Source organism: Arthrobacter jiangjiafuii (assembly GCF_018622995.1).
In the GTDB taxonomy this organism is placed as follows: domain Bacteria; phylum Actinomycetota; class Actinomycetes; order Actinomycetales; family Micrococcaceae; genus Arthrobacter_B; species Arthrobacter_B jiangjiafuii.
In genome coordinates this window covers 3,123,708-3,236,823 of the sequence record NZ_CP076022.1, presented here as the reverse complement: position 1 = coordinate 3,236,823, position 113,116 = coordinate 3,123,708, and the positions used below count along the sequence as shown (strand labels likewise).

105 protein-coding genes, 2 tRNA genes, 1 pseudogene and 1 riboswitch (2 of these 109 only partly in view) are annotated in these 113,116 nt (G+C 67.1%); of the genes and pseudogenes, 59 read left to right on the top strand and 49 right to left on the bottom strand.

Translation table 11 applies throughout. The features are described 5' to 3' along the window. The 6 genes from KKR91_RS15175 to KKR91_RS15150 form a co-directional block, all read right to left on the bottom strand. A protein-coding gene (locus tag KKR91_RS15175; protein WP_210227574.1) for an extracellular solute-binding protein crosses the window boundary here: on the bottom strand, positions 1–239 show its beginning. Its footprint begins 1,081 nt before the window's first position; only the first 239 of its 1,320 coding nucleotides appear in the window; its start codon is at positions 237–239; its stop codon lies beyond the left edge, outside the window. A gap of 140 nt (positions 240–379) precedes the next feature. Continuing rightward, the gene (locus KKR91_RS15170; protein WP_210227576.1) at positions 380–1,306 is read right to left on the bottom strand and encodes an AEC family transporter; all 927 of its coding nucleotides are present in this window, start codon (positions 1,304–1,306) and stop codon (positions 380–382) included. Positions 1,307–1,529: 223 nt separating this feature from the next. Next, positions 1,530–1,603: transfer RNA gene (locus KKR91_RS15165), tRNA-Gly, on the bottom strand. Between the two features lie 66 nt (positions 1,604–1,669). Next, a complete protein-coding gene (locus KKR91_RS15160; protein WP_210227577.1) occupies positions 1,670–1,930 on the bottom strand; it encodes a protealysin inhibitor emfourin in 261 nt (86 codons plus the stop codon). Beyond that, positions 1,927–2,970 carry a M4 family metallopeptidase gene (locus tag KKR91_RS15155; RefSeq protein WP_210227578.1) on the bottom strand — a complete coding sequence of 348 codons (1,044 nt, stop codon included), beginning with the start codon at positions 2,968–2,970 and terminating at the stop codon, positions 1,927–1,929. Before KKR91_RS15155 ends, KKR91_RS15160 begins: the two co-directional genes overlap by 4 nt. A 161-nt stretch (positions 2,971–3,131) precedes the next feature. Then, positions 3,132–3,662, bottom strand: a complete 531-nt coding sequence (locus KKR91_RS15150; RefSeq protein WP_210227579.1) for an SseB family protein — start codon at positions 3,660–3,662, stop codon at positions 3,132–3,134. A 180-nt stretch (positions 3,663–3,842) separates the two neighbouring features. On the opposite strand from KKR91_RS15150, the gene KKR91_RS15145 reads away from it, so the two are divergent. Continuing rightward, on the top strand, positions 3,843–4,697 hold the full coding sequence (locus tag KKR91_RS15145) for a tryptophan 2,3-dioxygenase (protein WP_210227580.1): 855 nt from the start codon (positions 3,843–3,845) through the stop codon (positions 4,695–4,697). 44 nt (positions 4,698–4,741) lie between these two features. Beyond that, a complete protein-coding gene (gene dcd / locus KKR91_RS15140; protein WP_210227582.1) occupies positions 4,742–5,317 on the top strand; it encodes a dCTP deaminase in 576 nt (191 codons plus the stop codon). Positions 5,318–5,346: 29 nt separating this feature from the next. On the opposite strand, the gene KKR91_RS15135 is transcribed toward dcd, so the two are convergent. After that, positions 5,347–6,723 (bottom strand): MFS transporter, encoded by a 1,377-nt coding sequence (locus tag KKR91_RS15135; protein ID WP_210227583.1) that lies wholly within the window; start codon positions 6,721–6,723, stop codon positions 5,347–5,349. A gap of 221 nt (positions 6,724–6,944) precedes the next feature. Here KKR91_RS15135 and KKR91_RS15130 point away from each other — a divergent pair, with 221 nt between their 5' ends. From KKR91_RS15130 to mnhG, 6 genes and pseudogenes are all read left to right on the top strand, one after another. Further along, a complete protein-coding gene (locus KKR91_RS15130) occupies positions 6,945–9,968 on the top strand; it encodes a Na+/H+ antiporter subunit A (RefSeq protein WP_210227584.1) in 3,024 nt (1,007 codons plus the stop codon). Then, entirely contained in the window at positions 9,965–10,453 is a 489-nt protein-coding gene (locus tag KKR91_RS15125; protein ID WP_210227585.1) for a Na(+)/H(+) antiporter subunit C, read from the top strand. The genes KKR91_RS15130 and KKR91_RS15125 overlap by 4 nt, the downstream gene beginning before the upstream one ends. Continuing rightward, on the top strand, positions 10,450–12,060 hold the full coding sequence (locus tag KKR91_RS15120) for a Na+/H+ antiporter subunit D (protein WP_210227586.1): 1,611 nt from the start codon (positions 10,450–10,452) through the stop codon (positions 12,058–12,060). Before KKR91_RS15125 ends, KKR91_RS15120 begins: the two co-directional genes overlap by 4 nt. Beyond that, positions 12,057–12,719, top strand: a complete 663-nt coding sequence (locus tag KKR91_RS15115) for a Na+/H+ antiporter subunit E (protein WP_337925342.1) — start codon at positions 12,057–12,059, stop codon at positions 12,717–12,719. Before KKR91_RS15120 ends, KKR91_RS15115 begins: the two co-directional genes overlap by 4 nt. After that, positions 12,716–12,976: an MrpF/PhaF family protein gene (locus tag KKR91_RS15110; protein ID WP_210227587.1), complete on the top strand. Its 261-nt coding sequence runs from the start codon at positions 12,716–12,718 to the stop codon at positions 12,974–12,976. Before KKR91_RS15115 ends, KKR91_RS15110 begins: the two co-directional genes overlap by 4 nt. Before the next feature lie 15 nt (positions 12,977–12,991). Next, a pseudogene (gene mnhG / locus KKR91_RS17065) lies at positions 12,992–13,321 on the top strand (monovalent cation/H(+) antiporter subunit G); the annotation flags it as partial. A 258-nt stretch (positions 13,322–13,579) separates the two neighbouring features. Here the strand turns inward: mnhG and KKR91_RS15100 are convergent. Beyond that, positions 13,580–13,843: a DUF4235 domain-containing protein gene (locus KKR91_RS15100; RefSeq protein WP_210227591.1), complete on the bottom strand. Its 264-nt coding sequence runs from the start codon at positions 13,841–13,843 to the stop codon at positions 13,580–13,582. Positions 13,844–13,931: 88 nt separating this feature from the next. Next, a riboswitch (TPP riboswitch) is annotated at positions 13,932–14,073 on the top strand. A gap of 59 nt (positions 14,074–14,132) precedes the next feature. Here KKR91_RS15100 and KKR91_RS15095 point away from each other — a divergent pair. From KKR91_RS15095 to KKR91_RS15085, 3 genes are read left to right on the top strand one after another with little or no spacing between them, the layout of a single operon-like run. After that, a complete protein-coding gene (locus KKR91_RS15095) occupies positions 14,133–14,759 on the top strand; it encodes an ECF transporter S component (protein WP_210227593.1) in 627 nt (208 codons plus the stop codon). Continuing rightward, complete coding sequence (locus KKR91_RS15090) at positions 14,746–16,254, top strand: ABC transporter ATP-binding protein (RefSeq protein ID WP_210227594.1); 1,509 nt, start codon at positions 14,746–14,748, stop codon at positions 16,252–16,254. The genes KKR91_RS15095 and KKR91_RS15090 overlap by 14 nt, the downstream gene beginning before the upstream one ends. A gap of 8 nt (positions 16,255–16,262) precedes the next feature. Then, positions 16,263–17,084 carry an energy-coupling factor transporter transmembrane component T family protein gene (locus tag KKR91_RS15085; protein WP_420481404.1) on the top strand — a complete coding sequence of 274 codons (822 nt, stop codon included), beginning with the start codon at positions 16,263–16,265 and terminating at the stop codon, positions 17,082–17,084. A gap of 58 nt (positions 17,085–17,142) precedes the next feature. Here KKR91_RS15085 and KKR91_RS15080 read toward each other — a convergent pair whose 3' ends face one another. Continuing rightward, on the bottom strand, positions 17,143–18,018 hold the full coding sequence (locus KKR91_RS15080) for an aminodeoxychorismate lyase (RefSeq protein WP_210227596.1): 876 nt from the start codon (positions 18,016–18,018) through the stop codon (positions 17,143–17,145). A gap of 72 nt (positions 18,019–18,090) precedes the next feature. Between KKR91_RS15080 and cls the strand changes: the two genes are divergently transcribed. After that, complete coding sequence (gene cls, locus KKR91_RS15075) at positions 18,091–19,566, top strand: cardiolipin synthase (RefSeq protein WP_210227597.1); 1,476 nt, start codon at positions 18,091–18,093, stop codon at positions 19,564–19,566. A gap of 8 nt (positions 19,567–19,574) precedes the next feature. Here cls and pabB read toward each other — a convergent pair whose 3' ends face one another. The 4 genes from pabB to KKR91_RS15055 form a co-directional block, all read right to left on the bottom strand. Further along, positions 19,575–21,749: an aminodeoxychorismate synthase component I gene (gene pabB, locus KKR91_RS15070; RefSeq protein WP_210227598.1), complete on the bottom strand. Its 2,175-nt coding sequence runs from the start codon at positions 21,747–21,749 to the stop codon at positions 19,575–19,577. Beyond that, on the bottom strand, positions 21,750–22,271 hold the full coding sequence (locus tag KKR91_RS15065) for a low molecular weight protein-tyrosine-phosphatase (RefSeq protein WP_210227600.1): 522 nt from the start codon (positions 22,269–22,271) through the stop codon (positions 21,750–21,752). Between the two features lie 69 nt (positions 22,272–22,340). Continuing rightward, entirely contained in the window at positions 22,341–23,144 is an 804-nt protein-coding gene (locus tag KKR91_RS15060) for a methyltransferase domain-containing protein (RefSeq protein ID WP_210227602.1), read from the bottom strand. An 81-nt stretch (positions 23,145–23,225) separates the two neighbouring features. Next, positions 23,226–23,693 (bottom strand): hypothetical protein, encoded by a 468-nt coding sequence (locus KKR91_RS15055; RefSeq protein ID WP_210227605.1) that lies wholly within the window; start codon positions 23,691–23,693, stop codon positions 23,226–23,228. Positions 23,694–23,902: 209 nt separating this feature from the next. On the opposite strand from KKR91_RS15055, the gene dnaK reads away from it, so the two are divergent. From dnaK to KKR91_RS15035, 4 genes are all read left to right on the top strand, one after another. Further along, a complete protein-coding gene (gene dnaK / locus KKR91_RS15050) occupies positions 23,903–25,783 on the top strand; it encodes a molecular chaperone DnaK (protein WP_210227606.1) in 1,881 nt (626 codons plus the stop codon). 2 nt (positions 25,784–25,785) lie between these two features. Then, positions 25,786–26,442 (top strand): nucleotide exchange factor GrpE, encoded by a 657-nt coding sequence (locus tag KKR91_RS15045; protein ID WP_210227607.1) that lies wholly within the window; start codon positions 25,786–25,788, stop codon positions 26,440–26,442. 120 nt (positions 26,443–26,562) lie between these two features. Further along, positions 26,563–27,558, top strand: coding sequence for a DnaJ C-terminal domain-containing protein (locus KKR91_RS15040; RefSeq protein WP_210227609.1), 996 nt, complete (start codon positions 26,563–26,565; stop codon positions 27,556–27,558). A gap of 87 nt (positions 27,559–27,645) precedes the next feature. Continuing rightward, complete coding sequence (locus KKR91_RS15035) at positions 27,646–28,158, top strand: heat shock protein transcriptional repressor HspR (RefSeq protein ID WP_210227612.1); 513 nt, start codon at positions 27,646–27,648, stop codon at positions 28,156–28,158. Positions 28,159–28,192: 34 nt separating this feature from the next. On the opposite strand, the gene KKR91_RS15030 is transcribed toward KKR91_RS15035, so the two are convergent. From KKR91_RS15030 to trmB, 6 genes are all read right to left on the bottom strand, one after another. Further along, positions 28,193–28,987 (bottom strand): ABC transporter permease, encoded by a 795-nt coding sequence (locus KKR91_RS15030; protein WP_210227614.1) that lies wholly within the window; start codon positions 28,985–28,987, stop codon positions 28,193–28,195. Next, complete coding sequence (locus tag KKR91_RS15025) at positions 28,984–29,883, bottom strand: ABC transporter ATP-binding protein (RefSeq protein WP_237687402.1); 900 nt, start codon at positions 29,881–29,883, stop codon at positions 28,984–28,986. The genes KKR91_RS15030 and KKR91_RS15025 overlap by 4 nt, the downstream gene beginning before the upstream one ends. Before the next feature lie 29 nt (positions 29,884–29,912). After that, positions 29,913–30,536 carry a dihydrofolate reductase family protein gene (locus KKR91_RS15020; protein WP_210227616.1) on the bottom strand — a complete coding sequence of 208 codons (624 nt, stop codon included), beginning with the start codon at positions 30,534–30,536 and terminating at the stop codon, positions 29,913–29,915. Between the two features lie 113 nt (positions 30,537–30,649). Then, positions 30,650–31,279: a class I SAM-dependent methyltransferase gene (locus KKR91_RS15015; protein WP_210227617.1), complete on the bottom strand. Its 630-nt coding sequence runs from the start codon at positions 31,277–31,279 to the stop codon at positions 30,650–30,652. A gap of 3 nt (positions 31,280–31,282) precedes the next feature. Further along, the gene (locus tag KKR91_RS15010) at positions 31,283–32,305 is read right to left on the bottom strand and encodes an NYN domain-containing protein (RefSeq protein WP_210227618.1); all 1,023 of its coding nucleotides are present in this window, start codon (positions 32,303–32,305) and stop codon (positions 31,283–31,285) included. Positions 32,306–32,311: 6 nt separating this feature from the next. Then, positions 32,312–33,205: a tRNA (guanosine(46)-N7)-methyltransferase TrmB gene (gene trmB / locus KKR91_RS15005; RefSeq protein WP_210227619.1), complete on the bottom strand. Its 894-nt coding sequence runs from the start codon at positions 33,203–33,205 to the stop codon at positions 32,312–32,314. Between the two features lie 336 nt (positions 33,206–33,541). Here trmB and KKR91_RS15000 point away from each other — a divergent pair, with 336 nt between their 5' ends. Continuing rightward, complete coding sequence (locus tag KKR91_RS15000; protein WP_210227620.1) at positions 33,542–35,167, top strand: DEAD/DEAH box helicase; 1,626 nt, start codon at positions 33,542–33,544, stop codon at positions 35,165–35,167. Between the two features lie 97 nt (positions 35,168–35,264). Here KKR91_RS15000 and KKR91_RS14995 read toward each other — a convergent pair whose 3' ends face one another. Both KKR91_RS14995 and KKR91_RS14990 read right to left on the bottom strand, forming a co-directional pair. After that, the gene (locus KKR91_RS14995; RefSeq protein WP_210227621.1) at positions 35,265–35,825 is read right to left on the bottom strand and encodes a HutD/Ves family protein; all 561 of its coding nucleotides are present in this window, start codon (positions 35,823–35,825) and stop codon (positions 35,265–35,267) included. Between the two features lie 6 nt (positions 35,826–35,831). Continuing rightward, positions 35,832–36,317, bottom strand: a complete 486-nt coding sequence (locus KKR91_RS14990; protein ID WP_237687401.1) for a pyridoxamine 5'-phosphate oxidase family protein — start codon at positions 36,315–36,317, stop codon at positions 35,832–35,834. A 90-nt stretch (positions 36,318–36,407) separates the two neighbouring features. On the opposite strand from KKR91_RS14990, the gene KKR91_RS14985 reads away from it, so the two are divergent. Then, entirely contained in the window at positions 36,408–36,860 is a 453-nt protein-coding gene (locus KKR91_RS14985) for a YccF domain-containing protein (RefSeq protein WP_210227622.1), read from the top strand. A 3-nt stretch (positions 36,861–36,863) separates the two neighbouring features. Here KKR91_RS14985 and KKR91_RS14980 read toward each other — a convergent pair whose 3' ends face one another. Next, the gene (locus KKR91_RS14980; protein WP_210227624.1) at positions 36,864–38,831 is read right to left on the bottom strand and encodes a penicillin-binding transpeptidase domain-containing protein; all 1,968 of its coding nucleotides are present in this window, start codon (positions 38,829–38,831) and stop codon (positions 36,864–36,866) included. 191 nt (positions 38,832–39,022) lie between these two features. Here KKR91_RS14980 and KKR91_RS14975 point away from each other — a divergent pair, with 191 nt between their 5' ends. Together KKR91_RS14975 and clpB are read left to right on the top strand one after the other, a co-directional pair. Next, positions 39,023–39,628: an SRPBCC domain-containing protein gene (locus KKR91_RS14975; RefSeq protein ID WP_210227626.1), complete on the top strand. Its 606-nt coding sequence runs from the start codon at positions 39,023–39,025 to the stop codon at positions 39,626–39,628. Between the two features lie 169 nt (positions 39,629–39,797). Further along, a complete protein-coding gene (clpB, locus tag KKR91_RS14970) occupies positions 39,798–42,428 on the top strand; it encodes an ATP-dependent chaperone ClpB (RefSeq protein ID WP_210227628.1) in 2,631 nt (876 codons plus the stop codon). A 74-nt stretch (positions 42,429–42,502) separates the two neighbouring features. On the opposite strand, the gene KKR91_RS14965 is transcribed toward clpB, so the two are convergent. After that, the gene (locus KKR91_RS14965) at positions 42,503–43,873 is read right to left on the bottom strand and encodes a septum formation family protein (protein ID WP_210227629.1); all 1,371 of its coding nucleotides are present in this window, start codon (positions 43,871–43,873) and stop codon (positions 42,503–42,505) included. Between the two features lie 276 nt (positions 43,874–44,149). Here KKR91_RS14965 and KKR91_RS14960 point away from each other — a divergent pair, with 276 nt between their 5' ends. Continuing rightward, positions 44,150–44,386, top strand: coding sequence for a DUF3073 domain-containing protein (locus tag KKR91_RS14960; protein WP_210227630.1), 237 nt, complete (start codon positions 44,150–44,152; stop codon positions 44,384–44,386). 206 nt (positions 44,387–44,592) lie between these two features. Here KKR91_RS14960 and purM read toward each other — a convergent pair whose 3' ends face one another. The 6 genes from purM to KKR91_RS14930 form a co-directional block, all read right to left on the bottom strand. Continuing rightward, positions 44,593–45,708, bottom strand: coding sequence for a phosphoribosylformylglycinamidine cyclo-ligase (purM, locus tag KKR91_RS14955; protein ID WP_210227631.1), 1,116 nt, complete (start codon positions 45,706–45,708; stop codon positions 44,593–44,595). Beyond that, entirely contained in the window at positions 45,705–47,273 is a 1,569-nt protein-coding gene (gene purF / locus KKR91_RS14950) for an amidophosphoribosyltransferase (protein WP_210227632.1), read from the bottom strand. Before purF ends, purM begins: the two co-directional genes overlap by 4 nt. 73 nt (positions 47,274–47,346) lie before the next feature. Next, positions 47,347–47,634: a hypothetical protein gene (locus tag KKR91_RS14945; protein WP_210227634.1), complete on the bottom strand. Its 288-nt coding sequence runs from the start codon at positions 47,632–47,634 to the stop codon at positions 47,347–47,349. A 25-nt stretch (positions 47,635–47,659) separates the two neighbouring features. Then, complete coding sequence (locus KKR91_RS14940) at positions 47,660–48,049, bottom strand: sterol carrier family protein (RefSeq protein ID WP_210227635.1); 390 nt, start codon at positions 48,047–48,049, stop codon at positions 47,660–47,662. A 2-nt stretch (positions 48,050–48,051) separates the two neighbouring features. Continuing rightward, a complete protein-coding gene (locus KKR91_RS14935) occupies positions 48,052–49,059 on the bottom strand; it encodes an asparaginase (protein ID WP_210227636.1) in 1,008 nt (335 codons plus the stop codon). Between the two features lie 4 nt (positions 49,060–49,063). Beyond that, positions 49,064–50,848 (bottom strand): molybdopterin-dependent oxidoreductase, encoded by a 1,785-nt coding sequence (locus tag KKR91_RS14930; protein ID WP_237687400.1) that lies wholly within the window; start codon positions 50,846–50,848, stop codon positions 49,064–49,066. A 99-nt stretch (positions 50,849–50,947) separates the two neighbouring features. Between KKR91_RS14930 and purD the strand changes: the two genes are divergently transcribed. Together purD and KKR91_RS14920 are read left to right on the top strand one after the other, a co-directional pair. Further along, a complete protein-coding gene (gene purD / locus KKR91_RS14925; protein ID WP_210227637.1) occupies positions 50,948–52,288 on the top strand; it encodes a phosphoribosylamine--glycine ligase in 1,341 nt (446 codons plus the stop codon). Continuing rightward, complete coding sequence (locus KKR91_RS14920) at positions 52,285–53,178, top strand: phosphoribosylaminoimidazolesuccinocarboxamide synthase (RefSeq protein ID WP_210227638.1); 894 nt, start codon at positions 52,285–52,287, stop codon at positions 53,176–53,178. Before purD ends, KKR91_RS14920 begins: the two co-directional genes overlap by 4 nt. Before the next feature lie 200 nt (positions 53,179–53,378). On the opposite strand, the gene KKR91_RS14915 is transcribed toward KKR91_RS14920, so the two are convergent. The 5 genes from KKR91_RS14915 to KKR91_RS14895 form a co-directional block, all read right to left on the bottom strand. After that, positions 53,379–53,455: transfer RNA gene (locus tag KKR91_RS14915), tRNA-Pro, on the bottom strand. 133 nt (positions 53,456–53,588) lie between these two features. Continuing rightward, positions 53,589–55,442, bottom strand: coding sequence for an ABC transporter ATP-binding protein (locus KKR91_RS14910; RefSeq protein ID WP_210227639.1), 1,854 nt, complete (start codon positions 55,440–55,442; stop codon positions 53,589–53,591). After that, complete coding sequence (locus tag KKR91_RS14905) at positions 55,439–57,250, bottom strand: ABC transporter ATP-binding protein (RefSeq protein WP_210227641.1); 1,812 nt, start codon at positions 57,248–57,250, stop codon at positions 55,439–55,441. Before KKR91_RS14905 ends, KKR91_RS14910 begins: the two co-directional genes overlap by 4 nt. Before the next feature lie 118 nt (positions 57,251–57,368). After that, on the bottom strand, positions 57,369–58,313 hold the full coding sequence (locus tag KKR91_RS14900) for a metallophosphoesterase (protein WP_210227642.1): 945 nt from the start codon (positions 58,311–58,313) through the stop codon (positions 57,369–57,371). A gap of 2 nt (positions 58,314–58,315) precedes the next feature. Further along, a complete protein-coding gene (locus KKR91_RS14895) occupies positions 58,316–60,658 on the bottom strand; it encodes a transglycosylase domain-containing protein (protein ID WP_210227644.1) in 2,343 nt (780 codons plus the stop codon). 37 nt (positions 60,659–60,695) lie between these two features. Between KKR91_RS14895 and KKR91_RS14890 the strand changes: the two genes are divergently transcribed. The 3 genes from KKR91_RS14890 to KKR91_RS14880 are packed head-to-tail and all read left to right on the top strand — an operon-like array spanning position 60,696 to position 62,237. Further along, positions 60,696–60,854 (top strand): Sp36 family protein, encoded by a 159-nt coding sequence (locus tag KKR91_RS14890; protein WP_210227646.1) that lies wholly within the window; start codon positions 60,696–60,698, stop codon positions 60,852–60,854. Beyond that, complete coding sequence (locus tag KKR91_RS14885; protein ID WP_210227647.1) at positions 60,851–61,333, top strand: RidA family protein; 483 nt, start codon at positions 60,851–60,853, stop codon at positions 61,331–61,333. Before KKR91_RS14890 ends, KKR91_RS14885 begins: the two co-directional genes overlap by 4 nt. After that, positions 61,326–62,237, top strand: a complete 912-nt coding sequence (locus tag KKR91_RS14880) for an NUDIX hydrolase (RefSeq protein ID WP_210227648.1) — start codon at positions 61,326–61,328, stop codon at positions 62,235–62,237. Before KKR91_RS14885 ends, KKR91_RS14880 begins: the two co-directional genes overlap by 8 nt. A gap of 110 nt (positions 62,238–62,347) precedes the next feature. Here KKR91_RS14880 and KKR91_RS14875 read toward each other — a convergent pair whose 3' ends face one another. Continuing rightward, complete coding sequence (locus KKR91_RS14875; protein ID WP_104053107.1) at positions 62,348–63,025, bottom strand: Crp/Fnr family transcriptional regulator; 678 nt, start codon at positions 63,023–63,025, stop codon at positions 62,348–62,350. Positions 63,026–63,254: 229 nt separating this feature from the next. Here KKR91_RS14875 and KKR91_RS14870 point away from each other — a divergent pair, with 229 nt between their 5' ends. Further along, positions 63,255–64,439, top strand: a complete 1,185-nt coding sequence (locus tag KKR91_RS14870) for a MarP family serine protease (RefSeq protein ID WP_210227649.1) — start codon at positions 63,255–63,257, stop codon at positions 64,437–64,439. Positions 64,440–64,443: 4 nt separating this feature from the next. Here the strand turns inward: KKR91_RS14870 and aroQ are convergent, their stop codons facing one another. The 3 genes from aroQ to KKR91_RS14855 form a co-directional block, all read right to left on the bottom strand. Further along, positions 64,444–64,908, bottom strand: coding sequence for a type II 3-dehydroquinate dehydratase (aroQ, locus tag KKR91_RS14865; RefSeq protein WP_210227650.1), 465 nt, complete (start codon positions 64,906–64,908; stop codon positions 64,444–64,446). Positions 64,909–64,915: 7 nt separating this feature from the next. After that, a complete protein-coding gene (locus KKR91_RS14860; RefSeq protein WP_237687399.1) occupies positions 64,916–66,274 on the bottom strand; it encodes an MFS transporter in 1,359 nt (452 codons plus the stop codon). Positions 66,275–66,371: 97 nt separating this feature from the next. After that, positions 66,372–66,926 carry a TetR/AcrR family transcriptional regulator gene (locus KKR91_RS14855; RefSeq protein ID WP_210227651.1) on the bottom strand — a complete coding sequence of 185 codons (555 nt, stop codon included), beginning with the start codon at positions 66,924–66,926 and terminating at the stop codon, positions 66,372–66,374. Positions 66,927–67,025: 99 nt separating this feature from the next. Between KKR91_RS14855 and KKR91_RS14850 the strand changes: the two genes are divergently transcribed. Continuing rightward, positions 67,026–67,445 (top strand): organic hydroperoxide resistance protein, encoded by a 420-nt coding sequence (locus KKR91_RS14850; RefSeq protein ID WP_210227653.1) that lies wholly within the window; start codon positions 67,026–67,028, stop codon positions 67,443–67,445. 80 nt (positions 67,446–67,525) lie between these two features. Here KKR91_RS14850 and acs read toward each other — a convergent pair whose 3' ends face one another. After that, positions 67,526–69,514, bottom strand: coding sequence for an acetate--CoA ligase (gene acs / locus KKR91_RS14845; RefSeq protein WP_210227655.1), 1,989 nt, complete (start codon positions 69,512–69,514; stop codon positions 67,526–67,528). A 314-nt stretch (positions 69,515–69,828) separates the two neighbouring features. On the opposite strand from acs, the gene KKR91_RS14840 reads away from it, so the two are divergent. From KKR91_RS14840 to KKR91_RS14825, 4 genes are all read left to right on the top strand, one after another. Continuing rightward, entirely contained in the window at positions 69,829–71,130 is a 1,302-nt protein-coding gene (locus KKR91_RS14840) for an MFS transporter (protein WP_210227657.1), read from the top strand. Next, positions 71,130–71,927, top strand: coding sequence for an endonuclease III (gene nth / locus KKR91_RS14835; RefSeq protein WP_210227658.1), 798 nt, complete (start codon positions 71,130–71,132; stop codon positions 71,925–71,927). The genes KKR91_RS14840 and nth overlap by 1 nt, the downstream gene beginning before the upstream one ends. Further along, positions 71,924–72,607, top strand: coding sequence for an NUDIX hydrolase (locus tag KKR91_RS14830; protein ID WP_210227659.1), 684 nt, complete (start codon positions 71,924–71,926; stop codon positions 72,605–72,607). The genes nth and KKR91_RS14830 overlap by 4 nt, the downstream gene beginning before the upstream one ends. Positions 72,608–72,820: 213 nt before the next feature. Further along, on the top strand, positions 72,821–74,932 hold the full coding sequence (locus KKR91_RS14825; protein WP_210227660.1) for an acyltransferase family protein: 2,112 nt from the start codon (positions 72,821–72,823) through the stop codon (positions 74,930–74,932). A gap of 23 nt (positions 74,933–74,955) precedes the next feature. On the opposite strand, the gene KKR91_RS14820 is transcribed toward KKR91_RS14825, so the two are convergent. Then, complete coding sequence (locus KKR91_RS14820; RefSeq protein ID WP_210227661.1) at positions 74,956–76,671, bottom strand: bifunctional 3'-5' exonuclease/DNA polymerase; 1,716 nt, start codon at positions 76,669–76,671, stop codon at positions 74,956–74,958. 146 nt (positions 76,672–76,817) lie between these two features. Between KKR91_RS14820 and ssd the strand changes: the two genes are divergently transcribed. The 7 genes from ssd to KKR91_RS14785 all read left to right on the top strand — a co-directional run bounded on the left by ssd (position 76,818) and on the right by KKR91_RS14785 (position 82,197). After that, entirely contained in the window at positions 76,818–77,984 is a 1,167-nt protein-coding gene (gene ssd / locus KKR91_RS14815; protein WP_210227662.1) for a septum site-determining protein Ssd, read from the top strand. Continuing rightward, positions 77,981–79,297: a TadA family conjugal transfer-associated ATPase gene (locus KKR91_RS14810; RefSeq protein WP_420481403.1), complete on the top strand. Its 1,317-nt coding sequence runs from the start codon at positions 77,981–77,983 to the stop codon at positions 79,295–79,297. The genes ssd and KKR91_RS14810 overlap by 4 nt, the downstream gene beginning before the upstream one ends. Continuing rightward, positions 79,294–80,127: a type II secretion system F family protein gene (locus tag KKR91_RS14805; RefSeq protein WP_237687398.1), complete on the top strand. Its 834-nt coding sequence runs from the start codon at positions 79,294–79,296 to the stop codon at positions 80,125–80,127. The genes KKR91_RS14810 and KKR91_RS14805 overlap by 4 nt, the downstream gene beginning before the upstream one ends. Then, positions 80,128–80,778: a type II secretion system F family protein gene (locus tag KKR91_RS14800; RefSeq protein ID WP_210227664.1), complete on the top strand. Its 651-nt coding sequence runs from the start codon at positions 80,128–80,130 to the stop codon at positions 80,776–80,778. It abuts the gene before it with no gap. 390 nt (positions 80,779–81,168) lie between these two features. After that, on the top strand, positions 81,169–81,393 hold the full coding sequence (locus KKR91_RS17060; RefSeq protein WP_237687397.1) for a DUF4244 domain-containing protein: 225 nt from the start codon (positions 81,169–81,171) through the stop codon (positions 81,391–81,393). Between the two features lie 5 nt (positions 81,394–81,398). Continuing rightward, positions 81,399–81,803: a TadE family type IV pilus minor pilin gene (locus tag KKR91_RS14790; RefSeq protein ID WP_237687396.1), complete on the top strand. Its 405-nt coding sequence runs from the start codon at positions 81,399–81,401 to the stop codon at positions 81,801–81,803. A gap of 40 nt (positions 81,804–81,843) precedes the next feature. Beyond that, positions 81,844–82,197 carry an Rv3654c family TadE-like protein gene (locus KKR91_RS14785; protein WP_210227668.1) on the top strand — a complete coding sequence of 118 codons (354 nt, stop codon included), beginning with the start codon at positions 81,844–81,846 and terminating at the stop codon, positions 82,195–82,197. 7 nt (positions 82,198–82,204) lie between these two features. Here the strand turns inward: KKR91_RS14785 and KKR91_RS14780 are convergent, their stop codons facing one another. Together KKR91_RS14780 and KKR91_RS14775 are read right to left on the bottom strand one after the other, a co-directional pair. Next, entirely contained in the window at positions 82,205–84,613 is a 2,409-nt protein-coding gene (locus KKR91_RS14780; protein ID WP_210227670.1) for a DEAD/DEAH box helicase, read from the bottom strand. Between the two features lie 94 nt (positions 84,614–84,707). Continuing rightward, positions 84,708–85,361, bottom strand: coding sequence for a GNAT family N-acetyltransferase (locus tag KKR91_RS14775; RefSeq protein WP_210227672.1), 654 nt, complete (start codon positions 85,359–85,361; stop codon positions 84,708–84,710). A gap of 82 nt (positions 85,362–85,443) precedes the next feature. Between KKR91_RS14775 and trhO the strand changes: the two genes are divergently transcribed. The 7 genes from trhO (at position 85,444) to proC (ending at position 95,895) form a co-directional block, all read left to right on the top strand. Next, a complete protein-coding gene (trhO, locus tag KKR91_RS14770; RefSeq protein ID WP_210227674.1) occupies positions 85,444–86,337 on the top strand; it encodes an oxygen-dependent tRNA uridine(34) hydroxylase TrhO in 894 nt (297 codons plus the stop codon). A gap of 175 nt (positions 86,338–86,512) precedes the next feature. After that, positions 86,513–88,330 (top strand): FAD-binding protein, encoded by a 1,818-nt coding sequence (locus KKR91_RS14765; protein WP_210227676.1) that lies wholly within the window; start codon positions 86,513–86,515, stop codon positions 88,328–88,330. Continuing rightward, a complete protein-coding gene (locus tag KKR91_RS14760) occupies positions 88,327–90,087 on the top strand; it encodes a DUF7059 domain-containing protein (RefSeq protein WP_210227678.1) in 1,761 nt (586 codons plus the stop codon). The genes KKR91_RS14765 and KKR91_RS14760 overlap by 4 nt, the downstream gene beginning before the upstream one ends. Positions 90,088–90,249: 162 nt before the next feature. Beyond that, positions 90,250–92,982 (top strand): type I DNA topoisomerase, encoded by a 2,733-nt coding sequence (gene topA, locus KKR91_RS14755; RefSeq protein WP_210227680.1) that lies wholly within the window; start codon positions 90,250–90,252, stop codon positions 92,980–92,982. A gap of 83 nt (positions 92,983–93,065) precedes the next feature. Continuing rightward, the gene (locus KKR91_RS14750; protein WP_210227682.1) at positions 93,066–94,157 is read left to right on the top strand and encodes a Ppx/GppA family phosphatase; all 1,092 of its coding nucleotides are present in this window, start codon (positions 93,066–93,068) and stop codon (positions 94,155–94,157) included. Next, the gene (locus tag KKR91_RS14745; protein WP_210227684.1) at positions 94,158–94,988 is read left to right on the top strand and encodes a sugar phosphate isomerase/epimerase family protein; all 831 of its coding nucleotides are present in this window, start codon (positions 94,158–94,160) and stop codon (positions 94,986–94,988) included. A gap of 58 nt (positions 94,989–95,046) precedes the next feature. Next, positions 95,047–95,895 carry a pyrroline-5-carboxylate reductase gene (gene proC, locus KKR91_RS14740; protein ID WP_210227685.1) on the top strand — a complete coding sequence of 283 codons (849 nt, stop codon included), beginning with the start codon at positions 95,047–95,049 and terminating at the stop codon, positions 95,893–95,895. Positions 95,896–96,245: 350 nt separating this feature from the next. On the opposite strand, the gene KKR91_RS14735 is transcribed toward proC, so the two are convergent. After that, positions 96,246–96,914, bottom strand: a complete 669-nt coding sequence (locus KKR91_RS14735) for a potassium channel family protein (protein ID WP_210227688.1) — start codon at positions 96,912–96,914, stop codon at positions 96,246–96,248. Beyond that, a complete protein-coding gene (locus tag KKR91_RS14730; RefSeq protein WP_237687395.1) occupies positions 96,907–98,316 on the bottom strand; it encodes a TrkH family potassium uptake protein in 1,410 nt (469 codons plus the stop codon). Before KKR91_RS14730 ends, KKR91_RS14735 begins: the two co-directional genes overlap by 8 nt. Before the next feature lie 144 nt (positions 98,317–98,460). Here KKR91_RS14730 and KKR91_RS14725 point away from each other — a divergent pair, with 144 nt between their 5' ends. The 5 genes from KKR91_RS14725 (at position 98,461) to KKR91_RS14705 (ending at position 102,284) form a co-directional block, all read left to right on the top strand. Next, positions 98,461–99,669 carry an acetoin utilization protein AcuC gene (locus KKR91_RS14725; protein ID WP_420481402.1) on the top strand — a complete coding sequence of 403 codons (1,209 nt, stop codon included), beginning with the start codon at positions 98,461–98,463 and terminating at the stop codon, positions 99,667–99,669. 93 nt (positions 99,670–99,762) lie between these two features. Continuing rightward, positions 99,763–100,236, top strand: a complete 474-nt coding sequence (locus KKR91_RS14720; protein WP_210227690.1) for an ArsR/SmtB family transcription factor — start codon at positions 99,763–99,765, stop codon at positions 100,234–100,236. Positions 100,237–100,319: 83 nt separating this feature from the next. Beyond that, positions 100,320–101,660 carry an NADP-specific glutamate dehydrogenase gene (gene gdhA / locus KKR91_RS14715; RefSeq protein WP_210227692.1) on the top strand — a complete coding sequence of 447 codons (1,341 nt, stop codon included), beginning with the start codon at positions 100,320–100,322 and terminating at the stop codon, positions 101,658–101,660. A 169-nt stretch (positions 101,661–101,829) separates the two neighbouring features. After that, positions 101,830–102,042 carry a helix-turn-helix domain-containing protein gene (locus KKR91_RS14710; protein WP_210227694.1) on the top strand — a complete coding sequence of 71 codons (213 nt, stop codon included), beginning with the start codon at positions 101,830–101,832 and terminating at the stop codon, positions 102,040–102,042. Positions 102,043–102,185: 143 nt separating this feature from the next. After that, the gene (locus KKR91_RS14705) at positions 102,186–102,284 is read left to right on the top strand and encodes a 30S ribosomal protein bS22 (protein WP_003792170.1); all 99 of its coding nucleotides are present in this window, start codon (positions 102,186–102,188) and stop codon (positions 102,282–102,284) included. Between the two features lie 100 nt (positions 102,285–102,384). Here the strand turns inward: KKR91_RS14705 and KKR91_RS14700 are convergent, their stop codons facing one another. Beyond that, the gene (locus KKR91_RS14700) at positions 102,385–103,197 is read right to left on the bottom strand and encodes an HAD family hydrolase (protein ID WP_210227696.1); all 813 of its coding nucleotides are present in this window, start codon (positions 103,195–103,197) and stop codon (positions 102,385–102,387) included. An 88-nt stretch (positions 103,198–103,285) separates the two neighbouring features. On the opposite strand from KKR91_RS14700, the gene KKR91_RS14695 reads away from it, so the two are divergent. Beyond that, positions 103,286–103,546: a glutaredoxin family protein gene (locus KKR91_RS14695; protein ID WP_210227697.1), complete on the top strand. Its 261-nt coding sequence runs from the start codon at positions 103,286–103,288 to the stop codon at positions 103,544–103,546. A 125-nt stretch (positions 103,547–103,671) separates the two neighbouring features. Beyond that, positions 103,672–104,385, top strand: coding sequence for a redox-sensing transcriptional repressor Rex (locus KKR91_RS14690; RefSeq protein ID WP_210227698.1), 714 nt, complete (start codon positions 103,672–103,674; stop codon positions 104,383–104,385). 48 nt (positions 104,386–104,433) lie between these two features. On the opposite strand, the gene KKR91_RS14685 is transcribed toward KKR91_RS14690, so the two are convergent. From KKR91_RS14685 to KKR91_RS14675, 3 genes are all read right to left on the bottom strand, one after another. Next, on the bottom strand, positions 104,434–104,934 hold the full coding sequence (locus KKR91_RS14685) for a hypothetical protein (protein WP_210227699.1): 501 nt from the start codon (positions 104,932–104,934) through the stop codon (positions 104,434–104,436). 386 nt (positions 104,935–105,320) lie between these two features. Next, a complete protein-coding gene (locus KKR91_RS14680) occupies positions 105,321–106,142 on the bottom strand; it encodes a DMT family transporter (protein WP_210227700.1) in 822 nt (273 codons plus the stop codon). Positions 106,143–106,398: 256 nt separating this feature from the next. Next, positions 106,399–106,938 carry a YceI family protein gene (locus KKR91_RS14675; RefSeq protein WP_210227701.1) on the bottom strand — a complete coding sequence of 180 codons (540 nt, stop codon included), beginning with the start codon at positions 106,936–106,938 and terminating at the stop codon, positions 106,399–106,401. 144 nt (positions 106,939–107,082) lie between these two features. On the opposite strand from KKR91_RS14675, the gene KKR91_RS14670 reads away from it, so the two are divergent. The 5 genes from KKR91_RS14670 (at position 107,083) to ccsB (ending at position 112,200) form a co-directional block, all read left to right on the top strand. Beyond that, complete coding sequence (locus tag KKR91_RS14670; RefSeq protein WP_210227703.1) at positions 107,083–107,745, top strand: histidine phosphatase family protein; 663 nt, start codon at positions 107,083–107,085, stop codon at positions 107,743–107,745. Between the two features lie 55 nt (positions 107,746–107,800). Continuing rightward, complete coding sequence (locus KKR91_RS14665) at positions 107,801–108,436, top strand: redoxin domain-containing protein (protein ID WP_475558889.1); 636 nt, start codon at positions 107,801–107,803, stop codon at positions 108,434–108,436. A 95-nt stretch (positions 108,437–108,531) separates the two neighbouring features. Then, positions 108,532–109,248: a cytochrome c biogenesis CcdA family protein gene (locus tag KKR91_RS14660; protein WP_210228297.1), complete on the top strand. Its 717-nt coding sequence runs from the start codon at positions 108,532–108,534 to the stop codon at positions 109,246–109,248. 82 nt (positions 109,249–109,330) lie between these two features. Next, positions 109,331–111,139, top strand: a complete 1,809-nt coding sequence (gene resB, locus KKR91_RS14655) for a cytochrome c biogenesis protein ResB (RefSeq protein ID WP_210227705.1) — start codon at positions 109,331–109,333, stop codon at positions 111,137–111,139. After that, positions 111,139–112,200: a c-type cytochrome biogenesis protein CcsB gene (gene ccsB, locus KKR91_RS14650; RefSeq protein WP_210227707.1), complete on the top strand. Its 1,062-nt coding sequence runs from the start codon at positions 111,139–111,141 to the stop codon at positions 112,198–112,200. Before resB ends, ccsB begins: the two co-directional genes overlap by 1 nt. 399 nt (positions 112,201–112,599) lie before the next feature. On the opposite strand, the gene KKR91_RS14645 is transcribed toward ccsB, so the two are convergent. Beyond that, a complete protein-coding gene (locus tag KKR91_RS14645; protein WP_210227709.1) occupies positions 112,600–112,980 on the bottom strand; it encodes a PLD nuclease N-terminal domain-containing protein in 381 nt (126 codons plus the stop codon). Between the two features lie 119 nt (positions 112,981–113,099). Between KKR91_RS14645 and KKR91_RS14640 the strand changes: the two genes are divergently transcribed. After that, positions 113,100–113,116, top strand: partial view of a DUF4229 domain-containing protein gene (locus tag KKR91_RS14640; RefSeq protein WP_210227710.1) — the beginning only. It continues 292 nt past the right edge of the window; only the first 17 of its 309 coding nucleotides appear in the window; it begins with the start codon at positions 113,100–113,102; its stop codon lies off the right edge, out of view.

Here is a 113,116-nt window from a genome sequence, read left to right as displayed (position 1 = left end):
GCGGCGTCGGTGGGAAGCAGCGAGGTCTCGATGGTGTACGCGCCGCCGGATGCATCGCTGCACCGTGAGGCCAGTTCTGCCTGGCCGCCGTCGTCGGGGTTGATGTACCACGTCAGGGTTGGGGAGCCTTCACTGGAGCTGCAGCCGCTGAGCAAAGTTGCTCCGACGGCGAGGGTCAATCCTGCAGCTACCCGTATCCGGTTCCGCGGCCGGAACTTTTGTCTCACGTCCGTTGGCATCGGTACTGTGCCTCCAACTCGTCGTAGGCGCAGGACGATGGTCCCGCGGAAGACTGCAGTTACTCAGCAGCCTTTCGAATGACACTAAGCCTTTGGTGTGATTTCCGCCACCGTCGAATGGGGTAAAAAGGGACAAAACCTCAGGCCAGCAGGGCAGCGATGAGTACCAGGACCGGGAGCGAGAGGACCGTTGTCACCAGGACGGTGTCTTTGGCCACGAGCACCCCTTCCTCGTAGCGGGTGGCGGCCACGAAGACATTCTGGGCCGTGGGCAGGGCCGCGGTCACGACGACGGCGAACAACAGGTGCCCCTCCATCCCCAGGACAAACCGGGCCAGCAGGTACGCCAGGGCCGGTTGCAGCACCAGCTTGAAGGCAGAGGCGAGCACGACGTCGGCGCGCCTGCCGCCGTCGCGGCGCAGCGGACGGGAACCGACGAGGGAAATGCCGAACGCCAGCAGCATGGCCGGAACCGCGGCACCGCCGATCAGCGTCACCGGTTCCAGGATGATGACGGGCAGCTCCAGGCCGGTGGCGCCTAGGAACAGGCCGATCAGGGTCCCGATGATGATGGGATTGCGGACGGTCTGGGCCAGGAAGGACAACAGGGACGTGCGCCGTCCGCTGGTGGAGGTATCCAGCGCCATCAGGAACAGCGGGGTGAAAAAGGCCAGCTGGAAGATCAGCACCGGGGCAATGTAGGCGGCGTCGCCCAGCACGTAGACGGCAATTGGCAGGCCGAGGTTGGCGGCGTTGACCAGGGACGAGGACATGGCGGAGATCAGCGCCTCGGGCAGCGGGCGGCGCAACCACCAGCGGGTGCACAGCACGAAGACCACGGCCGTCAGCAGCGCGCTGGCCGCTGCCACCAGCAACGGCAGGGAGAAGACGGTGCCCAGGTCGGCATCGCTCAGGGTGACCAGCAGCAGGGCCGGCGACGCGACAAAAAAGGCGAGCCGGCTGAGGACCGTTTGGGCGTTGTCGCCCAGGACCCCCAGACGCCCGATCAGGTAGCCGGCCAGGATGATGATCCAGACAACCGTGAACCCGGTGAGTACCCCCAGCACCGGACGCTACGCCACGTCGGTGGCGGACAAGGCCCGGCGGACCCCGGGTGCGGGCAGTGTGGTGCAACAGTGTCGTGTGGTGCGCCAGTGTCTTGTGGTGCTGCAGTGTAGTGGGCTCATCGGGGCCCAGTATACGTGCGGGACGGGGAGGAATCCGCGCCGGCCGGCGGAACGTCCGCCACGGAAAAACCCCCGGAAACCACTGGTTTCCGGGGGTTTTGCGTGGAGCGGGCGACGGGAATCGAACCCGCGTATCAAGCTTGGGAAGCTAGCGCTCTACCATTGAGCTACGCCCGCAGCGCCGGAGCGAACCGGCACAGAAAACCACTTTACATGGAACCGGCCCGCTCCCGAATTCGCCTGTCACGATCCGTCAGTCCCGCCCTGCCGCACGCGTTGAACCAGGTCCAGCCACCTCCCCTGCAGGCAGTGCTCGGGCAGCGTGACCGTGGCAGGGCCCACCATGATTTCATAAACGAACCGGTCCGGTCCGCCGGGCTGTTCCTGCGGCGGATCCTGCAGCAGCGGCAGCCACTCCTGCTCCGCCTCCTCCGTACTGACCTGGGCGCTCCAGACCCGGGTCAGCCCGGCAAATCCGCCGGTGCGCACCACCACGATCTTCACGGCCGGATTCCCACGGCGCCCCAGGCATCGGTGACAGCGCTGTACTCCGGCGAAGCGGTTCCGTACCGCTTGTCCGCAGCGGCCAGTGTTGCGGCAGCGAAACCGGCGAAGGTGCAGTCCACCGGCAGGCTTTGTTCGGTGATGGTGTCGTACCAGATCTGCCCGGCCCGCTCCCAGGCGAAGCCACCGAGGGTCGTGGCGGCCAAATAGAAGGCATGGTTGGGAATCCCGGAGTTGATGTGGACTCCGCCGTTGTCTGCCTGGGTGGAGACGTAGCCGGCCATGGTGGCAGGCTGCGGATCACGGCCCAGCACGTCGTCGTCGTACGCCGTGCCCGGAGCCTTCAGGGAACGCAGCGCACTGCCCGAGACCTGGTCAGTGAACAGCCCGGCGCCCACCAGCCAGCTGGCCCGGGCCGCTTCCTGCCGCAGGAGCTTCTGTTCAACCAGCACGCCGAAGACGTCGGATACGGATTCGTTCAGCGCCCCGGCCTGCCCCTGGTACTCCAGGGCAGCGGTGTATTGGACGACGCCGTGGGCCAACTCGTGCCCGATCACCGTCACCGACTTGGTGAACCGTTCGAAGATCTCGCCGTCACCGTCACCGCAGACCATCCGCTCGCCGTTCCAGAACGCATTGTCGTACTCACGTCCGTAGTGGACGGTGGCGGCGAGCAGCCCGCCGGCGCCGTCCACCGCTACCCGGCCGTAGGCGTCCCGGAACAGGGCACCGGTGGCGCCGAGGCCGTCGTACGCTTCATCCACTGCCGCGTCCCCGGTCGCTGCCGCACCCTCGACGCGGGCCACCGTTCCGGGCAGCGTCTCCCTGCTGCCCGCGTCGGAAACCTCGCGGCGCAGGGAGGGAACGACGGCGGTGCCGGGCCGCGGCGGCGGGGACTGCCGGGCCTGCGACCGGGCCTGCGCCACGGGGTCAAGCTCCGCCAGTGCGTGCCGCGCGGCTTCCGCCGCCCGGCTGAAACCTTCGTCCTGGAGACCGGCGATGCGGGCCAGCAGGTAAGGGGGAACAATGGTGCAGATCATGGGGTCCTCCAGGGTCGCAGGTACCGGACCGGGGCCTGCGGTGACACTCCCCGGCTGCAGCTGTTGCCCCAGCCTAGAGGTCCCCGCCGACAGTGCAATACCGGGAGCAGCGCAATACAGCGAGCAGTGCAAGGCCGGATCCCGCGAAGATCCTGAGGAGGTTACTGCGCCTGCGGGTCCTCGTTGGCGGCGGTACCGCCGGCAGCTGCGGCATTGGCTGCGGCCTGGTCGTAGGCAGCCACGATGGCTGCCACCCCTTCAGGGCCAAGCTCAAGGCCCATGTCGCTGCCCGGGTTGATCGCCAGCCCGTAGCCCTGCGCAATGCTGCGCAGCGTCGCCTCGCCGCCGGCCTTGACCATCACCGGAGCGGTGTCGCGCAGCTGCTGCGGAACCCGGTCGGCAGTGGTGAAAGTGGCGGCAACCGCTGCGTCGCCCTCAGGGGATTTCAGGACCAGGGCCTGGAAGGACGCGGGGTCCTGCTCATCCAGCAGCCGGCCAACGCTCAACAGTTCCGATTCGCAGATCCGCGCCACCAGTTCCTGGCTGCTGATCCGGCCTTCCTTGCCGGCAACGATCGCTTCTTCCAGTGCCGCGGCGCCCTCGGGATCCTGGTACCGGGCCTGGCCCGGAAGGGCGGCGTCCTGGCCGGAACCGCTGTCCTGCGTGGAGTTACTGTCCGTGTTTTCAGCCATTGGAGGCTCTCCTTCAAATAGTGCGTGATGCGTATAACCCAGCCGCAAGTCTGGCACAGCGGCAGGGGGGTGTTTCAAGCCGAACGGCCCGCCGGAGCCGCTTCCGGCACGGTTGCAGGCGGGGCCGGGTTACCGTTGGAGCTGGCCGGAGACAACACGGAACTGAACACGGAGAGCCCGATGAGCGTCAGCAGGAACACCCGCAGCCTTGAGCCAGGCATTGAGCGGGACTTCACCGACAAGATGAGCTACGGGTCCTATCTGGCGCTGGATCAGCTGCTGGATTCCCAACACCCGGTCAGCAGCCCTGAGCACCACGATGAAATGCTGTTCATCATCCAGCACCAGACCTCCGAGCTCTGGCTGAAGCTGGTCCTGCATGAGCTGCGGGCAGTCCGTGCCAAACTGGCCGGCGACGACCTGCGTGCGGCGATGAAGGGCATTGCCCGCATCAAGCACATCCAGCGCTCGCTGACCGAGCAGTGGTCGGTGCTGGCCACCCTCACTCCGTCCGAATATGCGGAGTTCCGCGGGGACCTGGGTGCCTCGTCCGGCTTCCAGTCCTACCAGTACCGGGCAGTGGAATTCCTGCTTGGCAACAAGAACGCGGCAATGGTGAACGTCTTCGCCGCCGACCCGGCTGCGCAGGAACTGCTCACCGGCCTGCTGGGACAGACCAGCATCTATGACGAGTTCATCTTCTTCCTGCACCGCCGCGGCTACGACGTCCCTGCGGAGCTGCTCACCCGCGATGTCACCCAGGCCCATGTGGCCAATGAGGGACTCATGCGTGTTTACAAACACGTCTACGAGAATGCGGCCGGGAACTGGGACATCTACGAGGCGTGCGAGGAGCTGGTGGACCTGGAGGACAACTTCCAGCTCTGGCGCTTCCGGCACCTGAAGACGGTGGAGCGGACCATTGGATTCAAGCGGGGAACCGGGGGCTCCTCCGGCGCTTCCTTCCTGCAGCGGGCGCTGGAACTGACCTTCTTCCCTGAGCTGTACGCCGTCCGGACCGAAATCGGCCGCTGACCGGGCAGGCCGGGGGAGCGCGCGTCATGCGCTATTTTTAGAGGGTGCTGATTTCTGACCGCGACATCCGAACCGAAATTGCCGACAAGCGGATTGTCCTCGATCCCTACGAACCCGGAATGGTCCAGCCCTCCAGCGTGGACGTGCGCATTGACCGGTTCTTCCGGCTCTTCGACAACCACAAGTACGCGCATATCGACCCGTCACTGGACCAGCCGGACCTGACCCGCCTGGTTGAGGTGGACCCGGACGAGCCGTTCATCCTGCATCCGGGGGAGTTTGTGCTGGGCTCCACCTACGAGACCGTCACGCTGCCCGATGACATTGCCGCCCGGCTTGAGGGCAAGTCCTCGCTGGGCCGGCTCGGCCTGCTGACGCACTCCACCGCCGGTTTCATTGACCCGGGATTCTCCGGCCACGTCACCCTGGAGCTCTCCAACATGGCCACCCTGCCGATCAAGCTCTGGCCCGGGTCCAAGATCGGCCAGCTGTGCTTCTTCCGGCTCACCTCGCCGGCGGAATTCGCCTACGGCTCCGGCAAGTACGGCAACCGCTACCAGGGCCAGCGCGGACCGACGGCGTCGCGCAGCCACCTGAACTTCCACCGCACCACGGTCTAGGCCCAGGAAGTTCTATACCTCCGGAACGACTATGCCTCCGGAACGACGGCGCGCGGTGCCTTCTCGGGAGAGCGGACCGGCAGCAGCGCCAGCAGGCCGAGGAACAGTACCAGCAGGATGCCGATGATGCCGTAACGCTGGGCGCCGAAGATCCCGATGAATGCTGCGAACAGCGCCGGTGCCAGGAAGCTCACGGCACGTCCGGTCGTGGCGTAGAGCCCGAAGAGTTCCGCCTCGTCGCCCGCCGGGGCCAGCCGGGCCAGGAACGCCCGGGACGCCGACTGGGCAGGACCAACGAACAGGCACAGCAGCAGGCCGAACACCCAGAACGTGGTGTCACCGGACCATTGCATCCCCAGCAGGTCCACGTCGTCGGGGCCGAGGACGGCGATCACCCCGCCGGAGACCAGCAGCCCGACCAATGAGAAGACAATGACATTCTTGGGTCCGACCCTGTCGTCCAGGAAACCGCCGATGATGGCACCGACGGCAGCCACCACGTTGCCGAAGATGGCAAAGATGATCACCTCGGACAGCAACCAGCCGAAGGTCCCGGAGGCAATCACGCCGCCGAAGGTGAAGACTGCGGCCAGGCCGTCGCGGAACACCGCACTGGCAAGCAGGAACCAGATGGTGTGCGGGCTGGTCTTGAAAATGGCCTTGATGCGGCGGAACAGCAGCCCGTACGAGGCAATGAAGCCGATGCCTGCGGCGCGTTCCTGCCGCGGGACTTCGGGCACGGCGAACATCACCGGCAGCGCAAACACGGCGAGCCAGACGGCCGCGAAGACCGCAACGGCACGGATGTTCAGGCCGTTCTCCGAGGTGACGCCGAACCAGCCGACGTCGGGATTAATGAAGCCGACCAGCACCAGCGCCAACGCGGCAATTCCGCCGACGTACCCCATGCCCCAGCCGAACCCGCTGACCCGGCCTATCGTGGCCGGCGTCGAAATCTGGGACAGCATGGCGTTGTAGTTGACGCCGGCGAATTCACTGAACACGTTGCCCAGCGCGATCAGCCCGACGCCGAGCAGCAGGAACTCGGGGCTCGGGAACACGAAGAAGCACAGGGCAGTGACGATGCAGATCAGCGCCGTATTGACCCCGAGCCAGGTTTTGCGCCGGCCGCCCGCGTCGGAGCGCTGACCCACCACCGGAGCCAGCACCGCCACGACAAGACCGGCCAGCGCAATGCCGTACCCCAGGACGGAGGAGGCATGAGCTTCACCGCCGAAGCTTTCCGAGGTCAGGTAGACGGTGAAAACAAAGGTGGTCATCACGGCGTTGAACGCTGCCGATCCCCAGTCCCAGGAAGCCCAGGCAAGAATCACCCGTTTCCTCACGTGCGGCCGTGCTGTGCCCGGGCCGGAGGAAACCCGTGGGTGTTCTGTTTTTGAGACCATAGCGCGATGCTATCGGTGCCGGCGGCCCGTCCGGAGCACAAACCCGGTACCGGCATGTCCTGCCGGCGGCTGCCGGAAGGCGGGAGCGGCTTCATGCGAGGTACTCGATGCGGCTTAGTCCTATGCCATGGGTAGAATGGATCTACGCCCTCTGACCACCACCTTGATAACTACAGCCGTATCTGCGGCTGGAAGACAGTCAAAAAAGCTCGGGAGATCTAGTGCTATTTGTGCTCACCGTTTTGTTTACGGTGGCATTGGTGGCGCCCTTATTGTTCCGCAGGTTCGGCCGGTCGGCCTTCTACATCCTTGCCGCCGTTCCCGCCGCGGCCTTCATCTGGCTGCTGCTCACGTTCGACCGCTACACCGGCGCCGACCAGACACTGGCCTCGGGCGCTCCCAACGCCCCGCCGTCGGTCATTATCCCCTGGATCCCCGACCTCCAGGTGGAGCTCGCGTTCCGGATGGACACGCTGGCCGCGGTCCTGTCGATCCTGATCCTTGGCGTCGGCTCGCTGGTCCTCTTCTATTGCGCCCGCTATTTCCGTCCCGGCGATGCCCAGATGGGCGCCTTCGGCTCCCAGCTGCTGGCCTTTGCCGCGGCGATGTTCGGGCTGGTGACCGCAGATGACCTGATCCTGCTGTTCATCTTCTGGGAACTGACCACCATCCTGTCCTACCTGCTGATCGGTTATTCGGCGCACCGGCTCTCGGCCCGCCGCGCCGCCCTGCAGGCGCTCATCGTCACCACCTTCGGCGGGCTGGCGATGCTGGTGGGAATGATCATGCTGGGGGAGGCAGCGGGGACATTCCGCATTTCCGCCATCCTGGCGATGGCGCCGGACCTGGTCTCCCGCGGCACGATGGTCGATGTCGCGGTTGTGCTGATGCTGCTCGGCGCGGTTTCCAAGTCAGCGCTGCTGCCGTTCCACTTCTGGCTGCCGGCAGCCATGGCCGCACCCACACCGGTCAGCGCGTACCTGCATGCCGCAGCCATGGTCAAAGCCGGCATCTATCTCATCGCCCGGCTGGCCCCCGGCTTCTCCGACTCCACCTACTGGCACGCCGTCGTGCTGGTCCTGGGCCTGTCCACCATGCTGCTGGGCGGCTGGCGGGCCCTGCGCCAGTACGACCTGAAGCTGATCCTGGCCTACGGCACGGTGAGCCAGCTCGGCTTCCTGACCCTGGTCGTGGGACTGGGCAACCGGGAAGCGGCAGTGGCCGGGCTTGGCCTGCTGCTGGCCCACGGCTTCTTCAAGGCCACACTGTTCCTGGTGGTCGGCATCATCGACCACCAGTCCGGCACCCGCGACCTGCGCAAGCTCTCCGGCATCTACCGCCGGGCCCCGCTGCTCTGCGCCGTGGCCGTGATCGGCGCCGCCTCGATGGCCGGGATCCCGCCGCTGCTGGGCTTCGTGGCGAAGGAATCGGTCTACGAGACGTTCGTCCACTACGCCGAGCACGAGGGCACGGTTGCCGCAGCGGTCCTGCTGGCCGGCGTCGTCATCGGCTCCATCCTCACCCTGGCCTACAGTGCCCGGTTTGTCTGGGGCGGCTTCGCGGGCAAGACCGGCAGCGAGCCCACCGCCTTCAAGCCGGTTCCGGCGGCCTTCCTCACCGCCCCGGCCATCCTTGCTGTGGCCACTGTGCTCTTCGGCCTCTGGCCGGCGCCGCTGGATGCGGCGATCGTCTCCTATGCGGGCCTGTTCCCGGCCGACGGCGAGCCCACCCACCTGGCGCTGTGGCACGGCTTCACCACCGCGCTGCTGCTCACGGCTATCACCATCGCCGCCGGGCTGGCGCTGTTCTGGCAGCGGGTGCGGGTGGAACGCCTGCAGGCACGTTTCACCGCTCCGCTGGACGCCGAACGTTCCTACCGCGGCATTGTGGGCGTGCTCGACGACGTCGCCGTTTGGGTCACCGGGCGCACGCAGCGCGGTTCGCTGATGTTCTACCTGTTCGTCATCCTGACGGTGGCGGTGATAACCCCGCTGACCGCCCTGGTCGTGGTCGGCGCGCCCCTGCCCGAGCAGTTCCACTGGTTCGACTCGCCGCTGCAGGCAGTCATCGGGGTTGGCATCATCCTCGGCGCCGTGGCCGCGGCCCGGGCCAACAAGCGCTTCCTGGCCGTGCTGATGGTCAGCGTGACCGGCTACGGTATTGCCCTGATCTTCGCCCTGCAGGGAGCCCCGGACCTGGCGCTGACCCAGATGCTGGTGGAAACCATTGTGCTGGTCGCGTTTGTGCTTGCCCTGCGGTCGCTGCCGGCCCGGCTGTGGAAGCGGGAACCCTCCGGGCACCGCCTGCTGCGGGCGCTGCTGGGGATCGGCTTCGGTACCGCCATGGTGGTCATCGCCATGACGGCCATGGCCTCACGCGTTGCCGAACCCATTTCGCTGGCTTTCCCGAACCTGGCCTACGAGGTGGGCGGCGGTGCCAACATCGTCAACGTCACCCTCGTCGACATCCGGGCGTGGGACACCTTCGGCGAGATCTCGGTGCTGGCCATGGCCGCCACCGGTGTTGCCTCCCTGATCTTCGTGCGCGGCCGCGGCGACAAGCGGCGCCGCGCGGAGAACGTGGCCACCGGCTCCGTGGACCGCGGGCGCGAGTATTTCGCAGCCTCGGGCCGGCAGGAGGCCACGCTGGCGATGGCCCGCAAGTTCTCCAGCGTCAGCCGAGACGCGTGGCTGGTGGCCGGGCGCACCCTGGCCCCGGAACGGCGCTCCATCATCTTCGAGGTGGTCACCCGCCTGCTGTTCCACTCGGTGATCATGTTCTCGATCTACCTGTTGCTGGCCGGGCACAACCTGCCCGGCGGCGGGTTCGCCGGCGGGCTGATGGCAGGGCTCGCCCTGACCATCCGCTATCTCGCCGGCGGCCGCTTCGAACTGGCCGAGGCCAGCCCGGTCAGCGCCGGCCTGCTGCTCGGCGGCGGGCTGGGCCTGGCCGGACTGTCAGCAGCTGCACCGCTGGCCTTCGGCGGACAGATCCTGCAAAGCGCCATCATCAAGTTCACCTGGCCTGTCTTCGGCGAGATCAAGTTCGTCACCTCCACCATTTTCGACATCGGCGTGTACCTGGTGGTGGTGGGGCTGGTCCTGGATGTCCTGCGCAGCCTGGGCTCTGAAATCGACGAACGCAGCGAGGGTGGCTCCGCTCCCGAGGCGGAGCTGGTGGAACCCGAACCCGAAGTCCCCGCCACCGAAGAACGAGAAGAAGAAGAGGAGGAGGTGTCCCGATGAGCGTCAACATCACCTTCATGGTCATCATGGGCGCGTTATACGCCTGCGGCATCTACCTGCTCCTCGAGCGCAGCCTGACGCGCGTGGTGCTGGGACTGACCATGCTCACCAACGCCACGAACATCCTGCTGCTCTCCACCGGCGGCTTCCAGGGCCTGGCTCCGCTGTTCAACCCGGGCATCGCGGCGGAGGACTACAACGATCCGCTGCCGCAGGCCTTTATCCTGACGTCGATCGTGATTTCCTTCTCGGTGACCGCGTTCATGCTGGGCATCATCTACCGCTCCTGGGTGCTGAGCCGCCAGGACGAGGTCCAAGACGATATCGAAGACCGCCGCGTGGCAAGCCAGAGCAGCTTCGACGCGGAAGACGACGCCGACGTCCCCGAGGACACTACCGAATTCACACCGCCCGAAGAGGCTGAAGAGGCGCCGGGTTCCCTGCGTGCCACCGGTCAGAGCACCAGCCCGGAGGCCAAGGAATGAACACCATAAGTCTGGCCCCGCTGGCCGTGGTCCTGCCGTTCTTCGGCGCCGCCCTGGCCTTCATCCTGATCCGGCACACACGCGCCCAGCGTGTCATCAGCATCAGCATCCTGTCCGTGACGCTGATCCTCGAGGTGTTCCTGCTGTTCGCCGTCTGGGAGACCGGCGCGCAGGCCGTGAACCTGGGCGGCTGGCTGCCGCCGGTGGGCATCACCATGGTGGTGGACCAATTCTCGGCCCTGATGCTGGTGGTTTCCTCGGCCGTGAGCCTGGCGGTCCTCATCTACGCCGCAGGGCAGGGCATGACCGACGGCGACGAAGACGGGCCGATCTCGATCTTCCACCCGACCTACCTGATCCTGGTGGCAGGAGTGTCCAACGCCTTCCTCGCCGGGGACCTCTTCAACCTCTATGTCGGGTTCGAAATCCTGCTCACGGCCAGCTACGTGCTGATGACCCTCGGCGGAACCACCCCGCGCATCCGCGCCGGCGTCACCTACGTCGTCGTCAGCGTGGTCTCCTCGCTGCTGTTCCTGATCACCATTGCGATGATCTACGCAGCCACCGGCACGGTGAACATGGCTGACCTGGCCGTGAAACTGGCCGACCTGGACCAGGGCACCCAGCTGATGCTGCACCTGATGCTGCTGGTGGCCTTCGGGATCAAGGCTGCCGTTTTCCCACTGTCCTTCTGGCTCCCCGACTCCTACCCGACGGCGCCGGCTCCGGTCACCGCGGTGTTCGCCGGCCTGCTGACCAAGGTTGGCGTCTACGCCATGGTCCGCACCGAAACCCTGCTCTTCCCCGGCGACCGGATCAACACCCTGCTGATGGTGGTGGCGGGGCTGACCATGCTGGTGGGCATCCTCGGTGCGCTGGCACAGACCGACATCAAGCGAATGCTCTCCTTCACCCTGGTAAGCCACATCGGCTACATGGTCTTCGGGCTGGCGGTCGGCTCGGTGGTGGGCATCGGGTCAGCGGTGTTCTACGTGGTCCACCACATTACGGTCCAGACTTCCCTGTTCCTGGTCACCGGCCTGATTGAACGGCGGGGCGGGACCGCGAACATGGACCGCTTGGGCGGGCTGGCCAAACTCTCCCCGCTGCTTGGCGTCCTCTACTTCATCCCCGCGATCAACCTCGCGGGCATCCCGCCGTTCTCCGGCTTCCTCGGGAAACTCGGGCTCATGGAGGCCGGCGTGGACCTCGGGACACCGCTGGCTTTCGTCCTCGTGGGAGCCAGCGTGGTGACCAGCCTGCTGACCCTGCTGGTGATGGCCCGGGTCTGGAACCGCGCCTTCTGGCGGACCCCGGAAGACGCCGTGCATCCGGATCCGATCCTGCTGGCGACCGGCACCGACGGTTCCTCGCTGCGCCACTCCGGCGACGTCAACGAAAAGTCCACCGGCAAGTTCGCCGGCCGCGACGCCGTGGACCTGCTGCCGCGCACCATGGTGTACCCAACGGTGGGGCTCGTGGCCCTGGGTGTCTCGCTGACCGTCCTGGCCGGCCCGCTGTTCTCGCTGAGCGACAACGCGGCGCAGGACCTGGTGGACCGCACCCCGTACATTGAAGCAGTCCTCGGAGAGGGGGCAGGCCAATGACCCGCAAGGCACAAATGCGCAACCGGCCCCGCGTCCCGCTGCTCAAGGAAATCCCGCTGCTGATCTGGCTGGTGTTCCTCTGGGGCGCCCTTTGGCAGGACTTCAGCGCCGGCAACCTGATCTTCGGGGCCGTCATTGCCTTCATCGTGGCCAATATCTTCTACCTGCCCCCGGTGGAGCTCAGCGGCCGGTTCAATCCGCTCTACGCCCTGGGCTTCGCGGTCCGGTTCTTCTACAAGCTGGTCCAGGCCAGCTTCGAGGTGCTGTGGCTCTCGCTCGCCAAGGGGCCGAACATCAAGAACGCCGTAGTGGGGGTGAAGCTGCGCAGCCACTCGGACCTGCTGGTCACTGCCACCGGACACTCCCTTTCGCTGATTCCCGGCTCCCTGGTGGTTGAGGTGGACCGCTCCACTTCCACCCTGTACCTGCACTGCCTGAACGTCTCAACCCCGGAGCAGGCGGACCGGGTCCGCAAGGATGTCCGGGACACCGAGTCCTGGCTGATCCGGACCATCGGCACCCGCGAAGACCTCGAGGTGCTCAAGGCCGAGCAGGCCCTGGCCCGCCGGAAGCCGGCAGACGGTACCGGAACGACACCAGGGACAACGACACCAGGGCCCGGGAACACCGCAACCAGCCGCAAGGGAGGCTCCGCATGATGGATATCTTCGTGGTCATTGTGGCCGTCATGCTGGCCCTGGCAGCGGCCGGAGCCATCTTCCGCATCGCCCGCGGACCGTCCATCCTGGACCGGGTCCTGGCTGCCGACGTGCTGCTGACCATTGTGGGCGCGGCCCTGGCCACCGACATGATCGTGAACCGCAACCTGAACTACCTGGCGCTCCTGGTGTCTATTTCCCTCATCGGGTTCATCGGCTCCGTGACCGTTGCCCGCTTCGTTACGGACAGGAGGTAGCCCGTGAGCCAGGAACTGAATGACCTGATTGTTGGAATCCTGATGGTGGGCGGGGCCTTGATGTCCCTGGCCGCGGCGATCGGCCTGATCCGGTTCCCCGACCTGATGAGCCGTATGCATGCCGCGTCCAAGCCGCAGGTGCTGGGCCTGCTGCTGTTCCTGATGGCGATGGCGGTGCAGTTCGAAAGCTGGGCGCTGCTGCCGGTGCTGGCTGTGTGCTGGCTGTTCATGATCCTCACCGCGCCGGTGTCCGCCCACATGATCGGCCGGGCCGGCTACCGGACCAAGCACCTGCGCCCGGAGCTGCTCACCATCGACGAGCTGGACGACGTCGTCGGCCGGGCCCAGGAACTGCTGCGGCAGGCCAAGACCGGAACCACGGCCGCTGCCGTTAAAGAGGACCCGCTGGTGGATGATGATCCCGGCGCGCATCCCGCGGCAGGTTCGTTGGACGACGACGCCGTACCCGCGGCGCCCGCGGAAACCCCCGAGGCGCGACCCGGGGTTGTGTCCGGAGCCGAAGCCCAGACACATCAGGGCGCCCGCCACCCGGGACACAGTCCCGAGGGCTGAGCGCCCTGCGGTAAAACGAAGCTGCGGCGGCTAGACGACCTCGGGGGTCTTCTTGTAGCGCTCGATGGCGCGCTGCGTGCCGCGCGTGGTCAGCACCCGGATACCCTGGCTGACCGCACCGGAGACGACGGCGAAGATCACGGCGGTGCGCAGGCTGACGTCCAGGACGCCGTCGTTGTCCCGGGGCGGTTCGTTGCCCGTGACTCGCGTCCAGACGAAGTCCAGGACTTTTGCGGACAGCAGGCCGGCGCCGATGCTGACACCGGTAGCGAGCAGTTTGAGGATCAGGTTCATGGAGGCTCCTAGCGATTGGGCTTTTCCCCAACCCTACCGCCGGACCCTCCCAAAGGCGTGCCTTCGGTGTGTAGAGTGGGGAGCGCAAAACACACGACAGGGGAGCGCCGCTTCCCCGCGCTGGCTTCGGCCCGCAGCGGGAGGCATCCGGCGCTGAGAGTGCGGACATCCGCAGACCCTCGAACCTGATCCGGTTAGTACCGGCGCTAGGGAGTCGAGATCTCACGGGGCACCGTGGCACACCGCCACGGCCAGCCCCTCCCCTCCTGTACCTCAGGAGGATTTTTTCATGAAGCAGCACATTTCAAAGGCCCGGCCCACCTCCCTGCGCCGCCCGTGGCGGGTGGTGGACATTGTGGTCGCCTCAGTCCTGGCCGTGGCCGTCGGCGTTATCTTCTGGGCCTGGTCATTGGCCTACGGGGGAGTGGAAGCCCTGTTCCTGGCCTTCCCCCCGCTGGGCGGCCTCTACACCGGCGGCTGGCTGATCGCCGGCGTGCTCGGGGCGTTGATCATCCGCAAACCCGGCGCTGCCATTTACTGCGAGGTCCTCGCCTCGGCCGTCTCCGGCGTCCTGGGCACCCAGTTCGGCCTCTCCGTGCTGCTCTCCGGGTTCCTCCAGGGCCTGGGCGCCGAGCTGGTATTCCTGGCCTTCCTCTACCTCCGGTACACCCTGCCGGTGGCGCTGCTGGCCGGCCTGGTCTCGGGCCTTTTCCTCGGCGCCAGCGAGAGCATCCTCTACAAGCCGGAATGGGCCCTGCAGTGGCAGGCACTGTACACAGTGTTCGCCGCCGTTTCGGGTGCCGTCATAGCCGGCCTCGGCTCCTGGCTGGCCGCCCGGGCATTGGCGCGTACCGGTGTGCTGGCCCCTTTCGCCTCCGGGCGGGCAGCGGACGTGCGCTCCGATGCCCGGGCCTAGTACCGTCTCCGCTCCGGTAGCCGTCAGCGCCCGGGATTTCAGCTGGCGGCACGCCGGCCGGCGCAGTCCGGCGCTCTCCTCGCTGACCCTGGACATCGCGGCCGGCGAAAAGGTACTGCTGCTCGGTGCCTCCGGAGCGGGCAAATCCACGCTGCTGCACGCCCTGGCCGGAGTCCTCGGCGAAGGTTCCGGCCCCGATGCCGCCGGCGAGCAGCATGGCAGCCTGACCCTGGACGGGGTTGACCCGCTGCAGGCGCACGGCCGAGCCGGGCTGGTGCTGCAGGACCCCGATTCGCAACTGGTGCTCTCCCGGGTGGGGGACGAGGTGGCCTTCGGCGCGGAGAACCTCCGCGTTCCGCCGCAGGAGATCTGGGAACGGGTCCGGACGTCCCTGGACGACGTCGGCCTGGCGGTGCCGCTGCACCATTCCACTGCCGCACTTTCCGGCGGCCAGAAGCAGCGCCTGGCCCTGGCCTCGGTGCTGGCGATGCGCCCGGGCCTGCTGCTGCTTGATGAGCCCACGGCGAACCTTGACCCCGACGGCGTGACCGAGGTGCGGGCCGCCGTCGAACGCGTACTGGCCCGAACCGGCGCAACCCTGATTGTGGTGGAGCACCGGGTGGCCGTCTGGGCGGACGTGGTGGACCGCGTGGTGGTCCTCGCGGCCGGCGGCGGAATCCTGGCCGACGGGCCGCCCGGCCAGGTGCTTTCCGACCCCGGAACCCGCGCCCGGCTCGCCGCAGCCGGGGTGTGGCTGCCCGGAGCCGCCCCCGACGTGGCCGGGCCGGCCCCGGGTTCCCCCGGAGCGCCGTTGCTTGAAGCACTCGGCCTCAGCGCCGGGCGGCCCAAAGCACCTGCTGTGCTGCGCGGAGTGGATCTGGAGCTGCGCGCCGGAAGCGCGCTGGGCATCACCGGCCCCAACGGGGCCGGGAAATCGACGCTGGCCCTGACCCTGGGCGGACTGCTGAAACCCGCGGCCGGAACCCTGCAGGCGGCACCGGCGCTGGCCGGGCGCGCCGGCACCGCGCCGTGGCGCTGGAAGTCCACCGACCTGGTGACCCGGATCGGGACCGTCTTCCAGGAACCAGAGCACCAGTTCCTGGCCCCGACGGTGCACGACGAGCTGGCGTTCGGCCCGCGGCGCACCGGGCACCGGTCCGAAACGGACATCGCCGGCCTGGTCCAGGCCCTGGCCGAACGGCTGCGGCTTACCGCCCTGCTGGACGCCAACCCCTTCACGCTCTCCGGCGGGGAGAAGCGCCGCCTGTCGGTTGCCACCATGATCGCCACGGAACCGGACATCCTGCTCCTGGACGAACCCACCTTCGGGCAGGACGCCAATACCTGGGCCGAACTGGTGGGCCTGCTCCGCTCCCTGCTGGCCGAGGGCAAGGCGGTGGTCTCGGTGACTCATGACGCCGAATTCCTGGCCGCGCTGGGCGGAAACCTCCTGCGCGTGGAGCACGGCACCGCCCTGGCCGGAGCGGTGGCATGAGGGCAGGCGTGAGCACTGGCATGAACGGCGCGGCGGACCTGCGCAATCCTTCCGCCCGGCCGGCGGGAACCCTGCTGGAACGCGCCAATCCACTGTCGAAGGTGGCTGCGGCGCTGGCCCTGACCGTGGCCGTGCTCCTGACCGTGGACTGGGTCAGCTCAGCCGTTGTGCTGGCCGGAGAGCTGGTGCTGCTGCCGCTGTTGAGGATCTCCCCGCTGGCCCTGTTCAAACGTGTCTGGCCCCTGGTCATCGCGGCGCTGATCGGAGCCTGGGGCACGGCATTGCTGGCGGAAAAGACCGGCAGCGTGCTGCTGGACGCCGGCCCGCTGCTGTTCACCACAGACTCGGTGGGAGCCGGAATAGCGATTGGGCTGCGCGGGCTGGCAATCGCCCTGCCCGGGATCTATCTGCTGCTGTCCACCGATCCCACCGACCTCGCGGATGCCCTCGCGCAGAAGCTGCGCCTGCCCCAGCGGTTTGTCCTCGGGGCCCTGGCTGCCATGCGCCTGGTGGGCCTGCTGGTGTCCGAGTGGCAAAGCCTGGGCATGGCCCGGCGGGCACGAGGTGTCGGTGCCGACGCCGGGGCCCTGGCCCGGGTGCGGTCCTTCGGCGGCCAGGCTGTGGTGCTGCTGGTCCAGGCCGTCCGGCGGGCCACCCGGCTGGCAGCGGCAATGGAGGCCCGGGGCTTCGGCAACGGCGCCCGGACCTGGGCGCGGACCTCGGTTTTCACCGCACTCGATGCCTGGATCACCCTCTACGGGGTGGTGCTGGCCGCCGCCGCACTGGCAGCTGCGGCAGCGGCCGGCACCTTCAACTTCATCCTGACCTGACCGGCTGCACCGACCTGACCGGCTGCACTGACCTGACCGGCTGCACAGATCTGACCGCTTAGAGGGCCTCGTGCAGCAGCGCCGTAAGCTCCTCGGTCAGCGCGGGGGAGGAGCTGATCGGAGTGCCGTCGATCGAGGTGACCGGCGCAAGGAGGCGGATGCTGGAAACCAGCCACACGGCGTCGGCCTCCATCAGGTGCACGGGCTCCAGCGGCCCGTAACCGAGCGCCCAGCCCGCGGCTTCGGCGGCGTCGAACAGGGCGCGCTGCGTGGTGCCGGGCAGGATCCCGCTTTCCAGCTCGGGAGTCAGCAGGGTCTTCACGCCGTCCTCCTCGACCGCCAGGATCACCGTGGACGTGGGGCCCTCCAGGACTTTGCCGTCGGAGGAGGTGAAGATCGCGTCGTCGGCGCCGTTGGCCTTGGCATAACGCAGGGCCGCCATATTGACGGCGTAGGAGAGGGTCTTGGCGCCTAGCAGCAGCCACGGCGCCCGCTCGGCCAGCGTGCTGTCGTAGCCCCGGTCAAGGAGCACGACGGCGAGGCCCTGGCTGGAGCGTTCCCGCGCCCCGGCCGGAACGGGGGAGACCGAAACCCAGGCGGTGGGGGCATCGGAGCCTTCCGCGCCGCGGGTCAGCAGCAGTTTCACCACGGCCTCGCCCGTCCCTGCACGGAGCAGGTGCTCGGACAGTGCCGTGGCGACGGCGCGCTCCCAGGCCCCGCGGTCCGGGGAGTCGAGCTCGAGGGTGTGCGCGGAGGCCGCCAAACGGTCCAGATGCGCGCCCATTTTGCGCGGCTGCCCGCCCACGGCCAGCATCGATTCGAAAACGCCGTCGCCGCGGGTCGCCCCGAGGTCCGTCGCGAGGAGGGCAGGGGCGGCGGCATCTGCAATGCGGCCTTCGGGGTGGCGGGGGTCCAGGAATACCAGAACAGTCATATGCCCAGCCTAGTTTGCCCTCCGGGCAGACTAGGCTATTGAGGGGGACAAGCCGGCTGATAGGAGCATCGTGTGTGGGTGGCATTAACGGGATCGGCGCTGCCCTTCTGGATCGGCACGGCCCTGACAGTGCTCGACTACGTGATCCGGATCGTGGCCCTGGGAATTGTTCCGGGCAACCGGCGCCCCACCACGGCCATGGCCTGGCTGCTGGGCATCTTCTTCCTGCCGGTGCCGGGGATCATGCTGTTCCTGCTCTTCGGCAACTTCCGGTTCTCCGGACGCCGGGCCAGGCGGCAGGCCGAAATCAACCGGGCGGTGCGCGAAAACACCCGGGAGCTGGAGGCCGAGGGCAGCTCGTATTCCGGCCCGGAATGGGTTGTCTCAGCCACTGAGCTGAACCGCCGGCTGGGCTCGTTCCCCAGCCTGGACGGAAACAAGGTGCAGCTGCAGCGGGACTACGAGGAGTCCATCCGCGAAATGACCGAGGTTGTCAGGGGCGCCCGGCATTACGTGCACGTCGAGTTCTACATCATGAGCTACGACGGCGTGACCCATGACTTTTTCGAGGCGCTCAAGGACGCCGCCGCCCGCGGAGTCCGGGTGCGCCTGCTCTTCGACCACATCGGCACCCTGCGCGTGAAGGGCTACCGCCGGCTGCTGCGGGAGCTGCGCAGCAGCGAGATCCAGTGGCGCCGCATGCTGCCGATCCTGCCGTTGCGCGGCCAATGGCGCCGGCCGGACCTGCGCAACCACCGCAAAATCCTGGTGGTCGATGGAAACGTGGCCTTCACCGGGTCGCAGAACCTGGTGGAGCCCTCCTACCGGAAGCCGCGCAACCGGACAATGGGCCGCAAATGGGTGGAGCTCATGGCCCGGGTCGAAGGACCGGTCGTGGATGAAATCAACGTGGTGTTCGCCACGGACTGGAATGCCGAGACCGACGAAAATCTGGAACGGGAACTGAGCCTGTACGAGTGGCACAACCATCCGGGCGACGTGACCTGCCAAGTGGTGCCCAGCGGGCCGGGTTTCACCACGGAGAACAACCTGCGCCTGTTCACCTCCCTGATCTACTCGGCGTCGGAGCGGATTTCCATCACCAGCCCGTACTTCGTGCCGGACGATTCGCTGCTCTATGCCATTACGACGGCGGCCCAGCGCGGCGTTGAGGTGGAGCTCTTTGTCTCCGAGAAGGGCGACCAGTTCCTGGTACACCATGCCCAGCGGTCCTATTACGAGGCGCTGCTCGAGGCGGGCATCCGGATCTACCTGTATCCCAAACCGCTGGTGCTGCATGCCAAGCATTTCACCATCGACAACGAGGTGGCGGTGCTCGGCTCCTCGAACATGGATATGCGCTCCTTCTCCCTGAACCTGGAAGTGTCCATGATGATGTTCGACGGCAGTATCGTGGCCGACATGCGGCGGCTCGAAGACACCTACCGGGCGATGTCACGGGAGCTGCTGCTCGCGGACTGGGTGGGCCGGCCGGTGGCGCAGCGCTACATCGACAACGTCTGCCGTCTCACCGCCACCCTGCAGTAGCCAGTTAGTCACTCCTGCGGGAACGTGGCGCCCAGCGCGCTGAGCACGCCGCAGGCCTTCGCCCGTACTTCCTCCCACTCCTGCCCGGGGTCCGAGCCGGCAGTGACGGCTCCGCCCACGCCCAGGACCAGTTCCCCGTCCCGGATTTCCAGGGTGCGGATCACCACGGAAAGATCTGCGGCTCCCGTCAGCGAGAACCAGCCGGCGACGCCGGAGTAGGGGCCGCGCGCTGCGCCCTCCAACGTCTCGAGGATCGCCATGGTGCTGATCTTGGGGGCACCGGTCATCGAGCCGGGCGGGAAAGCCGCGGCGATGGCCTCAGCCCGGGAGGCAGAGGGAGCCAGCTGCGCGTCGACCGTGCTGACCAGCTGGTGCACGGTGGCGTAGCTTTCCACCACGCACAGCCGGGGGACGGTCACGGAGCCCGGGACCGCCGACCGGGACAGGTCGTTGCGCAACAGGTCCACGATCATGACGTTTTCCGCACGGTCTTTCACCGAGGAGGTCAGTTCCGCTTCGAGCGCGCGGTCCTCCACCGGGCCTGCTCCGCGCGGACGGGTCCCCTTGATGGGTTCGGCCCGCATCCGGCCGGCATCGTCCAGAGCCAGGAACCGCTCCGGGGAGGTTCCGGCCAGGCTGTAACCATCAAAGCGGAGCAGGGAGGCGAACGGTGCCGGGCTGCGCCGGCGCAGGGCGCGGTACAGCGCGAGGACCCCGGGACGATCCAAGGGTGCCGGCAGCCGGGCGGTGAGGGAGGTGGTCAGGCAGACTTCATACGAGTTCCCGTCCGCGATTTCCCGCTGCGCGGCCCGGACCTTGGCCAGATAGGATTCCCGGTTGTCCCGGACGGTGAACTGCGGGACGGGCAGCGCGTGCCCAGGCTCCTGGCCAGGTCCGGCGTCCGTATCGGCGGTCTGCGCCGCGGAGAGCACCCGCGCCGCGGCCGCCACGGAGGCAACCCAGCCGCCGTCGGCTTCCGCCAGCGTGAGCGCGTACAGGCACCGGCGATGGTGGTCCAGCACCACGGCCCGGCCCGCGAAGATCAACGCAGCGTCAGGTGCGGCGCCGGGTGCGGGTCCGATGTCGGATCCGCCGGTCTCGCGCTTGAGCTCATATCCGAGGAAGCCCAGCCAGCCCAGGGCGAAGCCACACGGATAATCTCCGGGGACTAAGGCGCGGGAGGCGCCCCATTCCCCGTCCAGCCAGGAGAAGAACGGCCCGGGCCGCGACGCCGTGACCGGCCCCGACACCACGGTGGTCATCCCCGAGCGGTGCTCGGCGTACCTGCCGCGCACCCCGCCGTCGTCGGCCATGATGCTGAACCGGCTGCGCTCGGCGATGTGGGCGGCACCGGCGGAGGAAGCAGGGAAGGCCGCGGGGGCGGCAGGGGTGGCAGTGGCGGCAGGGGCAGCGGCGCTGGAACTGTCCAGCCAGACGGCACGCGGCGCATCCGCGTACAGTGCGGCAAAGAGCTCTGCCGGATCCGCCCAGGCATCGATCCGCTCCACCTTCACCGTGTGCGTGCCGGGACCGGCGCCCGGCCACAACGGCTGCAGCCGGGGCAGCTGCAGGTCGGCCAGGGCGCGCAGGACATAACCGGCGGCAGCCCCCGGGGTTCCGTACCGGTGCTGCCGGTTCACGGTCAGGTCGGCGCGGGATGCCGCGGGGTCCGCCTGTGCCCAGGCCCGTTCCTGTGCGGCCCAGCGCTCCCAATGCGGGGCGTAGGTCTCGCCGTCGCGCTCCAGCGCCTGCTCGCGGCGCAGCTGCTCCGGAGCCTGCACCCACACTGCAACGTCGAGCAGGTGCCGCACCCCGGCATGGGAAGCGCCCACGCCCTCCAGGATGACGATCTCCGCCGGCTCGGTGCTGCGGGCCTCCCCGGGGCGGCCCGCCTCCCAGTCCCAGGCCTGCCAGGTAGCCCGGCGGCCGGCGGCCAGCGGTTCGGCAATATGGCTGCGGTAGTACGCGATGCCGGCGGCCAACCCGTCCCAGCCGGGATAAATGTCCTCCAGGTGAAACAGCGAGACCCGGTGGTGGGCGCGCAGTGCTGCCGCCAGCTCAATGGCGAGGGTGGTTTTTCCGGCGCCCGAAAAGCCGTCGACGGCGATGAGCACGGGCAGTGCGGAAGTGGCGGCTGCGGTCCGGGCAGCGGCAGCGGTTGCGGCTGCGGAGGGGAGGTTCATTTAGCGGGCGGTGCCCGAGGGTGAATCCAAGGCCGCAGCTACGTATTGCACCACCCCGGGCACCGCGGCGGAAATCAGGGCGTAGGAGGAATCGAAGTCGCTCATGTCTCCGTACCAGGGATCGTCGATCCCCAGCTGTTCCTGCGGCACGCCGGCCGCGGCCGGATCGAAGCTGCGGATCAGGCGGACCTTGTCCCGGTCAGCCTCAGTGGGCGCCCGGTCCTGCAGCTCCTGCAGGTGCCCATTGTCCAAGGCCAGAATCAGGTCGAGGCGGGCAAACTCTTCCGCCTCAAAGGCGCGGGCGTGGAATGCCTCGACGCTGGCCGCGGGAAAACCGTGGTTGAGCAGTTCGCTCTTGGCACGGTTGTCCATGGGGCGGCCGGCTTCCCAGGCGGTAACGCCGGCGGAAGTCACCTCGACGGCGGTCCCCAGGCCCGCATTCTCGAAGGCGCGGACCAGGCAGAACTCGGCCATGGGTGAGCGGCAGATGTTGCCGGTGCAGACGGCACTGATGCGGTACATCTCCCCAGCCTATCGACTGGCGGGCCGGGACGGCCGGTGCTGCGGCCGGGTGCGCGGCTTGCCGGTGGCCTAGGCCCAGGCAAGCACCTCGCCCGAGGGCATCAGGAACCAGCCATCCGGGGCCTGTGCCCAGCGCCGCCAGCCGCCGGCTATCCGTTCCAATCCGGCCTGGTCGGTCAGCTCACGTTCCAGCGCCTGCCCGGCGAAGGCCGAGTGCAGCACCCGGTCCGCCCAGCCGCCGCCGAACCAGTCCCGGCGCTCCGGCGTGGCATAGAGCCAGCTCGACGCGGAGGGCTCAAACTCGGTGAAACCGGCCTCAAGGATCCATGCCGTGAGCCGCCGTCCGGCGTCGGGTTCTGCGGCATTGCCGCGGGCGATGAGCTGGTAGGTATCCATCCACTCGGTAAGTTCGGGGAGCTCCGGATACCAACTCATGCCGTGGAAATCGGCGTCGCGCACCGCCACGATCCCGCCGGGCCGCGTGACCCGGCGCATTTCACGCAGGGCTGCCACCGGGTCGGCCAGATGCTGCAGCACCTGGTGCGCGTGCACGACGTCGAACGTTCCGTCGGGATAGTCGAGGTCATACACGTTGCCTGCCGCGAATTCGATGTTCGTCAGGCCCCGGGCCGCGGCGGTCCGGCGTGCCTGGGCCACCACGTCCTCCGACGGGTCCACTCCGGTCACCATGCCGGGGTCCACGAGGTTCGCGAAGTCAGCCGTGATGCTGCCCGGCCCGCAGCCCACGTCCAGCACGTTCATGCCGGACTCGAGGTAGGGCAGCAGATAGGCCGCGGAATCGGCGGCTGTCCGGGTGGCATGGGCGGCCACCACGCTTTCGTGGTGGCCGTGCGAATACTGTTCGGGGCACATAGGGGGAGGATACGCGGCAGTGGTTCCCGGCGCCCGGAGTTTTCGCCGTGTGTCGGTTCCGGACGCGCAGGCGAGCGGCGCCTAGATCCGCAGGCGAAGCGGCGGGGTGGACACCGGCCCTCCGCAGCGTTCGGAGCCGCCCACCCGCTTCCAGTCCAGGGGGAAGTCCTGCTCCGCCAGAATCTCTCCGGACGCAGCCCAGGCCCGCACCGTGACGGAATCGGGTGCACCCATATCGAGGAAGAACTCCCAGGTATCCGCGTCGGCTGCGCCGGCGTCGACACCGGCGTCGCTGGAAGGATCCGCGGCGGAGGCCGAGGGGAAGGGCGGGTCCACCGGAGTAAAACCGGACTTTGCATCCGCCGTCCGGGTGGAACAGGATCCGTCGGCGCACAGCTCCAGGCGCTGCACGGCACCGGCATCGCCTTCCACCTCGATGCTCACGCTGTTGATCCAGCCGATCGCCGGGCAGGCGTTGGAGCAGGAGACCAGCGGCCAGCAGGCTGCCGCCGCCGCAGCCCAAAGAGCGGTCCTCCTTCGCGTTCCCATGGCGCCAGTATAGGTCCGGGCCGTCAAGGGCCGGGCTCCCATTTGACCGAGTTGAGTCTCCTCGGCTCAACTTTGTTTGACAATGAACTGCTCCTGAGTAGAGTTGAGTGCAGAACGCTCAAGACGCGTCCCGGGGGCAGTGCATGGGTTATAGATCCAGAACATATTCCTCTTCGGGCCGCGGTTTTCCACGGAAAGAGAGAAGCAACATGTCACGTGCAGTAGGTATTGACCTTGGAACCACCAACTCGGTTGTCTCCGTCCTCGAAGGCGGCGAGCCCACCGTTATCGCCAACGCAGAAGGCGGCCGCACCACGCCGTCGGTAGTCGCTTTCGCGAAGTCCGGTGAAATCCTGGTCGGCGAAATCGCCAAGCGCCAGGCCGTGAACAACATTGACCGCACCATCTCCTCCGTGAAGCGCCACATGGGCACCGACTGGAAGGTGGACATTGACGGCAAGAACTACACCGCCCAGGAAATCTCCGCCCGCATCCTGCAGAAGCTGAAGTCCGACGCCGAGTCGTACCTGGGTGAGAAGGTCACGGACGCCGTGATCACCGTTCCCGCGTACTTCAACGACGCCGAGCGCCAGGCCACCAAGGAAGCCGGCGAGATCGCGGGCCTGAACGTGCTGCGTATCGTCAACGAGCCCACGGCTGCCGCACTGGCCTACGGCCTGGACAAGGGCAAGGAAGACGAGCTCATCCTGGTCTTCGACCTCGGCGGCGGAACGTTCGACGTTTCCCTGCTCGAAGTCGGCAAGGACGAGGACGACTTCTCCACCATCCAGGTGCGCGCCACCGCCGGTGACAACCGCCTCGGCGGCGACGACTGGGACCAGCGCGTCGTGGATTACCTGCTGGGCCAGGCCAAGGCCAAGGGTGCAGACCTGTCCAAGGACAAGATTGCCCTGCAGCGCCTGAAGGAAGCTGCCGAGCAGGCCAAGAAGGAACTCTCCTCCGCGACCTCCACCAACATCTCGCTGCAGTACCTCTCGGTTACCGCCGACGGTCCGGTGCACCTGGACGAGCACCTTTCCCGTGCCAAGTTCCAGGACCTGACCAAGGACCTGCTGGACCGCACCAAGAAGCCGTTCAAGGACGTCATCTCCGAGGCCGGCATCAAGGTTTCCGACATCGACCACATCATCCTCGTCGGTGGTTCCACCCGCATGCCTGCCGTCACCGAACTGGTGAAGGAACTGGCCGGCGGCCAGGAGCCGAACAAGGGCGTCAACCCGGATGAGGTCGTCGCCGTCGGCGCCGCACTGCAGGCCGGTGTCCTGAAGGGCGAGCGCAAGGACGTCCTGCTGATCGACGTCACCCCGCTGTCCCTGGGCATCGAAACCAAGGGTGGAGTGATGACCAAGCTGATCGAGCGCAACACGGCCATCCCGACCAAGCGCAGCGAAACCTTCACCACGGCCGATGACAACCAGCCGTCCGTCGCCATCCAGGTCTTCCAGGGTGAGCGCGAGTTCACCCGCGACAACAAGCCGCTGGGCACGTTCGAGCTGACCGGCATCGCTCCGGCTCCGCGCGGCGTCCCTCAGGTTGAGGTCACCTTCGACATCGACGCCAACGGCATCGTGCATGTGTCCGCCAAGGACAAGGGCACCGGCGCCGAGCAGTCCATGACGATCACCGGTGGTTCCTCGCTCTCCAAGGAAGACATCGACCGCATGGTTCGCGAAGCCGAAGAGCACGCCGCGGAGGACAAGAAGCGCCGCGAGGCAGCCGATGTCCGCAACTCCGCCGAGCAGCTGGCCTACTCCGTGGACAAGCTCCTCACGGACAATGACGACAAGCTGCCCGAAGACGTCAAGACCGAGGTCAAGGGCGATGTCGACGCGCTGAAGAAGGCGCTCGAAGGCACCGAGAACGACGACGAAGTGAAGTCCGCGTTCGAGAAGCTGCAGACCTCGCAGACCAAGCTGGGCGAAGCCATCTACGCCCAGGCCCAGTCTGAAGGCGCTGCAGGTGCCGCCGGTGGTGCCGGTGCGGCAGACGGCGCATCCGACAGCTCCTCCGCAGCAGGCGACGAAGACATCGTCGACGCCGAGGTTGTTGACGACGAAGACAAGAAGTAGTCATGGCTGCCGGTAACGAGAGCCCCAACGAGACGCCCAACCCCGAGGAACAGGATGCCGCCGGCACGCAGCCGGCGGAATCCGGCGACATGCCGGCATCCGGCTCCGCGGCAGCGGGCACCCCGGAGCCTGAGACTGCGGACGCTTCCAGCGCCAACACCGGAGCCGACGGCGATGCCCTCGCCCAGGCCGAGGAAATCCTCAACAGCGCCGGAGCACCGCAGCCGCAGGCAGCGGGGTCACCCGAGGCAGCCGAGCTGCGCAATGACCTGCTGCGCCTGCAGGCGGAGTACGTCAACTACCGCAAGCGGGTGGAGCGGGACCGCGACGTCGCCCGGGAAATGGCAGTCATCGGAGTGCTGAACTCCGTGATGCCCGTCCTGGACGACATCGACGCAGCGCGCCAGCACGGCGACCTGGCAGATGGACCGTTTGCGTCCATTGCCAACAAGCTGGAAAACACGCTGAAGCAGTACGGACTCGCCCGGATTGACGAGGTGGGGGTCGCCTTCGATCCCAACATCCATGAGGCCCTGATCCAGCAGCAGAGCCCGGATGTCCAGTTCGATACAGTGACGCAGATCCTGCGGGCGGGCTACAAGTCCAACGACAGGGTGCTGCGGGCGGCACAGGTTATCGTCTCCGTTCCGGAGCAGTAGCCAGCGGGTGTCCGGGACCGTCAAACGGCGGCCCCGGACACTCTTTTTCCAGCAGTGCACGTCCGGTCCGTAATCCGCGGGTTGCGGGCAGGAGCGGTAAAATGAGGAAGGGGACGCCAATTGGCTAGTCAGGATTGGGTCGATAAGGATTTCTACAAGATTCTGGGTGTCCCCAAGGACGCGTCGGAAGCCGATATCAAGAAGGCGTATCGGAAGCTGGCGCGCAAGTACCATCCGGACCAGAACCAGAGTGATCCCTCAGCGGAGCGGATGTTCAAAGACCTCTCCGAGGCGTACTCCGTGCTCTCCGACGCCGACGAGCGCCAGCAGTACGATGCCATCCGCGCCATGGGCAGCGGTGCGCGTTTCTCCGCCGGCGGTCCCGGCGGCGCAGGCCCCGGCGGCGGCGCCGGTTTTGAGGATCTCTTCGGCGGGCTGTTCGGCCAGGGCGCAGGCGCACGGCCCGGACGGCGCACCAGTTACGGCACCGGCGGCGGCAACATTCCGCCGGAGTTCGCCGACCTGTTCGGCGGTGGCGGCTTTGGCGGCGGTTTCGGCTCGGCCCCGCCCCAGAAGGGTGCGGACCGGACCGCCAGCACCACCATCTCCTTCGCCGGGTCCATCAACGGCACCGTGATCGGGCTGCGTGAACCCAGCGGCGAAGTGGTCGAGGTCCGCGTTCCCGCCGGCGTCAAAGACGGCCAGAAGATCCGGGTCCGCGGCAAGGGCGCCCCGGGGGCCGCCGGCAACGGGGACCTGATGGTCACCGTGCATGTGACTCCGCACGACTTCTTCGTCCGGGACGAGAACAACATCCGCATCCGCGTTCCGGTGAGCTTCCCGGAGGCCGCGCTGGGCGCCACCATCGAGGTGCCCACGCTGACCGCCGACAAGGTGCGGCTCAAGGTACCTGCCGGGACGCCGTCAGGCCGGACGCTGAGGGTCAAGGGCAGGGGCGTGCAGACCTCCAAGGGCAAGGGCGACCTGCTGGTCACCATCGACGTCGCGGTTCCCTCACATCTGAACAAGGACGCCAAGGCGGCAGTCGAGGCTTTCGCTGACGCCACGAAGGGCGAGGACCCCCGGGCCGGACTGGCCGCCAAAGCCCGGCTCTAGCCCGATCCAAACACGGTTCCGCCCCACGCCAACCCGGGGCGGAACCGGGCTATGGTTACTACGTCAACAGCAGTAAGAGGAGGAACAATGGGCATCGACGTCAACGCGCCTATCTTTGTGATCTCCGTTGCCGCTGAGCTGGCTGACATGCATCCACAGACACTCCGGCAGTATGACCGGCTCGGCATCGTCTGCCCCAGCCGCGCGCCCGGCAGGTCGCGGCGCTACTCGCAGCACGACATCGACATGCTCCGCGAGGTCCAGCGGCTCTCCCAGGAGGGTGTTTCGCTCGAAGGCATCAAACGCATCATGCAGCTGGAAAACCAGGTTTCCCGCCTTCAGGGCCGCATCCATGAACTGAGCGCCGAGCTGGATTCGATCCAGCAGCGCACCCCCGACCGCAGCCGCGTGTTCGCCGCGGGCCTGGCCGGCGACGTCGTCACCCTGACCCGCGGGCAGCGGCCACCGGCATCGCGGCCGGTCGCCGGCCAGCTCAGCCTGGCTTCGCTGGTGCAGCGCCGCAGCAGGCTCCGCGCCCTGCCGGCCGGCAAACAAGACGCCAGCGAGTATGCCGGCGACGGTTACATCCAGTCCATCTGATTTTTTCCCGGCCCCTGCCTGGCCTTTCCTCCGCCTAGCGGAACCGGCGCCCCTGGTCCCTGCGGTTGGCCCACACAGCCAGCGATCCCAAGACCAGCATCCAGGCCAGCAGACACGGCAGCGCAGCCGCACCGAGGGGCTGGCCGGAGAAAACAGCCACCGAAATATCACGGGCAGCCCGCGTGGGCAGGAACAGCGAGAACGTATTCAGCCCCGGACTGAACAGATCCGGCGGCAGCATCAGGCCGCCCGCAAACGCCAGCGGAAAGAACACCACCTGGGTCACGGCAATGGCAACCTTGGGCGTGCACAGGTAGCCGATCAGCAGGCCCAGGAACAGGAACGGCAGCCCGCAGAGCAGCCACACGAGCACCGCCGCCGGTATCCGCCACCAGGCCACCAGGCCGGTGGTGAAGGCCCCGCCCGCTGCTGTTGTGAACAGGCCCACCAGCACCACCGGAACCAGGGCGAAGAATGCGAACATCATCGCCGTCAGCGCCCGGGCCGCAGTGGGAGGCAACGCGCCCACGGGCAGCGTGCGCACGTAGCTGTTCCACGGGTTTGCCCGTTCCTCGGCCACGCCGATGCCGTAGTTGAACAGGAACGAGCTCATCACCCCGAACAGCGCCAGCTGGGCAACCGCGATCAGCGAGGCTACGGGATTTGAGGTGAGGGCCTCCTGCGGCAGCACGAAAAACACCAGTGCCAGGGTGGGGAACACCGTGGAGGAAATCACCGAGATGGGAATCCGCAGCTGTTCCAGGATCTGGGCCTTGGTATGGGCGCGGACCAGGGAGGTTTGGGATGGTACTGCGGCCGGGACCGTCATGGCTGTTCCTCTCGGGCGTGTGCGGCTTCCGGAACCGGGGTCTGGCGGTGGGTCAGTGCCAGGAAGGCTTCCTCCAGGCTCGCGGTGTGGACCTCCAAGCGGGAAAAGGGAAAATTGTCGCGGACCAGCCGGCGCACAGTTTCGTCGGCATCCCGGCTCAACACGGTCACGGCATTGTCCGGACCGGTGGCGACGCCCGCGCTTTCGGGCAGCGAGGCGAAGGCCGACGGCGGCAGCGTGGTGTGGAACGAGACCTTGCTGACCGATACATGGCTGCGGATTTCATCCACCGTGCCGTCGGCGACGACGGACCCGTTGTTCAGCACCACGACCCGCCCTGACAGGGTCTGGATTTCCTCGAGGTAGTGGCTGGTGATGAGCAGCGTGCCGCCCGCCCTGCGGTATTCGCCGAGCCGTTCCCACAGATTCTCGCGCGCCTGGACATCGAGCCCCGTGGTGGGCTCGTCGAGGATGACCAGCCGCGGGTTTCCCACCAGTGCCAGTGCCACCATGAGCCGGCGCTGCTGCCCGCCGGAGAGCCCGCCGCACTGTTTGGCGGCGATGTCCGAGAGTCCGAAGTCCGCCAGCAGCTCGGGGGTCGGAACGGGCTCGGCGTAGTGCGCGGCGACGAAGTCCACGGTCTCGCGGACCCGCAGGGTGGGCGGCAGCGACGTCGCCTGCGGGGTGGTTCCGAGCTGCCGCCTGGCCAACGGGTCACGCGGACTGCGGCCAAATAATTCCACTGTTCCGGAATCGGGGGTGCGGAGCCCGCACAGCAGGTTGAGCAGGGTGGATTTTCCGGCGCCGTTCGGACCGAGCAGGCCGAGGGCTTCGCCGGCCCGGATGTCCAGGGTGACCGGGTTAAGGGCGGGTTTGCCGGCGTAGCTTTTGGTCACCGACCGTGTTGCTGCCAGGACGGGCACAGTCAGGACGCCATGTCTCCCGTTGCCGGAACGGCACCGGTCGGGCGGTAACGAAGGAGAACGGTGCCCATTTCCGTGGCCGGCTCTGCGGAGACCAGCTCCAGTGCCGCAGGTGGTCCGTCGTCGGGGAAGAGCCGCTTGCCCGGCCCCACCACGATCGGATGCACCCACAGGTTCAACTGGTCGAACAGGCCCTCTGCGAAGAGCGTGCGGGCAAAGTCGATGCTGCCGATCACGTGGATTTCCTGATGCCGCCCGCGCAGGGCCTGCAGCTCCGCCGCAAGGTCGGCGCCCAACAGATGGGAGCCGCGCCAGCCAAGGTCCGGGGCGCCCCGGGATGCCACATACTTCGGAATGGCGTCGAACTTGCGGGCAATACCGGCGTCCTCAGAGTCGAGCTGATACGGCCAGTAGGCGGCAAAAATGTCGTAGGTCCGCCGTCCCAGCAGCAGGGCGTCCATGGCCTGAATGCCCTCGTCGACCTGCGCTCCGGCGGCCTCATCCAACAGGGGGGCCTGCCAGCCGCCAAACCTGAAGCCGCCGTCGGGGTCTTCCCCGGGTCCACCGGGGGCCTGGGCGACGCCGTCGAGCGTAATGAAAAGATCAATGCAGATACGGCCGGGCATGGAGCGCTCCTTTTCGCCGGGCGATTGGCTCCATGCTGGCTACCGGCCCTCGGGCCTGTCAAGGCTTCCGGCGCCGGTTGCCCGGTGCTCGCAGCCCCAAGCCCGGGGCCGCCTCAGCGCAGGCGGCGGGCCCGCACCACGACATCCTCGGTGTGATGGGCGCCGGCTCCGGTGGTTACGTGCCGGGGTCGGATCTCATCCACCTCGATCTCCCAGTTGTCATCGAGCAGGGCGGCCACATCCGCCACGCTGACGTAGTCGGCAGGATCAAAGCCGCGTGCCCGGGCTTCCTCAGGGGTGGGCGGGAGGTGGTGCACGATGAGCAGCACACCGCCGGGTGCGACGGCGCCCAGCAGCGCACGCTCGGCAGCCTTGTCCGCCGTGGCAGGCAGAGCGGGGTACTGCGCCGACACCAGGTCGAAGGAGGCCTCCGGGAGCGCCGCCTCGACCAGGCCGGCGTGCAGCCACGCCACCTTCAGCCCGCGGCGATCGGCCTCCCGGACGGCACGGTCCAGGGCCACCCTTGACACGTCCAGTGCCGTGACATCCCAGCCCTGTTCGGCCAACCACAGCGCGTCGGCGCCTTCCCCGCAGCCGACGTCCAGCACCCGCCCGGGCACCAGGCCGCTGACCTCGTGAACCAGCGCGCCATTGGGCTGCCCGCTCCACAGCTTGTCCATTTCGGCGTAGCGCTGATCCCAGTCGATGCCGGATGCGTCCTGTCCGGGTGTTGTATGTTCCATGATTCAGCGCCGGCCGTCGGCCTTTGCCTCCGGCCGCAGGCGGATGAGGCGCTGCGGGCCGTCCTCGTCCAGTTCGACCAGATCGCTGTGCGAGGAAAGGAAATCGGTGAAGGACCGGAAGCCGAGCGGCTTCTCGTTAAAGGAGGGGTCCATCCGGCGCATCTGGTTCTTGATGGTGCCCGTGTTGAGCCACTCGTCGGCGTCGCCCTTGGCATGGCCGATCTGCAGTGCGCGCATAAGCAGTTCCGTGGCCAGGGTCTGCGGGTCGATGTCCTCCGCGGGCTCCGGCTCGTCGAACGCGGTGTCAGCGGTGTGCGAGAACATGGGGACGGTGGTGAGCTGGCGGGCCTTGCCGGAGGCCGGCTCGGGCTGCGCTTCGACCTCTACCGGTTCCGGTGCCTTCCGGCCGGATCGGGGGCGGTCAGCCGCTGCGGCCGCCGCGACGGCGGTGTCGATCCCGGGCAGCGAGTCGTAGTCCTCGAACTCGTCGCACGCTGCTGCGAGCGAGGTGCTGGTCGAGCCTGCAACACCGATGCCCACCACGAAGCGGCCGAGCCGCTTCGACTTCTGCGCCAGGGCAATGTAGTCGGAGTCCCCGGCCACGATGATGACGTGGGTGAGGTCCGGCAGCCGGAAGAGGTCTTCGACCACGTCGACGGCCAGGCGGATATCCGCCCCGTTCTTCGTTCCCCGGGTGGTCGTGGTGAACAGCTGGGTGAGGTCCACGGCACGCGACATCAGCTGGCGCTGGTAGCTGGCGTTGACCGGCACCGACCAGTCGGCGTAGGCGCGGTTGACGACCAGTGTTCCAAAGGAGGCGGCGAAGTCGATGATGGCGTTGAAATCAACGGTGGCTGCGGTGAGCCGGGCGGCGACCTCGGGATCGGCGTCGCGGTTCAACCGGTCGAAATTGCGGATGCCGTCGCGCTGGAAGGCATTGCGGCCGTGCAGCTGCTGGTAGCGCGAGATGACAATGTTGTCGAAGTCGATGTAGAGGCCGACGCGGGCATCGTTGGGTTCAGTCATGGGAAATCAGGCCTTGCGGTAGGTGAGATCGAAGATGAGGCGGCCGGCTTGGTGGGCCTTGTTCTCGAAGCTGGTCAGGGTGCGGCCCTCGAAGCGCGGTGCCCAGCCGCCGCGGGTGTCGACGTCGTTGATCGGAGCCTTATTTTCCAGCCCCTCCCGGTTCACCCGGGTCAGCGGGGAGTCATCGCCGGCGCGCTCGCCGTCGTGCAGGTTCACGAACCGGGCGGAGGCGTCCAGGACCTCGCGCATCTGCACCGCGTAGTCCGACCAGTCGGTGGCCAGGCGCCAGATGCCGCCGGGCACCAGCACGCGGGCCACCAGTTCAGCGAACTCGTCCTTGACCATGCGGCGCTTGTGGTGGCGGGTCTTGTGCCACGGGTCGGGGAAGAAGACCCAGACCTCGTCCACAGAGCCGGCGGGCAGCATGGTGGTCAGTACTTCGGGGGCATTGGCCTGCACGACGCGGACGTTGGTCAGTTCCTTCTGCCCGATGCGCTGCAGGGTCTGGGCGAGTCCGGGCAGGTACACCTCGACGGCGAGGTAGTTAGTGTCCGGGTTCAGCTCCGCAGCGTGCGTGACAGCTTCGCCAAGACCCGAGCCGATTTCCACGACCAGGGGAGCCGTGCGGCCAAACTCGGCAGCGGCGTCGAACACGTAGTCCGGATCCACCGAGGTATCGGCCTCTGCGCGCGGAACGTCAATGACGAAGCGCTCTGCGAGCTCGTCCCAGGCCTGCTGGCGGCGGCCCTGCAGGCGGGAGCCGCGGCGGACAAACGAGACCGGCGACCGGAAGTGCGCAGTCTCCACGGTCTCCTGGGTGGCCGAGGCCGTCCCTGGCCCCGGATCAGGTTCGGGGGAGTTCAGGGAGCCGGCGTCGGGCAGGGCTGGTTCAGTAGTCATCACTGTTAATGCTATCGGCTGCCGCCGGACCCGGATTGCAGGCCTCCACGGGCCCGTGAACCCGGCCCGTGAACCCGGCCCGGCGGGGCCGTCCCGGGCCGGGTGCCGGCCGCCGATTAGGAAACTGGGGGTAAACCGGTAAACTGGACGAAGTTGTTGTGTCTGCCGCGCCTCAAAGCCGCGTGTGTAAGCAGCACAACCTGCGTCGATGAACGCTTTCTTTTGTCCCGCTGGCCCTTATCCGGCCAAGCCCTGGACACTGTCTGACTTTTCTTCGGCGAACCCCCGTCGCCATACGGTTTTGGGGGCCGTTTACCGAAAGTTGCCTGTCTTTAAATGACTACTTTTGCTGCCCTTGGTGTACCCAAGGTCCTCGTTTCATCCCTCTCCGCTTCCGGAATTGACGAAGCATTCCCGATTCAGGTTGAAACCCTTCCCGATACCCTCAAGGGCCGCGATGTACTGGGCCGGGGCCGCACCGGCTCGGGCAAGACCCTCGCTTTCTCACTGCCGCTGGTCGCCCGGCTGGCCGAAGCGGAAGCCGCCTACCGCCGCAAGCCCAACCGCCCGCTGGGCCTGGTGCTTGCACCGACCCGCGAGCTCGCCACGCAGATCAACAACGTGATTGAGCCGCTCGCCAAGGAAATGGGCCTGACCACCACCGTTATCTATGGCGGTGTTTCGCAGCAGCGCCAGGAAAAGGCCCTCAAGGCCGGCGTTGACATTGTTATTGCCTGCCCCGGCCGGCTTGAAGACCTCATGAAGCAGAAGGTCATCAGCCTGGAATCCATTGAAATCACTGTGCTCGATGAAGCCGACCACATGGCTGATCTCGGGTTCCTCCCGGTAGTGCAGCGCCTGCTGGACCGCACTCCCGAAAAGGGACAGCGCATGCTGTTCTCCGCAACACTGGACAACGGCGTGGACAAGCTTGTCCGCCGCTACCTGTCCAACCCCCTGACGCATTCGGTGGATGAGCCGCAGGCAGCGGTGTCCACCATGGAGCACCACGTGCTGCTGGTCCAGGACCAGACGGCAAAGAAGCTGCTCGTCAAGGAACTGGCCTCGGGCCAGGGCCGCCGCATCATGTTCATGCGCACCAAGCACCACGCACGGAAGATGGCCAAGTTCCTGACGGACAGCGGCATCCCCACCGTTGACCTGCACGGTAACCTCTCGCAGAACGCCCGCGACCGGAACCTGGCGGAGTTCTCCTCCGGCGACGTCCGCGTCCTCGTTGCCACCGACGTCGCCGCCCGCGGCGTGCACGTGGACGACGTTGAGCTGGTTGTCCACATCGATCCGCCCACGGAGCACAAGGCATACCTGCACCGTTCCGGCCGTACGGCCCGTGCCGGTTCCAGCGGAACCGTTGTCACGCTGACCCTTCCGGAGCAGAAGAGCGAAGTTTCCAAGCTGATGAAGGCTGCCGGCGTGGACGTTTCAATCGAGAAGGTTTCGCACAATTCTCCGTCCATCGCCAAGCTGATCGGCGACCGCGCCGCTGCTGTGGAGCCGCATGTGCGCGCCGCCCAGCTCGCGTCCAAGTCTCCTCAGCAGGGCGGCGGCCGGTCCACCGGCGCCAATGCCCAGCGCAAGCGCGCCGCCCGCTCCACCACCGCACCCCGTGCCGGTGGCCGCGGCGGAGCAGGCGGACGCGGACGCGTGTCGGCCGACCGTCCGGAGCGCAGCGAGCGTGACCGCAACGACTTCACGCCCGATGCACCCCGTGCTGCACGTTCGCAGGACGGACGCCGGGGCGCAGCTGCTGCGTCCACGGCTTCCGGCCGCAACCGCCGTCCGGCCACGGGCCAGCGCGCCTCTGACGTGGCTCCCGCCGGCGGCGGCCGTCCCGCAGCGGGTGGCCGCAGCCAGGCACCGTCCGGTGCAGGCCGTCCCGCCCGCGGCGCCGGTCCCCGCCGCGCCACTGCTCCGGCTTCGAACGAACGCCGCGCACGCTAAGCGCTAAAACGCTCAGCGCTAAACATTGAAGGCGCCTGCTTCCCCCCGTGGGGAGGCAGGCGCCTTTTTGTGGTTTTGTCGACGGCCAGCTACGGGGTCAGTCCAGGTCAAAGAAGGAGACGACGGCGGCAAAACCGCGCCCCAGCACAGCCGGACGCCCGGCATCTCCCGCTACCGTGTCCAACGGGTTCAGGGCTGCAGCTGAACCGTCGGGCGCAGTGACAGTGGCCGATCCGTGCAGAAGGACCAGGAACTGGCCGTCCCCGAGGGTCTGCGGATTCTTCTTCGAGAGTTCGGCGACCATCACGGAGGCGCCAGTGGTGGTCCGGTCCACCACCGTGTTCAGCACGGTTACAGGCCCGGTTGGCAGGGCTGCCTCGGCCAGGGAGTCGCCGGAATACCGGAAGGGCCGGAACCGCTCCATTCCGTGTTCGACGCCGTCGACGGTCAGCACCAGAAGCTCACCCTCAACCGGTACCGTAACCCGGTCCTTGCCGGGGAACGGCGTGAACGCACCGGGTTTTTCGACCGCAGCGATACTGAGCCGCCATTGGTCTCCGGCGGCCAGTTCCTTGACCCGTCCGTTGTTCCGGCCCCACGGAACCGACGGCAGGTCCGCGAACCTGATGACCGGGGCGTCTTTGTCTGTACTGCTCACGCTGTCCTACTCGACCGAGGGCAGCGGGCGCGTGCCGCGCAGGTAGTGGCGGCGGGCTGCACTGTTGACCATGAAGCTGCGTCCGCTGGTCTGCACCGGGTCGATCCGCACGAAGTGGTTCTTCTGGCCGCTCTGCCACGGAAACAGCGGCAGCTCTTCGGACGCGAGGATGTCCTCGATGCTCTCCAGCTGGACGGCGCTGCCCTTGAGCACCACGCTCCACGCCTGGCCGAGCCGCTCGTCGTACCCGTCCACCTCGAACGCCACGGCTGCACCCTCGAGGGCTGCAGCGAGCTTGGTTCCTTCGGCGGTGCGGAACACCACTGATCCGCGGTCCACCACAAAGTTAATGGGGAAAATCTCGGGGTGCTGATCGGCCACCACGGCGAGCCGTCCGATCTCCGCCTTGCGGATATAGTCCCAGCACTGGTTGGCGGTCAGTTCAACGGGCTTTTCGGCGGGCATTCCGGCATCATCTTTGATTGGCAGCATGGGATCAGTCTAGTTGCAGCGCGGCGCCGGAGGGCAAGAAAGGAAGGCTGGGCCGTAGTGCCGCAGCCGCTACTGCACCACAATGGAACGATGAATCTCATCCTGAACATCATCTGGCTCCTTTTTGGCGGTATCTGGCTGGCGCTCGGATACCTCGCCGCAGGCATTATCTGCTGCCTGCTGATCGTGACCATTCCGTTCGGCATCGCCTCATTCCGGATTGCCGCCTATGCCTTCTGGCCCTTCGGCCGGACAGTGGTGGACCGCGGCGGTGCACCCGGCGTTTTCTCCACAGTGGGAAACGTGATCTGGCTGGTGGTCGCCGGAGTGTGGATCGCCGTCGGACATGTCATGACGGCCATTCCCATGTTCCTGAGCATCATCGGCATTCCGCTGGGCATCGCGAACCTGAAAATGGTGCCGATTTCGCTGATGCCGCTGGGCAAGGTCATCGTGCCAACAGGTAGGGCCGGGATCACCCCGTACCGTGCCTACTCCCCGAACGGGGCAACTGCCTACGGCGCTCCCGGATACGGGCGCTAGCACTCAGCCGGCTGCGCCGGCCAGGAACGCCTTCATCAACGGCCCGCCGGAAGTGGAACCAAGCTCGCCTTCGGACACAAAGACGGCGACGGTCAGGTCGCCCTGCAGCGCCACCACCCAGGCATGGGTCCGGGGCGGAGTCTCGCTGCCAAACTCAGCGGTGCCGGTCTTGGCCAGCACCGGTTCACCTGGAACATCGAGCAGCATGGCCGCGCCGCCGTCGGCCACCACGGCGCGCATCATGTCGCGCAGCGAGGCCGCCTCTGCAGCGGTGATGGAGCCGGCGGCAGGTGCACCGGGGGCCGGTGATCCGGCGGTCGCGGATGGCGAAGCCAACGCCGTGCCCGACGCGGGAGTTTCCCCGGCCGCAGCAGCCCCGGGCACCAGGAACGGTGTGACGCGTTCACCCTTGCCCACAGACGCTGCGGCAACGGCCAGGGCCAGCGGCGAAACCAGCACTTCCCCCTGGCCGATCATGGACGCTGCGTGAGCCGTGCCGTCGGCGCTTTCGGGAACAGAACCGAAGTAGCCGGGCACACCCATGGGGGCGTCGACGCCGATCCCCAGGTCTGCGGCGGCAGCCGCGAGGTCCTGCTGGGAGACGGTATCGCGGGCATTGATGAAGGCGGTGTTGCAGGAATTGGCGAAGGCGGTCCGCAGCGGGACGGTGCCGGTGGCAGCGGCCGGGTAGCCTGGCACATTGCTGAATTTCCGGCCGTCCACGGTGACCTCGGCCGGGCACTGGACCGCGGCGTCGGGCGTGCTTCCCTGCCGGAGCAGGGCCAGGGAGGCGGCGATCTTGAAGGTGGAGCCCGGCGGGTACTGCCCGAGCAGCGCGGTCTGCTGGCCTTCGCTGCCGGGGCCGTTGGCCACGGTCAGGATTTCGCCGGTGGACGGCTGGATGGCGACGATGGCCGAGGCCGAGGGCTCCTCTTCGAGGACGGTCTCCGCCAGTGCCTGCAGGCGGGGATCAAGGGTGGTCCGCAACGGGGTTCCCTCCTGCGGCGCAGAGGTGAAGACATGCCGGAACAGGCCGTCTTCCCGGGCGGCGTTTACGGTGACTGAGGGTGCCCCGCTGAGCTGCTGGTCGTACTGCTGCTGTAGGCCGGAGAGCCCGGTCTGGTCGCCGGGGGAGAGCCGGCCCTCGGAACTTTCGATCACTTCGGCGGTGGCTTCGCCGACATTACCGAGGAGGGCGCGGGCGAAGGTCCGGGTGGGGGCCAGATCCCGGGTATCGGCCAGGGCAGCGGCGCCGGGGATGGCGGCTATGCCCTCATCCGTAGCCGGGCCGTCGGCCTCGGCGCGCTGGATGATTGCTTCCACAAACGCTTCGGGGCCCGAGGCCTCGACCTGGGCGGTGTAGGCCGCCGGGTCCAGGCCCACCATTTGGGCCATGGCGGCTGCGGACGCGGCGGCCTGTCCCTCAGGGAGGTTCGCCTTATCGATACCGATGCGCAGGACCGGACGTGGCTGCACCATCGGCTGCCCGGTCCGGTCAAGGATGCCGGCGCGCGGAGGCTGGATAGTGCTGTGGGTCAGGCGCTCACCGGGAACCAGGGTTTCCAGCACGAGGGCGGGCGAGAACTCCACCAGCCAGGTGTCGTCCTCGGCGCGCTGCATCGGCGCCTTGGTTTCATACGTCCAATCAGCCGCCGAGTCGCCGTTGAGGTCCCAGGCATAGGCGAGCCGGGCGGTTGCGGTGGCGTCGTCTTCCTGATCAGTCTCGACGCCGGCCACGCTCACGTCCGGGCGCAGGGCGCCCATGCCCTCCATGATCCGTTCCAGCTCCGTGTTGGCGTCGGAGGCAGTGCCCGCGGTGAAGGCCGACGCCGACACGTCCAGCCGGGCCAGCCCCTCGGCAAGCGACGCCGCGGCGTCCTGTGGCGACGGTTTTTCCCCGGAACAGGACACCAGCGCGAGTGCCAGGGCAGAGACAGTTACAACGGACATCAGCTTGCTGTTTTTCCCCATCCGCACAGAGTACCGCCCCATTGCCAGGCCCTGTGCACCGCTTGTTTTCCCTGCTACGGTTTTGGGAAAACGGCCCATAGGTGGCCCAGGCCACAACAACTTCCGTTGATCCCCGCAGGCGGCAAGGCTGGCGTCGGCGGCCGCTGGAGGACCCGGAACCGTGACCGGTTGTTCTACGGAGGAGTGGAAACATGTTTGATTCGGACTCTGCGGCGGGGCCTACGGAACGCACCTTTGGCCGCCGCCAAATCCAGGCGGGGCACGCACTGATGATGGCCCTTTCCCGGAGAATCCCCCATCCCATTGGGGCGGCCTGGGCCGCTGTCTCGGATCCCGATCTGCTGGAGAGGTATGTCGGCCGGCCCGAGGGCGACCTGCGCCGAGGCGGCTGGTACGAACTTCCGGATGGCACCCGCGGGGAGATCCTGCGCTGCGACCCGCCGCGGCTGCTGACCGTGTCGGTCACCCGGCCGGGCGGGCACTCGGGCGAGTTGGAGGTGCACCTGAGCGCGGATGATTCCTGCACCCACATCGACCTTAAATACGCCTCGGTCCGCGGGTTTGTCCTGGTCGACGCGAATTCGGGGGAGTGGGCGGCCGGGCCGGGGTGGGAGTTTTTCCTCGACAACCTGACCGCATACCTCGACGGCAGGCCACCGGAAGAGCCTCACGGCATCATCGGCTGGATCTCGCTGGAAGGCGAACAACGCGACCTGTACGAAGCCCGTCATATGGAATGGGAGAAGGCCAAGGCTGATTGGGAGCTCGAGCACGAACCGGCTCCCGGGCCCGCCTAGGCACCTGTTCCTTTTATCTGCACCGGCACGCCGCCGGAACCCTGTGGATAACTTTACAAGCCAAGTTGAGCGAATTAGACTCAACTTTGTTGCGTCCGGTGGGGTGATGGCTGCTTCTTCCATTCCTGCCGGGAGCTGGGAACCGGTTTGAGCTTGATAGGAGCACGTAGTGGATACCAAATTCACCAATAAGAGCCAAGAGGCCTTGCAGGCCGCCGCGATGAACGCCACCACGGCCGGCAACCCGCAGATCGAGCCTCCACACCTGCTGAAGGCCCTGATGGACCAGCGGCAGGGTGTGGCCGTCGCCGTGCTCAAAGCTGCCGGCGCAAACGCTGACACCGTCAGTGCTGCCGCCAGCAACGCCATCCATGCCCTTCCCTCGTCCTCCGGGTCCTCCGTGGCCCAGCCGCAGTTTTCCCGGTCGATGCTGCAGGTGATTTCAGCTGCCCAGCAGGAGGCTGAGCAGCTCGGTGATGCGTTTGTCTCCACCGAACACCTGCTCCTGGGGCTGTCCCTGGACAGCGGCGCCGCAGGCAAGGCCCTGCGGGATAACGGCGCCGGGCACGATGCCCTGCGGTCAGCCCTTCCATCCGTACGAGGAGACCGAAAAGTGACTACCGCCGATCCGGAAAACACCTTCCAGGCGCTGGAGAAGTTCAGCACCGACCTCACAGAAATGGCCCGGAGCGGCAAGCTGGATCCGGTGATCGGGCGGGACGCGGAGATCCGCCGTGTCATTCAGGTGCTGAGCCGGCGGACCAAGAACAACCCGGTCCTGATCGGCGAGCCAGGCGTAGGCAAGACCGCCGTCGTCGAGGGTCTGGCCCAGCGCATCGTCGCCGGCGACGTACCGGAGAGCCTCAGCGGCAAGACGCTGCTCTCGCTGGATCTGGGCTCCATGGTGGCCGGGGCCAAGTACCGCGGCGAGTTTGAGGAACGGTTCAAGGCGGTCCTGGAGGAGATCAAGAACGCCGAGGGGCAGATCGTCACGTTCATCGATGAGCTGCACACCGTCGTTGGTGCCGGTGCGGCAGAAGGATCGATGGACGCCGGAAACATGCTCAAGCCCATGCTGGCCCGCGGCGAGCTGCGCCTGATCGGCGCCACCACACTGGATGAATACCGCGAGAACGTGGAGAAAGATGCCGCCCTGGAACGGCGGTTCCAGCAGGTCTACGTCGGCGAGCCCAGTGTGCCGGACACCATCGGCATCCTGCGCGGCCTCAAGGAACGCTACGAGGCGCACCACAAGGTGGCTATCGCCGACTCCGCCCTGGTTGCCGCGGCCACACTCTCGAACCGCTACATCACCGGCCGTCAGCTGCCGGACAAGGCCATTGACCTGGTGGATGAGGCAGCCTCCAGGCTGCGCATGGAAATTGACTCCGCACCGGAGGAAATCGACGAACTCCGCCGAGCCGTGGACCGCCTCACCATGGAAGAACTGGCGCTGGCCAACGAAACCGATTCAGGATCGGTGGAACGGCTGGAAACGCTGCGTGAGGATATGGCCAACAAGAAGGAGCAGCTGGCCGCGCTCAACGCCCGCTGGGAAGCTGAAAAGGCCGGCCTGAACCGGGTCGGGGACCTCAAGGCGCAGATCGACGAGCTGCGCTCCGAGGCGGAGAAATTCCAGCGCGACGGCGATCTCGGGGAAGCCTCCCGCATCCTGTACGGCGAAATCCCCTCGCTGCAGAAGGAGTTGGAGGCCGCCCAGCAAGCAGAGGAGAACACCTTCGGGGAGGAGGCCCACGAGCTGATGGTGTCGGAGGAGGTCACGGCCGACGACATTGCCGAAGTGGTGTCGGCCTGGACGGGAGTCCCGGCCGGCCGGATGCTCCAGGGCGAATCGCAGAAGCTCCTGGACATGGAGGAAAACCTTGGCTCCCGGCTGATCGGACAGACCAAGGCCGTCAACGCGGTTTCGGATGCGGTCCGCCGCTCCCGCGCCGGGGTCAGCGACCCGGACCGGCCCACCGGCTCGTTCCTCTTCCTCGGGCCCACCGGTGTGGGCAAGACCGAGCTGGCCAAGGCGCTGGCCGAGTTCCTGTTCGACGACGAGCGCGCCATGGTCCGCATCGACATGAGTGAATACTCCGAGAAGCACGCGGTTTCCCGGCTGGTCGGAGCGCCTCCCGGCTACGTGGGCTACGAGGAGGGCGGCCAGCTGACCGAAGCCGTCCGCCGCCGGCCATACTCGGTGATCCTGCTCGACGAGGTTGAGAAGGCCCACCCCGAGGTCTTCGACATCCTGCTGCAGGTGCTCGACGACGGCCGCCTCACCGACGGCCAGGGCCGCACGGTGGACTTCCGCAACGTGATCCTGATCCTGACGTCCAACATCGGTTCGCAGTTCCTCGTGGATCCGGGGCTGACCGAGGACCAGAAGCGGGAATCCGTCATGGGCCTGGTCAACGCAAACTTCAAGCCGGAGTTCCTGAACCGGCTCGACGACGTCATCCTCTTCGATCCGCTGAGCCTGGATGACCTGTCCCGGATCGTGGACATCCAGGTCCAGGCCCTGGCCAACCGCCTGCGCGAGCGGCGGCTGGTTTTGGACGTCACCGACGCCGCCCGGGAATGGCTGGCCCTGACCGGATACGACCCGGCGTACGGGGCCCGGCCGCTGCGCCGGCTGGTGCAGCGCGAGATCGGCGACAAGCTGGCCCGGGGCATCCTGGCCGGCAAGATCACCGACGGCGACACGGTGCTCGTGGACCGCCCGGCGGCAGACGTGGCCGTCGAGGGCCAGGAGCTGGTGGCCGAGCCGGTGGGACTGTCGGTGGAAGCCGTCTAACGGGACCCCTGGGCTAACGGGACCCCTGGGCAGCGGGCCGACGGCAGCGCCGGCCTGCTGCTCCTCAAGCCGGCCTACTGCTCAATCAGGGATTCAGTCAGCTCCTGGCCTTCGTCTGCTACTACAAAGCAGTCGACCCGGCGGTCCCCGTCCTTCCAGGACTCGGGTGTGGGGACAGCCTTGCTGACCTGGAGACCCAGGTCGGCATTCTGGGTGGCAGCTTCGGTGTAGCGGACGCTCGAGCAGACCTCATTGGCCCGCTGTGAGAGTGCATCGGCGCCCGGGAACTCGTCGTCCTCGGGGTAGGTGGCCGTTGCTACCAGCTGCGCATTGTGCGGGGTTTCGCAGGTGACCACGGTCGTGGGGTCATTCACTCCCGCAAAGCCGCTCAGGCAGGCGCCGGTCTCGAGCTCGATCGGCGCCACGTCCTCTTCAAGGACTCCGGGTTCCTTCTCGGAATTGCCGAGCACCAGGAAGAGCACCACCGCGAGGACCACGACAGCGGCGATCCCGCCGATGACGAGGAGCAGGCGCTTGCTGCCGCCCTTGCCGTTTCCGTCGACGACCGGGGTCTCGGCCGTACGGAGGGCGCGGCGTGACCCCGGGGCAGGGGCCGTGTTCCCTGGCGCTTCCGGGGCCGGTGACTCATCGGTGGACTCCGGCGCTGCGGATTTCCCCTTTAGGTCAGATCCGCCGGAAGGGTGTTCGCCCGTCATGGGCGCCGCTGCCGCTATGCCTTGGGTGTGGTCGACGGCCGGGGTGTGGTCGACGGCCCTTGCGCCGCGGGTTTCAGGGCTGGCAGGCTCAGTCGCGGCGACCTGCTCAGTCTTGGCGTCCTGCTCAGTCTCGGCGTCCTGCTCAGCGTGGTCAGCCTGCTTAGGCTCGGCAACCTGCACAGTCTCGTCAGCCGCAGGGACGTCTTTGTCCGCGCTGTCTTTATCAGGGCGGTTGGCTGCCGGGTCGGTCAGCACGGCAGCATCCGCCGCTTCGGCTTCCACAGCCTTGACTTCGGCGGCGGTCTCGTCGAGGGACGCGGCCTCGGCGGCTTCGGAACCTACCTCGGGAGTGGCCAGTACGGGGTTCTCCAGGGTGACGTCGTCCGGGTTGGTCACCTCCGGCTCGGCCGGGAGCCCGCTTTCCGCGGCTTCCTTGCCCTCATCGTCGGCGGGCACGGTGTCGGCATCGCTCTGCGCAGCGGCTTCCTTGCCGGCGTCGCCCCCGCCCTGCGAGCCGGCCCCAATATCGAACGCGCCGGACCAAATCTGCGCGTCGTGCTCTTCCCCGCCGGACAACCAGGTGGGTGCCTCAACGTGGGCCTGCAGATCGGGCAGGCCGGGATCCCCGGCAGCTGCCGGCGCGGCCTTGGAAACCTTGTCTCCCGTTGCCGCCGAAGCGCCCGAGGGGGGAGATGGATCGGCCCCGGGCGTGCTATTTTTATCGCTCATGGTGAACGGGTGTCCTCCCTGTAGGCGGCCCGGAAGGGCCCCAATTCTGTCTCTACCCTCGACTTTACCCAGTATCTGAGGGGCAATGCAGGACAAGCAGGTTCAAAGGGCGCCGGTTAACATGGTCCGTCCCGCGCCACATAGGGCGGGGCGGGGCACAGGTCGGCCCGAAAACATGTAACCTGTACTTACGACAAATTGACCAAATATTCCGGGGCCTCGCTCATCTGCTAACGAGCGACCACCTCCGGATCGACGCAAAAAGGGGGTCACGCCATGGGGCGCGGCCGTCAAAAGGCAAAAGCAACCAAGCAGGCCCGGGAAATGAAATACTTCACCCCGGCCACGGACTACTCGGCACTGCAGCGTGAGCTTGCGGGACCAACGAGCCGTCCATCGAGTCGATATCCCGAGGAACCGGCTGAGCCGGACTACTCGGCGTACGAAGATAAGTACGCGGATCAATTTGGCGACGATGACGACGATGAAGGTTCCTCCCGCCGCACCGGCTAGAGCGGGACTTCAAAGCGTCGGCCAATTGCTATCCTTCAGCGGATCACCCTTCGGGTGGGTCCGCTGAAGACCGTTAAGGCATGGCCGTTACCGCAGGAACAGCTGCACTGTGCGGTGGTTCCGGCGGAGATGGGAAAGGGTGCTCCTTCCGCGGAAGGAGCACCCTTTTCCCATCTCTGGCTGGCGATGACCGCCGGCGGGGGAGTCTAGCCCGCGTAGTTCCCGACCAGACGGACCGCTCCGCCGTCGACGCCCTTGGCGCCCTGGACGTAGTCCGGGCCGGTGCCTGGCCCGCTGCCCTGTCCAACGGTCCCCATGACCCAGGCCGGAACTCCCCGCTCCGCCAGGCGTGCGATGGCAGCGTTGGCGCCGGCAGCATCGACAATGGCGACCATGCCAACCCCGAGATTGAGCGTGCGTTCCAGATCGGGCTGCGGTACGTTGCCCAGCTCGGCCACGAGTTTGAAGACCGGCGGCAGCTCCCAGGTGGAGCGGTCAACGGTGGCTTCGAGGCCCTTGGGCAGCACGCGGGCCAAGTTGGCGGCGAGTCCACCGCCGGTGATGTGGCTGAAGCCGTGGACGCCGGCGGTTTCCAGGCGGGCCAGGTCCAGGCAGTCGGCCGCGTAGACCCGGGTGGGTTCCAGCAGCTCCTCGCCCAGGGTGCGGCCGAACTCGGACACCTGGCGTTCCAGCTGCCAGCCGGCGTGGTTCACCACGCTGCGGACCAGGGAGTAGCCGTTGGAGTGCAGTCCCGAGGACGCCATGCCGATGACCACGTCTCCGCTGCGGACCCGGTCCGGGCCGAGCAGGTTGCCCGCCTCGACGACGCCGGTAGCCGCGCCGGCGACGTCGTACTCGTGTTCGCCCAGCAGGCCCGGGTGCTCGGCGGTTTCGCCGCCCACCAGTGCGGTGCCGGCAACTTCGCAGGCGGCGGCGATGCCACGCACAATGTCGGCGATCCGTTCCGGCACCACCTTGCCGCAGGCAATGTAGTCGGTCATGAACAGCGGCTCGGCGCCCACCACCACGATGTCGTCCACCACCATGCCCACCAGGTCAAAACCGATGGTGTGGTGGATGTCCATTGCCTGCGCGATGGCAACCTTGGTGCCCACGCCGTCGGTGGAGGTGGCCAGCAGCGGCTGCTTGTAGGTCAGCAACCGGGATACGTCGTAGAGTCCGGCGAAGCCGCCGACCCCGCCCAGGACGGAGGAGTTGTGGGTGGCCTTGACCGCAGCCTTCATCAGCTCAACGGCTTTGTCTCCGGCTTCAACGTCCACGCCCGCAGAGGCATAGGTGATGGCGGTGTCGGACGAACTCATACGGCTTCCTTCTTATCGGATGTAGTGAGGAGATTCTCGTACTCGGCATCGGGGCCGGGATCGCAGCCGTTGGCTCCGGCGTCGCCCGCGGGGTTGGCGGGGGATTCAGGCTCCAGCAGGCTCTTGCCCAGCCGGTCGGCGGAGGGAAGTTCGATGGGATATTCGCCGGTGAAGCAGGCGGTGCACAGGCGCTCGCGCGGCTGCTGGGTGGCACCGATCATCCCTTCCTCGGAGATATAGGCCAGGGTGTCGGCACCCACCGAAGCGCAGATCTCCTCAACGGCGGCACCGTTGGCGATCAGTTCCGCCCGTGAGGCGAAGTCTATGCCGTAGAAGCAGGGCCATTGGACCGGCGGGGAGGAGATTTTGACGTGAACCTCCTTGGCGCCGACCTCCCGCAGCATCCGTACGATGGCCCGCTGTGTGTTGCCGCGGACAATCGAGTCGTCGACGACGATGATCCGTTTGCCGCGGATGACCGATTCCAGCGCGTTGAGCTTGAGTTTGATGCCCAGCTGGCGCAGCGTCTGGCTGGGCTGGATAAAGGTGCGCCCCACATACGAGTTCTTTACGAACCCGTGGGCAAAGGGAATGCCGGATTCCTCGGCGTAGCCAACCGCTGCGGGGGTGCCGGATTCGGGGACCGGAATCACCAGGTCCGCCTGCACCGGATGTTCACGGGCGAGCTGGCGCCCCATTTCCACCCGGCTCTCGTAGACCGAGCGGCCGCTGATGACGGCGTCGGGCCGGGCGAGGTAGACATACTCGAAGACACATCCGGCAGGTGTCGGCTCGCCGAAGGTGCTGCTGCGGATACCGTTTTCGTCGATGGCGATAAATTCGCCGGGTTTGATCTCGCGGATGAAGCTGGCTCCCACGGTGGCGAGGGCGGAGCCCTCGGAGGCCACCACCCAGCCCCGGGCCAGCCGTCCCAGCACCAGCGGCCGGACACCATAAGTGTCGCGGGCAGCGTAAAGAGTGCCCTCATCCATGAACACGAAGGAGAAAGCGCCGCGCAGCTTGGGCAGGAGCTCCATTGCGGTTTCTTCCAGGGAACGGCCGTCGGAGCCGTTGAGCAGGGCTGTGACCAGTGCGGTATCCGAGGTGTTGCCCTGGGCGATTTCCCCGGACCGCGGCCGTCCCTCGCGCTCGACGATCATTTCGTACAGTTCGGCTGAATTGGTCAGGTTGCCGTTGTGGGCCAGAGCCACAGTGCCGGCAGCAGTTGCCCCCAGGGTTGGCTGTGCGTTGGCCCAATGGGAGGCGCCGGTAGTGGAGTACCGGCAGTGCCCGACGGCGATGTGTCCGCCAAGAGTGTTCAGGGTGGTTTCGTCGAAGACCTGGGAGACCAGGCCCATATCCTTGTAGACGTTGATTCGCTTGCCATCGCTGGTGGCGATGCCCGCGGATTCCTGTCCACGGTGCTGCAGGGCGTATAGCCCGTAATACGTGAGCTTTGCTACTTCTTCGCCGGGGGCCCAGACTCCGAATACTCCGCAGGCGTCCTGCGGACCCTTCTCGCCGGGCATGAGATCGTGGGAAAGTTTTCCATCACCGCGTGCCATGATTTTAGTCTCTCACGCCCGCGAGCACACCGGACTTTGTAGCGGAACCATTACGTCCGCTTTGCGGTGGGGGCTAGTCTTCGTCGCGTTCGACGATGGCGCGCCGGGACTTGCGGACGCTGATCCAGTCCAGGAGCAGGGCGGCCAGGGCGCCGAGGCAGACGCCGGGGATCGCGAACATCATGGTGAAGAATCCCAGGGTGGCTTCCCGCGTGTACGTGGGATCTGCCGGGCCCGCGTAGGCAACTACCAGCGCCGCGATGAACCCGGCGATGACGCCGAGTGCGAGGAACGGGACGAAGCGGGGAGCGCGGCGGATGGTGATTTCACGGCGTTCGGGGCTGTGCTGCTCGGAATTCATACAGAAATTCTACCGGGAGTAGAGATCAGCCCGCTGCACGGAACAGCGGGAGCCACTCCGATAGGTCGGCCCGCAGCCCCGACGCGGCAACTTTTCCGCCGCCGACGGCGTCCTTCCAGGCGAGCCGCCCGGCAACCAGCGCGAGCCAGGTGGCGGCGTCGGTTTCAATGACGTTCGGCGGGGTGCCCCGGGTGTGGCGGGGACCCGCGACGCACTGGGTGACGCCGAAGGGTGGCACCCGGACCTCTACGCTGTTACCCGGCGCGCGCTCGGCCATTTCCTCCAAGGAGAAGCGCACCGCGGTGGCCAGGGTGTTCCGGTCAGGCGTGGCCGCGGGGGGCTCCTCGGCCATGGAGGCCAGGGCGGTGCGCAGGGCCGCCTCGCCTTGGGCCGCCGGGACGCGGCGCCGTGCCATCTCTAGGACTCCAGCAGAGCCGTGACGGGCGCGCCCAGACGGATGCTGCCCACGGGTTCCCCGCCGCCCAGCACCGGCCGCATGATCTTATCCAGCACGGCGCCAACCTTCCCGGCGTCGACGGCGCCGGACGCGGCGAGCAGGGTCAGGCCCACCAGGGACGCGGCGCGGGTGTCGCCGTCGAGCATTTTCAGGGCCACCGAAACGCCGGTGTCAGTGCCCAGGACAAGGACACCCTCGGCGCCGTTCTTGGAAATGATGCCCAGGTCCTCCATCACCACCGTGTTTTCCCGGCCGACGCCGTGGACGGCCCAGGGGTAGTCCAGCATGGCGGTGGCCACGGTGGCGGCCCGCGCGTCGCCGTGCTTGCTCGAGGGTGCCTTGGCCAGGCGGCCGATGCCGCGGGCCAGCCCGGTGAGCGAGACGGCGGCCAGCGGCGCACCGCAGCCGTCGGTGGCCCAGTGCCGGATGGTTTCACCGGTGAATTCTTCGAAGACTTCGGCGATCCGGACCTGCAGCGGATGCCGCGGATCCAGGTAGGTCGCGTGATCCCAGTTGTTTTCGGTGCAGGCCCAGAGGAACGCAGCGTGCTTCCCCGAGCAGTTGAAGGCCAGCTTGTTCTTGCCCTTGCCGGCGCGGATCAGCGCGTGGCGCGCTGCTTCGTCCTGCGGCCAGTCCTCAGGGCACTGCAGGTGGTCTTCGGTCACTCCTGCCGCGGCCAGCATGGTCAGAACGACGTCGGTGTGCTCCTTGGACCCGGTGTGGCTGGCGGCGGCCAGCGCCACCTGCGGCCCGCGCAGCGGAACCCCGGATTTCATTGCGGCCACGGCCTGGAACGGCTTGAGCGTGGAGCGCGGAAAGATGGGCGTGGTGATGTCGCCCAGGGCGGTGACGACGGTTCCGTCCGCAGCCATCACGACGGCGGAACCGATATGGCGGGACTCGATAAAACCGTTGCGTTCCACAACGGCAAGTTCAACGGCATCGGACGCAGTAAAAGTGGCAGGCATGTTCTTATTCCACCATGAACTGCACTGACTGCCAGCCGGAGGCGCCGTCGGGCACCGTGTCGGCACGCGCGTCGGTCTGCACACCGTCCCGCGGGTCAGCGGCCCGCGCCCGCACCGTGTGGTTGCCCACATCCAGGGCAGCTGTGCGGAAGGAAAACTGCCGCCAGGTATCCACCGACGCCTCCGCCGCCAGGACCGCCGGCTGCCAGTCGCCGTCGTCGATCCGCACTTCCACGCCCGTGATGCCCCGCTGCTGCGACCAGGCTGTGCCGCCAATGTCGACGGGGCCGGCAGGCACCCGGGCGAACGACGCCGGGACCTCCACCCGTGCCATCGTCTTGACGGGCGCCTGCTCGGCCCACCCGCGGTCGGTCCAGTAGGCTCTGTGCGCGTCGAAACGGGTCACCTCCATGTCGATGATCCATTTCGTGGCCGACACAAAGCCATAGAGGCCCGGCACCACCATCCGCACCGGATAGCCGTGCTCCGGCGGCAGTGGCTCGCCGTTCATGCCCACGGCCAGCAGGGCGTCGCGGTCATCCTGCAGCACCTCCAGGGGTGTGGAGGCGCTGAAACCGTCGATGCTGGTGGAGAGCACCATGTCCGCGCCGGCGGTGGGGCGCGCCCGGGCCAGCAGCTCCCGCACCGGCAGCCCGAGCCACTTGGCAGTCCCGGCCAGGTCGCCGCCCAGCGGATTGGAAACGCACGTCAGGGTGAGGTGGCGTTCCACCAGGTCCGCGTCCAGCAGCTCGGCAAAGCTGAGCCGGATTTCTTCCTCCACCATCCCGTGGATCCGCAGCTCCCAGGTTTCGGCGTCCACCTCGGGCACGCTCAGCGCGGTGTCGATCCGGTAAAAGTCGGCGTTGGGCGTGAGCCACGGCGTCACTCCGGGAACCGGGGACTGCAGGCCGGCGGGAAGGGGTGGGGCAGGATCAGCGGCGGCGGGCAGCTTCAGCGAGGCCCGGAACGTGGATGTGGCGCTGCGGGCTGCGGCGATGGCTCGGCCGCCGGTTGCTGCCGCAGCGGCCAGCACCACGGTAAGCCCGGCCGCTGCGAAGAAGCCGCGCCGGCCGGGGCGGAAGCCAGCGGGGAGATCAGTGCGGGGAGCAAGGTCCTGCTCCGGGGTGACACCGGGTCGGTGCGCGGGGGACGGGCTGCCGATGGCAACCCCGGCACCGCCGTCGTTCTGACCGTCCCCCGCCGAGACCGGACGGTTGGCGGGCTCTGCTGCAGGGGCGCCCGCCGACCGGGATCCACTATCCACCTGCTGTTCAGGAACCGCAACAGGCGGCGGGGAATCCGGTGCCGGAATCCGCAGGATGAGGCCGTGCAGCACGCCGATCCCCACGGCGGTGCCGAGCAGGGTCGGAACCGCATCCAGGACAGTGGCACCGGCGCGGGTCAGGACGCAGGCCACGATCACCGCTCCCATGATGAGGACGGCGGAAACACCCAGCGCCCAGCGGCGCCTGGCCAGGATTCCCGCCAGGGCTGCCAGCACGGTGATGGTCACGGCCATCCCGGCAAAGAGGGCGGCTTTGTCGTTGGTGCCGAAGGTTTCAACTGCGAAGTTCTTCAGCCACAGGGGAGTGAAGTCAATAAACGTGGAGCCCAGGGCAAGGAGCGGCCGGGCCCGCGCCGTAAAGAACGCTCCGGCCAACTCGGCCACGGCAAGCACCGTCGCCGCAGCGAGGATTCCGGCCAGCGCGGCGTACAACAGTACAGGGCGGGGCCGAAACAGGGACCGGATGCGGGTCCGTGCGGGCGAAGGCGTCGGGGAGTCCGTCATGGATGCTATTCGCAGCAGTCCGGCGCGGGTATGGGTGGCCGCGTCACACGCCGGTCCGTGCTTTCGGCTGCCGGAACCCACCCAGTACCCTGAACTACTGTGAAGGTTCTCGTTGTTGGCCCCGGCGGCCGCGAACATGCCCTTGTCCGATCCCTGCTCAACGACCCCTATGTCCGTGAGGTGCACGCGGCCCCCGGCAACGCCGGTATCGCACAAATGGTTCCCGTGCATGACATCAATGCCAGCGATCCGGCGGCGGTAACCGCGCTGGCCCGCAGCCTGGGCTCGGACCTGGTGGTTATCGGGCCCGAAGCCCCGTTGGCCGCGGGCGTCGCGGATGCCCTGCGGGAGACAGGGATAGCTGTCTTCGGTCCGTCACAGGCCGCCGCGCAGCTCGAAGCATCCAAGGCCTTCGCCAAGCAGGTGATGGCGGCAGCGAATGTTCCCACCGCCATGGCCCGGGTGGCGGCGAACGCCGAACAGGCAGCCGATGCGCTGGACACCTTCGGCGCCCCCTACGTGGTGAAGGATGACGGGCTGGCGGCTGGCAAGGGCGTGGTGGTCACCTCCGACCGGGACGAGGCACTTGCCCACGCCCAGGCCTGCTTCGACGCCGGCGGGACCGTGGTGATCGAGGAATTCCTGGACGGCCCCGAGGTCTCCCTCTTTGTCCTCTCCGACGGCCGCAACGTGGTTCCGCTGGCCCCGGCCCAGGATTTCAAGCGCATATACGACGGCGATGAGGGCCCCAACACCGGCGGCATGGGAGCCTATTCGCCGCTGGACTGGGTGCCGTCCAACCTCGTGGAGGACGTGATCACCCGGGTCGCGCAGCCCACCATCGACGAAATGGCTGCCCGTGGGACCCCCTTCGTTGGAGTGCTGTACTGCGGACTGGCACTGACATCGCGCGGCATGCGCGTGATTGAGTTCAACGCCCGCTTCGGCGATCCCGAAACTCAGGCTGTGCTGGCCCGGCTGCGCACCCCGCTCGGCGGGCTGCTGATGGCTGCCGCCAAGGGTGAGCTGGATCCGATGGAGCAGTTGAAATGGGATCCGCGGACGGCAGTGGCCGTGGTGGTGGCCGCCGCGAATTATCCGGACGCTCCCCGCACCGGCGACCGTATCCGCGGACTGAAAAAGACCGGGAAGATCGACGGCGTGCACGTGCTGCACGCCGGAACCCGGCTCAACGAGGAGGCCAAAGTGGTCTCCGCCGGCGGGCGGGTGCTCGCCGTCGTCGGTCTGGGCCCGAACCTGCAGGCCGCCCGGGAGCTCGCCTACGCGGGGGTTGAGGCCATCACCCTGGACGGCTCCCAGCACCGCACCGACATTGCGCTGAAGGCGCTGAACGGCGAAGTGGCAGTGCCCGCGGGATCCGGCGCCGTTCCGGACCGCACCGGCCCCACGGACCCGAACCGAGAAGGAGACCTGGCATGAGCGCCCCCGAACTGGCCGGCTGGACCCACGCCTACTCCGGGAAGGTCCGCGACCTGTACGTTCCGGCGGACCTCTCCGCACCGGGGGCCCGGGAGCAGGTCCTGGTGGTGGCCAGTGACCGGATCAGCGCCTACGACCATGTGCTCTCCACCGAGATCCCGGACAAGGGCCGCATCCTGACCCAACTGAGCCTGTGGTGGTTTGACCAGCTGGATGTTCCCAACCATGTGATATCGGCTCACGAAGGCGTGCCGGCGGAAGTGGCGGGCCGGGCGATGATCTGCAAAAAGCTGGACATGTTCCCGGTGGAATGCATTGCCCGCGGCTACCTCACCGGCAGTGGACTGATCGAATACCGGCAGTCCCGGACCGTGTGCGAAGTGCCGCTGCCGGCCGGCCTGGTGGACGGCTCACGGCTGGAACCGGCCATCTTCACGCCGTCGGCCAAGGCCGAGGTGGGCGAACACGATGAGAACATCAGTTACGACGCCGTGGTGGAGACCGTGGGTACCGGGACCGCTGAAACGCTGCGCTCGCTGACCCTGGAGATCTACACGGCGGCCGAATCGATCGCCCGGGAACGCGGCATCATCCTGGCCGACACCAAGGTGGAATTCGGCCTGGACCCGTCCAGCGGCGTCGTCACGCTCGGCGACGAGGTCCTGACCCCGGATTCCTCCCGCTTCTGGGACGCGGCGCTGTACGCCCCGGGACAGGCCCAGCCGTCCTTCGACAAGCAGTACGTCCGGGACTGGCTGACTTCGCCCGAATCCGGGTGGGACAAGGCCTCGGACGCCCCGCCGCCCGCGCTGCCGGCCGACGTCGTCGAGCGCACCCGCGCCCGCTATGTCGAGGCCTACGAGCGACTGACGGGCAAGGCGTTTAACTAGCGCTGTTCGGCTGGCGCTCGAAGGTCAGGTGGACTACGCCGCGGCAGTTCCTGTCGCCTGTTCGAGGGCTTGGACCGGTGAAGCGGTGAGGAATTCGAAGCGGGTGCCGTTGGCCATTTCGATGGGCGGCCGGGGACCCCGGTCATCCGGGAAGGCACAGCAAAAAGGGCCCATCAAAAATGATGGACCCTTTTGCGGTTTGGTCGGGGTGACAGGATTTGAACCTGCGACCTCGTCGTCCCGAACGACGCGCGCTACCAAGCTGCGCCACACCCCGTAACCACTGCCGTAAAGCGGGTTTCCCCGCCGGTCAAGCAACTTTACAAGTGTAGACGATGAGGCAGGATTCCGCGAAACCGGGCTTGCCTGCGGCGGTAATACACTGCTGCCGGCTGCGCCCGGGAGCGCTCCTACACCAGCGATTCCTGCCACGCGGACTGCAGCTTCGCGAACCGGCCGCGCCCGCCGGTGAGCTCCGCCGGAGTGCCATCCTCCACCACTTCGCCGTCGTGCATCACCAGCACCCGGTCGGCGATCTCCACCGTGGACAGCCGGTGCGCGATGATCAGCGCCGTCCGGTTGCCCAACAGGGTCTTCAGCCCGCGCTGGACCAGCCGCTCGCTGGGGATGTCCAGCGAGGACGTGGCCTCGTCCAGGATCAGCACCGCAGGATCGGCCAGGAAGGCGCGGGCGAAACTGATCAGCTGCCGCTGGCCGGCGGAAACCCGGCCGCCGCGCTTGTTCACATCGGTGTCGTAGCCCTCGGGCAGGGCCTCGATGAACCCGTGTGCCCCCACTGCCTTGGCCGACGCGATGATCTCCTCGCGGCTGGCCTCTGGCTTGCCCAGGGCAATGTTGTCCGCCACGGAGCCACTGAACAGGAACGCCTCCTGTGTCACCATGACGACGGCGCGGCGCAGGTCACGCTGGGTGAGGTCGCGCAGGTCCACCCCGTCCAGCAGCACCGAACCGTCCGAGGGGTCGTAGAAGCGGGCAATGAGCTTGGCGAGGGTGGACTTGCCGGCACCGGTCGCACCCACCAGGGCCACCGTCTGGCCGGCCGGGATGTGCAGGTCCATCTTCGGCAGGATGACCGGCCCGTCGCCGTAGCGGAACTCCACGCCGTCGAACCGGATGTCACCCGCGGCGTGCTCCAGCTCCACCGGTTGCTTGGGCGGGCGGACGGTGGGGACTTCCTCCAGCAGGCCGGAGACCTTTTCCAGGGCGGCGGAAGCGGATTGGAAGGAGTTGTAGAACATGGCCATCTGGTCCACCGGCTGGAAGAAGCGCTTGGCGTACAGCAGCAGTGCCAGCAGGGCACCCAGTTCGAGGCCGCCGTCGAGCACCCGGAAGCCGCCTGCCAGCAGCACCACGGCCACCGTGGCGTTGCCGATCAGCACCAGCCCGGGCTGGAAAATGCCGTTGAGGTTGATGGAGCGGACGGTGGCCACCCGGTAGTCCCCGGCCAGGTCGTCATACTTGGCGGCATTGGCCTCTTCGCGGCGGAACGCCTTGACGGCGCGGATGCCGGTCATGGTTTCGATGAAGTGCACGATCAGTTTCGCGGAAGCCACCCGGGAGGCACGGTAGGCCAGCTGGGAGCGTTTCTGGTACCAGCGGGTCAGCGCGAACATGGGCACGAATGCGGCCAGCAGCAGCAGCCCGGTACGCCAGTCGAGCAGGAAGATGCTCACGGCCGTGAAGACCATGTACAGGGCGCCCGAGGCCAGCGAACTGATTCCCGAATCCAGCAGTTCGCGCAGCGCTTCAAGATCCGAGGTCTGCCGGGAAATGATGCGGCCGGAAGTGTATTTCTCGTGGAACTCCAGGCTCAGGCGCTGGGTGTGCCGGAAGACCCGCAGCCGCAGGTCCAGGAGCATGACCTGGCTCAGCATGGCGGTGGCGCGCACATAGCCGGCCGTCAGCGCGGCGGTCAGCAGCGCAGCCACCAGGTAGGTAACGCCGGAGAGGACCAGCGGCAGGTTGTTCCCGGCCTGCAGCTGAGGCAGGGCGTGGTCGATGCCGTAGGCGATGATGGCCGGTCCGGCCACGCGGGCGGCCTGGGAGAGGACCACCAGCGCCACCGTGCCGATGAAGCGGGCGCGGTTGGGACGGATCAGGGATCCGAGCAGGGCCAGGGAACGGCGGCGGACCGCCTGGTTCTCCTCCCTGCCCAAATGGACAGCGTCCTCGCCGGCGGTGCCGAGCCGGGCGGAGGCGTCGTAGGCCGGATCGGACGCGGCGGCCCGGATGCGCTTGCTCATCGGATGATCTCCCCGTCCTCGAGCGCGCTGTCCAGATCTTCGGGATCGGTGGGCAGGCTCGCGATCACATGGCGGTAGTGGGCGTTGCCGGCGAGCAGCTCGGCGTGGGTTCCGACGGCGCTGATCCGTCCGTCCTCCAGCAGTGCCACGCGGTCGGCCAGGGAAACGGTCGACGGGCGGTGGGCGACCACCAGCGTGGTGGTATCGGCCAGCACCTCGCGCAGCCGGCCTTCGACCAGTTCCTCGGTGCGCACGTCCAGCGCCGAGAGCGGGTCATCCATGATCAGCACCGTGGGCCGGGCGGCTATGGCCCGGGCCAGGGCGACGCGCTGGCGCTGCCCGCCGGAAAGGCTCAGGCCCTCCTCGCCGATGAGCGTTTCAGTGCCCTCGGGCAGCGAATAGACGAAGTCGGCCTGCGCCACGTCCAGCGCCTGGGCAAGCAGCTGGTCTGCTTCGGCGGAGCTGGCCGTTTCGGCGCCGAGCAGCACGTTTTCGCGGACCGAACTGGAGAACAGCGTGGTGTCTTCGAAAGCGACTGCCACGATGGTGCGCAGCTGCGCAAGCTCCAGCTCCCGCACGTCCGTGCCGTCAATACGGATGGAACCGCCGGTGACGTCATAAAGCCGGGGGACCAGCTGCAGGAGGCTAGATTTGCCGCTGCCGGTGACCCCTACCAAGGCCATGGTTTCGCCCGGGCGCAGGCAGAGTTCGACACCGTTGATCAGATCGGGGGTGCCCTCCCGGGTATCGGGGTAGGCGAAGTGCACGTCGTCGAACACCAGCTCCCCGCGCACGTCGCGCAGGTGGACCGGATGCAGGGGATTGGTGATGCTGCGCTGTGCATCCATCACCTCGTAGTGCCGGTCGATCGCTGTCTTGGCGGTCAGCGTCATCGAGAGCAGCGGGCCAATGGACTCCACTGGGCCGGCGACGACGGCGGCGGTGGCGAAGAACGCGACCAGTGCACCGATGCTGAGCGTGCCGTTTGCCACCGACGCGATGCCGACCACGAGTGCCGCGGCGAGGGCGGCTTCCGGGAGCAGCGTCACGACCAGGGAGAACTTCGCCAGTGAGTTGGCCTTGAACACTTCGGTCCGGCGCAGCCCCTGGGCCTGTTCCTCAAAGGAGTCCAGGGCTTCGCGGCTGCGGCCGAAGGCCTTGAGGACACGGATGCCGTGGACGGATTCCTCCACGGTGGTGGCGAGGTCGCCGGCCTGGTCCTGGCTCTGCCGCGAGACCTGCCGGTAGAGCCGGTTGAATCGGAAGCCGAAAAAGGCAAGGGGCACGGCAGCGGCCATGAAGATCAGTGCCAGCAGCCAGCTCGTGAACAGCATGACGATGAACCCGATTACCGCGGTGAGTGAGGTGACCACGAGCATGATGGCGCCGAACGCCATCCAGCGGCGGATGAGGTTCAGGTCGCTCATGGCCCGCGAGAGCAGCTGCCCGCTGCCCCACCGGTCGTGGAAAGCGACGGACAGGTCCTGCAGGTGCCGGTAGAAGGAGGTGCGCATACGCGTTTCCACCGTGGTTGCCGGGGAAATGACGAACTGGCGGCGCAGCGCAATGAACGCCGCCTCCAGCACGCCCAGGCCCAGGACGACGCCGGCAGCTCCCCACACTGCGGAGGGTGATCCGCCGGGGCTCAACGAGGTATTGATCAGGACCCGGAAGACCTGCGGGATGGCCAGGGCCATCAGGCTGGCGCCGAGTGCGCAGAACAATCCGAGGATGAGCCGGGGAAGGATGGGCCGCACATGCGGATACAGCCGTCCAAGGGAAAACCACAATGTTGTCTGCGCAGGCATGAAACCTCTTGGTCGGGATGGAGGGTGCTGCTCCAGCAGGACGTCCCTTTGAGGGCTCAATCCTAAGCCCGGCCCGGGGGAGGAATCGACGCCTGGCGCCGGGTTTGGCCGCCGCGGACTAGCTGCGGGCGGTCAGGGTCAGCAGCACGGCCTCCGGGCGGCACGCGAACCGGACCGGCGCGAAGCGGGAAGTGCCGATTCCGGCCGAGACGTTCATCGGCACGATGCGGCCCTGGTGCTCCCATTCGGTGACACCCTTGGCCCGCCAGGTGGGCAGGTCGCAGTTGCTGACCAGCGCGCCGTAAAACGGCACGCAGACCTGGCCGCCGTGGGTGTGCCCGGCCAGGATCAGCTCGGCGCCGCCGTCGGTGAAGTAGTTCAGGACGCGCTGGTAGGGGGCATGGGCCACACCGACGCGCAGCGCCATGTCATCCTCGCCGGATCCAGTGGCAGGGCCAGATGCCGGGAAGCCGGCGTAGACATCCCGATCCAGATGCGGATCATCCACACCGGAGAAGTCCAGCCTGACACCGCGCAGCACCATCGAATCGCTGCGGTTGGTCAGCCCGGCCCAGCCGGCGTCCTCGAAGGCGCCGAAGAGCTCACCGAAGGGCAGCTCCGGGGGTTCGCGTGTGATTTTCGAGGGCCCGGTGAAGTACTGGAACGGGCTTTTCAGCATCGGACCGTAGTAGTCATTCGAGCCCGGGACGTACACGCCCGGGAAACGCAGCAGCGGCTTCAGGGCCTCAAGCAGCGGAGGGACAGCCTCGGGATGGCTGAGGTTGTCTCCGGTGTTCACCACCAGATCCGGTTCCAGATCGGCCAGCGACTGCAGCCAGCGGGTCTTGATCTGCTGGTTCGGCACAAAGTGGATGTCCGAGAGATGCAGGACCCGCAGGGTCGGGCTTCCCGCAGGAAGAACCGCCAGGGTTTCCGCCCGGACGCCGAAGAGGTTGCGTTCGATCAAACCGGCGTAGCCCAGCGTTGCGGCCCCGGCGCCGGCCAGGCCGGCGGCTACCCAGCCGGCTGAGCGCAGGGCTGTGCCACGGGAGGAATCAGCCACCGTTAGTAGGTCTCAGGCTTTGTGGCCAGGAGGTTCTCCAGGAAGCTTGCTCCCGAAGCGTGGTTGTCGCCCTCGGGCTTCTCCTCGGGCTTCTCCTCGGGCTTTCCCTCTTCGCCGCCGCCGCCGTTTTTGTCTTTGTCGGTGTCGGCTGCGCCCGAAGCGCGCGGCGTGGGGGCAGGTGCTGCCTTGGGCGGGGGAGCCACATTGCCCATGATGCTGGCCGGGGGCGCGGTGAATGCGTTGGCACCGTACTGCCCCGGGATCCGCTGGATGAAGTTCTTCCAGGACGGGCCGGCGATCAGCGAACCGTCGATTTCGGGATAGGTCCGGCCGCCGATCTGCTTGCCTGTCATGGTGCCGCGCTCATCGCCCCAGACCCAGTTGCCGAGCCAGGAAGCGGTCACCATGCCGGTGGTGTAGCCCATGAACCAGGTCTGTGACCGGTAGTCATTGGTACCGGTCTTCCCGGCGACCGGAACGCCGATCTGCAGGAGCTGGCCGGAACCCTTGGTCATGACCTGCTGCGTGGCAGCGTTAACACCCTGGGCAACTTCCTTCTTCATGACCTGCTGGCAGTCCTGCGGCGGTACCTCGAAGGTGCGCCCGTCCACAGCCGTCACCGACTCCAGGGCGCGGGGCTCACACTTGAGGCCCTCGGCCGCGAAGGTGGCAAAGCCGGTGGCCATGGCCAGCGGCGAGGCGTCGCCGCCACCACCGAAGGATGAGGGCGGGTTGACCTCAAGCGGTACATTCTCGCCGCCGGAACTCTTGCCGTTGTGGATGCCGGCGGCGAAGGCCATCTCCTGGAACTTGCACAGATCCAGCTGGTTGATCTCCGCGAGCGTAATGGTGTTGTACGAGTTGGCCAGGCCGTCAATCACGGTGGTGGTCTTGTAATTGGTGTCACCGTAGTTGATCGGTGTCCACGCCTCGGGAATGCCGTACCGGCCGCCGGGCAGGCAGCTGGCGTTCCAGCTGTGGCCTGCGGGGTAGGTGCGCTTGCTCCCGTCGAGGGTGTCGTTCAGCTTCTTGCCCGCATCGAGCCAGGCAGCAACGGTAAACGGCTTGTAGGTCGAGCCCGGCTGGAACCCGCCGATGCCGCCCAGCGGCTTGTTCGGATCACCGTTGAGGTATTGATCGACATTGAAGTTCAGCACGGAGTTGCCCTGGCCCGCTTCGGGCGTATACCGGGTGTTCTGCGCCATCGACAGGATCTTTCCGGTGCCCGGCTCCATCGACACCATGGAGTGGCCGATCTCGGCGTCGGTGGTGTCGGGATTGGCGGTCTCGTTGATGGCCGTCTGGGCCGCAGCCTGGATTTCCGGGTCCAGCGTGGTGTTGATGCTGAGCCCGCCGCGGTACAGCAGGCCCAGCCGCTCATCCTCGGAGGCGCCGAAGCGCTCGTCGTGGGCGATCAGGTTCATGACGTAGTCACAGAAGTACGGTGCCTGCAGGGCGCCGGTGCAGTTGCTGGGAACCGGTGTGACGTTCAGGTCCAATCCCGTGGCGATGGCGGCGTCGTGCTCTTCCTGGGTGATGCGCCCCTTGTCCAGCATGGCGCCGATCACAATGTTGCGGCGGGCGATTGCGTTGTCCGGGTTGTTCACCGGGCTGTACACGGAGGGGCCGTTGACGACGCCGGCGAGCAGGGCAGCCTGCGGAATGTTCAGCGCGGAGGCATCAACGTTGAAGAAGAACTTGGCGGCAGCCTGCACTCCAAACGTGGTTCCGCTGAAGGGCACGATGTTGAAGTACCCCTCGAGGATCTCCTCCTTGGACAGCTGCTTCTCCACGGCGATGGCCAGCTTCATTTCGCGCAGCTTGTCACCGTAGGTCTTATTGATGCTGCCGGAGAGGACAACTTCCTCATCGTTGCGCATATTCGTGTCGATGATGACGTTGTTCACGTACTGCTGCGTGATGGTGGACGCGCCGCGCTTGGTGCCCGAGGAGACGTTGGAGACCAGGGCGCCGATGAGGCCCTGCACGTCCACACCGCCGTGCTCGTAAAAGCGGTCATCTTCGATGGCGAGCATCGCATCGATCATGGTGGGGGAGATCTGGTCCAGCTTGACCGGCTGGCGGTTCTCCTCATACACCGTGGCAATCAGGGAGCCGTCATTGGCATAAATCTTGGACGGCTCGGCCAATGCCCCTGCCTGCAGTTCCGACGGCAGGTTGTCGAAGAACTGAAGGGAACCGGACGCGGCTGTGCCTGTAGCTGCGGCTGCGGGGACCAGAAGTCCCGCAGCCAGAACACCGCAGAGCGCACTCACGCCGAAGAACGCGACGATCTTGCCCAGGGTGGTAGCCGTGTCGAAAAGGGGTGATTTGCGAGCTGCCATGCGCATCAGTCTACAAGCACGCGTTAGTCTTTGGATTATGAGCAAATGGGAATATTTCATCACGCCGCTGCCCCTTCACACCCCGGGCGCGGTGCTTAACATGCACGGCGAAGAAGGTTGGGAGCTGGTCCAGATCACCCCCGCCCCGAACGGTACCGGAGCGGTGGCCTATCTGAAGCGCGAGAAGTCGGCATGACAGAGGTGACCGGTGCGGTCTCGGCCGTGGAACAGCGGCTCGCGGAGCTGGGCATCAACCTGCCCGGCGTCGCAGCCCCCGTTGCCGCCTACGTCCCGGCCGTCGTCTCCGGCAACTACGTTTACACCTCCGGGCAGCTGCCGTTCGTCAATGGCGTGCTGCCGGCTGCCGGCAAGGTGGGCGCGGAGGTAGACGCCGCCGACGCCGCAGGCTATGCGGCAACCTGCGCGGTGAACGCGCTGGCTGCGATCAAGGCCCAGATCGGCGATCTGGACCGCATCAGCCGCATCGTCAAGGTGGTGGGCTATGTGGCCTCCGATCCGTCCTTCACCGGACAGCCCGCCGTTATTAATGGAGCATCCGAACTGCTGGGGAAGGTCTTCGGCGAGGCAGGCACACATGCCCGCTCCGCCGTCGGCGTTGCCGTCCTGCCGCTGGACGCCCCGGTCGAAGTAGAAGTGATCGCTGAATTTGCCTAGTACCTCTGTCCGGCTCTTCCCGGTTCCCCCGCATCAGCAGGGAGCCGCGGAGAGCTGGTTTGAACACGGTGACCGGACACCCCGCAAGCCGCGCCTGGCATCCTCCGTGGTGCTGGTGCGGGACGCGCCGCGCGGCACCGAAGCATTCCTGACCTACCGCCGCGGCGAGTCGCCGCTGGGGAAGGTGGCCTTTCCCGGCGGCAGCATCGAAGAGGGCGACGACGACGCCGTCACCTGGTTCGGCCCTGCTCCGGCGGTCTGGGCCAAGTCGATGGGGATCGACGATCCCCGGCTGGCCCGGCGGCACGTGGTCGCCGCGATCCGCGAGTTGTTCGAAGAAAGCGGGATACTGCTGGCCGGACCCGACGAGTCGACGCTCCTGGAAGCCACCAGGGGGCCGGAATGGATGGCGGCACGCGTGTCCATCGCCGCCCGGGACGCGTCCTTCCTGGAGCTGCTGACCCGCCGCGGGCTGGGCCTGCGCACCGACCTGCTGCGGCCGTTGTCCAACTGGCAGACGGCCGACTTTGCGTTGCGCCGCTTCGACACCCGGTACTTCGCGGCCGTGCAGCCGGTGGGACAGGACACCTCCCTGCTGGATGGCAAGGGCAGCTGGGGGCAGTGGCGGTCCGCCGCGGTGGAAACCGCGGCGCGCGACAGCACCGCCCTGGGTGAGGAGATCGGCCTTCCGGACACCGTGGGCCTGACCCTGGGTGAACTGACGGTCCCGCCGGTGGAACTGATCCTCGAGAAGCTGGCCAGCGCGCGCGGCTGCATCGCGTACCTGGCCTCGCGCCGGCCCGCTGCGGTGTTCCAGCCCGAGCTGGTGCAGTATGAGGACGGCTACAGGCTGGCCGTGAAGCTCAGCGGCACCGCCGAGGGGTCCGCCCAGCGCGGACGCTGACCCGGTTTCGCCAGCACCACTGGTTCCACAAGTACCACCAATACAAACGACGACGGCGCCGCTCCCGGAAAAGGGGAGCGGCGCCGTCGTCGTCTGCGGTGCTAAACCTGCTAGCGGGAGCGCTGACGCAACCGCTGCACGTCGAGAATGACCACGGCGCGGGCCTCAAGGCGAAGCCATCCGCGCTGGACGAACTCGGCCAGGGCCTTGTTCACCGTCTCGCGGGAGGCGCCGACCAGCTGGGCCAGTTCTTCCTGCGTCAGCTCGTGCGCCACGAGAATGCCGTCAGTGGCGGGACGGCCGAAGCGGTCCGCCAGATCCAGCAGCGCCTTGGCGACGCGGCCGGGAACGTCCGAGAAGACCAGGTCCGCAAGGGACTCGTTGGTGCGGCGCAGGCGGCGGGCCAGGGCCTGCAGCAGCTGCACCGAAACCTCGGGGCGGGTTTCCAGCAGTGCCTTCAGGTTGTCGTGCCGCAGTCCGGCCAGACGCGTTTCCGACACCGCGGTGGCGGTGGCGTTGCGCGGGCTCGGATCAAACAGCGCCATTTCGCCGAAGAGCTCGCCCGGGCCGAGGATGGCCAGCAGGTTCTCGCGGCCGTCCGGTGCCGAACGGCCCAGCTTGATCTTTCCGGACACGATGAAGTAGAGCTGGTCGCCCTGGTCACCTTCGCGGAAAACTGACGCACCACGTGAAAGGTCAACCTCAGTCAACTCGTCGGTCAGAGCTGCGAAGACGTCGTCTCCTAGTGAGGCGAACAGCGGCGCACGGCGCAAAACCTCGATATCCATGAAATCTCCTGTAAATAGTTGTCCCGTCTATTATCTTCCCGCACTACGGCCCCATGTGACACCTGTAATAGCTTTGTTCGCCATCGGATGATAAAAAGGACGCCCCGACCGCTTGCCTTCCGTCAATCCGTGGGAGCGGGATACACAGCTTGGACCGCTAAACTCTGGAGACGGGCCACTCCTCGAGTGAAGCCCCGCGAAGCCCTCTAGAACCTACTTGGAGCTGTTTGTGCTCGGATTCTCGCTGCTCGACGTCATTCTGCTGTTGGTGCTGCTGTTCTACCTCATCAGTGGCCTGCGGAAGGGCCTGGTAGTGACCCTTGGCGGCATCGTCGGCTTTGTTGCCGGCGCTGTGGCAGCCTTCTTTGCCATCCCCCTGGTTGCCACCTGGGTACCGGACGAAGGATGGCGGCTGACCGCCGTAATCGCCACCGTGGTGGTCCTGGTCCTGGTGGGTCATGCCGCCGGAGCCGCACTGGGTGGCGGGATCCGACGCTGGCTGAACTTCCCGCCGCTGCGGGCGCTGGACCGCTTGCTTGGCGGCGCGGTGAACCTGGCGGTGTCCGCCCTGGTCATGGCAATGCTGGCGTTCAGCGTAAACACCCTGGGTGTTCCGCTCCTCTCGCAGCAGATTGCCGCTTCCAAGGTTTTGGGTTCGATTGAGCGGGCCACCCCCGAGCAGGTCAAGGTCTGGACCGCGCAGGTCCGTTCCTTCACCCTCGACGAGGGGCTGCCCACCATTTTGGACAATGCAGCTCCGCAGACGGTTGTGGCTCCGGAGCAGGCGGTCACGTCCGAACGCCTGCAGGTCGCGTCCGAGTCGGTGGTGAAGATCACCGGCACCGCCTTCCAATGCGGCCAGAACCAGACCGGATCCGGGTTTGTGGTGGCCGATGACCGCGTCATCACCAACGCCCATGTGGTGGCCGGAGTGCCCCAGCCCGTCGTCCAGGTTCCCGGAGGCGGTGCATTGCCCGGTGAAGTGGTCTACTTCGACAGCGCCCGGGACCTGGCCGTGCTGGCGGTGGACAACCTGGACGCGGAGCCGATCCCGATGGGCGAGCCTCTGCCCAACGGAACGGCTGCGGCCTTTGCCGGGTATCCGGCCGGCGGCCCGTTCCGGCTGCAGGCCGCCAACGTCGAGCGACTCTCCGATGTCTCGGTGCGAAACATCTACGGTGCGTCCCCGGAGGTCCTGGAGGTCTACACGCTCGCTGCCAACGTCCAGCAGGGCAACTCCGGCGGCCCGCTGCTGGATATCGACGGCCGGATTGCCGGCGTCATCTTCGCCAAGACCACCGGCGACCAGCCGATCGGGTATGCCCTTTCGCTGGCCGAGGTCGGGCCGGTGGCTGAAGCCGCGCCCAGCTACCAGGAAGCAGTGTCCCCGGGGCAGTGCATCTCCGGCAAGTAGCTCGTCAGGCGTCCGCTGCTGCTGCGTCCAGCCGGGCGGCCAGATAGTCCACGGCCATCCGGTAGCCGGCGGTTCCGGCGCCGCAGATGACGACGTCGGCCACTGCCGACACGTAGGAGTGGTGCCGGAACTCCTCGCGGCGGTGGATATTGCTCAGGTGCACTTCCACGACCGGCAGCCCGACGCCGGAAAGCGCATCGGGAATCGCCACCGAGGTGTGGCTGTACGCGGCCGGGTTGATGATGATCGCGTCGGCCAGCCCCGGAGCGCCGTGGATGGCGTCGATCAGGTCGCCCTCGTGGTTGGACTGGATGCAGTCCACGGTCCAGCCGTGCGCCTCGGCCGCGGACAGCGCCATGGCTTCGACGTCGTCCAAAGTCTCCGTGCCGTAGATCCCGGGTTCGCGGGTGCCTAGGAGGTTCAGGTTGGGGCCGTTGAGGACAAGGAGGTTGCGGGTGCGGGTTGTCATGCCTTAACTATGCTCCAACCGGTTCGCGGCGCGCCGCCTCGGTGTTGCGGCGCGTCATGCGGGCGGCGGCCAGGGCACCGGCGATGGTCACCAGCGACATCAGCGCCAGTACGACGCCGGGATGCCACCAGGCACTGTCCGTCGCGGTGGCGAAGGCCTGGGTCACGGCGGGGGTGAAGCCGGCGAGGATGCCGGCAAAGCTGTATGCCAGGGACAGGGCGGTGAAGCCGGTGCGGGCCGGGAACAGGTCGGCCATCAGTCCGCCGAGGGCTGCCCAGGCAGCGGTCGGGGCGATGCCGCCGAGCAGGATGGCCAGGATGTAGGTGGTCTGGTCCGCGGTGCTGATGACCCAGTACAGCGGGAAGGAAATCAGCAGGGTGGCCGCGGCGCCGGCGGCAACCATCCGCGCCGAACCGATTTTGGTGGCCAGCCAGCCGAAGGCCGGAATGGTGGCCAACTGCAGCACGGATCCCACCAGCGCCGCGTAGAGCACTGTGTCCGAAGACAGGCCCAGCTGGGCTGTGCCGTAGGCCTGGGTGTACGTGGTCATCAGGAAATAGGAGCCGATTCCCAGCAGCGATGCAGCGGCGGCGATCAGCACGGGCATGCGCTGGGTGGAGAGCACCTCAAGGACCGGAACGCGGGGAACGGACTGGTGCTCGGCGACGTCCTTGAAGACCGGGGTTTCCTCGATGGCGAAGCGCAGGTACAGGGCGATGGCCATGAACGGGAAGGCCAACAGGAACGGAACGCGCCACAGGCCCGCTTCCATGGTTTCCTGCGATACCTGGGTCAGCGCCAGGAACGTGCCGGTGACCATGATGGTGCCCACGGGGGAGCCGATCTGCGGGATCGCGGCGTACAGGGCGCGCTTGCGCGGTTCGGCGTGTTCGGTGGCGATGAGGATGGCTCCGCCCCATTCCCCGCCGACGGCCAGGCCCTGCAGCAGGCGCAGGGTCACCAGGAGCGCCGGGGCCCAGAGGCCGATCGTGTTGTAGTCCGGCAGCAGTCCGATCACGCCGGTGGCGGTGCCCATGAGGACGATGGTCCAGATCAGGGACCTCTTGCGTCCGATCCGGTCACCGATGTGGCCGAACAGGATGGCGCCGACGGGGCGGGCAATAAAGCCGATGCCCAGCGAGAGGAAGGACAACAGGACGCCGATCACCGGATCGACGTCGGGGAAGAAAATCCGGTTCAGGATCAGGGCGGCGGCGGTGCCGAAGACATAGAAGTCGTAGGACTCCAGCGCCGTGCCAACGAAGGACGCACCGGCAACCTTGCGGGCCATGCTGCGGCTGCGGGCCGGATTCTCCGGTGCTGGAGTTGCTGCGGGGGAATTTGAGGTGGCGCTGGAAGTGGACACGAGCACTGATTCTGCTATCCCTGGTGCCCCGGTGCCAACTCAATGAGTCGGGCGTCACACTTTTGGACTTCGGCGGCGGGAAGATGAGCGGGTGAAGTCAGTCCCGGCGTGCGGCGACGAGGGACCGACCGGCTGCTGTCAGTGCCGCTGCCGCGGCGGCAGGATCGGCCACGTAGCCATGGACCATGGCGCCGTCGCGCAGCATCAGCAGCTGGTCGGCGAGGGCGTCCGGGTCATCCAGGCCCATGGCAGCCAGCCGGCCGGATACCAGGTCGTGCAGCCACTGCCGGTGCTCGGCCACGGCTGCGCGGACCGGGGAGGCGGCGTCGGGATATTCTGCTGCGGCGTTGATGAACGGGCAGCCGCGGAAGCCGGGAACACAGGTTTCGGCCCCCATCGCCTCGGCCAGCTGCAGCAGTCCGGTGCACGGGTCGTCGCTTAGCTGTTCCGCGGAGGCATGGACCCGCGCAGACTGCGCCTGGAGGTAGGACACCACCAGGTCTTCCTTCGTGCGGAAGTGCCGGTAGAAGGTGACCTTGGACGTGCCGGCCTCGGCAATGATCCTGTCGGCGCTGACGGCGCGGATGCCCTCGGCGTAGAACAGCACTGAGGCGGCATCCAGGATGCGGGTGCGCACCGGTGATGCGGTCATTGGATCCTCCCGGGTTGCGGATTCTGGCGGCGGCGGGTTTACTTGGCCAAGTAGACGTACTAGTTAGTCTACCTGTTTTCCCCACTTGAAGGAGTTGCCATGAGCGCTTTGTACACAGCGGTTGCCACCGCATCCGGAGACGGCCGCAACGGCGAAGCCCGGACCAGCGACAACCAGCTGAAGGTCAACCTGGCCACTCCGCAGGAAATGGGAGGATCCGGCGACGGCACCAACCCCGAGCAGCTCTTCGCCGCCGGCTACGCCGCATGCTTCCTGTCCGCACTGAAGATGATTGCCCGTGCCGAGAAGGCCCCCATCGCCGATGCCGCCATCACGGCCGATGTCAGCCTCCACAAGCAGGAAGTCGGATTCAAGCTCGGCGTTGAGCTGCACGTGGAAATGTCCGGCGTGGACCAGGCCACCGCCGAGAAGCTCGTTGAGGCCGCCCACCAGGTCTGCCCGTACTCCAATGCCACCCGCGGCAACATTGACGTCACACTCGACGTCACGGTCGGTTAGCCGGCCCTTTCCGCTAAAACAGCAGCAGGTGCCGTTGCCCATCCGGGAACGGCACCTGCTGCTGTTTCTGCCTGAGGAGGTTACTTCCGCATCGACTCCGCGATCTGGGTCATCACGGTGTTATCCGCCAGGGTGCTGGAGTCACCGGCCTCGCGGCCCTCGGCCACGTCCTTGAGCAGCCGGCGCATGATCTTGCCGGAGCGGGTCTTGGGCAGCTCCGGCACCACCAGGATGTGCCGCGGTTTGGCGATCGGGCCGATCTCCTTGCCCACATGGTTGCGCAGGGTGGTGACGATGTCGTCGTCGTCCTTGGCGCTGCCGCGCAGGATCACGAACGCGACCACCGCCTCGCCCGTGGTCTCGTCGGACGCCCCGACGACGGCGGCCTCGGCGACCGAGGGATGGCTGACCAGGGCGGATTCGATTTCTGTGGTGGAGAGCCGGTGCCCGGAAACGTTCATGACGTCGTCGACCCGGCCCAGCAGCCAGATATCGCCGTCCTCGTCCTTCTTGGCGCCGTCGCCGGCGAAGTACATGTTGTCGAACCGGGACCAGTAGGTCTGCTTGAACCGCTCGGGGTCGCCCCAGATCCCGCGCAGCATGGCCGGCCACGGCTCCTTGATGACCAGGAATCCGCCGGAGCCGTTGGGCACCGATTCGCCCATCTCATCCACCACGTCGATGGAGATGCCGGGCACTGCCACCTGCGCGGAGCCGGGCTTCGTGGCGGTGACCCCGGGCATCGGCGCGATCATGTGCGCGCCGGTCTCGGTCTGCCACCAGGTGTCCACGATGGGGGCGGGAACGTCCTTCTTGCCGCCGTTGCCGCCAATGACGGTGCGGTACCACATCCACGCCTCGGGGTTGATGGGCTCTCCCACCGAGCCGAGCACCCGGATGGAGTCCAGGTTGAACTTGCCCGGAATGTCGCGGCCCCACTTCATGCAGGTGCGGATGGCAGTCGGAGCGGTGTAGAGGATGGAAACCTTGTACTTCTCCACCAGCTCCCACCAGCGGCCCTGGTGCGGGGTATCCGGAGTGCCCTCGTAGATGAGCTGGGTGGCGCCGTTGACCAGCGGTGCATAGGTGACGTAGGAATGCCCGGTGACCCAGCCGATGTCTGCGGTGCACCAGTAGACGTCCGTCTCGGGCTTCAGGTCAAAGGTGTTCAGGTGCGTGAAGGCGGTCTGTGCCAGGTAGCCGCCGGTGGTGTGCAGGATGCCCTTGGGCTTCCCCGTGGTGCCGGAGGTGTACAGGATGAACAGCGGATGCTCGGATTCGTGCCCGACGGCGGTGTGCTCGGCGCTCGCGGTGCCGACGACGTCGTCCCACCAGAGATCCCGGCCCTCGGTCCACTGGACCGGCTCGCCGTTGCGCTTTACGACCACGACGCTGGTTACCGTGTGCCCGTCCTTGACCAGGGACTCGTCCACGGCCGGCTTCAGCGCTGTCGGCTTGCCGCGCCGGTAGGAGCCGTCTGCGGTGACGACCAGCTTGGCTTCGGCGTCGTCGATCCGGCTGCGCAGGGCGTCAGCGGAGAAGCCGCCGAAGACCACCGAGTGCACCGCGCCGATGCGGGCGCAGGCGAGCATGGTGATCACTGCCTCGGGAATCATCGGCAGGTAGACGGCCACGCGGTCGCCCTTGGCGACGCCGAGCGACTCGAAGGCGTTGGCTGCCTTCTTGACCTTTTCGGTGAGCTGGGCGTAGGTGTAGGTGCGGGTGTCGCCGGGTTCGCCTTCAAAGTGAATGGCCACCCGGTCGCCGCGGCCTTCTTCGACATGGCGGTCCAAGGCGTTGTAGGCGGCGTTGATCTTTCCGCCGCCAAACCACTTGGCGAAGGGGGCGTCGGACCAGTCCAGGGTCTCGGTGAAGTCTTCCTCCCATGTCAGCAGGCTGCGGGCCTGACGGGCCCAAAATTCCGGCCCCTCCGCCGCTGCTTCTTCATAGAGGGACGGCTTGGCCACGGCGTTGGCGGCAAAATCCGCGCTGGGCGGAAAGGCCCGGTGCTCGTGGAGCAGATTCTCCAGTGCATCGCCGTGCGTCTTGACGGGGGGCTGTTCAGACATTGGAAACCCTTTCGCTAGCTGTATGCCCACGGTCCAGCCCGGATCGGTGGGCTGCCGTAGCGTTGAAACCACCCTAACGCCGATCCCTCCGACTTGTGGTGCCCGTCACATGTGGTCACGGCAACGGGGGTATTTATGCGGTGAGTGGTAAGTCACGGCGGGCGCCCCTGCGGCAGTTCGGCTAGTCTGCCGTGCCCGGGTTGATTAGGCTGTGCTTTGAAGCAACCGCTTTTTTTACCGTGCATGCGGCCCGCCGCAGCGGCGGAGCGCAGTAATTGCCGGCCCGCAAGCGGCGGTCGTGAATGGAGAACAGAATGAACCAGCCCCCCGTTGAGAACGACGCCCGACCGGTGGCCCAGACCCCGGCGCCGGCCGAGAGCCTCTCAGCCCGCGAGGACAGGACCAGGACTGCCGTCCTGGGACCGTTCGGCCTGCGCGACACCGTGGTCGGCGGTTCGGTCCTGATCATGCTGATCGGATCGCTGCTGCCGTGGAGCACAACTTTCGGACTCCAGACCACCTTGTGGTCCCCGCTGACACCGCTGTTTTTCCTGGGCATCGGCATCATTCTGCCGCTGCTGGTCGCCGGTCTCTTCGCCGCCCGGCGGATGGCGCCGGAGCTGAAGTACCGCGTGGGATCGCTCTCCGTTGACCAGTTCGGGTCCGTGGTGGCAGTGCTGGCCGTAGCTTTCTTTTTCCTGCAGCTCGTCAACGAATTCACCATCGGCGCGCTGGTCACCTTTATCGGCGCCCTGGTGCTGGTAGCCTCCACCACGCTCGCGCCGCACATCCCCCCGTTCTCACGGGAGTTCGATGAGCGCGCCGAAGTGCCCGCACACGTAATGGCACGCGAGGCCGTCCGGCTGCGCCGCCGGCCCGCCCCCGCGCCCCGCCCAGCCGCTCCGGCTGCTTCCGGCACCCATGACGACCACGTCGATCACGATGACGCCGCAGCCAGGCCCGCCGGGTCGCGGTTTGCCGCAGTGGGCAAGCTGGCACCTGCCGGTCTGTTTGGCCGCAAGTCCGCCGCAACCTCCGGCAGCGCGGCTCCGGCAGTGAACGGCATCCCCGCAGACGCTGCCGCCGCTCCGGCTTCCTCCGCTTCCGCCCGTACTGCAGGCGTGGCCGCCCCGGCCGCTTCCGGCGCGTCGGCGTTCACGGCCCATCCGGCTAACACGGATGCCGGCCCGGAAACGGCGCGCGGCTCCGCAGAGCCTGCAGCCCAGGCCGCCCCGGCCGCGCGCAGCGACGATTCCCTGGCTGCCACCACGGTGAATCCCGTGGTCCGGTCCGGCCAGCAGGCCGCTGATCCGGAGCCGGCAACGCAGGTATCGCCCCAGGTTCAGCCGTCGTCGTCGGGCACTGACTCCATCAGCGCGACCCGCGAGGAATCCGAAAACGTCGTTGAAGCGTTCTGGTTTGCCGTGGGGACCCCGCGCCAGATCGTGGACGAGCGCACCGGGCTGCCGCTGTTTATGTTCCACCCCGGTGACTGGGAACTGGGCCTGGAAGACCGCGGCCACGAGTTCCTGGTTCAGGACAAGCGCACCGGCCGGATCGGCGTGCTGCGGGACCTGAGCAACATCGAACGGGTCGGCGAGGATTCCGGCAACTGATGGTGCCGCGCTTCCAAGCTGATCCCTCGCTGCTCGCAATCAAACGCAGGGCCCGAAAGATCAACCGGCTGCTGGGGGAGTTGTATCCCTACGCCGTGGCCGAACTGGACTTCACCAACGCTTTTGAGCTGCTGATCGCCACGGTGCTGTCCGCGCAGACCACCGATATCAGGGTCAACGCCGTCACGCCGGTGCTTTTTGCGCGCTATCCGGATGCCAAGGCCATGGCCGAAGCGGACGAGGCGGACCTGCAGGAACTGATCCGCCCCACCGGCTTTTTCCGGGCCAAGGCCGCCGCCATCAAGGCGCTGTCCACCCGGCTGGTGGATGAATACGACGGCGAGGTCCCTGGGAAGTTGGAGGACCTCGTCACGCTGCCGGGCGTCGGGCGGAAAACGGCCAACGTGGTGCTTGGCAACGCCTTCGGAATTCCCGGCCTCACCGTCGACACGCACTTTGGCCGGCTCTCCCGCCGCTTCGGCTGGACCACCGCCAAAGACCCGGTGAAGGTCGAGGAGGACGTGGCCGAGCTCTTTGAACCCAAGGACTGGACACCGCTGTCCAACCGGGTGGTCTTCCACGGACGGAGGGTCTGCCACGCCAGGAACCCGGCCTGCGGGGCGTGCGCCGTCGCGCAGCTGTGCCCCTCCTACGGCGAGGGCGAGACGGATCCCGAGAAGGCCAGGAAACTGCTGAAGTATGAGCTGGCCCCGGGCCGCGAGGAACTGCATGCCCGGATGATGGCGGCGGAGACCCGCGCCCAGCTCCGCGCGGCAGGCTACGGGCTGGAAGCGTGAGCGCCTACACCGAGTTGAAGGCCCTGGGCGCCACGGCATCCACCCGCACCATCAGCCTGGACACCACCCTGGAACTGCTCCGCCGCAGCGTCGATCCGGCCGTCGCCCGCCGTGCTGCCGTGCTGATCCTGTTCGGCAACCTGGATGACAAACCGGCGGACTTCCATTCCGCCGGGGTGCCCGATGAGCTTGATGTCCTGCTGGTTGAACGTGCCGCAACGCTGAACGACCACCCCGGGCAGGTGGCTTTCCCCGGCGGAGCGGTGGATGCCGGAGACGCCGGGCCCAAGGCCGCAGCCCTGCGCGAGGCGCAGGAGGAGACGGGACTGGACCCGGCCGGCGTCGTCGTCCTGGGAACCCTGCCCGAGGTGGGCCTGCCGGTCAGTAACTTCCTGGTCACTCCGGTCCTGGGTTGGTGGGACCGGCCTACCCCCGTGGACGTGGTGGACTACGGCGAATCGGCTTCCGTGTTCCGGGTGCCGGTGGCGGATCTGCTCAATCCGGAGAACCGTCGGACAGCCGTGATTTCCCGCGGATCCGAGTCGCACCGTTCGCCGGCGTTTCTGGTGAACGGCGTACTGGTGTGGGGCTTTACCGGCATCATCCTCAATGCAGTACTCGAGGAACTGGGCTGGGCCCTGCCGTGGGATGCCGCCCGGGAAGTGGTGCCGGTTCTTTAAGCGGTCGGGGCCACTGCAATCGGCCAGTTATGCTTGACCAGTTCGCGTGCCAGCATGGGCAGGCGAGGCTCAGTATCCTTCGCTTGGCGCCCTTTACCGGGCGCCCGGTAAAGGATGCCAACCGTCGGCAGTTTGTCCGCGGCAGGCATGGGCTGGATACCGCTTAATGAGGCACGCACTAAGCGTTGACCGTTGCGCCGGGGGAAGATAAACATGGCCGTTACCACACAAGAGGCTGAGCACGTCAGCGCCGCCTCGCCGCAGGGAAAGGCCAGGAAGCCCCGCTTCCGCACCGATATACAGGCTATGCGTGCCCTCGCCGTGGTCCTGGTGGTGCTGAACCATCTCTGGCCGCTCCGTTTACCCGGAGGCTACGTGGGCGTGGACGTTTTCTTCGTCATCTCGGGCTTCCTGATCTCGTCCCACCTGATGCGTGAGATTGAGGCCACCGGACGGGTGCGGATTGGTGCTTTCTATTCCCGGCGTGCCCGGCGCCTTTTCCCGGCGGCTTTCGTGGTGCTGGCGGCCTCTATGCTGGTGGCGGTTGCCTTCCTGCCTCATCCACGCTGGATCCCAACGGCGCAGGAAGTCCTGGCAAGCGTCTTCTATGGCGAAAACTGGCTACTTGCGGCAAAGAGCGTGGACTACTCGGCGATGACCGAAGCAGCGTCGGCTGTGCAGCACTATTGGTCCCTTTCCGTCGAGGAACAGTTCTACCTCCTGTGGCCGCTGGCCCTCATCCTGCTCTCGCTGTTGGCCCGGAGAACGGGCAGCGCACTGCGCCCGGTCGTCCTGACCGGCGTCGTGTCCGTCGCTGTCCTGTCGCTCGCCTATAGCATCTACGTCACCGCAGCCGCCCCCGATCTGGCCTATTTCGCGACTCCCGCGCGGGTGTGGGAATTCGCTGTCGGCGCGTTGATCGGGCTCGCCGGCGTGCGGCTGAAATCGTTGGTGCTCCGCAACGTCCTGGCCGTGGCCGGCTTTGGCATGATTATCGCCAGCGCCCTCACCTTCGACGGGTTGACGCCGTTCCCGGGCTGGACGGCAATGGTACCGGTCGTGGGCAGCGCCGTGGTGATTCTATCCGGCACGGGGGAGGGGAGGCTGGTCCACGACCGGCTGACGGGACTGGCGCCGGTCCAGTTCATCGGGAAGATCTCCTATTCCCTCTACCTGTGGCACTGGCCGTTGATTGTCGCGGCGCCGTTCGTTTTTGGCGTCGTCCCCACTGCGCCTTACAAATTGGTCATTCTGGCGGTTTCAATCCTGCTGGCTTGGCTGACGAAAAGGTGGGTGGAGGATAGCTGGATCAAGAGCGGCGGCCGTCGTGTGGAGCGGCGGGGAAACGGTTTCAGGAAGCCTATCGCCGGCATGGCCGCGGTTGCTGTCGCGGCGGTGCTGCTTGGCGTTGCGGGCAACGCGAAGGAAAACCAGGCTGTTGAATTTGCAGTAGCAGGCGCGGATGGCCCCTGCTACGGGGCTGCCGCGGTGGGGAACCGGGACTGTGGCGATCCCTTTGCGATTCCGGTTGCCGTACCGGACATGGGCAACGACAACGTGTACACGGTTGTGCCTGATGAGTGTGGCGAGCCAGCGGACCACTTGCTCGACGGTGGAAGCCCGGCGACCTGCGATTTCTCTAACGGTAACCAGCACGCGGAGGTTGTCTGGCTGGTGGGGGATTCACACGCCCAACAATGGCAGATGGCCGTCCTGGCCTTGGGCCAGGAGCGCGGATGGATCGTGAAGCGGAGCTACCTCGGGGGCTGTCCCCTGACGGATGCCACCGTGGTCTCCTTCGCCGGCTCGAAGATCACGGGCGAAAAGTCCGAGCACTGCACACGGTGGACCCGGGCTGTCACCGGCGCCGTGGAGACTGATCGGCCGAGCAGAGTGTTCGTTAGCATGTTCGCTTCCCGCGAGGTGGTGGAGGATGGTTCCGACGACCCGCAGAACGTCCAATTCGCTAACGGACTCGTCCGCGATTGGCAGCGATGGATCGATGCCGGAATCACCGTCGTGCCGATTTACGATCCGCCACTGAACGGAGTCGGGCGCGCCGTTGAATGCCTGTCACTCAATGGGGAGACGCCGCTGTCGTGTGCCGTACCGAAAGACCAGGCGATCGAATCAAATCCGCTTGCGGACGCTGTGGAACGGATGGACCATGACCAGATCAAACCCGTAGACCTGACCGATTACTTCTGCGACGCCAGGAGTTGCTACAGCGCGGTGGGCGGCGTCTCTTTGTACTACGACGCCAACCACCTCAACGGCCAGTTGGTAAAACAGCTGGCCCCGCAGATCGCGTCAGCTATTGACTAAGAGCTGAGAACCGGTTGACGGGTCTACTTCGCGTCGGCGTAGGAATCGATGGTAACCGCCACCACCGGGAACTCCAACGGAATCCGCCCGAACAGCAGCCCGGTGGCGGCCGCAGCGGCCTCGGTGACCAGGGCACTGACTTCCTCGGCACGTGCTTGGGGCACATGCAGCATGACTTCGTCGTGCAGGAAAAACACCAGTTCCCCCGCCGGTGAAGCCACCGACGCCGCCCGCAGCCGCCGTCGTATTTCCGCCAGCCAGCACAGCGCCCATTCCGCTGCCGTCGACTGCACCACGAAGTTGCGGGTGAAGCGGCCCTGGGACCGGGCGAGGGAATCGGCGCGCCGCTGCTCTTCCGCGGAAGCGCTCTGCTGGGCGCGCAGCCAGCGTTCCGACACCGGCGGCGAGCTGCGGCCCAGATGGCTGCTGACGACCTTGCCGGATTCCCCGGCCCGGGCGCCGCGCTCCACCACATCGATGGCCTGCGGATAGGACCGGGTCAGCGCCGGCATCAGGCGCCCTGCCTCACCGGAAGTGGCACCGTACATCGCGCCTAGCATCGCCATCTTCGCCAGGGAGCGGTCGCCGTCGAAGTTCTGGTCGGCGATGCCCTGGTACAGGTCCTTCCCACGGGCCGCAGCCGCCAGCGCATTGTCCTGGCCCAGCGCGGCGAGGACCCGGGGTTCCAGCTGCGCGGCGTCGGCCACAATCAATTTGTGTCCGGGGTCGGGGCGCACCGCGTCGCGGACGTACTTGGGGATCTGCAGGGCACCGCCGCCGCGCGAGGCCCAGCGGCCGGAGACCACCCCGCCCACCACATACTCGGGCCGGAACCGGCCATCGGCCACCCAGGCGTCAAGCCAGGTCCAGCCGTTGGCGGTGAGCAGCCGGGAGAGCCGCTTGTATTCCAGCAGCGGGGCGATCGCCGGATGCTCGTGCTGCTGCAGCTCCCAGGACCGGGTGGTTTTCACTTCGATACCGGCCCGGTGCAGGGCGCGCAGCAGCTCCTGTGGGGAGTCGGGATTGAAACCGGGGTTGCCCAGTTTCTCCCGCAGCTCGGCGGCAAGCCGCTCCAGACGCAGCGGGCGCTGCCCCTCCGGCGGGCGCGGCCCCAGCTCGTGCGCGAGCATCGCCTCATGGACATCGCGCCGCCACGGCAGTCCTGCATGTTCCATCTCCACGGCGATCAGGCCGCCGGCCGATTCCGCAGCGAGCAACAGGGCCAACCGCTGCCTTGAGGCGGAGCCGGCCACGGCGGCCAGCTGGGCCGCCAGCTCGGTGACCTGGTCCTCCAAGGTTGGGCCGCGCCTGCGGGCCGGGTCGTCAAAGCCTTCCAGTTCCTCAAACAGCGAGGTCTGGTTCGGTGCCGGCTGGACGGGCAGCAACTGGCGGGGAAGCAGCTCCGCGTCGCCTGCGGGAGCCTCGGTCCGCAGCGCCTCGATATAAGGAGTCGGCGCCGCTGCCTCGGAGAACCGCAGGATGCCGCGGACAAGGGCCAGGTCATGGCTGCGCTCAACCCGCACGCCGGCGGCCAGCAGCTGCGGATAAACCTCCCGGGTGCTGCTGAAAACCCAGCGGATATTCTGCCGGCGGTCCTCGTAGTCGCCGACCACCGCGGCGAGCAGGGAGGGCACGACGACGGCGGGTGCCGCGGAGGGCGCTCCTGCGTCGTCGGTCACCTGCAGCAGCAGGGATCCGGCAGCGGGGCCCGGACCGGCCGGGGTGAGGACAACGTACATGCTCCTATTGTCCCTGCTGGCGGTACCGGCCAAGCGCAGGTGCCCCGTCCTGCTTCCTTCCTCCACAGCGCCGCCGCAGCAGGTGCGTGTCCCCATATCCGGCCGCGTACCCGCATCACGGTGCCCCGCAGACCAAGGATAAACACATGACAGAAGAGCAGCTGTGGGTGCCGGCGGCCCGGGGAAGCACACGAACCGGATTGCTGGATGGACCCCGTCCGCAGGAAGCCCGGCCGCCGGTGGTCTTGGCCACCTCTTCACAGCTGTTGCAGGACGAAGTTGCCCGGGTCGCCGCGGCTGCCGGCACGGATCTGGATGTCCACTCCGATCTCCAGTCGGCGTTGGGCCGTGATCCGGAAGTGCTGCTGCTGGGCAGCGATCTGGCGGGCGTCGGGCCGCCGGGCAGCTGGAGACAGGGAAGGGCGGGGGCGAACGGCCCGGAGACAATCCTGGTCGGGACCGAAGGCGATGCCGGGCTATGGCGGGACGCTGCCCGGTTGGATGTGGCCCGGGTGGCGGTCCTGCCCGCGGCGGCCGGTTGGCTGGCCGAGCATCTGGGCCGGCGGCCCCTGCCTGCAGGCTTCGTCCTGGGGATTCTCGGTGGCTGCGGTGGCGCGGGCGCGTCCACCCTGGCATGTTGGCTGGCAGATGCCGCGGCCGAGCAGGGGATGGACACCCTGCTCATGGACGGCGATCCGCTTGGGGGAGGACTGGACGCGAGTTTGGGCACCGCCGATATCCCGGGTGTCCGTTGGCCGGATCTGGTGGACGTCCGCGGATCGCTGAACCCGCTCCAGCTGGTCACCGCGCTGCCCCGGGCCGGATTCGCGCTGCTGTCCGGAGGGGCTGGTGACGGCGGGCCGGGCGGGGCGGAACCGGGGGAGGAGAGCACTGCAGCTGTCTTGGAGGCGGCCCGGGCGGGATTCGCCCTCACCGTTGTGGACTGCGCCAGGCATCGGCTCCACGGTCCCTTGATGTCCTCATGCGATGCCCTGCTTCTGGTGGTTCCGGGCCGGCTCCGGCCTCTGCTGGCGGCCCGGACCCTGAAGGAACACATGGGAAACGTGCCGGTGTCCGCTGTGATCCGGGGCCCGCTGGGGGACGGCCTGGACGAGACCCGTGCCGCGGCCGCCGTCGGGCTCTCCCTTGCCGGTTACCTGCCCGCCGTGCCCCACCTTGAACATGCGGAAGAGCGCGGGATGCTGCTGGAACGTGGCCGCCGGCGGCCGATCCGCCGTGTCACCGGGGCTCTGTTGGCCCAGGTGGTTCCCGGGCCGGCGGAGCAGGCCAATCGTGGAGGGAGACGGACATGACCGGAGTGCAGGGCCGGCGGGCAGCGCAATACCCGCCGCTGGACCAGGCGAAGGAACGTCCGGGGGACGCGCCAATGGTGCGCCAGGTGCGCCGCAAAATGCTCGACGACGGCAAACCCGTCACGGCCGCGCGGCTGGCTGCGGCAGTCCATTCCAGCGGCCGGCTGTTGGGAGCCGAAGGAGCGCTTCGCGCGGTAGACCGGGTCCAGGCGGAACTTCAGGGGCTGGGGCCGCTGCAGGAACTGGCGCTGCTGCCCGGCGTCAGTGACATCCTGGTCAACGGCCCGGATCGTGTGTGGGTGGACAGCGGCAACGGGCTGGAGCTGACCGGGCTGCGCTTCGGGTCCGACGGGGAGGTGCAGTCGCTCGCTGCACGGTTGATTGCGGCCGGGGGACGGCGGCTCGATGATTCCAGTCCCTGCGTGGACGTGCAGCTGCGCGGGTACCGCGTCCATGCCGTGCTGCGCCCGGTATCGACCGGTTCCACCCTGCTGTCCATCCGGATCCGCCGCACGTCTAGCTTCACCCTGGACGAGCTGCGGGCGGGTGGAACCGTGGACGCCGAAACGGCTGGCGTGCTGCGCCGCATCGTGGCGTCCCGGCTGAATTTCCTGATCAGCGGTGCCACCGGGACCGGTAAAACCACAATGCTGTCCACCCTGCTCTCCTTGAGCCATCCCCGCGAGCGGCTGGTACTGGTCGAAGACGCCGCCGAATTGGATCCCCGGCATCCGCACGTTGTGGGCCTGCAGAGCCGGCACGGAAACGTGGAGGGCGCGGGCACAGTGGATCAGGCCGAATTGGTCCGGCAGGCCCTGCGGATGAGGCCGGACCGGCTGATTGTAGGCGAGTGCCGTGGTGCGGAGGTCCGCGAGCTGCTCGCTGCCATGAACACCGGGCACGACGGCGCGGGCGGAACCATCCACTCCAACTCCGCGGCCAGCGTTCCGGCCAGGCTGGCTGCCCTCGGCGCTCTCGCAGGCATGAGCGCCGCCGCTGTGAACCTGCAGGCCGCCAGTGCCTTGAACGTCGTGGTGCATCTGGCCCGATCAGCGGCCGGACGCCGGGTCGCAGAAATCTCCGTTGTCACGGCCTCTCCCGACGGGCAGCTGCTGACCGTGCCTGCGCTGTTGCCGTTGCTTCCGGCGGAAGCCAACGGCCGTCATGGACCCGGGTGGCCCGCGTTGCTCCTGCAGCTGTCCAGCAGTCACGGTCAGGAGGTCGTGACTCCCGGGCTGGGCCCGGGGGACCCTTTCATTGCGGCAACAGGCGCCCTGCTGAAGACGGGAGCTCAGGGATCGGAGCGTCGATGACCGGGGTGTGGATCACGGTCCTGCTCGGGCTGTCAGCGGTGCTGCTGCTGCCCCGGTCCCGGCTTCCTGCGCCACGGCCCCTGGCTGCCGATGGCCGTGGCGGTGGAAGCCTGAGGTCGACGCGCAGGATGCTGCTGGCGCGGTTTCTTCCCAGCAGGCGGAGCGCCGTGGTGCAGGAGATCCCTTTGGTGATCCACCAGCTCACCGGGCTGTTGGCGGCGGGGCGGGCACCGCACCAGCTTTGGGCCGATGCCGCAGTCCTGCAGCTGGCCTCGCTGCAGTCTGCTTCGAGCGACGAGGACCCCGGCGGCACGCTGGCCGGGCAGCTGTTGCCGGTCTTGGAAGCCGCAGCCCAGGCGGCTTCACTCGGGCTGAGCCCGGTCCCGGTGTTCCTTGCGGCGGCCGGGAAAACCCGGCGAGGGCCCGGAAGCCGGTCCCCGAAGCTGAAGGACAGGCCCGGCCGCAGCCGGGCTCGGGGTACTGAGATTCCGGGTGGACTATGGGTGGAACTGGCCGCCTGCGTCAGAGTATCCGAACGCAGCGGGGCGCCCCTGGCCGGAGTCCTGGACAGATACGCCGGGCAGCTCGAGAGCTCGCTGGACCAGCAGGCGGCCCGCGACACGGCGCTCGCCGGGCCGCAGGCAACCGTCCGGCTGCTGACCTGGCTGCCGGTGGGCGGATTCGGTCTGGGTTACTTGCTCGGAGCCGACCCAGTGGGAGTTTTGCTCGGAAGCCCCATGGGATGGTTTGCTGCCGCAGCGGGAATCGCCCTGTCAGTGATCGGACGCTTGTGGTCCGCTGCCCTGGTCCGCCAGGCTGCGGGGTCCTGAATGGCCGGTGCCGTTATCTTCGGGCTCTTCGCCGCTGCCGCCATGCTCCTTCTGCAGCCCGGCAGACGCTCGCTGTCCGTGCTGGAACCCGAGTCGGGATCTGCCGCTGATCCAGATGCCGGCCCGGGGCCGGGTTCGAATCGGTCCGGCGCGATTGGCCGGACCGACGGGGTGGACGATCCTGCGTTGATGCTGGACCTTGTGGCCGCCATGCTGGACGCCGGGCAGCCGCTGCTGTCTGCACTTTCGGTGCTGGCGGACATCGCGGAACCGGGGACCGCAGGCTCCCTGCGCCGGGTCCGTGCAGCCCTGGAGCTGGGTGCTCCTTGGGTTGCGGCCTGGGAACTCGCCGTCCCCCATCCCGGGAATCCGGCCGCGCGTTCCCTGCTGCGATCTCCTGCCGCCGGCCCGGATCCGGCCGCCTGCCTGCGCGATGCGCTGACCTTTGTAGCCACCACCGGCGCGCCGTCGGCCGCCGTACTTATGGCCGAGGCTGCCCAGCTGCGTCGCCGGAGATCCAGGGAGGCCGAGCGCAGGGCCGCCGCCTTGGGCGTGCGGTTGGTGGTTCCGCTGGGGCTCTGCGCATTGCCCGCGTTTATAGTCCTGACGGTGGTGCCGCTGCTGCTCTCGCTGCTGCCGGCTTTCCCCTGAATCTGTTTGTCCCTCCACAGCCGACTCGGTGGCAGCCGCTGTCCAGAACGCCCGAAGGAACCCTGCTGGTGCACCGCCCGGCAGGACATGATCGGCTCACCGCTTCGAAAGCGGAGTCAGTAACTAAGGCGGAGTCAGTAAGTACAGCCAACAGCAGGAGGAACCATGTCGGTTTTGAGCAAATCAGTGAAGACCGCCCAGTGCGGTCGAAGTTTCACAGGCGTTCCGGAGTACGGCGTGAACCGGAGGCGTGAAGGGACAGCGACGTGTCAGTGCGGAGGGTCAGCCCTTCCGGCATCAGTGTTGCCGGCAGCAGCCAAGGGCAGCCAGCGCCTGCAAATCGTACGGGCCCTGACTCCGGCTCCCCGTTCAGCCCCGGCACCGGAGGGGGTGACGGTCCTCTATCCTGCGGCCGGCGAACCGCAGCGGCTCGGCCGGGCAGGGCAGCGCAGGGCCCGCATCCTGGATCGCGAGGCGGGAATGGCCACGGCGGAATATGCCATTGCCACCTTGGCGGCAGTGGCCTTCGCGGCGCTCCTGGTCGCGGTCCTGGGCAGCGGCGAAGTGCGGTCCCTGCTGATGGGCCTGATCCGCAACGCGCTGACGCTCGGATAGGAGCAGTGAGGCTGCGGATTGGAGCAGTGCTGCGGAAGGTGCGGCCGGATCAGGGGGCGGTGCAGCCGGATCAGGGGTCATGCGGGGCAGTGACAGCCGAACTGGCGGTAGGCCTGCCTGCGGTGGCGTTGCTGCTGGCCGCTGTGCTGACAGGTCTGGGGGCCGGGATGACCCAGCTTCGGGTGGAAGAGGCAGCACGGGCCGGAGCCCGCGAAGTCATGCGCGGCAGCACGGATGAAGCCGAAGCTGCCGCCCGGCGGGTGGCCGGAGCCAATGCACGGGTCACCGTTTCAATCGACGGGCAGTGGGTGCAGGTGGAGGTCGCGTCCTCGGTGGCGGCGCCTCTGTTGGAGAGGCTGCCGCTGGAACTGGTCGCTACCGCCTCGGCACTGCCCGAGTCCGTGCCGTGAGGGCTGGCCGGGTGGGAGAGAGATGAGGGGAGGATCCGGAATGTTGAAAGGAGGTGCTGAGGATGGTTCCGGCACCGTGCTGGTCCTGGGTGCGGGACTGGTCGTGCTGATCCTGTCCGGCGCGGTGCTGCTGATGCTGCAGGCTGGGGTGGCCGCGAACAGGGCGGCCACCGCAGCAGACCTCTCGGCCCTGGCTGCTGCTGACACCCTGCGCGGGCTGCGGCCGGGGGACCCGTGCACTGTCGCGGCGGAAGTTGCAGCGCGCAACGGCGCCGAACTGGCCGGTTGCACGGCAGAGCCCGGCGATCAGAGTGTGCAGGTGGCTACGGAAATGGCAGTGCCTCTGCTGCCGTTTCCGGCTACCGGCCAGGCCCGTGCCGGTCCGCCGCCCTGACTCGGGCTCAGGCCGGATTGGCCGATCGCCCGGCGGCCGCTCCAGCTCCAGCTTCAACGCCAGACCCCGCTCCCGCGGATGCCGGATCCGCGCCCGCACCCCGGGCGTTGTCCAGCAGTACCTGCAGCAGCGTCACCGCGCCGGCCTTGGACAGCGGATTGTTCTTGTTCCCGCACTTGGGCGACTGCACGCAGGACGGGCAGCCGCGCTCGCACTCGCAGGCGCGGATGGCGTCTCGGGTGGCGGTCAGCCACAGCTCGGCTGCTTCGTAGGCCCGCTCGGCGAAGCCGGCGCCGCCGGGGTGGCCGTCGTAAACAAAGATGGTGGGCTTCTCGGTGTCGGCATGCAGGGCGGTGGAGACACCGCCGATGTCCCACCGGTCGGAGGTAGCGATCAGGGGGAGCATACCGATGGAGGCGTGCTCGGCGGCATGCAGGGCGCCGGGGAAGTCCGCAGGGATCATCCCGGCGTCGGTGAGCAGGTGCTCGTCAATGACAAACCAGACGGCCTTGGTGAACAGCTCCTTGGCCTCCAGCTCCAGCGGCTCCTCGCCCAGGATCTCGTTGGAGATCAGGGCCTTGCGCTGGAAGGACACCACCTGGGTGGTGACCTTCACGGTGCCGAAGCAGACCCGGATTTCGCCCCACTGCGAGGTGCGTTCGGTCTCGATCACCTCGATCTGGGTGACGTCCCGGGCCTGTGTGTAGAACTCGGGGTTGCCGCGGGTGACCATGGCACAGTGATCCGCCTCGTTGAGTTCGTCCACCATGAAGGTCTGCCCCTGGTGCACATAGACCGCTCCGGTGTGGGCCTGGTACTGGCTCTGCGGGGAGTCCATGGTGCCCAGCAGCATGCCGGTGTCGGACTCCACGATATTGATCGGCCCGCCTCCGTCGGCGCGCAGGTTCACCATGGCCGCAGCGCTTTCGGAATGCGTCCAGAACCAGCCCGAGGGCCGTCGGCGCAGGTAGCCCTGTTCCACCAGCTGATCCAGCAGCCCGGCTGCGGTGGGGCCGAACAGCTCCCGCTCATCCGGGGTCAGCGGAATTTCCGCGGCGGCGGCGCAGAGGTGCGGACCCAGGACGTAGGGATTGGAGGGGTCGAAGACGGTCGCCTCCACGGAGATGTCAAAGATCGCCTCGGGATGGTGCACCAGATAGGTATCAAGGGGATCATCGCTGGCCACAAAGGCAGCCAATGCATCCTGCCCGGACCGGCCAGCCCGGCCGATCTGCTGGAACAGGGACGCGCGGGTCCCGGGCCAGCCGGCCACCAGGACGGCGTCGAGCCCGGAAATATCGATCCCCAGCTCCAGGGCCGAGGTGCTGGAAATCCCCAGCAGCTCCCCGCTGCGCAGCCGCCGTTCCAGCTCACGCCGTTCCTCGGGCAGATACCCGGACCGGTACGCCGCCACCCGGTCCGGCAGGGATGGATGCACCTCGTCCAACAGCCGCCGGGTAATGGTTGCGATGGTTTCCGCGCCGCGCCGGGACTTGATGAAGGCAATGGTGCGGACCTGCGCGGCCACGAGGTTCGCCAGCAGGTCAGCGGTTTCGGCGATCACCGTCCGGCGGGACCGCACACCGTTCTCGCCCTTTAGATCGGTCAGCTGCGGTTCCCACAGTGCCACCGTGGTCGCGCCGTGCGGGGAGGCGTCGCGGGTCACCGCGGTCACCTCGTCGCCGATCAGCCGGCCGAAGGAGGAAGCGGGATCGGCGGAGGTCGCCGACGCACCGATGAAGACCGGATTGGCGCCGTAGTAGCGGCAGATCCGCCGGAGCCGGCGCATCAGGTTGGCCACGTTGGAGCCGAACACTCCGCGGTAGCTGTGCGCTTCGTCGATGATGACGTACTTGAGCCGGCGGAAGAACCGGGCCCACCAGGCATGGTTGGGCAGCACGCCGAAGTGCAGCATGTCAGGGTTGGCCAGCACCAGGTTGGCATGGTCCCGGATCCAGCGGCGGGCGCCGGTGTCGGTGTCGCCGTCGTACGTTTCCGCGCGGACGGTGGGCAGCGCCAGCGCGTTCACGGCGGAAAGCTGGTCGGCGGCAAGTGCCTTGGTGGGGGCCAGATACAGGGCCACCGATCCGGTGGGCTCCAGGGTCACCCGGTCATCGAGGGCGGTGCGGTGGATCTCGTCCAGCACCGGCAGCAGATACGCCAGGGATTTACCGGAGGCGGTGCCGGTGGAAATGATCGTGTGCTGCCCGGCATGCGCGGAGTGTGCCGCTTCGATCTGGTGCCGCCACGGCTCGTGGACGCCCACCCGGGAGTACGCCTCGACAACGTCGGGATGCGCCCACTCCGGCCAGGGGACCGGAACGGCCTTCCGGGCCGGGATTTCATGCACATGGACCAGCTGTTCCGGGTCGGCACCGGAGCCGAGCAGGGGAATCAGGGAATCATGTAGGGCCACGCTGCCATTCTCCCACCGGGGTTCGAAGCAGCGGCAGCGGACACGGGGCGCTCCGCCGCAGGCTGAACTGGCGCAGTGAATTGCCCGGAAACACCTACAACCGGGGTTCGAACATCACCACGCTGGCCAGGTTCTCCCAGCCCAGATACCGGTACAGTTCCAACCCCTCAGGGGTGGTCACCAGCAGGCCGGCATCGACGTCGTGCTCCATCGCCACCGCGGTGAGCGCGCGCATCACGTAGCTGCCCAGCCCGAGACGGCGGAACCGGGGTTCGGTAATGATCCGGTCGTACACCGCGTGGCCCTCCACCATCGACACGCTGCCGCTCGCGGCAGGCTCGCCGTCGGCAGTGACGGTGACCAGCCCCACCGTGTTCCCGCGCACGGTCTCGGATTCGAAACCGTCCAGGGGAAGGAAAGGGTCCTCGATGTCCTGGCCCGCCATGTCCATGGCCATGAACACCTCGTCGGCCGAGCGGACGTTCAACCCGTGCACCAGAGCTGCTCCGTGAATCTCATTCACGCTGCTGGTGACAATGGTGAACAGCCGCTCCGGGCTCATCCGCGCAGAGGATGCAAGGGCCGCGAACTCGTCGTGGGAGGGCTCCAACGCGAAGTACTCCCAGTCATTGGTTTTGTCATGCAGGAAGGCAGACAGGAAGCGTCCTTCGCGGCGGGTCTGGTAGCCGCGGGCCTGCGCCCAGCCGGTCACCCAGGTTTCGACCAAAGCATCGTCGAGCACTCTCATGGATGAACACTAACGGGGGAGGGAGGCGAAAGGTACGGTTGCTGATGATTTGCCGGGCGTTCCAGCGGTCTACCCTTGATGAGTGGCTTTGAATCGAATTGCACTGTATTACGCCTTCACCCCCCTTCCGGATCCGGAGGCCGTGCGCCTGTGGCAGCGCGCCCTCTGCGAGAAGCTGGGGCTGCGCGGGCGGATCTTGATCTCTCCCGACGGCATCAATGGAACCGTGGGCGGGGAGCTCGACGCCATCAAGGCGTATGGAAAGGCCACCCGCGAATACCCGGCGTTCAAGAAGATGGACATCAAGTACTCCGAGGGCGGGGCGGAGGACTTTCCGCGCCTGAGCATCAAGGTCCGGGAGGAAATCGTCAGCTTCGGCGCTCCCGGTGAATTGAAGGTCGACGACGGCGGCGTGGTTGGCGGCGGCACGCACCTGCGGCCGGAGCAGCTGCATGAGCTCGTCGAGGAAAAGAAAGCCGGCGGCGAGGAAGTGGTCTTCTTCGACGGCCGCAACGCTTTTGAAGCCCAGATCGGCCGGTTCAAGGGCGCTGTGGTGCCCGATGTCGAAACCACCCACGACTTCATCGCCGAACTGGACTCCGGAAAGTACGACGACCTCAAGGACAAGCCGGTGGTTACCTACTGCACCGGCGGGATCCGCTGCGAGGTGCTGTCCTCGCTGATGGTCAACCGAGGGTTTAAAGAGGTCTACCAGATGCAGGGCGGGATTGTCCGCTACGGCGAGACCTACGGAGACAAGGGCCTGTGGGAAGGCTCGCTCTATGTGTTCGACAAGCGCATGCATACGGAGTTCACCGACGACGCCGTCACCATCGGCCGCTGCGTGCGCTGCGAGGCGCCCACCAGCAAGTTCGAGAACTGCTCCAACCTCTCCTGCCGCAAGCTGACCCTTTACTGCGCTGACTGCGCCTCGGATCCGCAGACCCTGCGCTGCCCCGATGGCTGCACCGAGTAGGGGACGCGGGCTGCTATTGCGGGCTGCTATTAAGGCACCCACGCCCCGACCCGGCCCATCTGGGTACAGCTGTGGTTTGCGGGGCCCATGTGCACGGTGACCGCTGACCTGTAGCATCCGTTCCACCCGGGCCAAATATGCCCGGGCAGGAGCAGACCCACAGGGGGAGCAGACCATGACACAGGAGTACGGCGAGAACCTAGGCAGCAACAGCACCGGCAGCACCCAGTACGAAGATTCAGCCGGCACCGCCGGAGCGGGCGGGGAATGGGACCGCATTGTCGACGTCCTCGTTGTCGGCACCGGAGCTGCGGCCCTCACCTCGGCCATCACCGCCGCCGAGGAGGACCTGGACGTGCTGGTGGTGGAAAGCACCGACGTCTGGGGCGGCACCACCTCGGTGTCCGGCGGCGGGCTGTGGATGCCCAACAATCCACTGATGGCCAAGGCCGGGGTGCCGGACAGCACCGAAAAGGCCCTGACCTACATGGAAACGGTGATCGCCGACGTCGGGCCGGTCTCCTCCCGCGAACGCAAGCTCGCCTTCCTGAACAACGTGCCCGAGGTCGTGACACTGCTGGGCTCACTCGGCGTGAAGTGGATGCGGTCCAAGGACTACCCCGATTACTACCCGGACAAGCCCGGCGGCATGATCGGCCGCTCCCTCGAGGTGAAGGCCTTCGACGCGAAGCAGCTGGGTACCTGGTTCAAGTCCTCCCGGGCGGCCAAATCGGGGATCCCGGTGCCGCTGGCCACCGACGACGTCTGGGAACTGTCCCGGGCCTGGTCAACGCCCAGCGGGTTCATCCGCGGCGCCCGCTTTGTCTTCCGCACGCTCGGCGGCCTGGTCCGCGGGAAGCGGCTGTACGGGCTGGGTGGCGCACTGGCCTCCTCGCTGATGCACATCGTGCGCCAGCAGCAGACTCCGGTCTGGCTGTCCTCGCCCCTGACCGACCTGATCCAGAACGACGACGGCACGGTGGTGGGTGCCGTCGTCACCCGCCGCGGGCGCCAGGTGCGGATCCGGACCCGCAAGGGCGTGGTGCTGGGTGCCGGCGGTTTCGCGCGGAACGCCGAATGGCGGAAGAAGTATCACGGGCTGGAACAGGAGTACTCCTCGGCGCCGGAGGGGGATACCGGCGATGTGATTGACCTGGTGGCCCGCCGTGGTGCAGCCCTGGCCTTGATGGATGACGCGTGGTGGGGCCCGTCCACGGTGGCGCCCGGGGGCGGCGTCGCCTTCTCGCTGGCGGAGCGGTCCATGCCGCATTCCATGGTGGTGGACTCCTCCGGAGTGCGGTACCTGAACGAATCGGAGTCCTACGTGGACTTCGGCCACCACATGCTCGAGCGCGACAAAACGGTGCCCGCCAACCCCTCTTGGCTGGTGATGGAGGCCCGGCACACCCGCCGGTACCTCTTCTCCGCCATCATGGTGGGACGGAAGAAGTGGGCAGCCGAGGGCCTGCTCCTGAAGGATGACACGGTGGCGGGGCTCGCCCGGAAGATGGGTGTCCCCGAGGAGAACCTGACCCTGACCGTCAAACGGTTCAACGGTTTTGCCCGCTCCGGCGTGGATGAGGACTTCGGTAGGGGGAACACCGCCTACGACAACTACTACGGCGATCCGGGCGTCAAGCCGAACCCGAACCTGGGCGCCCTGGAGAAAGGTCCGTTCACCGCAGTGCGGCTCTACCCCGGGGACCTGGGCACCAAGGGCGGTCTGGTCACCGATCCGGACGCCCGGGTCCTGCGCGAGGACGGCTCGGTGATCGACGGTCTCTATGCCGCCGGTAACACCACCGCATCGGTCATGGGACGCACCTATCCCGGGGCCGGCGCCACCATCGCTCCTGCCGTGGTGTTCGGTTTCCTGGCCTCACGGCATGCCGCCGGACGGAGCACCGCCCGGCAGCCGGCTGCCCAGCAGTCCGCAGCCCTCCAGGAAGCGTGGAATAAGGCCGCCGGCGGCAGCCATAAACTGGACGGGTGACTGATTTTTCCGGCATTCCCGGTGCACCCCAGAGTTCGAACCTGCCGCGCCTTGAGGCTCTCGCCTCGGATCTGGCAGCTGCCCGCTACACGGTCGACGGCGTGGCGGACTTCCTGGGGGAGTCCGCCGCAGCCGCCCTCGGCCGCGACCAGCTGGTGCCGGCCCTGCTGCGCTGCCGTGAGGAAGCAGCGCAGGACGCCCCGGATCCGGTCCATGTGATGATCCTGCTGTGGCTGGTGGGTGAGAACCTGGACCGGGCGACGCTCGACGCGGCGTTCCCGCTGACCCGGACCGAAGGACTGCTGGCCTTGGGCCTGCTCGAAACCGCGCCGGACAGCGCGCGGGACAGCACCGGCGATGACGGCATTGGGGCCGACGGCGGCTACCGGGCCGCCGTGGACCTGCGCCCCTACGGGATCGACGGTGCGCCCGGCGCTGCCGCTGGCGAGGAGCCCGGGGAGACTAATCTGTGGGTCGCCAGCGACCTGGGTGCCCACCAGCGTCCCGGCGTGCTGCGCCACGACCACGTCCTGGGCATCGGGCAGGCCTCGCTGAGCCTGGCCCAGCTGACCATCCGCCGGAACGTGGACCGGGCCCTGGACCTGGGCACCGGCTGCGGAATCCAGGCCTTCCACCTGCTCCGCCACGCCCGGCATGTCACCGCCACCGATATTTCCGACCGGGCGCTCGCGTTCACCCGCTTCAACCTGCTCCTGAATGCCGCGGCACTGGACCTGGATCCCCGCCGGCTCGAGGACCGGGTGTCGCTGCGGCTCGGGAGCCTGCTGGAGCCGGTGGCCGGGGAACACTTTGACCTGGTGGTCTCCAACCCGCCGTTCGTCATCACGCCGCGGGCCGGCAGTGAGAACCCGGAGGACCGCTTCACCTACCGCGACGGCGGCCTGGCCGGCGACGGGATCGTGGCTGCACTGGTGGCGACCCTGCAGGATGTGCTGGTGCCCGGCGGCACGGCCCAGATGCTGGGCAACTGGGAGATCCAGGGCGCCGCTCCGGCAACCGCTCCGGTTCCCGTCGACAGTGATTTTGCCAACAGCAACACCGCCACAGACAATGACGCCACAGACCATGACACCGCCGCTGACTGGTCGGCGCGGCTGATGTCCTGGCTGCCGCCGCAGACCGATGCATGGGTCATCCAGCGGGAGGTGCTGGAACCGGCCGAATACGCCGAAATGTGGCTGCGCGACGCCGCCGAGAACCGGGACCGTGCGGAGTACGTGGCCTCCTATGCCGCGTACCTGGCTGATTTTGCCTCCCGCGAAGTCTCCGCCGTCGGCTTCGGTTCGCTGTTCCTGCGCCGCCGGGCGGACCCGGACGCGGCCCCGCTGCGCCGGTTCGAGGAAATCACCCACGCCCTGGAACAGCCGGTGGGCCCGCACTTGGGCGCCGCCGTCGAGCGCTTTGACTGGCTGGCCGCCCATCCGGCGCTGGAGGCGGAACATCTGGAGGTGGCAGAGGACGTCACCGAGGAACGCCACGCCCGCCCCGGAGCCGAGCATCCCGGCGTGATCCTGCTGCGGCAGGGCGCCGGCCTGCGGCGCACCAACCTGATGAGCACCGAGCTGACCGGATTCGTTTCCGCTTCCGACGGGGAGCTGTCCGTGGGACAGATCATCGGGGCCCTGGCCGCCCTGCTGGGACGAACGGATCCGGAGTTTGCCCAGCGTCTGGAGGCCGAGGTCCGCAACCTGGTGCTGGACGGATTCCTGCTTCCCGCAGCTCCCGGAAGCCGCTGAGGGAGCCCCGGCAATTTGGCACGTCCGTCAGCAACTCCCGTCCAATGCAGTTACCCTAGTGCTGGGGCATCACGCATACTGTCCGAGGACGAACCGGGCCAGGCACCAGAGCCTGCGGCGTAGCCCCATACCCTTTGAACCACCTTTGTACGTAGGAGAACAGTGCCAGTTAAGGCGAGCGACAAGAAGACCGGCAAGAAGTTAGTCATTGTCGAGTCTCCCGCCAAGGGCAAGACCATTGCCGGCTATTTGGGCGAGGGCTTTGAGGTGACGGCCTCCATGGGCCATATCCGCGACCTGCCCCAGCCGTCGGACCTGCCGGCCGAGCTGAAGAAGACCGGCGTCGGCAAATTCGCCGTGGACCTGGACAACGACTTTGAACCGTATTACGTCGTTTCCGCGGACAAGAAGAAGAAGGTCGCCGAGCTCAAGGCCGCCCTCAAGGACGCCGACGAACTCTACCTCGCAACTGACGGTGACCGCGAAGGTGAAGCCATTGCCTGGCACCTGCTGCAGGTGCTCAAGCCCAAGGTTCCGGTGCACCGCCTGACGTTCCCCGAAATCACCAAGGAAGCCATCCAGCGCGCCCTGCTGGAAATGCGCGACGTCGATGTCGCCATGGTCGATGCGCAGGAAACCCGCCGCATCCTGGACCGCCTGTACGGCTACGAGATCTCTCCGGTGCTGTGGCGCAAGGTGGCCCGCGGCCTGTCCGCCGGCCGTGTGCAGTCCGTTGCCACCCGCCTGGTGGTGGAGCGCGAACGCGAACGCATGGCGTTCCGTCCCGCCTCCTACTGGGACCTGCTGGGCACCTTCGCCACCGGCGCTGCCGAGTCCTTCAAGGCCAAGCTGGTTTCCGTGGACGGCGCCCGCGTCGCCACGGGCAAGGACTTCAGCGACCTCGGCCAGCTCAAGGCCAAGGCCGTCGCCCACCTGGATGAAGCAGCCGCCACCTCGCTGGCAGCGAACCTGGAATCGGCGTCGTTCTCCGTCCGCTCCGTGGACACCAAGCCGTACACCCGCCGTCCGGCCGCGCCGTTCACCACCTCCACCCTGCAGCAGGAGGCCGGCCGCAAGCTGCGCTACTCCTCCAAGGTGACCATGCAGGTGGCGCAGCGGCTGTATGAAAACGGCTACATCACCTATATGCGTACCGATTCGCCCGCGCTGTCGGACCAGGCGATCAATGCCGCCCGCCGGCAGGCCTCGGAACTGTACGGACCGGAATACGTCCCCGAGGCGCGCCGCGTGTACAAGGGCAAGTCCAAGAACGCGCAGGAAGCCCACGAGGCCATCCGCCCCGCCGGCGACTCCTTCCGCACCCCGGCGCAGGTTGCCTCCTCGCTGCGCGGCGACGAGTTCAAGCTCTACGAGCTGATCTGGAAGCGCACCGTCGCCTCGCAGATGGCCGACGCCAAGGGCTCGACGGCGTCCGTCCGCCTGGGCGCCGTGGCCTCCGACGGCCGCGATGCCGAGTTCTCGGCCTCCGGTACCGTCATCACCTTCCGCGGCTTCATGGCCGCCTACGAGGAAGGCCGCGACGCCGCCCGCGACGACGACGCCGAAGGCACCGAGGGCGCACGCCTGCCGGTCCTGAAGGCCGACGACGCGCTGACCGCAGCCGACCTCAACGCCGTCGGGCACGAGACCTCCCCGCCGCCGCGCTACACCGAAGCGTCGCTGGTGAAGGTGCTCGAAGAGCTCGGCATCGGCCGCCCGTCGACCTACGCCGCGACCATCTCCACCATCATGGACCGCGGCTACGTCACCAACCGCGGCCAGGCCCTGGTGCCGAGCTGGATTGCGTTCTCCGTGGTGCGGCTGCTGGAAGAGCACTTCACCGACTACGTGGACTACGACTTCACTGCTGAGCTGGAAGAGGACCTGGACCGCATTGCCCGCGGCGAAGCCGGCCGCGTGCAGTGGCTGAACCAGTTCTACTATGGCGACCGCGTCGAGACCGGCCTGCATACGATCGTGAACGACCTGGGTGAAATCGACGCCAAGGCGATCAACTCGATCGAAATTGCCCCCGGCATCACGCTGCGTGTCGGCAAGTTCGGCCCGTACCTGGAGCGCCCGCTGCCCGCCGACGCCCCGGAAGGCACCGAGCCCGAGCGCGCCAACGTGCCGGAGGACCTGGCCCCGGATGAGCTGACCGCCGAAAAGGCGATTGAGTTGATGGAAACCGCCGGACCCGAAGAGCGTGTGCTGGGCGAGGATCCCGAAACTGGACGCACCATCGTCGCCCGCAACGGCCGCTACGGCCCGTACGTGATCGAACTGATCCCCGAGGTCACCGCCGAGGAACTGGCCGCCGCACCGGTGGAGTACTACAAGAACGGCAAGCCCAAGCCGCCGAAAAAGCCGGTCAAGGCCAAGCCACGCACCGGATCGCTGTTCAAGTCCATGAGCGTGGAAACCGTCACGCTCGAGGAGGCGCTGAAGCTGATGAAGCTTCCGCGCGTCCTGGGCACCGACGCCGAAGGCAACGAGATCACCGTGCAGAACGGGCGTTTCGGCCCGTACCTGAAGAAGGGCACGGACTCGCGGTCCATCGGCTCCGAAGAGGAGATTTTCAGCATCACGCTGGAGCAGGCGCTGGAGATCTACTCGCAGCCCAAGCAGCGCGGCGGCCGGCAGGCTGCTGCCCCGCTGGCGGAGTTTGGTACCGACCCGGTGTCGGAGAAGCCGATCGTGGTGAAGGACGGCCGCTTCGGTCCGTACATCACCGACGGCATCACCAACATCACGGTGCCCCGGTCCACGGCCATTGAAGAGCTGACCCGTGAACAGGCCATCGAGCTGCTGGCCGAGAAGCGCGAAAAGGGCCCGGCCAAGAAGCCGGCCGCCCGCAAGCCGGCGGCGCGCAAGCGCACGCCGGCCAAGAAGTAGGCCGCACTGGTTCCTGCCGGTGTGGTGTCGGGGGTGCAGCTGCCGTGTGCGGGAGCTGCCCTCCGGCGCGGGATAATAGGGTCATGCGTTTAGGCGTCCTTGATATCGGGTCCAATACCGTCCACCTGCTCCTGGTGGACGCCCATCCCGGTGCCCGGCCGGTGCCGTTCGCCTCGCACAAGCGGCCGCTGTCGCTGCTGGCTTACCTGGACGACGACGGCGCCATCACCGAAGCGGGCCAGCGCGAGCTGACCACCTTCGTGGCCGAGGCCGGGGAATTCGCCCGGCGGCACCGCGCCCAGGACCTGCTGGCCTTCTGCACCTCGGCCATCCGCGAAGCGGCCAACGGCGAAGCCGTGCTGGCCCGGGTGGAGGCGCAGACATCGGTCCGGCTGCAGGAACTGAGCGGCCCGGAGGAAGCATCCCTGACCTTCCTGGCCGTCCGCCGCTGGTACGGCTGGGGTGCCGGGACACTGCTGAACCTGGATATCGGCGGCGGTTCCTTCGAAATGGCGCAGGGCGCCGACGAACTTCCCCAGACCGCGCTGTCCCTGCCGCTGGGTGCCGGACGGCTGACCCGCGATTGGCTGGCCGGGGATCCCCCCACAGCCAAGAGCATCAAAAAGCTGCGCAAGTACATCAAGGCATCCGTCCAGGAAGCCGCCGAGGCGTTCAGCGAGGCCGGACGGCCGGATCTCGCGGTGGGAACGTCCAAGACGTTCCGGTCCCTGGCCCGTATCGCCGGTGCCGCTCCCTCCGCTGATGGGCACTACGTGCGCCGGCAGCTGCAGCGCACCGACCTGGGCATGTGGACCAAGCGGCTGGAAGCGATGAGCATCGACGACCGCAGCAACCTGGACGGAGTCTCAGCCGTCCGCGCCTCCCAGGTGCTGGCCGGGGCGATGACCGCGCACGCCGCCATGAAGGCCTTTGACCTGTCAGTCCTCGAAATCTGTCCATGGGCGCTGCGCGAGGGCCTGATCCTGCAGCGCTTCGACAACCTGCGGTTCGAGACCGACGGCGCCCTGCCCGAAACCCCGCGTCCCGAAACAGCACCTGAAACAACCGCCCGCCCGCAAGGCCCGGGCGGCCTGCCGTCGGAATCAGGGCTTGCCACCGCTGGCAGCCTCGGTTACGACGGCCGGCACAGCCACTTCTACGGAAAGTCCCACTGAATGAGTACCTCACCGAAGATCTCCGTACCGGAGGACACCAGTGCAGCAGCCATTCCCGTAGCCCTGTCCAGTGCCTCCGTGTATCCACTCAGCGTCCATGACACCTTCGCCATCGCCCACGACCTGGGGTACGACGGCGTGGAAATCATGGTCACCGGCAATGCCGACAGCCAGAACCCGCAGACACTGAACGCCCTGAGCGAGCGGTACGGACAGCCGATCATGGCCATCCACGCGCCCACCCTGCTGCTGACCCAGCAGGTCTGGGGCAAGGCCTGGACCAAGATTGAACTCTCCGCCGCCATGGCTGCGGAGGTGGGGGCCACCACCGTCGTCGCGCACCCGCCTTTCCGCTGGCAGTCCGGTTACGCCGAGAACTTTGCCGAGGGCGTGCGGCACATCGCCGAGCAGTACGGCGTGATCATTGCCGTGGAGAACATGTACCCGTGGCGGGTCCGCGGCCGCGAGGCCAAGGCCTACCTGCCGCACTGGAATCCCGTGACCGAACCCTACGAGCACGTCACGTGGGACTTCTCCCACGCTGCGATCGCCGGCATGGATTCCTACGAGGAACTGCTCAAGCTCGGCCCCCGCCTGCACCACGTGCACCTGACCGACGGCACGCCGAACGGCCGCGACGAACATATGCTGCCCGGGGAGGGAACCCAGCGCTGCGCCGAGGCCCTGCAATACCTGAGCGAAACCGGGTTCAGCGGCGTGGTGGCCATCGAGGTCAGCACCCGCAAGGTCAAGGGGGCCGGTGAGCGGGAGGACCAGCTCAAGCAGACGCTGGAATTCGCGCGGATGAACCTCGGCCAGATCTCCGAATAACCACCGGAGCGCTTCCCGCGATACGGGCGCTGCCTGGGTGCCGTGACAGAATCGGTGGATGGATACCGGACATATCAATCTGACCTTTTTGGGCTGCGGCTCAATGAACGAAGCCATCCTTGGCGGAATCCTGGCCGGCGGCCTGCCGGCTGCGCAGGTGAGCGCCACCGTGCGGCGCCCGGAGCGGGCAGCCGAGCTGCGCGAACGCTACGACGGGCTCACCGTGCTGGCAGGCAACGAGGATCCGGAAGCCAACCGCACCGCTGCGGCCGGCGCCGACGTCGTCATCCTCGGGGTCAAGCCCGTGGGCGTTGCGGCGCTGTTAGCGGAGATTGCGCCCGTGCTGAAGCCCGGCACCGTGGTGATCAGCGTGGCGGCGGCTGTGTCGCTGGAGCTGCTCGAAGCCGGGCTTCCCGCCGGCCAGCCCGTGATCCGGTCCATGCCCAACACCCCCTCCCGGCTGGGCCGCGGCGTGGTGTCCCTGTCCGCCGGCACGTCCGCCGGCGAGGAGGAGATGGCGCTGGCCGCCGAGCTGCTCTCCTCCACCGGCCGCGTGGTGCAGGTTCCCGAGGAACAGGTCGACGCCGTCTCGGCCGTGAGCGGATCCGGACCCGCGTACGCCTTCTATCTCGCCGAGGCCATGGCCCGGGCCGGTGTGGAACTGGGCCTGGATCCTGAGCTCTCAGCCATCCTGGCCCGGGACACCGTGGCCGGCGCCGGTTACATGCTGGCCGAACCCGGTGCCGACGCCACCGCGCTGCGCCGGGCCGTGAGCAGCCCCAACGGCACCACCGAGGCGGCCATCCGCAGCTTTGACGAGCAGGGCCTGCCGGACGTCATAGCGCGCGGCGCCCGTGCTGCAGCTGAGCGCGCGGCGGAAATCACCGCGGAGCTTTCCGCGAAGTAGCACCGGCCGGGGCGAACGCCCCGCGGAAGCCGCGGCCGTACGTGCCCTTTCGCCGCGGGATTGAAGCGAGAGTGCAGATCGGGCGACTTCGGTGTCGCGAGAGTGCAGATCTGGCGACCAAGACGCGTTGGAAGCCGCCATACGTGCACTCTCGGCGTCCCCGAGCGGACGGTCTGCCCGGGAAGCCGCCAGACGTGCGCTCTCGCCGCGGGGCTGAAGCGAGAGTGCAGATCTGGCGACCAAGACGCGTTGGAAGCCGCCATACGTGCACTCTCGGCGTCTCCGAGCCCGGACGGTCTGCCCGGGAAGCCGCCATACGTGCCCTCTCGCCGCGGGTCACGCCCCGAAAGTTACGGCCGGGCGGCGAAGCGCTCGAGCAGGTCCACGTGCCCGGAGACAATGAGCATGTCGCGGGAGGAGACCTTGGTGTCCTGCCGGGCGTACGTGAAGTCCTCGCCCGGGGACTTCACGCCCACCACTGTCACCCCGTACTTGGAGCGCACCTTGGATTCGCCGAGCGTGAAGCCCTGGGTCTCGCGCGGCGGATACATCTTCACGATGGCGAAATCGTCGTCGAACTCGATGAAGTCGAGCATGCGCCCGCCCACCAGGTGGGCGGCGCGCCGGCCGGCGTCGGCCTCCGGATAGATCACGTGATTGGCGCCGATCCGGGTCAGGATCTTGCCGTGCGCGGAGGTGATGGCCTTGACCCACAGGTGCTCGATCCCCAGGTCCACCAGGTTCACGGTGATCAGCACGCTGGATTCGATCGAGGTGCCCACGCCGACGACGGCGGCGGAAAAGTCCTGCGCCCCAAGCTGGGTCAGCGCGTCGATGTTGGTGGCGTCGGCCTGCACAACGTGCGTGAGGATGCCGGAGGCCTTCTGCACGAGGACCGGATCGCGTTCGATGGCGAGGACCTCCCGCCCCTGCTTCACCAGCTGTTCGGCAGTGGCGGAGCCAAAGCGTCCCAGTCCGATCACCAGGACGGGAGCATTATGAGCTGGTCTGTCAGCCAATGATCGGCCTTTCCTCGGGGTAGTGGTACAGCGTGTTGCGCTGCCGGATGGCCAGAGCCGCAGCCAGGGTAATGGTGCCCACCCGGCCGGCGAACATCAGGGCGGAGAGCACATATTTGCCCTCCGGCGGCAGCGCCTCGCTCAATCCAATACTCAGCCCTACCGTTGCAAACGCGGAAATCACCTCGAACAGCACCGGCTCCAGCGTCTCCTTGGTGATGGCCAGCAGCACCACGGTGGAGACGGCCACCAGGGTCGCGCCGAGAATGACCACGGAGATCGCCACCCGCATGGCACTGGCGGCGATGGTGCGGCCAAAGGCCCGCACGTCGGCGTCGCCGCGGGCCTCGGCCACCACGGCCAGGAAAATCACGGCCAGGGTGGTGACTTTGATGCCGCCGGCGGTGGACGCCGAGCCGCCGCCGGCAAACATCAGCATGTCGGTGATGACCAGCGTGCTCGAATCCAGGTCGGACATATTGACCAGGCTGAAACCGCCGGAGCGGGTCATCACGGAGGCGAACACCGAATGCAGGATCCGGTCCGCAACGTTCATCTCCCCGATGGTGGCGGTGTTGAACCACTCGAAGGCGCCCCACAGGATGCTGCCGCCCACCAGCAGGATGGTCGTGACCAGCAGGGTGAGCTTGGTGTGCAGGTTCCACTGCCGGACATGGAACTTGCTCCGCATCAGCACCATGATCACCGGGAAGCCCAGGCTGCCGACAAAGACTCCCACCATCAACGGCACCAGGATCCACAGATCCTCGTCATAGGGGACCAGCCCGTCGGAGTGCGGGGTGAAGCCGGCGTTGTTAAAGGCCGAGACCGAGTAAAAGACGGCATGCCAGATCGCCTGGCCAGCGGATTCGCCCAGGAGCATGAAGCGCGGGGCCATCACGGCCGCCAGGATCAACTCAATGGCTACCGTGGTGGTGACGACGATGCGCAGCAGGGATCCGACCTCGCCCAGCCGTCCGGTGTTCATGCCCTCCTGCGCGATCAGCTTTCCACGCACGCCCAGCTTCCGGTTCACCGCCAGCGCCAGCAGCGAGGCCATGGTCAGGATGCCCAGTCCGCCCACCTGGATGGCGATCAGGATCAGGACCTGCCCGAAGCCGGACCAGTGCGTGGCGGTGGAAACCACCGTGAGCCCGGTGACGCAGACGGCTGACACCGCGGTAAAGAGCGCGTCGTGCAGGGGCGTGACCTCTCCGCTGCTGGAGGAGGCCGGCAGTGACAGCAGACCGGTGAACACCAGGATAACCAGTGCAAACACCATCAGGGCCAGCCGTGCGGGGGAGCCGGCGGCCAGGGCGTCCACGAAGTCCCGCAGGCTGGCGAACATCCTCGCGGGATGGAACTGCTGCAACTGCAGCCGTGGCTGGCGGGTGGTGGACATAAGTGGTGCTTGTTCCTTGGTTCCAGGTGGGCGCAGTCCTCTGCATCAGTAGTAAACCACCAATGCGGGCCTGGGCTGCGGTTCCGGCGGGTGCGCCGCGGTGTCAAACTCCAAGTATCGCGCACATCGCGTAGCCTGTTCAGCATGATCAACCGTGGACTCAGCCTTCCGGTCATGCCGACCCGCATCATCTGGCACGAGTCCATGCTCAATTACAACTTTGGCCCGGGCCACCCGATGAGCCCGCTGCGCCTGGACCTCACTGCCAGGCTCGCCCGGGAGCTGGGCATCTTTGACCTGCCCGGGGTTTCCGTGGGGGAGCCGTTTGTCGCCAGTGACGCGGAACTGGGTACGGTCCACGGTGCGGGATACGTCGCCGGCGTGCGCGCGGTGAGCGCCGACCCCACCACCAGCCAGGATCCGTACGGGCTGGGCACCGAGGATAATCCTGCCTTCGCCGGCATGCACGAAGCCAGCGCCCGGCTGGTCGGCGGGTCCCTGGCCGCGGCCGATGCGGTGCTCTCCGGCGAGGTGCTGCATGCGGTGAATTTTGGCGGCGGGATGCACCATGCTGCTGCAGACCGCGCCTCCGGCTTCTGTATCTATAATGACGCCGCGGCAGCCATTGCCCGCCTGCTCGCCGGTGGTGCCTCCAAGGTCCTCTATATCGACGTTGACGCCCACCACGGGGACGGTACGCAAAGCATCTTCTGGAACGATCCGCGGGTCATGACGATTTCGCTGCATGAAACCGGGCTGACGCTCTTCCCGGGCACCGGCTTCGCCAATGAAACCGGCGGGCCGGGAGCGGAGGGCACAGCGGTCAATGTGGCCCTGCCGGCACGGACGTCCGACGCCGGCTGGCTGCGGGCCTTCCATGCCGTGGTCCCGCAGCTGACCGAGGCCTTTGCCCCGGATGTCATTGTGAGCCAGCACGGTTGCGACAGCCATAGGGACGACCCGCTGACCAACCTGCGCCTGAGCGTGGAAACACAGCGGCAGGCCGCGCTGACCATCGCTGATCTGGCGTCCACCTTCTGCGGTGGCCGGTGGATCGCCACCGGCGGAGGCGGATACAACGTGGTGTCCGTGGTGCCGCGGTCCTGGTCCCTGCTGCTGTCCGTCGCGGCGAACGGACGGGTCCGCTGCAACACTCCCGTGCCCGAAACCTGGCGCAGCTATGTCAAGGAACAATACGGTGAAGACACCCCTGCGATGATGGGCGACGGCGTGGAGCTGTGGTGGCGGTCCTGGGAAGTCGGTTATGACCCGAACGATGAAATTGACCGCACCGTGATGGCCACCCGCAAGGAAGTGTTCCCGCTGCACGGACTTGACCCCTGGTTCGACTAGCTCTGGTTCGACTAGCAGGGGGCGACTAGCACAGTTCGACTAGCCGGATTCGCGGATCCGGGCTTTGACCGGGAAGCGGATAAAGTAGGGTCCATGGTCATCGATGATGTTTTTGCCGTCATTGCGGAGGGCACCCGCCGCGAGCTGCTGGGCTCGCTCCGCAGCGGCGATAAATCCGTAGGCGCGCTCGTGGAGGAGCTGGAAGTCAGCCAGCCTACGGTTTCCAAGCATTTGAAGGTGCTCCGCGAGGCAGGGCTGGTGACCATGCGGGCCGAAGGGCAGAAACGCTACTACTCACTGCAGACGGCTCCGCTGGAGGAAATCCTGCTGTGGCTGCGGGCCTTCGATCTTCCGGCGCTGCGCCCGGTGGCCGCCGAGCTCCGGCCCGCTTTGGCCGCTGCCCCGGCCTCCGGGCCCGCCGCCGCAACCCTCACCGGGACCGCCGTCCGGCCCTCCGCCGCCGACGCCCCGCTCCAGCCCAACCTCGGGCGCACCGTCGGCCGGGCCGCTGAACGCGCCGCCGACCTGCTGGGCCAACTGCCGAAGTTCCGACGACGCCGCTCCTAGCCCGACTTTCCCCGTCACACATCGCGGCCCCGGCATGCAGCCGCTAGTTTTGTAAGGGGAAATACTAAGGAGCTAGAACAGTTATGGACGCATCACTCATCAGCGTGCGCGACGAGGTTTTCCGCCGCAACCCGGGTGAAATCGAGTTTCACCAGGCAGTAGTAGAGGTTTTTGACACCCTGGAACCAGTGCTCCGCAAACACCCGGAATTCGCCGAAGCAGCCATCCTGGAACGCATCTGCGAACCCGAACGCCAAATCATCTTTCGGGTGCCCTGGGTGGATGACAAGGGACAGGTACAGATCAACCGCGGCTTCCGGGTGGAGTTCAACTCCGCACTGGGACCGTTCAAGGGCGGGCTGCGCTTCCACCCGTCCGTCTACTTGGGCATCGTCAAGTTCCTCGGCTTTGAACAGATCTTCAAGAACGCCCTGACCGGCATGCCCATCGGCGGCGGCAAGGGCGGCTCCGACTTCGATCCGCGCGGCAAGTCCGATGCCGAAGTCATGCGCTTCTGCCAGTCCTTCATGACTGAGCTCTATCGCCACATCGGTGAATACACGGACGTCCCGGCCGGGGACATCGGCGTGGGCGGCCGCGAAATCGGATACCTGTTCGGCCAATACAAGCGGATCACCAACCGCTACGAATCCGGCGTGCTCACCGGCAAGGGTGTCAGCTGGGGCGGCTCGCTGGTCCGTCCCGAGGCCACCGGTTATGGCGTGGTCCTGTTCGTTGACGAGATGCTCAAGACCCGCGGCCTGAACCTGGAAGGACAGCGGGTAATCGTCTCCGGTTCCGGAAATGTTGCCATCAATGCGATTGCCAAGGCACAGTCCCTGGGAGCCAACGTGGTGGCCTGCTCCGATTCGCAGGGCTACGTGGTGGATGAAGCCGGCATCGACGTGGACCTGCTGCGTGAAATCAAGGAGGTTGAGCGCGGCCGGATGACCGACTATGCCAAGCGCCGCGGCAATGCGGTCAGCTATGTGGCGGGCGGCTCCATCTGGGACGCCGGCGCCGCCGTCGCCCTGCCCTGCGCGACGCAGAATGAATTGAACGACGACGACGCCCGCACTCTGATCGAATCCGGGCTGATCGCTGTGGCCGAGGGGGCGAACATGCCCTGCACGCCCAAGGCAATCGAGATGTTCCAGTCGGCCGGGGTGCTCTTCGGCCCGGGCAAGGCGGCCAACGCCGGCGGGGTTGCCACATCGGCACTGGAAATGCAGCAGAACGCGAGCCGGGATTCCTGGTCCTTTGAACACACCGAGCGGCGCCTCACGGAGATCATGGTCAATATCCATGACCGTTGCGCCGCCACCGCCGAGGAATACGGTGCGCCCGGAAACTATGTCGTCGGCGCGAACATCAACGGCTTCGTGAAGGTCGCGGACGCCATGTTGGCCCAGGGCGTCATCTAGGAAACGCGAGAACTTCCACTATCGTGACTCAAGACACTAGAGTGGAAGACTGGACGGTTTTCCAAGGGCAGGCTCCACGTCTTCAGTCGAACACCAACAGGTGGACACATCTTCAGGCGAAGCTGCACTGAAGTCCTGTTCTTGCACATCAGCAAAGGAACCAGAGTAAATGGCAGACGAGGGCAATTTCTCAGACGTGCGGTTTCTGACCGTGTCAGAGGTCGCGGATGTCATGCGTGTGTCCAAAATGACCGTGTACCGGCTGGTGCATTCCGGTGAGCTTCCCGCTGTCCGCTTCGGGCGCTCCTACCGGGTGCCCGAGTCAGCAGTGCAGCAGGTGCTGAAAAACGCCGTGATTGACCGGCGCTCAGACACCGCGTAGCGCTGTCACTGGATACCGCGGCGAGGCGGTACCCTGTTAAGGAACGTTTTACATCGTGGCAACTATCTGCCGGTGTCAACGCGCGGGTGCCAACGGTGCCGGTGTTGGAGCCGGCGTCTGACTAATAAGTTTGTGAGGACTCTGTGGGTTCAGTTATTAAGAAGCGCCGCAAGCGTATGGCAAAGAAGAAGCATCGTAAGCTGCTTCGCAAGACCCGCCACCAGCGTCGCAATAAGAAGTAACCAGGATTTTTCCTGGACAGGTCCGCCGCCCCTTTACGGGACCGGCGGACTTGTCGTTTTAAGCGCCCCTGCTCCGCTTCCGCTGCGGCGCCTGCTTCAGTCAGCGCGAGCGGACCCAGGAGAAACCCCGCCACAGGCCGTAGGCACTGCCGGCTACGGTGGCGCCCTTCAGGCCCAGGGTGGCCGCCCGGCGTCCGGAGCGGAAATCGTAGATCGGCCAGTTGCGGTCCCGGGCGTGGCGGCGCAGCTTCGCGTCGGGATTGATGGCCACCGGATGGCCGACAATGCTCAGCAGCGGAACATCGTTGTAGGAGTCGCTGTAGGCCCAGCACCTCTGCAGGTCCAGGCCTTCCTTCTCAGCGAGGATCTTGACGCCTTCGGCCTTGGCCGGTCCATGCAGGAAATCGCCCACCAGACGGCCCGTGTAGAGTCCGTCGTCTATCTCGCTCACCGTGCCCAGCGCCCCGGTCAGGTGCAGGCGGTTGGCGATGACCGAGGCCACCTCCACCGGGGTTCCCGTCACCAGCCATACCGGCCGGCCGGATTTCATGTGCTGTTCGGTCAGGGCGCGGGTCCCCGGCCAGATCTTGGACTCGATCATCTCGTCGTAGACCTCCTCGCCCAGGACCCGGATATCCGCGGCCGCCAGGCCGGTGGCCAGCGTCAGGGCGGCGTCCCGGACCGAATGGACGTCCTTGAGATTCTCGCCCTGCAGCAGGAAGCGGGCCTGCTTCCGGGCAAATCCGAAGGCCTCGCGCAGCGTGAAGATCTTGCGCTGGTACATCTTCCGGCCCACGTGAAACAGGCTGGCCCCGCGCATCAGGGTGTTATCGACGTCGAAGAACGCGGCTTCGCCAGGGGTTACCGCCGCTGCCGTGGGCTCGGCGGCTCGTACAACGGTGGTTCTGGGCATACCCCTGAGTCTACGCAGAAACCGGCACGTGACGCGGAACGACAGATCCCGGCGCAGGCGGGAGCCGTGGAGCGGCTACTTTGGAAGGATGAACATTTCGGCCGCCGGCCCCTCTCCGGACCTTCTGCTCCTGACCCGACCGGGCTGCCATCTGTGCGTTGCCGCGCGGCAGGTCCTGGACCGGATCAGCGCCGATCTGGGAATCCCCTGGCGTGAGCAGTCAATTGAGGGGGATGATGAACTGGCCTCTCGCTTCGGCGAGGAAATCCCGGTCCTGCTGATAGACGGAATCCAGCGCGACTTCTGGCAGCTCGACGAAACCCGGATCCGCCGGCTGCTGGGCCATTAACCGCACCCCGGCAAGTGCTTTGTCAGCACCCGGCCGCGGACTAGAGTGGGGAAACCGGGGCCCTCCAGGCGACCGGACCGGGCTCGGGCCGCGCACCCAAATGACGACAACGACGATAGGTACATGTGAGCATCTCGGAGGAACCAGCCCGGCCGGCCGGCGCTGCGGCAGCCCACCGGAACATTCCGCCTGCCTCCCTTGCCCGTCTGACCATCTACCTGCGCGCGCTCGGCACCATGCTGGCCGACGGCGTCGAGCGCGTCTCCTCGGATGAACTGGCCGAAGCCACAGGAGTGAATTCGCCCAAAGTCCGCAAGGACCTTTCCTATCTGGGCTCCTACGGCACACGCGGTGTCGGTTACGAGGTGTCGTACCTCAGCGGACATATTGCCGCCGCATTGGGCCTGACGCAGAACTGGCGCGTGGCGATCGTCGGGGCCGGAAACCTGGGCAAGGCCCTGGCCGGCTATCCCGGATTCGGGTCGCGCGGCTTCGAGGTGGTGGCCCTGCTCGACTCCGATCCACTGGTGGTGGGGCAGGAAATCGGCTGGCTGCGGGTCAGCCCCGTCGATGTGATGGAAACCGTGCTTGAACGCACCCGGGCCAACATGGCGGTCCTCTCTGTACCGGCGGATGTGGCCCAGGGCCTGTGCGACAGGCTGGTGGCGTGTGGCATCACCAGCATCCTCAGCTTCGCACCGGTGGTGCTGCAGGTTCCCGACCACGTCCAGCTGCGGAAGGTGGACATGGCTACCGAGCTGCAGATCCTCGCCTACCACGCGCAGCGGGCCCGGGTTTCCGATATCGCGGATCAAGCCAGGGCCCGGCTGGCCGAATAGCCCCCCGTCCCCGCGCGTTTGGAGCCCGGCCCGGCCGGCGCCCGCAAGTCAGCCTCCGCCGCCGCGGTACCGGGGGGTCCGGGGGCGGAAATACCTGTTGCAGTCCCTGCGGTACAACAGGGCCAGGCCGGCCGCCGCTGCCGCCGCGGCATAGACCTGCGCCACTTCGCCGTGCACCAGGGCCGCCACCAGTGCAGGACCGACGAGGACAGTGCCGCCGATCCGGGCCCAGTTCCGGCCCTCCCTGATCAGGAAGGCGAACAGCAGGTACAAGCCAAACACCACGAGCGCGGTGGCCAGGGCGAGCCCCTGGAACAGGGCCGCATAGCGGGTGACATCGACACCGAACCTTTCGAGCTGCGCAGCGGTGGCGGATAGTTCCGAAACGGGTGCCCGGGTCGCTGCGACACCGCCAATCAGGGTGATGATGCCACCGAGCACAATCAGGGCCGCGGACAGCCTGACCACGCGCGGCCGCGGTCCCTTCCATTCGCGGTAGGGAACACGGATGAGAGCCGCCGGCAACGGGGCCCAGTCGGGAGGTGCCATGCCTTGTCCGGCGTTCGCCGTCGGGTGGGAAACACCGGAACTTGCCTGGACTCCAGGGGCGCCGGCCCGAAGGGAAATCGCGGATCGGATGCCGCGGCCCCGGCGGGACTCGCGCTGACGTGGGGGAGTGGGGGAAGCAGGAAATGAACTCATAGCGGGTGCCGCCTTCGTCACAAGGAATTAGCCCCGCGCCGGAACCGGCTGGCTGCCCGGCGGGTCATAAAACGCTACTCCCGCAGTCCGCGCCTGTGACCCCTGCAGCCCGGGATGCAGGCAGGCGGACATCAAATAGGCAAAGGACCGGCTGGCCCCGACCGGCGGGCAGCAAAAAAGGGCCGGGCCGGAATCCTTGGATTCCGGCCCGGCCCTTGTCAGGCGCTCTTTGGCTAGTACGGCCCGAAGCGCGGCCGTGAACGGAAATACGGCTGCGACGGCGGCAGGTAAAGCATCACGATGCCGGCAATCCCGGCCAGGGAAGCAACGAGGGAAAGCAGCTCCAGAGGCGAGGCGAACGCGAGGCCGCTGAGCAGGGAGACCAGTACGCCGACAGCCGAGAACGCCGCAAATACCGTACCCAGGATGCGGGCCCAGTTCTTTCCCTTGCGGATCAGGAAGGCGAGCAGGATGTAGACCGCCAAGACGATGACTGCCAGGACAATGCCTGTCGTCACGAAGACGCTGCTCAGCATCTCCTCCGTCATGCCCGAGTCTTCGACCGTTCGCCGGTCCTCGTTGGAGAGCGTGTCGAAGGTGACAGCGTCCGAGGAGGACAGGACGGTGATGATCATGTAGATGAAGGTGAGGATTCCCGCCGCGATAATCAGCCAGAAGCCCCTCATCACCTCGCGGGGTGCCGGGCCCTTGCCGGGCCGGTCCGCTCCGGCGCCCGGGTATGCGTAACCGGAGGGCTGTGCCGCCTGGTAGCCGTACGGACTCTGCGGCTGCTGCCCATAGGGCTGTCCATAGGGAGCCGGCTGCTGTCCGGCCCCGCCGGGCTGCCCCTGCTGGCCGTAGGAGCCATAGGGCTGGCCCTGGTTCTGGCCGTACGGGGGAACCTGGCCATAGGGGGGAGTCTGTCCCTGCTGCGGAGGCTGGGGGAGGCGTTGGCCGTACTTCGGCTCGTCAGTGTCCGGCCGCGCATTCGGATCGCGCGGGGAATCCGGCACGTTTGGGTCACGGGGGTCCGGGCTGTTCTCAGGTGTGGTCATAGCCGCCTGCTTGTTAGTCGGTGCAGATGCTCTGCATGGAGTTGGTCCCCAGCCTATCGCGGCCCTCCGGCGCAGGTGAGGGCGTGCGCAAGGATTCCATCCTGTGACCCGGGACCGGCAGCCCCTGCCGGCAGCCGATCCCGCCAAGGGCCGTATACGCAAAAGGACACCCCGGCGACGTGGCCGGGGTGTCCTTTTGCCGCGGCGACCGCCGGGCAGCAGCCGGTGCGGCCCGTTGCACCGGAGTCGGTGAAGCCTATGCCGCCACGAACGCGGCGTCGACATTGATGGTCACCTTGTCGCCGACCAGGACACCGCCGGTTTCCAGGGCTGCGTTCCAGGTCAGGCCGAAGTCCTTGCGGCTGATCACGGTGGAGCCGGAGAAGCCTGCGCGGGTGGCGCCGAAGGGATCCACGGCCACACCGTTGAACTCGGTGTCCAGGACGACCGGGCGGGTGGTGCCCTTGATCGTCAGGTCACCGGAGACCTTGTAGGTTTCGCCCGAGCCCTCGATGCCGGTGGCGACGAAGGTCAGTTCCGGGAACTGCTCGACGTCGAAGAAGTCGGCGCCCTTGACGTGGCCGTCGCGGTTGGCATCGTTGGAGTTGAAGGAAGCGGACTTGATGACGGCGTTGATGGCCGAATCCTCAAGGGAGGCGCCGACGTTCATGACGGCGCTGACGTCGTCAAAGTTGCCGCGGACCTTGCTGATGCCGGCGTGACGGACTGTGAAGCCCACCTCGCTGTGCGATGCGTCGAAGTTCCAGGTACCGGTGGTGAGTCCGCTGGGGATCATGGTGAGCTCCTATAAGTAAAGGTAACGAGGCGGCTGCCCCGCTGCATCTTCATGCATTTGCATCTACTGTCGCACAGATTGGTTCAAGCTTCAAGTATCTTTACGAATTTAGTCCTGCCGCGTTCTCTCTGCGAAACTGAAGACATGTCGCGTGCCTCGATCCACCTCGTCCGCCATGGAGAAGTTTTCAACCCCGACGGGGTGCTCTATGGACGGCTGCCGGAATTCCATCTCTCCGAGCTGGGCCAGGAGATGGCCCGCAGGGTGGCTGGCTACTTTGAAGCGCAGAAGAACGACGGCGCGTCCCTGGTACATCTGGTTGCCTCTCCGCTGACCCGGGCACAGGAAACCGCGGCGCCGATTGCCGCAGCCCTGGGCCTGGACGTCGTGACCGACGAGCGCATCCTGGAAGCGACAAACCGCTTCGAGGGACTCTCCGGCGTCACCAACCGGCTGCGCAACCCGAAGTACTGGCCGCTGATGTACAACCCGTTCAAGCCCTCCTGGGGCGAGCCGTATGCGGCACAGGCCGAGCGGGTCATGACGGCCGTGCACGACGCCCGGCGCATCGCCGTCGAGCGCGGCGGAGACAATGCCCAGGCCATCCTCGTCAGCCACCAGCTGCCCATCTGGGTAACCCGCCTGTCTGCCGAGGGCCGGAAACTCTGGCATGACCCGCGCAACCGTGAGTGCACCCTGACCTCCATCACCACGCTGGACTTTGACGGCGACACCCTGCTTGGCGTCCGCTACGCCGAACCCTCCGCCGACCTCCTGCCCGGTGCTGCGAACATTCCCGGCGCATAATAGGATTACTACGCGTTGTAGAAGTGGCTTCCGCCGCGATGAAAGCTGGAAATAGTTGAAAAACCCCCAGAGCACCTCCCAGCCGGACCCCATCGGCCGCCGCTCCTTCCTGAAGCTCGGCGCCGGGGTGGCCCTCGGCATGCCCCTGCTCGCTGCCGCATCCGGCTGCGCCGTCGAGGATCCGCTGGCGGCCCAGGCCAAGGCCGGCGACAACAAGAACTACATTGCCGGAGACGGCTCAGTCACCGAATATGCTGCGGAAGCGCGCGGTGAAGCGGTGCAGTTCGAGGGCACCCTTTTTGACGGCACCGCCGTCTCCGCAACGGAATTTGCCGGCAACGTGGTGGTCCTGAACTTCTGGTACGCGGCCTGCGCGCCCTGCCGCAAGGAAGCACCGGACCTCGTGGAACTCCATGACCAGTTCGCTTCCGAAGGCGCCCGCTTCTACGGGGTGAACATCCGCGACGAGCGGAACACCGCCGAAGCCTTCGAACGGTCCTTCAAGATTCCGTATCCGTCCTTCCAAGACAAGGACGGCGGGATCCTGCTCGCGATGACGCAGTTCGTGCCGCCGTCTGCCGTTCCCACCACGCTGGTCCTGGACCGCGAAGGCCGCGTGGCCGCCCGCATCCTGGGCCTGGCGGACAAGAGCACCCTGAAGGCGCTCATCAGCGACGCGCTGGCGGCATAACCGGCATGCTTGCCTCCGTCGCCACCGCTGCCTCTGTGCCCGCGGCAGCCCTGCCTGCGGCGAATGTCTTTGCCGAAACCATCCTCAACGGCTCAATGCTGCTGGCCATTCCGGTCGCAGCCCTGGCCGGCCTGGTCTCCTTCCTTTCACCGTGCGTGCTGCCCCTGGTTCCGGGTTACCTGGGCTACGTCACCGGGCTGACCGGCGTCGACCTGCAGAAGCAGCGCCGCGGGCGGATGCTCGCCGGGATCGGCCTGTTCGTGCTGGGCTTCTCCGTAGTCTTCGTCATCATCGGTGCCGGCGTGGGTCAGCTGGGAGGCTGGCTGCGCGGTTCCGAGCAGGAGTGGATTTCCCAGGCCCTGGGTGCGGCGATCATCGTTCTCGGGATTGTCTTCATGGGCGGCCTGAGCTGGTTCCAGCGGGACCGGAAAATTGCGGCCCGCCCGCCGGCCGGGCTGTGGGGAGCGCCGCTGCTGGGGGTCACCTTCGGCCTGGGCTGGGCGCCGTGCCTGGGACCCACCCTGTCGGCAGTGCAGCTGCTTTCCTTCTCCGGCGACGATGCCAGTGCAGCCAAGGGTGCCTTCCTGACCTTCATCTACTGCCTCGGGCTGGGGCTGCCGTTCCTGCTCATCGCCTTGGGTTTCCGCCGGGGAATGGGCGCCCTGGGCGTCTTCCGCCGCCACCGGCTGGCCCTGCAGCGCTTCGGCGGAGGCATGCTGATTGCCCTGGGCCTGCTGATGGTCACGGGTGTCTGGAACATCTGGATCAACGAACTCCAAGGTTGGTTGGATAGTGTGACCCTGCCGATCTGATCCCGCTGCCGCACGAGCCTTCTTCCCGTCCAGCACCAACACAAAGAACCATGAGAGCCAGTTGAACCGTAAACCGGATGTAATGACCGATGCCGAGCACAACGGCGACCGTTCCGCGGCCGCCGGCCAGTCCGGCGCGTCCGGCAAGGGACGCACCGGCCGCAAGGCCCGCGCCGCTGCCGGGGACGTCCAGCTGCCCTTGCTCGGCCCGCTCGGGCTGCTGCGCTGGGCCTGGACCCAGCTCACCAGCATGCGCACGGCACTGTTCCTGCTGCTGTTGCTGGCCGTCGCCGCGGTCCCCGGTTCGCTGTTTCCGCAGCGCCCGGCCAACCCCGCCGTCGTCACCCAATACCTCAAGGACAACCCGGATACCGGGCCCTGGCTTGACCGGTTCCAGCTGTTCGACGTGTATTCCTCTGTCTGGTTCTCCGCCATCTACCTGCTGCTGTTCATATCCCTGATCGGCTGCGTCATTCCGCGGGCCAAGGCCCACTACCGGGCCATGCGGTCCAAACCGCCGCGCACCCCAAAGCGCCTGTCCCGGCTGCCCGAGTACGGCACCCTGGCCATCCCGGCGTCGTCGGGCCTTACCGCCCTCACCGCCGCCGAGGAAGCCGCCAAACTGCTGCGCAAGCGCGGCTACCGGGTGGATGTCCGGGACCGCGACACCGACCGGCCCTCCGTCGGTGCCGAGCGCGGCTTCGCCAAGGAAGTTGGCAACCTTCTCTTCCACACCGCGCTGATCGGCGTCCTGGTCTCCATCGCCGTCGGCGGGCTCTTTGGCTACAGCGGGCAGAAGGTGGTGGTGGAGGGCGAGTCCTTCGTCAACACCCTGGTCGGCTACGACTCCTTCAAGCCGGGTACCAGTTTCACCGAGGACCAGCTCGCCCCGTACTCCCTGACCCTGGACGAGTTCAACGTCGAATTCGACCGGAAATCGGAGACCCACTACGGCCAGCCGCTGGACTTCGCGGCCACCATGACCGTGAAGGAGAGCCCCGACGCCGAGGAACACACCGAAACCCTGAAGGTCAACGATCCGCTGACCATCGGCGGCAGCCGCGTCTACCTCGTCGGCAACGGTTACGCCCCGGTTGTCACGGTGCGCGACGGCGACGGCAACATTGCGCTGCAGGGGCCGGTGGTCTCCGTCCCCAGCGACGGCATGTACACCTCGCTGATGGTGATCAAGGCCCCGGACGCGAAGCCGGACCAGCTCGGTTTCGTGGGCTTCTTCCTGCCCACCGCCATGCTGGACGAGGAGGGCGTTTCCTTCTCCGGCGACCCGGATCCGTTCAACCCGCAGCTGAACCTCAATGCCTATTACGGCGACCTCGGGCTCGACGAGGGCGTGCCGAGCAACGTCTACGTGCTCGACACCGAGAACCTGACCGAGATCAACAGCCGCAACCTGGACGAGGGCGGCATTGTCCTGGGCGCCAACCAGACCTACGAGCTGCCCGAGGGCAAGGGCTCCATCTCCTTCGACGGACTGAAGCGGTACGCGGCCCTGGACATCCACTACGACCCGGCGAAAATCTGGGTCCTCACGTTCGCCGTCATCTCGCTCGCGGGCCTGTCCGCCTCGCTGTTCCTGGCCCGGCGCCGCGTCTGGGTCCGGACCGGAACCCATGCCGACGGCCGGATCATGGTCGAATACGGGCTGCTGGCCCGCGGCGAGGACCAGCGCCTGGCCAGCGAGGCCACGGCCATCCGCGGCCTGCTGGAAAAGCAGTGGTTGGCGGGCTCCGGCGCAGTGGAGGACAATGGCGCGGGGGAAGCATCAGCTCCGGGCACCGGAGAGCAGACGAAAGACCGGGACGCAGAGCCCGGCGCATCAGCAGCGGACAGCAGTGCCGCGCAGAAGAAGGAAACAGGTAAGGACTCGTAATGCCCGACATTGACTACACCCTCGCTGAGTACAGCGAGCTGTTCATGCTGCTGGCCGCGTTCGCCTATACGGTGGCGTTCCTTGCCTTCACCTGGGACCTCGCCCAGAGCAGCAAAACCATCCAGGCGGTGGAGTCCAAACTGACGCAGCAGGGCTCCGAGCAGGTCCAGGCCATGGCCGGCGCCCCGGCCCGCTCCGCCGGTGCCGACACCTACCTGGCCGACGGCAACGTCCGTGGCTGGGATGACAACGGCAACCGCGTGGCCCAGACCGCCGACGCCTCCATGGGCTACGTCGGCGCCCGCCGGAACACTGCACGTGTGGGCGTGGCCCTGACGGTCCTGGGTGCCCTCATCCACGCTGCCGCCGTCATCTCCCGCGGCCTCGCGGCGCACCGCGTGCCCTGGGGCAACATGTACGAGTTCTGCACCACCGGCGCCCTGGTGGTGGCAGTGGTCTTCCTGCTGGTGCTGCTGCGCCGCGACCTGCGCTTCCTGGGCACCTTCGTGCTGGGCCTGGTGCTGGTCATGATGATGGTTGCCACCATCGGGTTCCCCACTCCGGTGGCGCACCTGATCCCGGCCCTGCAGAGCTACTGGCTCATCATCCACGTTTCGGTGGCAGTCATTGCCTCCGCACTGTTTACCCTCACCTTCGCCATGTCCGTGCTGCAGCTGCTGCAGGCAGACCGGGAAACCAAGATCCGCGCCGGCGGCACCTCCAAGCTGGGCTTCCTGCGGATTGTTCCCTCGGCCCAGAGCCTGGAGAACTTCGCCTACCGGATCAACGCCGTCGCCTTCGTGCTGTGGACCTTTACCCTGATGGCCGGCTCGGTGTGGGCCGAGCAGGCCTGGGGCCGGTACTGGGGCTGGGACACCAAGGAAGTCTGGACCTTCGTGATCTGGGTGGTCTACGCCGGTTACCTCCACGCCCGCGCCACCCGCGGCTGGACCGGAACCCGTGCCGCCTGGCTCTCGATCGTGGGCTACCTCTGCGTGATCTTCAACTTCACCATTGTGAACGTCTTCTTCGCCGGCCTGCACAGCTACTCCGGCGTCTAGGCAACACCGAGCGGCACCTGCCAGCGCCGCCGACATCAACCCGCCTTCCGGTTCTCCGGGGGCGGGTTTTTGTTATCTCAGGGCGCGGCGTTCGGTGAGTGTTGAGCTCGCGCCATTGTGCGTCGTCGAGTGTGGAGACGATGCCGCTACGGCCCATCGAGTGTGGAGGTGATGCCGCTTTGACTCCCGAATTTGGGCATGATCCCGACACCCGGCGCAGGGTTGGGGCAAGATCCCGACACCCGGCGCAGGGCCGGGGCATGATCCCGACACCCGGCGCAGGGTTTGGGCATGATCCCGACCCCCTCGGCGCAGGGCCGGGTTCCGGTGCCCCCACAAAAACCCCCGCCTTCCGGAGACCGGAAGGCGGGGCTTGGGATCTGAACGGATTCGGGACGGTTAGGCGCTGGGCTTCTCGTCGTCGTTCTTCTTATGGCCGGACTGCTTCTCCCGCTCGCGCAGCTCGGCTTCGCGGCGCTTGAGCTCGGCCTCCTTGGCCTGCTGCCGCCGGCGGATCTCGAGGTTCCGCAGGAACTCCGGATCGTCGTCGGGCGCTGTGGGATGCCGGGGCTGGCGGTTCTTCGGCTCCGGGCCGCGCATGGGCCGGCCGAAGAGGAACCAGAGCAGGGCACCGAGGACCGGGAGCAGGATGATCGTGGCCAGCCAGGCGATCTTCGAGATGCTCCGCACTTCCTGGGCCCGGGACATAATGCAGTCGATGAGGGCATAAATAATGACAGCGGCGACGATGATGACACCGAAAAGCACGAGGCGAGGCATGAATCAATTGTAGGGGAGCCGGGCACGGGCGCACCTGCCGGACCCGGCTCGGGCGGGTCGGGCCGCCGCGGCTGCTGCAGGGAGTCGGCCGGAGCGGAGGCAGACACTAGAATAGGGCTGTGGCTTTCTGGAAATT

What these genes read in the sequence shown, in the direction of transcription:
- acs (WP_210227655.1), bottom strand. Translation starts at nt 69,514, where the DNA reads ATGTCTGAACAGCCCCCCGTCAAGACGCACGGCGATGCACTGGAGAAT.
- KKR91_RS15045 (WP_210227607.1), top strand. Translation starts at nt 25,786, where the DNA reads ATGGCTGCCGGTAACGAGAGCCCCAACGAGACGCCCAACCCCGAGGAA.
- KKR91_RS14745 (WP_210227684.1), top strand. Translation starts at nt 94,158, where the DNA reads ATGAGTACCTCACCGAAGATCTCCGTACCGGAGGACACCAGTGCAGCA.
- KKR91_RS14680 (WP_210227700.1), bottom strand. Translation starts at nt 106,142, where the DNA reads ATGACCACACCTGAGAACAGCCCGGACCCCCGTGACCCAAACGTGCCG.
- nth (WP_210227658.1), top strand. Translation starts at nt 71,130, where the DNA reads ATGGTGCCGCGCTTCCAAGCTGATCCCTCGCTGCTCGCAATCAAACGC.
- KKR91_RS15060 (WP_210227602.1), bottom strand. Translation starts at nt 23,144, where the DNA reads ATGTGCCCCGAACAGTATTCGCACGGCCACCACGAAAGCGTGGTGGCC.
- KKR91_RS15035 (WP_210227612.1), top strand. Translation starts at nt 27,646, where the DNA reads ATGGGCATCGACGTCAACGCGCCTATCTTTGTGATCTCCGTTGCCGCT.
- KKR91_RS15150 (WP_210227579.1), bottom strand. Translation starts at nt 3,662, where the DNA reads ATGGCTGAAAACACGGACAGTAACTCCACGCAGGACAGCGGTTCCGGC.
- aroQ (WP_210227650.1), bottom strand. Translation starts at nt 64,908, where the DNA reads ATGACAACCCGCACCCGCAACCTCCTTGTCCTCAACGGCCCCAACCTG.
- KKR91_RS14800 (WP_210227664.1), top strand. Translation starts at nt 80,128, where the DNA reads ATGGCCGGTGCCGTTATCTTCGGGCTCTTCGCCGCTGCCGCCATGCTC.
- KKR91_RS14725 (WP_420481402.1), top strand. Translation starts at nt 98,461, where the DNA reads ATGATCAACCGTGGACTCAGCCTTCCGGTCATGCCGACCCGCATCATC.
- KKR91_RS14810 (WP_420481403.1), top strand. Translation starts at nt 77,981, where the DNA reads ATGACCGGAGTGCAGGGCCGGCGGGCAGCGCAATACCCGCCGCTGGAC.
- KKR91_RS15090 (WP_210227594.1), top strand. Translation starts at nt 14,746, where the DNA reads ATGCCCGGGCCTAGTACCGTCTCCGCTCCGGTAGCCGTCAGCGCCCGG.
- ccsB (WP_210227707.1), top strand. Translation starts at nt 111,139, where the DNA reads ATGCCCGACATTGACTACACCCTCGCTGAGTACAGCGAGCTGTTCATG.
- KKR91_RS14825 (WP_210227660.1), top strand. Translation starts at nt 72,821, where the DNA reads ATGGCCGTTACCACACAAGAGGCTGAGCACGTCAGCGCCGCCTCGCCG.
- KKR91_RS14730 (WP_237687395.1), bottom strand. Translation starts at nt 98,316, where the DNA reads ATGTCCACCACCCGCCAGCCACGGCTGCAGTTGCAGCAGTTCCATCCC.
- KKR91_RS15110 (WP_210227587.1), top strand. Translation starts at nt 12,716, where the DNA reads ATGATGGATATCTTCGTGGTCATTGTGGCCGTCATGCTGGCCCTGGCA.
- KKR91_RS14960 (WP_210227630.1), top strand. Translation starts at nt 44,150, where the DNA reads ATGGGGCGCGGCCGTCAAAAGGCAAAAGCAACCAAGCAGGCCCGGGAA.
- KKR91_RS14805 (WP_237687398.1), top strand. Translation starts at nt 79,294, where the DNA reads ATGACCGGGGTGTGGATCACGGTCCTGCTCGGGCTGTCAGCGGTGCTG.
- KKR91_RS15000 (WP_210227620.1), top strand. Translation starts at nt 33,542, where the DNA reads ATGACTACTTTTGCTGCCCTTGGTGTACCCAAGGTCCTCGTTTCATCC.
- KKR91_RS14685 (WP_210227699.1), bottom strand. Translation starts at nt 104,934, where the DNA reads ATGGCACCTCCCGACTGGGCCCCGTTGCCGGCGGCTCTCATCCGTGTT.
- trmB (WP_210227619.1), bottom strand. Translation starts at nt 33,205, where the DNA reads ATGACTACTGAACCAGCCCTGCCCGACGCCGGCTCCCTGAACTCCCCC.
- KKR91_RS14850 (WP_210227653.1), top strand. Translation starts at nt 67,026, where the DNA reads ATGAGCGCTTTGTACACAGCGGTTGCCACCGCATCCGGAGACGGCCGC.
- KKR91_RS14700 (WP_210227696.1), bottom strand. Translation starts at nt 103,197, where the DNA reads ATGCCCAGAACCACCGTTGTACGAGCCGCCGAGCCCACGGCAGCGGCG.
- KKR91_RS15155 (WP_210227578.1), bottom strand. Translation starts at nt 2,970, where the DNA reads ATGATCTGCACCATTGTTCCCCCTTACCTGCTGGCCCGCATCGCCGGT.
- dnaK (WP_210227606.1), top strand. Translation starts at nt 23,903, where the DNA reads ATGTCACGTGCAGTAGGTATTGACCTTGGAACCACCAACTCGGTTGTC.
- pabB (WP_210227598.1), bottom strand. Translation starts at nt 21,749, where the DNA reads ATGAACCTCCCCTCCGCAGCCGCAACCGCTGCCGCTGCCCGGACCGCA.
- KKR91_RS15020 (WP_210227616.1), bottom strand. Translation starts at nt 30,536, where the DNA reads ATGCCCGGCCGTATCTGCATTGATCTTTTCATTACGCTCGACGGCGTC.
- KKR91_RS14920 (WP_210227638.1), top strand. Translation starts at nt 52,285, where the DNA reads ATGAGCGCCCCCGAACTGGCCGGCTGGACCCACGCCTACTCCGGGAAG.
- KKR91_RS15120 (WP_210227586.1), top strand. Translation starts at nt 10,450, where the DNA reads ATGAACACCATAAGTCTGGCCCCGCTGGCCGTGGTCCTGCCGTTCTTC.
- KKR91_RS14820 (WP_210227661.1), bottom strand. Translation starts at nt 76,671, where the DNA reads ATGTACGTTGTCCTCACCCCGGCCGGTCCGGGCCCCGCTGCCGGATCC.
- KKR91_RS14940 (WP_210227635.1), bottom strand. Translation starts at nt 48,049, where the DNA reads ATGGCACGGCGCCGCGTCCCGGCGGCCCAAGGCGAGGCGGCCCTGCGC.
- KKR91_RS14710 (WP_210227694.1), top strand. Translation starts at nt 101,830, where the DNA reads ATGGCAGACGAGGGCAATTTCTCAGACGTGCGGTTTCTGACCGTGTCA.
- KKR91_RS15100 (WP_210227591.1), bottom strand. Translation starts at nt 13,843, where the DNA reads ATGAACCTGATCCTCAAACTGCTCGCTACCGGTGTCAGCATCGGCGCC.
- KKR91_RS14895 (WP_210227644.1), bottom strand. Translation starts at nt 60,658, where the DNA reads ATGGCAGCTCGCAAATCACCCCTTTTCGACACGGCTACCACCCTGGGC.
- KKR91_RS14750 (WP_210227682.1), top strand. Translation starts at nt 93,066, where the DNA reads ATGCGTTTAGGCGTCCTTGATATCGGGTCCAATACCGTCCACCTGCTC.
- KKR91_RS14660 (WP_210228297.1), top strand. Translation starts at nt 108,532, where the DNA reads ATGCTGCTGGCCATTCCGGTCGCAGCCCTGGCCGGCCTGGTCTCCTTC.
- KKR91_RS14905 (WP_210227641.1), bottom strand. Translation starts at nt 57,250, where the DNA reads ATGCCTGCGCAGACAACATTGTGGTTTTCCCTTGGACGGCTGTATCCG.
- KKR91_RS14765 (WP_210227676.1), top strand. Translation starts at nt 86,513, where the DNA reads ATGACACAGGAGTACGGCGAGAACCTAGGCAGCAACAGCACCGGCAGC.
- KKR91_RS15125 (WP_210227585.1), top strand. Translation starts at nt 9,965, where the DNA reads ATGAGCGTCAACATCACCTTCATGGTCATCATGGGCGCGTTATACGCC.
- KKR91_RS14980 (WP_210227624.1), bottom strand. Translation starts at nt 38,831, where the DNA reads ATGGGGAAAAACAGCAAGCTGATGTCCGTTGTAACTGTCTCTGCCCTG.
- KKR91_RS14985 (WP_210227622.1), top strand. Translation starts at nt 36,408, where the DNA reads ATGAATCTCATCCTGAACATCATCTGGCTCCTTTTTGGCGGTATCTGG.
- KKR91_RS15065 (WP_210227600.1), bottom strand. Translation starts at nt 22,271, where the DNA reads ATGTACCGCATCAGTGCCGTCTGCACCGGCAACATCTGCCGCTCACCC.
- KKR91_RS14785 (WP_210227668.1), top strand. Translation starts at nt 81,844, where the DNA reads ATGTTGAAAGGAGGTGCTGAGGATGGTTCCGGCACCGTGCTGGTCCTG.
- KKR91_RS14645 (WP_210227709.1), bottom strand. Translation starts at nt 112,980, where the DNA reads ATGCCTCGCCTCGTGCTTTTCGGTGTCATCATCGTCGCCGCTGTCATT.
- KKR91_RS14990 (WP_237687401.1), bottom strand. Translation starts at nt 36,317, where the DNA reads ATGCTGCCAATCAAAGATGATGCCGGAATGCCCGCCGAAAAGCCCGTT.
- KKR91_RS14675 (WP_210227701.1), bottom strand. Translation starts at nt 106,938, where the DNA reads ATGATCCCCAGCGGACTCACCACCGGTACCTGGAACTTCGACGCATCG.
- KKR91_RS14885 (WP_210227647.1), top strand. Translation starts at nt 60,851, where the DNA reads ATGACAGAGGTGACCGGTGCGGTCTCGGCCGTGGAACAGCGGCTCGCG.
- KKR91_RS14720 (WP_210227690.1), top strand. Translation starts at nt 99,763, where the DNA reads ATGGTCATCGATGATGTTTTTGCCGTCATTGCGGAGGGCACCCGCCGC.
- KKR91_RS15080 (WP_210227596.1), bottom strand. Translation starts at nt 18,018, where the DNA reads ATGACTGTTCTGGTATTCCTGGACCCCCGCCACCCCGAAGGCCGCATT.
- KKR91_RS14965 (WP_210227629.1), bottom strand. Translation starts at nt 43,873, where the DNA reads ATGAGCGATAAAAATAGCACGCCCGGGGCCGATCCATCTCCCCCCTCG.
- purM (WP_210227631.1), bottom strand. Translation starts at nt 45,708, where the DNA reads ATGAGTTCGTCCGACACCGCCATCACCTATGCCTCTGCGGGCGTGGAC.
- KKR91_RS15135 (WP_210227583.1), bottom strand. Translation starts at nt 6,723, where the DNA reads ATGGTCTCAAAAACAGAACACCCACGGGTTTCCTCCGGCCCGGGCACA.
- KKR91_RS15055 (WP_210227605.1), bottom strand. Translation starts at nt 23,693, where the DNA reads ATGGGAACGCGAAGGAGGACCGCTCTTTGGGCTGCGGCGGCGGCAGCC.
- ssd (WP_210227662.1), top strand. Translation starts at nt 76,818, where the DNA reads ATGACAGAAGAGCAGCTGTGGGTGCCGGCGGCCCGGGGAAGCACACGA.
- KKR91_RS14930 (WP_237687400.1), bottom strand. Translation starts at nt 50,848, where the DNA reads ATGACGGACTCCCCGACGCCTTCGCCCGCACGGACCCGCATCCGGTCC.
- KKR91_RS14695 (WP_210227697.1), top strand. Translation starts at nt 103,286, where the DNA reads ATGAACATTTCGGCCGCCGGCCCCTCTCCGGACCTTCTGCTCCTGACC.
- KKR91_RS15010 (WP_210227618.1), bottom strand. Translation starts at nt 32,305, where the DNA reads ATGACTGAACCCAACGATGCCCGCGTCGGCCTCTACATCGACTTCGAC.
- KKR91_RS15145 (WP_210227580.1), top strand. Translation starts at nt 3,843, where the DNA reads ATGAGCGTCAGCAGGAACACCCGCAGCCTTGAGCCAGGCATTGAGCGG.
- KKR91_RS15015 (WP_210227617.1), bottom strand. Translation starts at nt 31,279, where the DNA reads ATGGAACATACAACACCCGGACAGGACGCATCCGGCATCGACTGGGAT.
- KKR91_RS15030 (WP_210227614.1), bottom strand. Translation starts at nt 28,987, where the DNA reads ATGACGGTCCCGGCCGCAGTACCATCCCAAACCTCCCTGGTCCGCGCC.
- KKR91_RS15095 (WP_210227593.1), top strand. Translation starts at nt 14,133, where the DNA reads ATGAAGCAGCACATTTCAAAGGCCCGGCCCACCTCCCTGCGCCGCCCG.
- KKR91_RS15115 (WP_337925342.1), top strand. Translation starts at nt 12,057, where the DNA reads ATGACCCGCAAGGCACAAATGCGCAACCGGCCCCGCGTCCCGCTGCTC.
- KKR91_RS14875 (WP_104053107.1), bottom strand. Translation starts at nt 63,025, where the DNA reads ATGGATATCGAGGTTTTGCGCCGTGCGCCGCTGTTCGCCTCACTAGGA.
- KKR91_RS14890 (WP_210227646.1), top strand. Translation starts at nt 60,696, where the DNA reads ATGAGCAAATGGGAATATTTCATCACGCCGCTGCCCCTTCACACCCCG.
- KKR91_RS14840 (WP_210227657.1), top strand. Translation starts at nt 69,829, where the DNA reads ATGAACCAGCCCCCCGTTGAGAACGACGCCCGACCGGTGGCCCAGACC.
- KKR91_RS14670 (WP_210227703.1), top strand. Translation starts at nt 107,083, where the DNA reads ATGTCGCGTGCCTCGATCCACCTCGTCCGCCATGGAGAAGTTTTCAAC.
- KKR91_RS14855 (WP_210227651.1), bottom strand. Translation starts at nt 66,926, where the DNA reads ATGACCGCATCACCGGTGCGCACCCGCATCCTGGATGCCGCCTCAGTG.
- KKR91_RS14975 (WP_210227626.1), top strand. Translation starts at nt 39,023, where the DNA reads ATGTTTGATTCGGACTCTGCGGCGGGGCCTACGGAACGCACCTTTGGC.
- gdhA (WP_210227692.1), top strand. Translation starts at nt 100,320, where the DNA reads ATGGACGCATCACTCATCAGCGTGCGCGACGAGGTTTTCCGCCGCAAC.
- purF (WP_210227632.1), bottom strand. Translation starts at nt 47,273, where the DNA reads ATGGCACGCGGTGATGGAAAACTTTCCCACGATCTCATGCCCGGCGAG.
- KKR91_RS14910 (WP_210227639.1), bottom strand. Translation starts at nt 55,442, where the DNA reads ATGAGCAAGCGCATCCGGGCCGCCGCGTCCGATCCGGCCTACGACGCC.
- KKR91_RS14935 (WP_210227636.1), bottom strand. Translation starts at nt 49,059, where the DNA reads ATGCCTGCCACTTTTACTGCGTCCGATGCCGTTGAACTTGCCGTTGTG.
- KKR91_RS14945 (WP_210227634.1), bottom strand. Translation starts at nt 47,634, where the DNA reads ATGAATTCCGAGCAGCACAGCCCCGAACGCCGTGAAATCACCATCCGC.
- proC (WP_210227685.1), top strand. Translation starts at nt 95,047, where the DNA reads ATGGATACCGGACATATCAATCTGACCTTTTTGGGCTGCGGCTCAATG.
- resB (WP_210227705.1), top strand. Translation starts at nt 109,331, where the DNA reads ATGACCGATGCCGAGCACAACGGCGACCGTTCCGCGGCCGCCGGCCAG.
- KKR91_RS14775 (WP_210227672.1), bottom strand. Translation starts at nt 85,361, where the DNA reads ATGAGAGTGCTCGACGATGCTTTGGTCGAAACCTGGGTGACCGGCTGG.